The sequence below is a fragment of the Vibrio plantisponsor genome (genome assembly GCF_013041605.1).
Classification (GTDB): Bacteria; Pseudomonadota; Gammaproteobacteria; order Enterobacterales; family Vibrionaceae; genus Vibrio; species Vibrio plantisponsor.
On sequence record NZ_JABEQC010000012.1, the window covers coordinates 57,672 to 151,444 of the forward strand.

General features: G+C 44.7%; 84 protein-coding genes and 2 tRNA genes (1 of these 86 only partly in view). 44 read left to right on the plus strand and 42 right to left on the minus strand.

Annotated features, from left to right (window positions below; all coding sequences use genetic code 11):
- The 4 genes from HKI82_RS16235 to HKI82_RS16250 form a co-directional block, all read left to right on the plus strand.
- A protein-coding gene (locus HKI82_RS16235; protein WP_171138562.1) for an SDR family oxidoreductase crosses the window boundary here: on the plus strand, positions 1-171 show its end. The gene continues 582 nt to the left of window position 1, outside the view; 171 of the gene's 753 nt are visible here — the last part of the coding sequence; the start codon falls outside the window, past its left edge; the stop codon is at positions 169-171.
- 393 nt (positions 172-564) lie between these two features.
- A complete protein-coding gene (locus HKI82_RS16240) occupies positions 565-2,124 on the plus strand; it encodes an AbgT family transporter (RefSeq protein WP_171138563.1) in 1,560 nt (519 codons plus the stop codon).
- A gap of 407 nt (positions 2,125-2,531) precedes the next feature.
- Positions 2,532-2,744 carry a cold-shock protein gene (locus HKI82_RS16245; protein WP_171138564.1) on the plus strand — a complete coding sequence of 71 codons (213 nt, stop codon included), beginning with the start codon at positions 2,532-2,534 and terminating at the stop codon, positions 2,742-2,744.
- A 277-nt stretch (positions 2,745-3,021) separates the two neighbouring features.
- Positions 3,022-3,225 (plus strand): hypothetical protein, encoded by a 204-nt coding sequence (locus HKI82_RS16250; RefSeq protein ID WP_102942210.1) that lies wholly within the window; start codon positions 3,022-3,024, stop codon positions 3,223-3,225.
- A gap of 123 nt (positions 3,226-3,348) precedes the next feature.
- Here HKI82_RS16250 and HKI82_RS16255 read toward each other — a convergent pair whose 3' ends face one another.
- Positions 3,349-4,200, minus strand: a complete 852-nt coding sequence (locus tag HKI82_RS16255; protein ID WP_171138565.1) for a LysR family transcriptional regulator — start codon at positions 4,198-4,200, stop codon at positions 3,349-3,351.
- Between the two features lie 188 nt (positions 4,201-4,388).
- Between HKI82_RS16255 and HKI82_RS16260 the strand changes: the two genes are divergently transcribed.
- The 4 genes from HKI82_RS16260 (at position 4,389) to HKI82_RS16275 (ending at position 6,451) form a co-directional block, all read left to right on the plus strand.
- Positions 4,389-4,808 carry a rhodanese-like domain-containing protein gene (locus HKI82_RS16260; RefSeq protein WP_206361944.1) on the plus strand — a complete coding sequence of 140 codons (420 nt, stop codon included), beginning with the start codon at positions 4,389-4,391 and terminating at the stop codon, positions 4,806-4,808.
- A gap of 57 nt (positions 4,809-4,865) precedes the next feature.
- Positions 4,866-5,321, plus strand: a complete 456-nt coding sequence (locus HKI82_RS16265; protein ID WP_171138566.1) for a GNAT family N-acetyltransferase — start codon at positions 4,866-4,868, stop codon at positions 5,319-5,321.
- Positions 5,322-5,411: 90 nt separating this feature from the next.
- On the plus strand, positions 5,412-5,906 hold the full coding sequence (locus HKI82_RS16270; protein WP_171138567.1) for a GNAT family N-acetyltransferase: 495 nt from the start codon (positions 5,412-5,414) through the stop codon (positions 5,904-5,906).
- The gene (locus tag HKI82_RS16275) at positions 5,906-6,451 is read left to right on the plus strand and encodes a GNAT family N-acetyltransferase (RefSeq protein ID WP_171138568.1); all 546 of its coding nucleotides are present in this window, start codon (positions 5,906-5,908) and stop codon (positions 6,449-6,451) included. Before HKI82_RS16270 ends, HKI82_RS16275 begins: the two co-directional genes overlap by 1 nt.
- A 124-nt stretch (positions 6,452-6,575) precedes the next feature.
- Here HKI82_RS16275 and hutG read toward each other — a convergent pair whose 3' ends face one another.
- Positions 6,576-7,388 carry an N-formylglutamate deformylase gene (hutG, locus tag HKI82_RS16280; RefSeq protein ID WP_171138569.1) on the minus strand — a complete coding sequence of 271 codons (813 nt, stop codon included), beginning with the start codon at positions 7,386-7,388 and terminating at the stop codon, positions 6,576-6,578.
- A gap of 242 nt (positions 7,389-7,630) precedes the next feature.
- Here hutG and HKI82_RS16285 point away from each other — a divergent pair, with 242 nt between their 5' ends.
- The 3 genes from HKI82_RS16285 (at position 7,631) to leuE (ending at position 10,374) form a co-directional block, all read left to right on the plus strand.
- Positions 7,631-9,016 carry a formimidoylglutamate deiminase gene (locus HKI82_RS16285; protein ID WP_171138570.1) on the plus strand — a complete coding sequence of 462 codons (1,386 nt, stop codon included), beginning with the start codon at positions 7,631-7,633 and terminating at the stop codon, positions 9,014-9,016.
- Complete coding sequence (locus tag HKI82_RS16290) at positions 9,009-9,614, plus strand: HutD/Ves family protein (protein WP_171138571.1); 606 nt, start codon at positions 9,009-9,011, stop codon at positions 9,612-9,614. Before HKI82_RS16285 ends, HKI82_RS16290 begins: the two co-directional genes overlap by 8 nt.
- 118 nt (positions 9,615-9,732) lie before the next feature.
- The gene (leuE, locus tag HKI82_RS16295; RefSeq protein WP_102942218.1) at positions 9,733-10,374 is read left to right on the plus strand and encodes a leucine efflux protein LeuE; all 642 of its coding nucleotides are present in this window, start codon (positions 9,733-9,735) and stop codon (positions 10,372-10,374) included.
- Between the two features lie 51 nt (positions 10,375-10,425).
- Here the strand turns inward: leuE and HKI82_RS16300 are convergent, their stop codons facing one another.
- Both HKI82_RS16300 and HKI82_RS16305 read right to left on the minus strand, forming a co-directional pair.
- Complete coding sequence (locus tag HKI82_RS16300; RefSeq protein WP_102942219.1) at positions 10,426-10,740, minus strand: hypothetical protein; 315 nt, start codon at positions 10,738-10,740, stop codon at positions 10,426-10,428.
- 110 nt (positions 10,741-10,850) lie between these two features.
- Positions 10,851-11,756 carry an EamA family transporter gene (locus tag HKI82_RS16305; protein ID WP_171138572.1) on the minus strand — a complete coding sequence of 302 codons (906 nt, stop codon included), beginning with the start codon at positions 11,754-11,756 and terminating at the stop codon, positions 10,851-10,853.
- A 100-nt stretch (positions 11,757-11,856) separates the two neighbouring features.
- Here HKI82_RS16305 and HKI82_RS16310 point away from each other — a divergent pair, with 100 nt between their 5' ends.
- Positions 11,857-13,293: an aminotransferase-like domain-containing protein gene (locus tag HKI82_RS16310; RefSeq protein WP_171138573.1), complete on the plus strand. Its 1,437-nt coding sequence runs from the start codon at positions 11,857-11,859 to the stop codon at positions 13,291-13,293.
- On the opposite strand, the gene HKI82_RS16315 is transcribed toward HKI82_RS16310, so the two are convergent.
- The 7 genes from HKI82_RS16315 to HKI82_RS16345 all read right to left on the minus strand — a co-directional run bounded on the left by HKI82_RS16315 (position 13,211) and on the right by HKI82_RS16345 (position 22,239).
- A complete protein-coding gene (locus HKI82_RS16315) occupies positions 13,211-14,146 on the minus strand; it encodes a DMT family transporter (RefSeq protein WP_171138574.1) in 936 nt (311 codons plus the stop codon). The genes HKI82_RS16310 and HKI82_RS16315 overlap by 83 nt on opposite strands.
- Before the next feature lie 99 nt (positions 14,147-14,245).
- Positions 14,246-14,959, minus strand: a complete 714-nt coding sequence (locus tag HKI82_RS16320) for an AraC family transcriptional regulator (RefSeq protein WP_171138575.1) — start codon at positions 14,957-14,959, stop codon at positions 14,246-14,248.
- Between the two features lie 53 nt (positions 14,960-15,012).
- Positions 15,013-16,149 (minus strand): chromate efflux transporter, encoded by a 1,137-nt coding sequence (chrA, locus tag HKI82_RS16325; protein ID WP_171138576.1) that lies wholly within the window; start codon positions 16,147-16,149, stop codon positions 15,013-15,015.
- A 180-nt stretch (positions 16,150-16,329) separates the two neighbouring features.
- Positions 16,330-17,976 carry a methyl-accepting chemotaxis protein gene (locus HKI82_RS16330; protein ID WP_171138577.1) on the minus strand — a complete coding sequence of 549 codons (1,647 nt, stop codon included), beginning with the start codon at positions 17,974-17,976 and terminating at the stop codon, positions 16,330-16,332.
- A gap of 230 nt (positions 17,977-18,206) precedes the next feature.
- Positions 18,207-19,853 (minus strand): methyl-accepting chemotaxis protein, encoded by a 1,647-nt coding sequence (locus HKI82_RS16335; RefSeq protein ID WP_102942226.1) that lies wholly within the window; start codon positions 19,851-19,853, stop codon positions 18,207-18,209.
- 276 nt (positions 19,854-20,129) lie between these two features.
- Entirely contained in the window at positions 20,130-21,608 is a 1,479-nt protein-coding gene (locus HKI82_RS16340) for a putative bifunctional diguanylate cyclase/phosphodiesterase (RefSeq protein ID WP_171138578.1), read from the minus strand.
- Positions 21,609-21,681: 73 nt separating this feature from the next.
- A complete protein-coding gene (locus tag HKI82_RS16345; protein WP_042483011.1) occupies positions 21,682-22,239 on the minus strand; it encodes a YceB family lipoprotein in 558 nt (185 codons plus the stop codon).
- 278 nt (positions 22,240-22,517) lie between these two features.
- On the opposite strand from HKI82_RS16345, the gene HKI82_RS16350 reads away from it, so the two are divergent.
- Positions 22,518-24,593 carry a peptidase U32 family protein gene (locus HKI82_RS16350; protein ID WP_206361945.1) on the plus strand — a complete coding sequence of 692 codons (2,076 nt, stop codon included), beginning with the start codon at positions 22,518-22,520 and terminating at the stop codon, positions 24,591-24,593.
- A 62-nt stretch (positions 24,594-24,655) separates the two neighbouring features.
- Here the strand turns inward: HKI82_RS16350 and HKI82_RS16355 are convergent, their stop codons facing one another.
- A complete protein-coding gene (locus tag HKI82_RS16355) occupies positions 24,656-25,576 on the minus strand; it encodes a response regulator transcription factor (protein WP_171138579.1) in 921 nt (306 codons plus the stop codon).
- Positions 25,573-28,920, minus strand: a complete 3,348-nt coding sequence (locus HKI82_RS16360; RefSeq protein ID WP_240956742.1) for a hybrid sensor histidine kinase/response regulator — start codon at positions 28,918-28,920, stop codon at positions 25,573-25,575. Before HKI82_RS16360 ends, HKI82_RS16355 begins: the two co-directional genes overlap by 4 nt.
- Before the next feature lie 371 nt (positions 28,921-29,291).
- Here HKI82_RS16360 and urtA point away from each other — a divergent pair, with 371 nt between their 5' ends.
- The 14 genes from urtA (at position 29,292) to HKI82_RS16430 (ending at position 41,933) form a co-directional block, all read left to right on the plus strand.
- Positions 29,292-30,566, plus strand: a complete 1,275-nt coding sequence (urtA, locus tag HKI82_RS16365) for an urea ABC transporter substrate-binding protein (RefSeq protein WP_171138580.1) — start codon at positions 29,292-29,294, stop codon at positions 30,564-30,566.
- Between the two features lie 148 nt (positions 30,567-30,714).
- Entirely contained in the window at positions 30,715-32,391 is a 1,677-nt protein-coding gene (gene urtB / locus HKI82_RS16370) for an urea ABC transporter permease subunit UrtB (RefSeq protein ID WP_390632646.1), read from the plus strand.
- A gap of 2 nt (positions 32,392-32,393) precedes the next feature.
- On the plus strand, positions 32,394-33,479 hold the full coding sequence (gene urtC / locus HKI82_RS16375; protein WP_171138581.1) for an urea ABC transporter permease subunit UrtC: 1,086 nt from the start codon (positions 32,394-32,396) through the stop codon (positions 33,477-33,479).
- A complete protein-coding gene (gene urtD / locus HKI82_RS16380) occupies positions 33,476-34,315 on the plus strand; it encodes an urea ABC transporter ATP-binding protein UrtD (RefSeq protein WP_102942234.1) in 840 nt (279 codons plus the stop codon). Before urtC ends, urtD begins: the two co-directional genes overlap by 4 nt.
- Entirely contained in the window at positions 34,309-35,004 is a 696-nt protein-coding gene (gene urtE / locus HKI82_RS16385; RefSeq protein ID WP_102942235.1) for an urea ABC transporter ATP-binding subunit UrtE, read from the plus strand. Before urtD ends, urtE begins: the two co-directional genes overlap by 7 nt.
- Before the next feature lie 4 nt (positions 35,005-35,008).
- On the plus strand, positions 35,009-35,869 hold the full coding sequence (locus HKI82_RS16390; RefSeq protein WP_102942236.1) for an urease accessory protein UreD: 861 nt from the start codon (positions 35,009-35,011) through the stop codon (positions 35,867-35,869).
- Between the two features lie 26 nt (positions 35,870-35,895).
- Positions 35,896-36,198, plus strand: coding sequence for an urease subunit gamma (gene ureA, locus HKI82_RS16395; protein WP_102942237.1), 303 nt, complete (start codon positions 35,896-35,898; stop codon positions 36,196-36,198).
- Positions 36,199-36,206: 8 nt separating this feature from the next.
- Entirely contained in the window at positions 36,207-36,512 is a 306-nt protein-coding gene (locus HKI82_RS16400) for an urease subunit beta (protein ID WP_042483041.1), read from the plus strand.
- A 22-nt stretch (positions 36,513-36,534) separates the two neighbouring features.
- The gene (gene ureC, locus HKI82_RS16405; RefSeq protein ID WP_102942239.1) at positions 36,535-38,241 is read left to right on the plus strand and encodes an urease subunit alpha; all 1,707 of its coding nucleotides are present in this window, start codon (positions 36,535-36,537) and stop codon (positions 38,239-38,241) included.
- Between the two features lie 23 nt (positions 38,242-38,264).
- Complete coding sequence (gene ureE, locus HKI82_RS16410; protein ID WP_171138582.1) at positions 38,265-38,882, plus strand: urease accessory protein UreE; 618 nt, start codon at positions 38,265-38,267, stop codon at positions 38,880-38,882.
- Positions 38,882-39,544 carry an urease accessory protein UreF gene (locus HKI82_RS16415; protein ID WP_042483048.1) on the plus strand — a complete coding sequence of 221 codons (663 nt, stop codon included), beginning with the start codon at positions 38,882-38,884 and terminating at the stop codon, positions 39,542-39,544. The genes ureE and HKI82_RS16415 overlap by 1 nt, the downstream gene beginning before the upstream one ends.
- Before the next feature lie 2 nt (positions 39,545-39,546).
- Positions 39,547-40,191, plus strand: coding sequence for an urease accessory protein UreG (ureG, locus tag HKI82_RS16420; RefSeq protein WP_171138583.1), 645 nt, complete (start codon positions 39,547-39,549; stop codon positions 40,189-40,191).
- 43 nt (positions 40,192-40,234) lie between these two features.
- The gene (locus HKI82_RS16425; protein WP_171138584.1) at positions 40,235-40,777 is read left to right on the plus strand and encodes a HupE/UreJ family protein; all 543 of its coding nucleotides are present in this window, start codon (positions 40,235-40,237) and stop codon (positions 40,775-40,777) included.
- 208 nt (positions 40,778-40,985) lie between these two features.
- On the plus strand, positions 40,986-41,933 hold the full coding sequence (locus HKI82_RS16430) for an AEC family transporter (RefSeq protein WP_171138585.1): 948 nt from the start codon (positions 40,986-40,988) through the stop codon (positions 41,931-41,933).
- Between the two features lie 65 nt (positions 41,934-41,998).
- Here HKI82_RS16430 and HKI82_RS16435 read toward each other — a convergent pair whose 3' ends face one another.
- The 8 genes from HKI82_RS16435 to napF form a co-directional block, all read right to left on the minus strand.
- A complete protein-coding gene (locus HKI82_RS16435) occupies positions 41,999-45,103 on the minus strand; it encodes an efflux RND transporter permease subunit (RefSeq protein ID WP_240956743.1) in 3,105 nt (1,034 codons plus the stop codon).
- Positions 45,100-46,392, minus strand: a complete 1,293-nt coding sequence (locus HKI82_RS16440) for an efflux RND transporter periplasmic adaptor subunit (RefSeq protein ID WP_171138586.1) — start codon at positions 46,390-46,392, stop codon at positions 45,100-45,102. Before HKI82_RS16440 ends, HKI82_RS16435 begins: the two co-directional genes overlap by 4 nt.
- Before the next feature lie 182 nt (positions 46,393-46,574).
- The gene (locus HKI82_RS16445) at positions 46,575-46,709 is read right to left on the minus strand and encodes a TIGR02808 family protein (RefSeq protein ID WP_081878682.1); all 135 of its coding nucleotides are present in this window, start codon (positions 46,707-46,709) and stop codon (positions 46,575-46,577) included.
- Positions 46,710-46,723: 14 nt separating this feature from the next.
- Positions 46,724-47,302 carry a NapC/NirT family cytochrome c gene (locus HKI82_RS16450; RefSeq protein WP_102942247.1) on the minus strand — a complete coding sequence of 193 codons (579 nt, stop codon included), beginning with the start codon at positions 47,300-47,302 and terminating at the stop codon, positions 46,724-46,726.
- A gap of 26 nt (positions 47,303-47,328) precedes the next feature.
- Complete coding sequence (locus HKI82_RS16455; RefSeq protein WP_102942248.1) at positions 47,329-47,790, minus strand: nitrate reductase cytochrome c-type subunit; 462 nt, start codon at positions 47,788-47,790, stop codon at positions 47,329-47,331.
- A gap of 84 nt (positions 47,791-47,874) precedes the next feature.
- Positions 47,875-50,364: a periplasmic nitrate reductase subunit alpha gene (gene napA, locus HKI82_RS16460; RefSeq protein WP_171138587.1), complete on the minus strand. Its 2,490-nt coding sequence runs from the start codon at positions 50,362-50,364 to the stop codon at positions 47,875-47,877.
- Positions 50,361-50,666, minus strand: coding sequence for a chaperone NapD (locus HKI82_RS16465; protein WP_102942250.1), 306 nt, complete (start codon positions 50,664-50,666; stop codon positions 50,361-50,363). The genes napA and HKI82_RS16465 overlap by 4 nt, the downstream gene beginning before the upstream one ends.
- A 15-nt stretch (positions 50,667-50,681) precedes the next feature.
- On the minus strand, positions 50,682-51,164 hold the full coding sequence (gene napF, locus HKI82_RS16470) for a ferredoxin-type protein NapF (protein WP_102942251.1): 483 nt from the start codon (positions 51,162-51,164) through the stop codon (positions 50,682-50,684).
- A gap of 252 nt (positions 51,165-51,416) precedes the next feature.
- Here napF and narQ point away from each other — a divergent pair, with 252 nt between their 5' ends.
- Positions 51,417-53,150 carry a nitrate/nitrite two-component system sensor histidine kinase NarQ gene (gene narQ, locus HKI82_RS16475; RefSeq protein ID WP_171138588.1) on the plus strand — a complete coding sequence of 578 codons (1,734 nt, stop codon included), beginning with the start codon at positions 51,417-51,419 and terminating at the stop codon, positions 53,148-53,150.
- Positions 53,137-53,769: a response regulator gene (locus tag HKI82_RS16480; protein WP_102942253.1), complete on the plus strand. Its 633-nt coding sequence runs from the start codon at positions 53,137-53,139 to the stop codon at positions 53,767-53,769. Before narQ ends, HKI82_RS16480 begins: the two co-directional genes overlap by 14 nt.
- A 117-nt stretch (positions 53,770-53,886) precedes the next feature.
- On the opposite strand, the gene napH is transcribed toward HKI82_RS16480, so the two are convergent.
- The 4 genes from napH to HKI82_RS16500 all read right to left on the minus strand — a co-directional run bounded on the left by napH (position 53,887) and on the right by HKI82_RS16500 (position 58,500).
- Positions 53,887-54,732 carry a quinol dehydrogenase ferredoxin subunit NapH gene (napH, locus tag HKI82_RS16485; protein ID WP_171138589.1) on the minus strand — a complete coding sequence of 282 codons (846 nt, stop codon included), beginning with the start codon at positions 54,730-54,732 and terminating at the stop codon, positions 53,887-53,889.
- A gap of 10 nt (positions 54,733-54,742) precedes the next feature.
- Positions 54,743-55,504, minus strand: a complete 762-nt coding sequence (gene napG, locus HKI82_RS16490) for a ferredoxin-type protein NapG (RefSeq protein ID WP_171138590.1) — start codon at positions 55,502-55,504, stop codon at positions 54,743-54,745.
- Positions 55,505-55,708: 204 nt separating this feature from the next.
- Positions 55,709-57,076 carry an anaerobic C4-dicarboxylate transporter DcuC gene (gene dcuC, locus HKI82_RS16495; RefSeq protein ID WP_171138591.1) on the minus strand — a complete coding sequence of 456 codons (1,368 nt, stop codon included), beginning with the start codon at positions 57,074-57,076 and terminating at the stop codon, positions 55,709-55,711.
- A gap of 302 nt (positions 57,077-57,378) precedes the next feature.
- Positions 57,379-58,500, minus strand: a complete 1,122-nt coding sequence (locus tag HKI82_RS16500; RefSeq protein ID WP_171138592.1) for an acyl-CoA desaturase — start codon at positions 58,498-58,500, stop codon at positions 57,379-57,381.
- Positions 58,501-58,664: 164 nt separating this feature from the next.
- Here HKI82_RS16500 and HKI82_RS16505 point away from each other — a divergent pair, with 164 nt between their 5' ends.
- Entirely contained in the window at positions 58,665-59,195 is a 531-nt protein-coding gene (locus HKI82_RS16505; protein WP_171138593.1) for a GNAT family N-acetyltransferase, read from the plus strand.
- Positions 59,196-59,284: 89 nt separating this feature from the next.
- On the opposite strand, the gene HKI82_RS16510 is transcribed toward HKI82_RS16505, so the two are convergent.
- Positions 59,285-61,048 carry a methyl-accepting chemotaxis protein gene (locus HKI82_RS16510; RefSeq protein WP_171138594.1) on the minus strand — a complete coding sequence of 588 codons (1,764 nt, stop codon included), beginning with the start codon at positions 61,046-61,048 and terminating at the stop codon, positions 59,285-59,287.
- Positions 61,049-61,188: 140 nt separating this feature from the next.
- Between HKI82_RS16510 and HKI82_RS16515 the strand changes: the two genes are divergently transcribed.
- Positions 61,189-61,791 carry a beta-phosphoglucomutase family hydrolase gene (locus tag HKI82_RS16515; protein ID WP_171138595.1) on the plus strand — a complete coding sequence of 201 codons (603 nt, stop codon included), beginning with the start codon at positions 61,189-61,191 and terminating at the stop codon, positions 61,789-61,791.
- 99 nt (positions 61,792-61,890) lie between these two features.
- Here the strand turns inward: HKI82_RS16515 and HKI82_RS16520 are convergent, their stop codons facing one another.
- On the minus strand, positions 61,891-62,364 hold the full coding sequence (locus HKI82_RS16520) for a BamJ family beta-barrel-assembly machinery protein (RefSeq protein WP_102942261.1): 474 nt from the start codon (positions 62,362-62,364) through the stop codon (positions 61,891-61,893).
- An 11-nt stretch (positions 62,365-62,375) separates the two neighbouring features.
- Positions 62,376-63,002 (minus strand): thiol:disulfide interchange protein DsbA/DsbL, encoded by a 627-nt coding sequence (locus HKI82_RS16525; protein ID WP_171138596.1) that lies wholly within the window; start codon positions 63,000-63,002, stop codon positions 62,376-62,378.
- A gap of 153 nt (positions 63,003-63,155) precedes the next feature.
- Between HKI82_RS16525 and HKI82_RS16530 the strand changes: the two genes are divergently transcribed.
- Both HKI82_RS16530 and HKI82_RS16535 read left to right on the plus strand, forming a co-directional pair.
- Entirely contained in the window at positions 63,156-63,770 is a 615-nt protein-coding gene (locus HKI82_RS16530; protein WP_171138597.1) for an OmpA family protein, read from the plus strand.
- Positions 63,771-63,976: 206 nt separating this feature from the next.
- On the plus strand, positions 63,977-65,539 hold the full coding sequence (locus tag HKI82_RS16535; RefSeq protein ID WP_171138598.1) for a methyl-accepting chemotaxis protein: 1,563 nt from the start codon (positions 63,977-63,979) through the stop codon (positions 65,537-65,539).
- 84 nt (positions 65,540-65,623) lie between these two features.
- Here the strand turns inward: HKI82_RS16535 and HKI82_RS16540 are convergent, their stop codons facing one another.
- Positions 65,624-67,561 carry a TonB-dependent receptor domain-containing protein gene (locus HKI82_RS16540; protein WP_171138599.1) on the minus strand — a complete coding sequence of 646 codons (1,938 nt, stop codon included), beginning with the start codon at positions 67,559-67,561 and terminating at the stop codon, positions 65,624-65,626.
- Positions 67,562-67,688: 127 nt separating this feature from the next.
- On the opposite strand from HKI82_RS16540, the gene HKI82_RS16545 reads away from it, so the two are divergent.
- Entirely contained in the window at positions 67,689-68,585 is an 897-nt protein-coding gene (locus tag HKI82_RS16545) for a LysR family transcriptional regulator (RefSeq protein ID WP_171138600.1), read from the plus strand.
- A 68-nt stretch (positions 68,586-68,653) separates the two neighbouring features.
- Here HKI82_RS16545 and tkt read toward each other — a convergent pair whose 3' ends face one another.
- On the minus strand, positions 68,654-70,648 hold the full coding sequence (tkt, locus tag HKI82_RS16550) for a transketolase (RefSeq protein ID WP_171138601.1): 1,995 nt from the start codon (positions 70,646-70,648) through the stop codon (positions 68,654-68,656).
- 110 nt (positions 70,649-70,758) lie between these two features.
- Positions 70,759-71,709, minus strand: coding sequence for a transaldolase (tal, locus tag HKI82_RS16555; RefSeq protein WP_171138602.1), 951 nt, complete (start codon positions 71,707-71,709; stop codon positions 70,759-70,761).
- A 527-nt stretch (positions 71,710-72,236) separates the two neighbouring features.
- On the opposite strand from tal, the gene HKI82_RS16560 reads away from it, so the two are divergent.
- The 3 genes from HKI82_RS16560 (at position 72,237) to HKI82_RS16570 (ending at position 76,454) form a co-directional block, all read left to right on the plus strand.
- Positions 72,237-73,241 carry a sugar-binding transcriptional regulator gene (locus HKI82_RS16560; protein ID WP_171138603.1) on the plus strand — a complete coding sequence of 335 codons (1,005 nt, stop codon included), beginning with the start codon at positions 72,237-72,239 and terminating at the stop codon, positions 73,239-73,241.
- Positions 73,242-73,541: 300 nt separating this feature from the next.
- The gene (locus HKI82_RS16565; RefSeq protein ID WP_171138604.1) at positions 73,542-74,471 is read left to right on the plus strand and encodes a TAXI family TRAP transporter solute-binding subunit; all 930 of its coding nucleotides are present in this window, start codon (positions 73,542-73,544) and stop codon (positions 74,469-74,471) included.
- A 90-nt stretch (positions 74,472-74,561) separates the two neighbouring features.
- Positions 74,562-76,454, plus strand: a complete 1,893-nt coding sequence (locus HKI82_RS16570; protein WP_171138605.1) for a TRAP transporter permease — start codon at positions 74,562-74,564, stop codon at positions 76,452-76,454.
- Between the two features lie 92 nt (positions 76,455-76,546).
- Here HKI82_RS16570 and HKI82_RS16575 read toward each other — a convergent pair whose 3' ends face one another.
- The 5 genes from HKI82_RS16575 to moeA form a co-directional block, all read right to left on the minus strand.
- Positions 76,547-76,798, minus strand: coding sequence for a DUF2999 family protein (locus HKI82_RS16575; RefSeq protein ID WP_102942621.1), 252 nt, complete (start codon positions 76,796-76,798; stop codon positions 76,547-76,549).
- 91 nt (positions 76,799-76,889) lie between these two features.
- Positions 76,890-77,741: a sulfurtransferase gene (locus HKI82_RS16580; protein WP_102942620.1), complete on the minus strand. Its 852-nt coding sequence runs from the start codon at positions 77,739-77,741 to the stop codon at positions 76,890-76,892.
- Positions 77,742-77,794: 53 nt separating this feature from the next.
- Positions 77,795-78,094, minus strand: coding sequence for a hypothetical protein (locus HKI82_RS16585; RefSeq protein ID WP_102942619.1), 300 nt, complete (start codon positions 78,092-78,094; stop codon positions 77,795-77,797).
- A gap of 12 nt (positions 78,095-78,106) precedes the next feature.
- Complete coding sequence (gene moeB / locus HKI82_RS16590; protein WP_102942618.1) at positions 78,107-78,859, minus strand: molybdopterin-synthase adenylyltransferase MoeB; 753 nt, start codon at positions 78,857-78,859, stop codon at positions 78,107-78,109.
- Between the two features lie 8 nt (positions 78,860-78,867).
- Positions 78,868-80,103, minus strand: coding sequence for a molybdopterin molybdotransferase MoeA (moeA, locus tag HKI82_RS16595; RefSeq protein WP_171138606.1), 1,236 nt, complete (start codon positions 80,101-80,103; stop codon positions 78,868-78,870).
- A gap of 200 nt (positions 80,104-80,303) precedes the next feature.
- Here moeA and folE point away from each other — a divergent pair, with 200 nt between their 5' ends.
- Positions 80,304-80,960, plus strand: coding sequence for a GTP cyclohydrolase I FolE (folE, locus tag HKI82_RS16600; RefSeq protein WP_102942616.1), 657 nt, complete (start codon positions 80,304-80,306; stop codon positions 80,958-80,960).
- A gap of 95 nt (positions 80,961-81,055) precedes the next feature.
- Here the strand turns inward: folE and HKI82_RS16605 are convergent, their stop codons facing one another.
- Together HKI82_RS16605 and HKI82_RS16610 are read right to left on the minus strand one after the other, a co-directional pair.
- The gene (locus tag HKI82_RS16605; protein WP_171138607.1) at positions 81,056-82,480 is read right to left on the minus strand and encodes a methyl-accepting chemotaxis protein; all 1,425 of its coding nucleotides are present in this window, start codon (positions 82,478-82,480) and stop codon (positions 81,056-81,058) included.
- Between the two features lie 193 nt (positions 82,481-82,673).
- Positions 82,674-83,876, minus strand: a complete 1,203-nt coding sequence (locus HKI82_RS16610) for an aromatic amino acid transport family protein (protein ID WP_171138608.1) — start codon at positions 83,874-83,876, stop codon at positions 82,674-82,676.
- A 280-nt stretch (positions 83,877-84,156) separates the two neighbouring features.
- Here HKI82_RS16610 and HKI82_RS16615 point away from each other — a divergent pair, with 280 nt between their 5' ends.
- Both HKI82_RS16615 and HKI82_RS16620 read left to right on the plus strand, forming a co-directional pair.
- Entirely contained in the window at positions 84,157-84,738 is a 582-nt protein-coding gene (locus tag HKI82_RS16615; RefSeq protein WP_171138609.1) for an acyl carrier protein phosphodiesterase, read from the plus strand.
- 107 nt (positions 84,739-84,845) lie between these two features.
- The gene (locus HKI82_RS16620) at positions 84,846-86,114 is read left to right on the plus strand and encodes a DEAD/DEAH box helicase (protein ID WP_171138610.1); all 1,269 of its coding nucleotides are present in this window, start codon (positions 84,846-84,848) and stop codon (positions 86,112-86,114) included.
- Between the two features lie 62 nt (positions 86,115-86,176).
- Here the strand turns inward: HKI82_RS16620 and HKI82_RS16625 are convergent, their stop codons facing one another.
- The 3 genes from HKI82_RS16625 to HKI82_RS16635 form a co-directional block, all read right to left on the minus strand.
- Entirely contained in the window at positions 86,177-86,920 is a 744-nt protein-coding gene (locus HKI82_RS16625) for a TetR/AcrR family transcriptional regulator (RefSeq protein ID WP_171138611.1), read from the minus strand.
- 319 nt (positions 86,921-87,239) lie between these two features.
- Positions 87,240-88,244 carry a low-specificity L-threonine aldolase gene (gene ltaE / locus HKI82_RS16630; protein ID WP_171138612.1) on the minus strand — a complete coding sequence of 335 codons (1,005 nt, stop codon included), beginning with the start codon at positions 88,242-88,244 and terminating at the stop codon, positions 87,240-87,242.
- Between the two features lie 28 nt (positions 88,245-88,272).
- Positions 88,273-88,788 (minus strand): NUDIX hydrolase, encoded by a 516-nt coding sequence (locus HKI82_RS16635; RefSeq protein WP_171138613.1) that lies wholly within the window; start codon positions 88,786-88,788, stop codon positions 88,273-88,275.
- Positions 88,789-89,073: 285 nt separating this feature from the next.
- Between HKI82_RS16635 and HKI82_RS16640 the strand changes: the two genes are divergently transcribed.
- Entirely contained in the window at positions 89,074-90,732 is a 1,659-nt protein-coding gene (locus HKI82_RS16640; protein WP_102942608.1) for an ATPase RavA domain-containing protein, read from the plus strand.
- A gap of 8 nt (positions 90,733-90,740) precedes the next feature.
- The gene (gene viaA / locus HKI82_RS16645) at positions 90,741-92,186 is read left to right on the plus strand and encodes an ATPase RavA stimulator ViaA (RefSeq protein ID WP_171138614.1); all 1,446 of its coding nucleotides are present in this window, start codon (positions 90,741-90,743) and stop codon (positions 92,184-92,186) included.
- 116 nt (positions 92,187-92,302) lie between these two features.
- On the opposite strand, the gene HKI82_RS16650 is transcribed toward viaA, so the two are convergent.
- The gene (locus HKI82_RS16650) at positions 92,303-93,289 is read right to left on the minus strand and encodes an LLM class flavin-dependent oxidoreductase (protein ID WP_102942606.1); all 987 of its coding nucleotides are present in this window, start codon (positions 93,287-93,289) and stop codon (positions 92,303-92,305) included.
- 310 nt (positions 93,290-93,599) lie between these two features.
- Here HKI82_RS16650 and HKI82_RS16655 point away from each other — a divergent pair.
- A tRNA-Leu gene (locus tag HKI82_RS16655) sits at positions 93,600-93,686 on the plus strand.
- Between the two features lie 16 nt (positions 93,687-93,702).
- Positions 93,703-93,773 (plus strand) — tRNA-Cys (locus HKI82_RS16660).

The window sequence follows — 93,773 nt, forward strand, 5'->3', positions numbered from 1 at the left end:
GACATGCATGCTGATGGTGGTGAGCCCGAACGAATTGAAAGATTGAAATCCAAAATCCCGCTCCAGCGAGGTGGTCTCCCCGAAGAAGTCGCAGAAGCTATCTACTGGTTAGCTTCAGAAAAGTCATCTTTTTCTACAGGTAACTTTTTGGATCTAGCTGGTGGTTTGTGAGCTGTTACGAGAATAAATGGAACGAGTGAAAGATTGCCAGAGTGTACATCCTTCGACTGTCTTGAGACGTAAATGTTAACAGTGTCATAAAATCAAATAGATAACCGTTATCTATTTAGCTGAGAGATATTCCTTTAACCATGGTTATTTTTTAAGTTTTGTTGTGATCTGTTTCATATCAGTTCTGGAGTTGTTTTAACTTTCGATCTTCTTTGATGTTTATTTGTTGCACATTATTTACGTTTTTTCGAAATATGTATCTAAGTATTTCATCGTGTATAGTGTCTTGTGCTTTTGTTTGGTGGATTTAATAGAATCAAACGTTGAAAAATGGGCTGAAATAATGATTTTTAGAAAGCCTTTGGAACCAACATCTTTGATTATGGAGTTACGATGAGTAACCAAGCATTAAATCAAGCGACATCACCGAAGCCGAGCGGTATGGATCGTTTTCTTAATTTCATTGAACGGGCAGGTAACAAGATCCCTGATCCGGCAATTCTATTCTTCTGGGCACTCGTTATTACTTGGGTTGCGTCCGCACTGTTATCAAACGTTTCGTTTGACCTTGTGAACCCAAGAACTGGCGAAGCGCTGGTCATTAAAAATTTGCTAACTGGTGAGTCACTAGCGAACTTTCTTGCGAGCATGGTTACAACGTTCACTGGCTTTGCACCGCTAGGCATCGTGTTGGTTGCGATGTTAGGTGTGGGTGTGGCTGATTCTTCTGGCTTCATCACTACTGGTCTGAAGAAGATGCTGAACTTCACGCCAGCGAAGCTATTAACGCCAATGCTGATTCTGGTAGCGATTGTGTCACACACCGCAGCTGATGCAGGTTACGTACTGGTTATTCCTCTGGGTGGTATTATTTTCCACGCAGCAGGTCGTCATCCGCTAGCGGGTATTGCAGCGGCATTTGCTGGTGTTTCTGGTGGCTTCTCAGCGAACTTTATCCCTTCTGGTATCGATCCATTGTTAGCGGGTTTTACTCAGACAGCGGCTCAGGTTCTTGACCCTGAGTACGTAGTAAACCCTCTGGCGAACATCATCTTTACTGGTCTTTCTTCTGTTGTGGTTATTGCTATTGGTTGGTATGTAACAGAGAAAATTATCGAGCCACGTTTGGCAAACACGCCAATTGATGAAGATGCAGAAAAAGCGCCGGATCTTGCGTCTTTCACTGAGCTAGAATCAAAAGCTTTCCGTTACGCAGGTTGGGCAATGGTTGCTGGTATCGCGCTTCTTGTTGCTGCGCTAATGCCTGAAGACTCAGCACTACGCTCTCCAGATGGTCAGATTACTGCGTTTTCAGCGCCAATCATGAAGTCGATTGTGCCGTTGATCTTTATCCTGTTCATCATTCCAGGTTATGTCTACGGGCGAGTTTCTGGCACATTTAAAACCAGTAATGACATCATCAAAGCGATGGCAACGACTATGTCTACCATGGGTGCATACATCGTAATGTCGTTCTTCTGTGCTCAGTTTCTATCGGTTTTCGCTCAATCAAACATCGGTACTATGCTAGCGCTATACGGTGCTGAAGGTTTGAAAGCAATGAACCTTCCGGGTGAAGCAACAATCGTGGGTATGATCCTGCTAACTGCCTCAGTTAACCTAATCATCGGTTCTGCGTCTGCGAAATGGGCATTGATTGGTCCAATTCTAGTGCCAATGCTGATGGCGGTGGGCATCTCACCTGAGCTTTCTCAAGCGGCTTACCGTGTTGGTGATTCGGTATCTAACATCATTTCGCCTCTGATGGTGTTCTTCCCACTGGTAGTGGTTTACTGCCAACGTTACGTGAAGTCTACTGGTATCGGTACTCTGGCTTCTCTGATGATGCCATTCTCTATCGCGATGCTGATTGGTTGGACTGTGTTCTTACTTGCTTACTGGGCGGTAGGTATTCCACTAGGTATCCAAGCACCATACGAATACGTAATGTAGCCACGCCGAATACAAAAAAACCTGCCAAATATTGTGCAGGTTTTTTTTGCTTTTATGGGGAGTGTATAACGTCAGAATAATGGTGTTGAATATGCGCAGGTTATGACGGACATTGCCTAAAAGTGAAAGGAATTATTGCATGAGCTATCACCCAAAATATTGCATGTTTTATTGTCCTTGAATCAGCATAAATAAAAATATTCACAAATATTTATATCTATTTGAACTAATCGGTGTATAGTGCACACAGCTCTTAAACGTGAGCTATTTATGAAATGTTTAGTTCAAGTCTCTTCTCAGTTTTCTTTCGATCGATTTCGTTATACTACTCCTGCGGCAACTTATTCTTCATCTTCCATCAAATAGCCTCGATTTTGGATTTTATGATGATTAACGAGGTATTTATTATGTCTAATAAAGCAACTGGCTCAGTAAAATGGTTTAACGAAACAAAAGGTTTTGGCTTCATTTCTCAAGACAATGGTGGTCCAGATCTATTTGTTCACTTTAACTCTATCGTTTCAGAAGGCTTTAAAACCTTAGCTGAAGGACAGAAAGTAACATTTAGCGTTGAGCAGGGTGCTAAAGGCGCTCAGGCGACTAACGTTATAGCAGCTTAAGTTAGCTCTAGAAATAAATAAGCACGAGTTGCTTATTTAAATAGAAAAAGAACGAGTAGGATAAAAACATTTCGAGAAGCTTTTATCCTAAATTCGCGCAAGTGAATAATTTATTTTTGATGACCTGAATAGTCTGTTTAATCGATATTTTTGTTTTTTTATTTTTATGTAACTCTGGTTTTAATTTCGTTGTTACTGAAGTTTTTATTATTTCTATAAAATATAAATCTAAGAGTGAATATCTTTTAAAAAATGCTTTTCAGTATAGGAATAGTGAATGAGAAAAAGACGAGATAAAGTTGCAAAGAAAGCTTGGAAAAGTGGCTACGAAGCAAAATTTGAGCAAATGGTAGGTGAATACCATAGTGCAAAAGAGACTCTTGAAACAATGACGGCTGGTTCCGATGAATTCAAAGCGCAGGAAAAACTCTGCGAATCTCTTTTCGCAAGTGCTGAACGCTTCTTTAAGCAGCACCAATAGCTCCAGATTGATTTGCCACAGTCTTACTTGATCTTGTGGCTTTCCTTACATCCATCTAGTTGATCCTATTTAGACCTCTCTGGTCTTTTCCGCGCTACGCGACCTTATTACCTATTTGGATGTCTACGCTATTTCCCAGATTGAACAGATCTCTTGTATAACTGCTTTGGCAATCGGCGAATTCGCTTTGTTCTTTGGCACAATAAAGTAGAGCTCAGCCTCGAAGTCTAAATCTGGAATGATGGTGATTTGATTGTTCTGCGCATGTTCCTTTGCGTCTTCAAGTTCATAAAAACTCAGTCCCAGCCCACTTCTTACTAGCTCTAATCGAGTTGCATCATCATCACTGCTGGTAATGGCATTGATATCATCGCCCAACTTCATTTTTAGAAAATCATCAAACGGGCAGTAGTAACCCATGGTAATCCAGAGACTCTTTTCTAAAGGCGTATCGGAGTGAAAGCCGAATGGGGCAATCGTTGTGATTTTCTGCGATTTAACTTTCACTGAGACGAAATCGCTCGGCACTTCCCCATATACAAAACCTCCGTCCATCTCTTCAGAGCGTATTGCTTCAATCGTTTTCCCTGTAGACATAGGGTGGATTTGCAATGTAATACCGGGTGTACTTTCCAGTAAGTTCTCTATCAGGCGAGGGATTTCAAGCTGGGCTGGTTTTTGATTCAACGCCAAACGAAACGTACCGACGATTTCATCCTGACTTGATGCCGCGGCGTTCACTAAATCAAACGCGGAATCTAAGGTTTTCTGCGCTTTTTTAAGTAACAGTTCGCCTTTTTCGGTCAGTTTCATCCCTTTACTGGTTCGTACAAAAAGTGGCACTTGCAGCTCTTCTTCCAGCGCTTTGATGTGTGCGCTGACGGCTGGTGGCGTTGTGTATAGCTGCTTAGCCGCTAGGGTTAAGTTTCCTGTTTGAGCGACAACAACAAATGAGCGTAGGTGATAAAATTCCATCTAATCCAGTACGTTCCATTCTCAGCAATTGATGCTCCATTATCGGCTATCAGAAGCAAAAGTATATTTGTTTTCTCTTAACGCTCCCTTCAGAAACTACGAATTCTCATCGCTATGCTTGGTCAATACACTGGCTAGGAAACAAACAACATGGCTTTGGTTATACAACGTTAAGGAGATAAATCATTATGACTATGTCGAGTGTACTTGCCCACCCAGCGGCTGACAGCGAAACAGCGAATGCGTTTTTTAGCAACAAGCTGAGCTTTGAAACGGATTGCTCAGATGTTTACGCTGATATAAAAGAGAGCAACAAAGAATTCATTTTGCTCGATGTTCGAAGTGTCGAGGCCTATAACAAAAGCCACGCTATCACTGCAGAGAGTATGCCTCACGCCAACATCAATGCGGAGTCTTTTGCTCACTATCCGAAAGACACTACCTTTGTTGTTTATTGTTGGGGGCCGGGGTGTAACGGTGCGACTAAAGCGGCTAAGAAAATTTCAGCTTTGGGTTTTGCTGTTAAAGAGATGATTGGCGGTATTCAGTATTGGGAAGATTTCGAGCGTTACCCTGTGAATCGCCGATTAGGTGAAGCACAAAGCTAAATGATGGTTTAATAGAGTAAAACTCAAGCTGTGAACAGGTTACCTTGGAGTGAAAAAGTGAATCATCGAATCGATATCCGTATGAGTTGCTCAGATGATGTTTACGATATTTGGCAACTAATGTGCGAGCACGCAGATTATGAAGGCCACACTCTGGTTGTATCTGACCAGCTTCATTGTTTAGAGAATCACACATACCCCGCAGCAATCTGGGTTGTCGAAATCGATAGTCGAGTTGTGGGGTATATGAGCCTGATAAAGCAGTTTTCAACATGGGAGATGAAACACTATCTCTACTTGGATTGCCTTTATCTTAGACCTGAAGTCAGAGGCAAAGGCTTAGGCAAAGCGATGATGATGAAAGCTTCAGAGTTGGCTGATGAACTTTCTTTATCAGAAATTCAATGGCAGACACCAACATCAAATACTAACGCGATTGGCTTTTATCGCAAGTTGGGCGCGATTAATAAAGAGAAGCAAAGGTTCTTCTGGAACCACAATGAATTTAATTAGTTATCCCTGATTGCGACTTTCATTTGAAGCTGTCATTCTGAGAACCGTACATATAAACAAAAAACTCTGCCATCTATTTGAAGAGTCAGAATGTCAATAAAGCCAATTGATGAAAACACATGGGCAGGAATACTCTCAGTGCAGTCTGAAGTCTATTTGCAAGTAGAGCCTGAAACGATAGAGGTGTTGCAAAGTAAATGGCGTCGCACACCGCAGTGCTGTTTCGTGTATCAAGATAAAGAGTCAGTGCTGGGATATCTGTTGGCTCATGCTTGGGATAAAGAAACACCGCCGAAACTGTTTAAACCTTTACCAGAACAATCTGAGACTTTGCATTCGTATTTGTTTCTTCATGATCTCGCGATATCAGACAGAGCAGCAGGTAAAGGTATAGGTACTAAGTTGGTTAGCCACTTAATTTCAATAGCAAAAACAACGGGCTTTGATGAAATTCGCTTGGTGGCAGTACAAGGTTCATCAACGTTTTGGAGCAATATGGGCTTCAGCGTAGTAGACAAGCAGAGCATTTCATCAACCTATGGTGAAGGTGCCAAAATGATGAGATACGCTTTACAGGGGGAATAATGTTTAGCCTGAGAATAGAAAAGAATTTAAAGCTGGTTTTGGTGCAGCCTTCATTCGCAGCTCGCTATTTTGAGATTGTTCAAAGTGAACGTGAGTATTTAAGCCAGTGGTTAGCTTGGCCTCCTCATGCTGATAGTGAAGCGTTCTTCCTAAGTTTCATTCAACGTTCACTGCACGATTATGCCGATGGAAAGTCACTGGTTTGCGCAATGTTCTATGAAGACGAGCTGGTGGGAAACATCAGTTTCAATACCATCAATCATGATCTTAAAAAGGTCGAAATCGGTTACTGGCTGCGGGAAAAGTTTAAGGGTAAAGGTATCGTCACCCGTTCAGTATCTAAGCTCATCGAAATGGCGTTTCGTGAACTGAATATGCAGAAGGTAGAGATTTCAGCCGCCGTTGATAACGCACCCAGTCGCAATGTTTGTAAACGTTTGGGGTTCAACTTGGAAGGCATTATTACTTGTGCGGAGAATCTCAATGGACGCGTTGTTGATCATGCTGTTTATGGCTTGAGCCGCAGCCATTGGCTTGGCAAGTAAACAGATTTACGTTGTTCTCATTTATGTAGAACTTATGCTCTGAAACAAAAATCCCCACAGTGATTACTGCGGGGATTTTTTCATGCATCTAAGAACTCTTGTTGTATTGAATTGCTTTGAACAGTTAAATTTGTACTTTTAGAACGGCAGTTAATATCGCGTTGAGTTGCGATTTGATTGCGATGGCTTTATCCGCATCTAACTCGTATCTCCCTTGAGCGAGAGCGTCATTGCTTAGGTAAGTGTCTTGTGACATTTCAAGCTGAATGGCGTGAATGTTTTCACTTGGTTTACCAAATCCGCGAGTAATGAAACCGCCTTTGAAGCGTCCGTTGAGTACTTGGCTGTAGCGATCAGAAACCGCGCCCATCACAGCATCGACAATCGCGCTGCTGCATGATTCGCCTTGGTTGGTTCCCCAGTTGAATTCAGGCAACGTTCCTTCGAACAACATAGGTACTTGCGCAGCGATACTGTGGGCATCAAATAAGATGGCGTAGCCGTGAATAGATTTAAGGCGCGCGAGTTCTTGTTCAATTGTGGAGTGGTATGGGTGCCAAATCTGTTCTTTATAGCGTTTGTGGTCACTTTCGCTTGGTGCTTTACCATCAACGAAAACGGGAGTGGAGTCGAAAAGGATCTCTGGGAACAAGCCAGTAGTCTTTGTTGTGTAGAGTGGTTTGTCGTCACTTGGTCGGTTTAGGTCAATCACGTAGCGAGAATAGTTAGCTGAAATGACGCTCGCGCCCAGTTCTTTTACACACTCATAAAGCTCTGGAATAAACCAATCAGTATCTGGAAGTTTCTTAGCGGCTTCCGTCAAGCCTTGTTCAACTTCTGGAGTCAGACCTAAACCAGAATGAGGCATACTCACTAATAGTGGGACGCTTCCTTGATGAAATTCGAATGGTGAACGCACACAATTTGGCTGACTCATTTGACAGATACTCCGTTATCTTTATTAAATGTATATACATTTGTTAATCTAGCTGTCATAAAACGTTGTTGCAAGTGAGAGGTTAATTATTTATTGCGTTTATCTCACTTTTTTCTGTATTAAATACCCTTGTTTTTGTAGGTGAATTGAGTGGGGAAATATAACTTGTATATACATATGAAGCTAAATTACACTTATTTTAAACAGCGCAAGTGATTACTTTTTTGAATTAGGAATTCACCATGACAGGGACTCAAACACGTCATTATTTCTTTGCTGAGCGAGCTTGGCTTGCTGATGGTTGGCATAACAATGTCTCTTTCGAAGTTACCGACGGAGTGTTTACTCATGTCGAATCGGATACTTCAGCGGTTGAGGGAGCAACAAAGCTTATAGGCCCAGTATTGCCGACTTTAGCAAACGTGCATTCACATGCTTTCCAACGTGTAATGGCGGGAATGGCAGAAGTGTGTTTGAACCCAAATGATAGCTTTTGGAGTTGGCGCGAACTGATGTACAACATTGTACAAAAACTTTCGCCAGAACAAGCCAACGTTATCGCGACTCAGCTTTATATCGACATGCTGAAAGCGGGTTATACCCAAGTGGGTGAATTCCACTACTTACATCATGATGTTGCGGGTAAACACTATGCCAACCGCGCTGAGATGTCTCACCAGTTAATCAATGCCGCGGATCGTTCTGGTATTGGTTTGACGCTGCTACCTGTGCTGTATTCTCATTCTGGTTTTGGCGCGCTTGCTCCGAACGAAGGTCAAGCTCGCTTTATCAACTCGTCACACTCTTATTTGGAGCTGCAAAGTCAATGTGAACAAGCCTTAGCTGGTTCTAAGCTGCATAATCTTGGTATCTGTTTCCATTCACTACGTGCGGTAACAGAGCAGCAAATCAAAGAAGTATTGAGCTCATCAGACAGCTACAAAGTGGTACACATTCATATTTCTGAACAGCAGAAAGAAGTGAATGACTGTTTGGCATGGAGCGGTCAACGTCCTGTTGAGTGGTTGCATGAACATGTGGGTTTGAATGAGCGTTGGAACTTAATTCACGCGACACATTTGAATGAATGCGAGCTTAATGCAATTGCCAGCAGCAAAGCGGTAGTGGGTTTGTGTCCGACGACAGAAGCAAACTTGGGTGACGGCATTTTCCCTGGTGTTGAATTTGAACGTTTAAATGGTCGCTGGGGTATCGGTTCAGATAGCCATGTGAGCCTGTCGATTGTTGAAGAACTGCGTATTCTCGAATACGGACAACGCCTTCGTGATCAACAACGCAATCGTCTATATCGAGGCGAGCAAACCAGCATTGGTGATAACCTGTTTAAGCAAGCGTTATTGGGCGGCAATCAGTCATGTGGCGTAGAGCTAGGTTTAGCGGTTGGTCAGCGCGCAGACTTTATGGTGCTTGATGATAGCCATCCGTTTATTGCCGCAAGCGAAACCAAAGATGTACTGAATCGTTGGTTGTTCGCATGCAGCGAAAATGTGGTGAAAGATGTGTTTGTTGCAGGCAAGCAAGTGATTAGCGAAGGACGACATGAGCTCGATGTCATGAGCCGTTCAGAGTTCGCTAAAGTGATTAAGAAGGTTATTTACGATGTCTAATCACTCAAACTTGTTTAGCGTAGTTCCTCAATCTGACTATCTGCGTATGCCGTGGAAAAATGGCTTGGGTGAAACGTTAGAAATTGCGGTGAGTCGAGAAAACGATGATGTGCTGTATCGCGTTAGCCAAGCTGCTGTGGTTGAAGATGGCGCGTTCTCAGATTTTTCTGGACTGCATCGTACGCTTGTTTTGCTAAAGGGCAATGGGATGCTTCTGTCCCATAAAAACGCACAAAAAGAATATCAACATAACCTTGAGCAAGTGTTGTCTGTTGCGCATTTCGCTGGTGGTGATAGTACCTATGCGACCCTATCAAACGGGGCAATTGAAGATCTCAACATTATGGTGAGAGAAGGCAAAGCAGCTTCGGATGTGCAAGCCATTTTCTCTCCTGCCTCTTTTGATGTTAGCCGTGATTCGCACACGCTATTCACGGGCTTCTACGCTAATAGTGATTGTTTACTGGCGTTGAACTTTGCGTCAGAGCCTCACACGGTAAAGCTGCAAAGCCAATCAATGTTGCTGTTTAGCCGCACCGCAAAAGTGACACTGGAAAGCGGCTCAGGAGTGGCTATTTCCATTTACTCAATTGACTAAGTTTTCTTTTACTTATGTTTGAGTGAATAATTTAATAAGTCATCATATTGTAACTGGATATTTACATTCTTCGGGCGTATATTTCTGTTTCAATTCTGCGCAGTATATAGAGGGCAATATGTTAGAAGCGTTTGGCGTTATTAATATTTGGACGTATTTAGTTGGTCTGACAATGATCATTCTTGCTCCGGGTCCAAACTCTCTTTATGTATTGAAATCAAGCTCATCACTGGGTGTGAAAGCTGGCTATCAAGCCGCGTCTGGTGTGTTAATCGGCGATGCTGTTTTAATTCTGCTCTCTTATCTGGGGGTCGCTTCACTCATTCAAACTTCTCCAGTTTTGTTCACTATCATTCGCTATCTTGGTGCGGCTTACCTGCTGTATTTAGGTATTAAGATCATCCATCAATTGATGAGCAAAAAAGGTGAAGAGGGTGCAGAAATGGCGCGCCCTAAGAAGAAAGAGAACGTGTTTGCTAAGTCACTTACTTTGAGTTTGACCAACCCAAAAGCGATTCTTTTTTATGTGTCGTTCTTCATCCAGTTTATTGATTACACCTATGAGCACACTTGGGCGTCTTATCTGATTTTGGCAACCATTTTAGAAGTGTTCAGTATTGTGTATTTAAGTGCTTTGATCTTTTTGGGTACATCACTCACTCAACTGTTTAAGAACAACAAAGCGTTAGCGAACCTAGGTAATGGTCTGTTAGGTATGTTCTTTATGGGATTCGCAGCTCGTTTGGCGAGCTTGAGTTAACTGGATTGTTTGGAATTGGAAAAGGCTGCATTTCTGCAGCCTTTTGAATTTTTACGGCCAAGCTCGCTTTTTACCGCCCGAGTTCGCTTTAATCAGTTCTATCGCTTTCTTCGATTTGTCTTCAATCGAATCCAAGCTTTTCGCAACGTTAGCCTGAAACTGTTTGGTTAGCGCTACCTGTGCGACATCGGTTTTTGGCGCCGCTGGCGTCTGAAGCTTGTTGATCATTTGCGCCAATTGTTTGTTTTGGCTTTCCAACGTTTTTACTTTCAGATTGAGCTCTCTTAAAGCACTGTTTTGTTGTTCAATTTTGGCTTCGATACTGTTGAAGGCTTTGAGAATTTGCCCAACATTTTGCTCAGTCATCAAGTTCTCCGCGTTTGGTTAATCTGGTTTTTTTTACCACTAGGCAAGTTCTGAAACTTGGCTGCTGAGTGATAAACAGCCGCCAAGTATACAGATAAACCATGTCAGTATTAAGTAGGAATGCGCCGATATTTAGATTTCCCAATGCTGATACTCGGCTTTTCTTTGCTTGGATAGAGCACAGCCACAATACCCGCTAAAAATAGCGTGCACGAAATCCACTGAACGGTGGAGAGCGTTTCACCAAAGAACAGATATCCACTCAACAAAGCAAACACACTGGTTAACAGGGTCAACGGTGCAAGCTTAGACATGGGATAGCTGAGTACCATTTTGTTCCAAACCCAGTACCCGAATAGGGTGGTCGGGTAGGCTTGAAACAATACCGAAAACCATGCGCTGCCATTCCACTGTTCGTAAGTGGTGATAAGGCCTTCCAATCCATTAATAGCAATGCTCAGCAGAACAAGCGGAATAGGGGCAAACAACATTCCCCAGATGTTAAAGGCGAATGGCGCTTTGGTTTCTGAATGGCGGATAATCACTCCCATCATAGGCCAGCAAATGGCTGCAATAAGAATGAAGATAAACCCCAGCAAGGTGATGTTGCCATTGGTATAGATAATCGACAAAGTTAAACCAATCAGTGCTGCGAGAATCCCAAACCACATTTGTTTGGTGATCACTTCTTTATAAAGCAAAGCGCCTACCGCGATACTGGTTAACACGTCCAGTTGCAGCAGAACCGAGGCCATTCCCGAAGAAAGTCCAAAAGTAATCGAGCAATACGCCATTCCCCAAATACCTGTGCCGAAGACTAAACCGTAGGCCATTAAGTATTTAATTGGGACATTCGGCTTTTTGACAAAAAAGATAATGGGAAAAGTCGCCAGTATGAATCGAGCAGCCGCAATCAAAAAAGGATCAAGTTGGTTAACACCGAGTTTGATGGCGGAAAAATTCACGCCCCAAATGACCATAACCCCAATAACGAGTAATAAATGTTTTCCCTGCACAATAAACTCCTAGTGTTCACAATATGATCAGAGTATTGCTTGAGTAATAAAACCAGTACAGATACAATTTTTTAAAATTTAACCAGTACAATTTATCGCTATGCAGAAATACAAACAGTTAGCAGAGAAGATCATTGAAGATATTCAGACCACTAAACTTAAGCATGGTGACCGTATGCTTTCACTACGTTTGTTTGCCAAACAGCATGGTGTGAGTGTTTCTACTGCGGTAAGTTGCTATCAAGACCTAGAACAAAGAGGCTGGCTCGAAGCTCGTCCTCAGTCGGGTTTTTTTATCTGTTCACAAACGCTGGTTGTGGCGACTCCGTCTTGGCAGCGATTTGCGACTCAGCTTGCGACAAATGTTAAGCCACGCAAGAAACCTCAAGTAAAATCGGGGCCACTAGGCATCGCTTGTATTGAGTTGGATGTCACAGCGCAACGCGCCTTGGATAAGAGTTTTCGCCGCGCCATGACGCAGTCGCCCTCCAGATTGACACAGTATCCAAATAAACAGGGTGAGCCTGTTCTGCGGGAAGCTTTGTGCTCTCACTTCAGTCAGTTGGGATTTGCATTGCGTCCGGATGAACTGGTGATTACCCATGGTTGTATGGATGCAGTAAAAACGGCATTGCAGATCTGTGTTAAGGCTGGGGATACGGTTGCAGTCAGCTCTCCGTGCTTTAACGGGTTGCTGGAATTACTTGCTAATTTGGGTTTAAAAATCATTGAGATTCCATCTGTAGAAGACGGCATCGATCTCGATGCTCTGGAGCGACTGTTTCAAAACCAGCAAGCGCAAGCGGGGCTGTTTTGTACCACGCACATGAATCCTCAAGGCATTACCATGTCAGCTAAACAGAAAAAGCGCTTAAGTCTGCTCGCAAGCCAGTATCAAATTCCTGTGATTGAAGATGACGTGTATTTCGAACTGAATCATTCGGATAAGTTGCATTTGCCGACGGCTTATTATGATGAAAGTGGTTACGTGATTTGGTGTGGCTCTTTCTCTAAGACTCTTTCACCAAGCTACCGTTTGGGTTGGTGCCGACCTGGTAAGTTCGTTGCAAAATATACTCAGCAGTACGAAGGCGTACCCACGCTTATTCAAACTGCGATAGCCGATTTCATTCAAACGGGCGCCTACAGTCGTCATCTCAAGCGCACCAGACAGCAGTTGGCGATCAACAAGCAAGATTACACCCGTTTCTTAGCACAGCATTTGCCGCAAAATAGCCGCATTACTCAGCCTGATGGCGGTCTGGTACTTTGGCTTCAGGTCGCGGGTTTAAGTTCAGATAAACTCAATGCCGAGGCAATTGAATCCAATATGGATATACGGGTTGGCAGCGTATTTACCGAATCTCAACGCTACGATGATTGTGTTCGGATTAATATTGGGTTTGCTCTGAGCAACGAAATCGAGCGCTTACTGAGAAAGCTTATTGAGCTGATTAATAGCTGTCTGCCGCAGGATTCTTTGCAAGTCGCGATGCCGGAAGCGGAACAACTTGCAGCAACAAGCAAACAACAATAAACGCTAAGCCATACCAGCCAATAAGAGTGAATCTTTCGCCGACTAAACTGACGGCAAACAAAGTGGCAATAGCAGGTTCTAGCAGAGTGATCAATGTAGCTGTGCTGGCTTCCAATTGTTTTAGTGCATGCCCAAACAGCAGATAGCCCAAAAACATAGGTATGGTTGCCATATAGATCACCACAGCCGTGTGTGTTGCATCGGCAAAAAGGTTGTCACCAGTCACCCACAACGACGGCAGTAATAGTGTGGCAGCCAAACCAAACATACTCGCCATCGCTGACTGAGAACTCACTCCTCGTTCAATCATGCTGCGAGCCGCCCATGAATACGTAGCGTAAGTTAACGCAGCGATAAGTCCCAGCCCTATACCGATTAAGTGCAGTAGCGAGGCTTCGGCAGAGTATGAGCTGTCTTGTTTACCCAACGTGAGTAACACGATTCCTATTGCACCCACAATGAAAGAAATCATCCAATGTAGCGATATTGATTTTTTGCTGATTAGACGCTCAAGAAAAACAGTAAAGAAAGGGGCGCTGGCAATAGAGATTAATGTCCCAATCGCCACGCCTGAAAAACGCATAGAGGAATAAAAGGCAAGAGGGTAGATAGCCACAGCTGCGCCACCACATAACAGAAGCTTGTAGTTTCTTACCAGTGTGGCGATATCTTTGGTCAGCTTTTTTCGGGCATTAATCAGCAGCAATAAGCCACCGCCGCCCATGGCTGATGCGCCGATGGCAAGAGGGCTAATATCTGGCGCAAAACTGGCGGCGGTTCCGGTTGTTCCCCAGAACACACTCGCTAATACAACGGCGAATATTCCGCTGATATTGGTATTGCTCTTCAACATAGCCACTCCATTAACTTATCTAACACGAGTGAAATAGTATGCGTATTTTATTGCTTTGTTTGTGCAGATTGGACGCTTGTGTTGGCAATAAAGACGGACTTAACGGGTTAACTTTGAGGGAGGAAGACCAAAATGTTGCGAAAAACGGCGGCTAAAAGCGCTGTGGTCGGCATAGCCCACAGATTCAGCGACGATTTGAATAGGGTAGTCAGTATGGATAAGCAACGCTTGTGCTTTTTCCATACGCTTGTGAGTAATGTATTGGGTCACCGTTAAAGCCGTTTGTTCTTTGAACAGTTTTTTTAACTGGGTTGGACTTAAAAAAGCAATTGCCGCCAGTTGAGTAATCGAAAGCGGCTGGGCAAGATTGGCTTCGATATATTCTTGAACTTTCCTGATCCTATGGTCGAACTGCTTAAGTATTTGTTGTTCACTAAGTAAAAGCGAGAAAGTGGCTAACATCAGCTGTTCGATTTCTCTATTCACTTGATACTTGAGTTGCTCTTCTATGAAGCTCAAGTAGTGCATTAAAGGTGGGCTGATTGAAAAGACGATAGTGTCAGAATCTAAAATGTGTGGTGGCAGATGTTCGAGATCGGCCACCACAAAACGCGCTTCTGTTTCTGCCGCGAAATAATGCATTTCGTTTGCACGAACAACAACGCACTCTCCGGGTCTTACTGCTCCTTTAAATGCTTCAACTTCAATGTTAATGACACCACGAACAGGCAAAACCAACTGATGAAAATCGTGGCTATGCCCGTTCTTTTGACGGCTGTATGAGCGAATTGAGAGAGAGTTGGAATTAAACATTCATCAATTTTCGATATTAACGATCTTATGACCCTAGCAAAAACGTGAAGACACTATATCCCTAAAGCTGCCCCTGCAACAATGAAGAATGCGACACATACAACGATGGGTAACTTAAGCTGCTTAAGCAGATAGAAGCCAATCAATACCAAGGCAATGTCGGTTGCATTAAACACCGCGCTTGTGAATACCGGTTGGTACAATGCTGCGGCCAGTAAACCAACGACGGAAGCATTTACGCCGTTCAGCGCACCTGAAATGGTGGGGTTATCTGCCAGTGCATGCCAGTTCTTCAACACCGCTAACAGCAGTAAGAAACCGGGTAGGAACACCGCTATAGTCGCTAACAATGCACCTAAAACTGGAGCGTTTGGCATCAAAGCGTAACCTAAATACGTCGCGAAAGTGAACATCGGCCCCGGTACTGCCTGAGCTGCCGCGTAACCCGTTAGAAACGTATCTTGACTAAGCTGATCGCCTACAAGGTTTTGCAGCAAAGGTAGAACGACATGTCCGCCACCAAACACTAAGCTACCCGCTTGGAAGAAATCACCGAACAACTGGACGCTTGGGTGACTCGACAGCACCGAAGTGCCAATCAAAATGGCAACAAACAACAGTAACGGTACATAGCTGGGTTTGAATGAGCTTTGTGCTTTGGCTGTGTCACCTTTGATATAGATTGCGCCGATAACCGCCGCCAAAATTAATACCAATAGCTGCGTGGTAATACTTGTAACAACCAGCAGCATGCTTGCCGTTAAAAGGGCTAAACCTGCCGAGAGTTTGGTTGAGCAGAAGTTCTTGTACATTCCCCAAGTTGCATCCGCAACCACAACCACAGCAAGCAGTTTAAGCCCGTGTACGATGTTGTGGAACAGAGCGGTATCGGTGATCTGACTGCTCACTAAAGCAAGAATCAACATCAGAATGATCGAAGGGGCAGTGAAGCCGATGAATGCTGCTGTGGCACCAAGTAAACCACCGCGTTTATAGCCAATCGAAAAGCCGACCTGACTAGAACCTGGGCCGGGTAAAAACTGGCTGAGTGCCACTATCTGAGCATATTCGTTATCGTCTAACCATTTGAGTTTTTCAACGAAGGTTTGGCGAAAATAACCAATGTGAGCCGCTGGGCCGCCGAAGCTAATCCAACCTAACCAGAAGAAGGTTTTGAAGATAGTGAGCATGTAAATAAGCTTCCTTTATCGATGTTGCGCCATGAATATCTAAAGCAAACTCCAATTTCAACCTATCTCGTTAATAATTCACAATTATTTAATGTAAAAAGCCATTACCGAATGTGTCAGAAGTTCATCTTCTGTTTTGGCCGGTAATGGCTTGAAGTGGATTATTTTAAGATTGCTTGTTTAAAGCTTGAAATTACTTACCAGCTTGTCGAGCTCAGAGGAGAGTCTTTGCAAATGAGTGCTGGACTGATTGAGTTGTTCTGAAATATCTGTGGTTTCAGAAGTCAGTTGGTTAATCTCTTCCAGATTTCGATTGATATCGACAACAACGGTCGATTGCTCTTCAGTGGCTGTCGCAACTTGAATGTTCTGTGCGTTTATATGCTCAATGTGGTTGCTGATCTGTCCCAGAGAAGTCGTGGCATTATCAGCAAAGCCGACAACTAAGTTACTTTGATTCCGTCCTTTATCCATGGCGTTGACCGCTCTGCGAGATTCAGTCTGCAATCGATCGATGATGTTTTGGATCTCTTCTGTTGATTGCGCTGAGCGACTGGCAAGTGTGCGAACTTCGTCGGCCACAACAGCGAAACCACGCCCTTGTTCTCCGGCGCGTGCCGCTTCAATCGCCGCATTAAGTGCCAGTAAGTTTGTTTGATCAGAGATGTTGCGGATAGTGTCCAGAGTTAAGCTAATATCGTCGACTTGTTTCGCTAGTGACTGAACAATTTCTGTCGCTTCTTCAAGTTCTCTTGATAGTTCACCAATCTGCTCACGCGCCTGACCGACCACATTACGCCCATCGCTGGATTGATGTGTTGCTTCGTTAGCTGCGTCGGCAGCCTGCGAGGCGTTGGCAGCGATCTCTTCAACTGTTGCGCCTAACTGATGAATCGCGGTGGATACTTGAACGGTGCGATCTCTTTGCGAGGTACAGTTATGACGAGTATGGTCTGCACGTTCCGAGACGTTGCTAGCCATTTCGGCCAAGTCACGTGAATTTCTTGCAACTTGAACCATTGAGGTATGAACCTTCTCAATGAACTGGTTGAAGCTGTTCGCGATATCGGTCAGCTCATCTCGGCCCTCGACTTCGATTCGGGTATTCAATGCCATATCCTGTGCCGCATTATTCATGGTTTCACGCAGATAGGTGACACGTCTGCGTAGATTTAGCACGATGGACGACGAGATAATGAATGAAGCCAGCAGCCCAATAATGCTAATCACAATCAGTGTATTACGGTTCGAAATATAAGTTTCGTGACTGAGTGAGTTTTGTATTTCTGCCTGATGTAACAGGGTATCCAATATGACGTTAGCTTCTTTTCTCATTACACCGTAACTTTTTGCATATTTGTCACGATAGATTTGTTGTGCGGTAGATAGGTCACCTTTGTCCAAGGCATCGAGCATGGGGGTGAGTTCGTCTTTTACTACCACCTCAAATGCATCCGCGAGTTTTTGAACGCGCTCTTTAAGTACTAAATCAGACTGGGCTTTAACCGCGTCATCTAAAGCCACTCTCATTTCAGGAATGTCTTCTGTTCTTGCTTCTTTGACTCGTGTAGCAATGCCTTTGGCATCACGAAGGGCGGTTTCCTGTAGCAGCATCATATCTATTCCGACACGCATTCTTGGAATTCTAGACGCCGTTTCTGCCATAGCACGCATTGGTGCAGCAGTGTTTAAGTACATCGCTTCGGTTTTCTTATCGATGGAATCCATTGAACTAAGGCTTTGTAAGCCAACTGTAATTAACGCCAAACAAGGGATGGTAACAGTAATAAGCAAACGGGTTTTTAAGGTGAAATTATTGATGAGCATAACGGTAAGTATCCATGTCTGTTGCTGTTATGGGTAAGGACTTTACCAATTTGCCAATAATTAAAACGGTGGATTTTTAATCGGATGTGAATGTGGACACAGTTTTGCAGAACGACATGCTGAGATTGCGAGGAATTATAGAATTTTCATAAATTTAAATGAGTTTAATTAAAACAGGGTTGACCCCTATGAACTCAAAAACTTGTTCATAGGGGGGGACGAGGGAAAAGCTAGAGCTTGAAGTTACCGACCAGTTTGTCCAATTGAGAGGAGAGCTGTTGCAGACTGTTACTGGATTGATTTAGCTGCATTGCAATATCGGTTGTTTCAGTGGTCAGATGGTTAATTTCTTCAACATTGCGGTTGATATCTTCGACCACGGTAGATTGCTCTTCCGTTGCCGTCGCCACCTGTATGTTCTGTCCGCTAATTTGGTCTATATGGCTGTTGATTTGTTCCAAGGCGCTGGTGGCGTTGTCTGCATATTCAACCACCCGATCACTTTGTTCACGACCTTGCTGCATTGCTTCAACCGCACGTTTGGACTCAGATTGAAGTTTATCGATCACCTGCTGAATTTCTTCTGTGGAATTGGCTGAGCGGCTAGCCAAGGTTCTGACTTCGTCAGCAACCACCGCAAAGCCTCGGCCTTGGTCACCAGCTCGTGCGGCCTCAATCGCTGCGTTGAGCGCAAGTAGGTTGGTTTGATCGGAAATATTACGAATCGTATCTAAGGTTGAACTGATGTCGTTCACTTGTTTCGCAAGCGACTCAACAACATTTGTCGCTTTTTGTAGTTCAAGCGACAGAGCACCAATTTGATCTCTTGCCTGCATAACAACTTTCTGACCATCACTCGATTGATGAGTCGCTTCGTTGGCTGCATCTGCTGCCTGAGCCGCATTGGCAGCGATTTCACTTACCGTTGCGCCCAGTTCGTGAATCGCCGTTGCCACTTGCACTGTTCGGTCACGTTGAGATGTGCAATTACTTTGAGTGTGACGAGCTCGCTCTGACACATCTCGCGCCATTACTGCCAGTTGGCGAGAGTTTTCGGCTACCTGATTGATCGCACTGTGCACTTTTTCCATAAACAAGTTAAAGCTGTCGCCAATCTCTGTCAGCTCATCTTTGCCATCCAACTTGATTCGCGTGTTTAATGACATGTCTCGTGCCGCGGTCGTAATGGTATCTCTTAATGTTGATACTCTGTTGCGTAAGCTCATAACAATCGCAGAAGAGATGATAAAGGAGATAATAAGACCGGCGCTAATGATGATAATTTGCGTTGTTCTGCCGGACATATAGCTGTCGTGGCTGAGCTTATTTTGTGATTCCGCTTGTGCTAGCAAGGTTTCCAATAAGGTGTTGGCATCTTTACGCATCGTGCCGTAACTCACCGCGTACTTCTCTTTGTAGATTTGTTGAGCAGTTGCCGTGTCATCTTTATCAAGAGCCTCAAGTAGTGGGTTTAGCTCAGTACTGACCATCTTTTCAAAGTCATTAAGCAAGCGTTGTACTTGAGCTTTTAGCTCAGGGTTTACTTGAGTACTCACTGCAAGAGTCAGCGCATCACGCATTTCTGGAATATCTTCTTCTCGCGTTTCTTTAACACGAGTTTTAACCCCTTTTGCGTCGCGCAGGCTGGTTTCCTGCAGCAACATCATATCTATGCCGACACGCATTCTGGGAATTCGGGAAGCGGCTTCGGCTACTGCCCGCATAGGCGCGGCCGTATTGAGGTACATTTCTTGGGTTTTGCTGGCCATTGCCGACATGGCGTTCAGGCTAGCCAAACCTACAAAGATCAATGCCAAGCAGGGGATTGCTACCGTAATAATCAATCTGCTTTTTAGCGTAAGTTTATCAATTAACATTGAGTGAATACCTTCCGTATTTTGATGTTAGACAGCGATTTAGGCTCATAAAATGCCAGCTAAAAGAATGGCTGGTTAAGAGGTGGAACTAATAAAAAACTTTATGTATTAATGAATAGCTTAGGCTAAAACGGAAGAACTGCTATTCGCAGCAACGAAAATTGATTTGGCTCTGTGATAATGCCCCAATTGGTAGGAGATTAACTTTCAAATCTAGACATGACGCGACTTGCCAGTTATCAGCAGGTCAGTTGTGGGTTCTCTTAGATGGCTGGTTTATGTAAGGTGTTCAATCAACTGATGCAATGGCATCGGCCTGCCTAAGTAGTACCCTTGAGCCTGCTGGCAGCCCATTTCTTGCAAGATTTTTAGTTGGGTTTCTGTTTCCACACCTTCGGCAACGAGATTAATACCAAAGCTGTTAGTCATTGCAATGATAGCGCTGACAATGGTTCTGGAACGGTCATCGTTATCGACTTCGGAAATGTAACTACGGTCGATCTTGATTTCATCCACCGTTAAATCTTTAAGCATGGCAAGAGACGTATAACCCGTACCAAAATCATCAATAGAAATCGCAATCCCGCACTTCTGTAGTGATGAAATGACTTCAACACTGTTGTTCAGGTTATCCAACGTTGCGGTTTCTGTAATTTCAATGCTAATGAACGGGGCAATAGATTCCTGCGCTTGGATGAAGCGAACCAACTCATGCATTTCGTCCGCATTGTTGAACTCAGCCGCTGATACGTTAACCGCAATGGTTTTAATTTTGTTACCCAACAAATCCGTAGAACTGAGCTCTTTGGCGACTTTGTTGATCACCAACTTTGATATTGCGCCAGTTAAGCCGTTAATTTCAGCGAGTGGGATAAACACATCGGGAGAGATAAATCCTTTGGTCGGGTGATTCCAACGTACTAAAACTTCAACCCCATTGACGTTTAAAGTTTTCAAATCGTATTTAGGCTGATACACCACGCTGAGAATCTCATTGTCGATGGCATTGCGTAAATCCAACATCATCTGACGGCGTTGTAACGCCTTCTCGGTCAAAGCTTTATCATGGTACTGGATTGCGTTCTTTTTCTCTTTTGCCACATTGAGCGCTTCTGTTGCTGAAACCATCAGCTCTTTGGCTGTGCTGCCATCTTGAGGATACAGAGCGATGCTGATGCAGCAAGTTGACTCAATTCCGTAATCTTTGGAAAGACGGTTATACAGGCGCTGAATATCCTGCATGTGTTCGTCCATATCATATTCGCCGCTGATTTTGGCAAAGCTGGCAAACTGATCGGCATGTAAGCGAGAAGCAAAGGAGCCGGGTAATAACGCTTGATTTAGGGCTTGTGCCAAATCTCGCAGAAAAGCATCGGCTTTTTCAAATCCAATCGCGTCATTAATTCTTTTGAAATCATCAATATCTAGGTAGCCGAGAATGAGCTGCTCATTGGGTTTAAGCTGTCTGATGGTCAGGTTCAACGTACGCACGAACATGGTCATACTGTGCAAGCCTGTTAGGCTATCCATATCATTGGCTTTTTCTAAGGCATTGTTACCTTTAAGTACCATGGCAAGTAGCAAGCCTGCGGTGATGACGACAAAGGCTATGCCTTTATATGTCTGGGCGACAGCTCGCATTTCAGCGCTGGGTAGAAGAGTTTCAACCGCAAGATCGGAGAAAAGGATCCATAAAGTAGCGAACAGAGCGTACGTAGCGGCGACTTTAACCGCTGAAGTGACTGTTCTGCTCATATTCCCTCTCTCCTAGGGTTGTTAATACTTGTAACAAAGTATGTCTAGCACACCATGAATGCCTATGGTTTGTCTAGTCAAAGAGTTCAATAACTAACTTATTATCTTTGATAACCAGATTTGGCTCTGCTGATTTCAATAATGCCTGTTCAACTTTACTGCTGTCCAGTTTGTATACCGGATACTGTGATAATGCTGTGCCTATCATTGAAACGGCTGGTTTCAGTAGCTGCTTAATTTCAGGTGTCAGCAGTTGGCCTTCCTCATCAAAGCGGTCTAGACGCAGAGATTTCAAGAATATTTCACCTGTCTCTTTGTCATATTCTGGGACTGCGCTGAACTCTAAATCCAGTTCCAGCTTCTTCTCAGGTTGATTCCAGATTTGTACTTTGGCGGTGGTATTTGCGAGCACAGACACGCGATCTGCATCGGCGCGGCCAATATTCACATCGAGATCGTGAATCGAAACAAAGGCATGCATAACATTTTGAACCCCAACAGATTGCTCGAAACTGACGTTATCATGCAGATACTTGGTCATATCCTGCTCTGTCACGCTATAACTTGCACAACCCGCAAATGTCAGAGCGGCTAAAGGTAAAAGAAGTGATTTTAATGCTTTTTTGATCATGGGCTTGGGCTCTTTTTATGCACGATAAATATAGCTATGGGAACATCATAGCGAATCATTTTGCACAACAATATGGGCGTTTTCTGATTCTGCATCATACTGTTTTGACTATCATAAGAGCAAAGTCTTGTTTGCTGACGCTGTCAAGCGGCGTCTTTAATAAATCACCGATTATGAACGAGTTGTACAAACTTGATGGACTCCTGAGCCATATCAAAGGAATTGTGATCAAGGTCGCTATAATTCTCTGCTCATATTGGCTGAGAGAGTAGTGTGGTTTGGGTTTTATAAAAGAGCAGTTTGAACTACTCGCCCCCGGAGGCGATTTAGATTCGATCAAAGCAGCAATTGCAGCTGGTGCAGACGCAGTTTACTGCGGACTGGATAGATTTAATGCACGTAATCGAGCAACCAATATTACGCTTGATGTCCTTGAGGGTGTCATTGAACTTGCTCATCAACACAGCTGTAAGATATTTCTCACCCTCAACATTGTTCTGCTTGAAAGTGAAATTCCATCCATTATTCGCTTGTTGACTCAGCTTAACGAGACTGAAGTCGATGGCGTTATTGTTCAGGACCTAGGTCTGGCATTTCTCATCAAACACTATTTCCCTAGCTTGGATATGCACGCCTCGACGCAGATGAACACTCACAATGAAGGGCAAATTAAGCTGCTGAGCAAACTCGGCTCTAGCCGTGTGAATTTATCCCGAGAGCTGGATATTGATGAAATCACCCATTTGGCGCAATATGGTCGAGAGCACAATGTAGCTATGGAAGTGTTTGTGCATGGCTCTTATTGTATTGGTTTCTCAGGTCTGTGTTATTTCAGCTCGGCACTAAACGGTGCATCCGGTAACCGTGGGCGTTGCAGTCAGCCTTGCCGTGACCAATATCAAACCACTCGCGCTGGTAACAATTATCCGCTGAACCTAAAAGACAACTCTGCTTACCAAGATATCGACGCGTTAGCCAAGGCAGGTGTCTATTCACTGAAAGTGGAAGGGCGAATTAAAAAATCCCACTACGTGTACACAGTGGTTGATAACTGGCGCAAGCAAATTGATCAGTACTGCGAAACGGGTGAAATGCTCAGAGATATGTCTGAGCTTTATACTGTCTTTAACCGCGACTTTACCAATGGTTATCTTAAAGGTGATATCCATCGAGGCATGTACATTGATAATCCGAGAAATTTCGCGGCGGCGCATTTTGCTTCTAAAAACGTAACTTCTAACGGTTTGGCATATAAAGAACTTGCCTCCACGAGTATTACGTCAGCTACTTCACAAGTAAAACAGCCAGTTAATGCGGATGCAGCCTTACAAGATGCTAAGAAGTTTATTTACGATCGCAACACCGATCTTATTCGTAAGGTCGATGCGATTACTCAGGCAATGCCAATTACTGCTAATGCGAAGCGGAGCCTGAAAGGAAGCGGCTTTATAGCGGATATTCCTCTTCCTAAGTTAGATGCTAACGCAAAGTTAAACAGTAGTGCGAAGCTTTCGGTACTGATCGACAAAGTCAGTGATTTAGATTTAATTGAACAAGCCAGCGAAACAGAGTTTTTCTATCAAATTCCGGATGCGCTCGAGCTTCAGTATCAAGAAGTTTTGGATGTGTTTACTCGCTATCCAAACCTAATCCCTTATTTTCCTGCGATATTAATTGGTGAGCATTACCAAGCTGCGTGTCGACTGCTTGAACACATCAAACCGAAATGGTTGGTCACCAATAACCTCGGTGTGGCTGAAGCCGCGCAGAGCAAGGGGTTACCTTGGGTAGCTGGGCCTCAACTTAACATCACTAACTCGCTGTCGTTACAGTGTGTTGATCAAGAGCTGAAAGGTCATGGTGCGTTTGTCTCCAATGAGCTGAGCGCTAAGCAGATGAAGCGATTAGTCAGACCGGAAGGTTTTAGATTGTTTTACAGCCTCTATCATCCGATTCATTTGATGACCAGCAGACAGTGCCTACTTATTCAAAGTATTGGTTGTAAGAAGCAAAGAATGAACAAAGGCTGCATGAAACGATGTGAGAAAAGTGCATCAATCATCAGCCTAAAAGGGCAATCTCATGTCATTCACAAGCAGCGAGGCAATCACAATTGCCTGTTTGGCAACGAGAACTTCCTAAACTTAGATTTGCTGAGGGATGTACCGAATGTGTTCACCGACATCATGATTGACCTGCGTGACATCCCTACTCATACCAAATGGGCTGTGAGTAAATCAGAGTTGATTGAGCTGTTTAAGCAAGCTATCAATCGGGATGAAGCCGCGCAGCAAGCGTTGTCATCAAACATTATAGGCACAACAAACAAGCAGTATTTAAAAGGTTTGAACTAACGTCGGTTAGTCGGTTAGGAGAGAAGGGCAAACTTGTTGCGGTTTGCCCATTTCTTTTGGTACTACGACTTTTCCAACACCCTTATCGACATACTCACCGCTGACGTGCGGTTATCGACTTCCAGCTTCTTATAAATCTGCTCAAGATGTTTGTTCACCGTGCGCGGGCTCATATCGAGTATCTGCGCAATCTCCCAGTTTGTTTTGCCGAAAGAGAGCCAATAGAGAACCTGAGATTCGCGCTTGGTGATGTTAAACACTTCGCGTAAGTCATCTTCGGTTCCTGCTTGTTTAGGAACGTTGACTCGAATCAGAACATGGGTATTGCTGTCATTGCCAGCAAAGGTTGCTTCGAGAGGCGAGTCAAACTGGGTAATGGACAATGGCGCAGAAGTATCACCACTGTTGAGCCATAGAGCGATGTCGGTTTGGATTTGTGACCAAGTATGCGCAATGTCCTGCGTGCTGTCCGTGCGACGACTAATGTCGCACAACAGTTCCTGCGCGTGGGGTGTTGCCCATTCCAAATCGCCGTTTTTTGAGACACAGAATATAAATTGCCCAGCGTAATCCAACGCGGCTTGCGCAGATTTAGCCATGCGTGCGTTATGGCTGTGAACGCGAATACGAGCGAGCACTTCAGCCGGAACCACTGGTTTAGTGATGTAATCTACTCCGCCTGCTTCAAACCCTTTGATGACGTGTTTGGAGTCATTTAACCCCGTCATAAAAATGATAGGAATCGCTGGCAAGCGTTCCTTTAACTTCAAGCAGGTATCGAAGCCGTCCAATACGGGCATAACGGCGTCAAGCAAGATGACGTCTGGCTGGATTTTTTCCACTATCGATAGCGCCTGATGACCGTCCAGTGCGACCAGTACGGTAAGGCCTGCTTCATTGAGAGTTGCATTTAACATTCCCAATGATTCAGGAGAGTCATCGACCACTAATACGATGATGTTTTTCGCTGAGAAACCGTTCATGAATCTATTAATCCATTAATATGTTCGACGATGTTTGCGAAGCGGCAATGGTGCGCTTCTTCTCGCATGGTATTGATAAATTTAGTGCCTTGATGCCCGTTATTTTCTAGCTGGTCGAGCAGGTCACTGAATGCAGACATAAAGCCTATCTCTGCATAACTTTTAAGTTTAGAAAGCTCTTGGCTATTCGGATAAAAATCAGGAGTTTCACGGTGACTTTTTTCCTTCTCTTCCTGATAAATCCAATCAAGACCCAATAATTGACTGAGCTTACCAAGCAATAGCGGAAGAGAAACCGGCTTGGTCAGATAGCCATTGTGGTAGCTGTGAAGCTGATTATTGGTTTCCAACTCCTGAATATTGGCAGAGAGCATAAGGATCGGTTGATAGTAATGCTTTTGACGCAGTTTAATCGCCAGTTGCCATCCATTCACTTGCGGCATAAAAATATCCAGCATGAAAAGGTCGATGGCTCTGCTTGCCGCGAGTTCTAAGGCAGCTTCCGCAGAGTTGGCTTGCAGGACATTAAAACCGAGTGGGCTTAGGATGTTGCTGATCAGTATGCGTTGGTCATCAATATCATCCACTACCAAAATGGTTTTCTTAGCGCCTTTATAGCCTGTCACATCAAGATTGGTCAGTTCTGGTTCATTGAGATAGTCATTTACCTCGGAAAGCATCATTTTCAGAGTAAAGGTACTGCCTTTGCCTTTTTCACTAATACATTCAATTTCACCACCCATCAAATCTGCCAATGCATTGGAGATAGTGAGACCTAACCCTGTGCCGCTAATGTGCTTAGTAGTATCTGACTGAATACGTTCAAATGGGCGGAAAATCAGTTGTTGTTCGTCTTGTGAAATACCAATCCCCGTGTCTTCAACGCTAAAACGTGCCACCTGGTTTCGATATGTGACGGAGAAGTGTACATGCCCAGCTTCGGTGTATTTCACCGCATTATTGAGCATATTGATCAGGATCTGTCTTAGCCTCTGTTTATCGGCGGTGATAAAAATTGGCAGATGGCTGGCAACACTGTACTGGAAGGCAAGATTCTTTTGCTCCGCCTGCATACGAAACATTTCTACCAGTTGTTGCAGTAAAGAATGAAGATTAAAGGCATCCCGATGCAGCTCCAGTCGTCCCGCTTCTATTTTTGAAATCTCCAACAGGCTTTCTAGCAAATCACCAAGATGTTTACCATTTCGCTCCAATGTTTCTGCATATTGGCGTTTTTTCGGACTCAACTCTTTATCGTTACTGAGTAACTGGGCATACCCAAGCAACACATTAAGTGGTGTTCTCAGTTCATGACTTAGCCCCGCCAAATAGCGACTTTTCGCATCGTTAGCGTTTTCCGCTTTTTTCTTTGCCCGTTCAAGTTCGAGCGAGGTTTTTTCGTGCGCGGTAATTTCATCAGAAAGCAAGTTGGTGTGAGCCTGAAGCTCTTTCATTGCAAGGCTGCTGCTGCTTCTGGCTAATACAAATAGCCAGCTAATAATACCGATTGGAATCAGCAACAGAGCGAACGCTTTAAACAGACTGATAGAGAGCGCGTTCATCTTGGTCGGATCTAGGCTTGGCACCTGACTGTATGCCAGAGCCAAAATTGCACCGATGGATAAACTCATTAATCCCATTACCATGACAAATTGGCTGATAGAAGAGGAGAGTTTGTTTATCCAAGACAAAGGTAAATAAGGCTCTAAGGTGTGTTTGACTTGAGCATGGAAGGTCGCTTGCGGACGGCACTTATCATGGCAGCGAACATCAAGTGAGCAACAAAGCGAACAAATATGCCCTTGATAAGCGGGGCACATCGCCATGTCTTCTTCTTCAAATGTGTGTTGGCAAACCACACACTCGTGTTCTTGATGTCCATGGTGAACAATGATTTCGTCGTGGACTAAGTAGTAGCGACTGCGTGTCGCGAGTGCAATTAATGGCGCTGTGATAAACGGCAATATGAACGATAGGTATGAGGCGAAGGCTTTGATCACATCATTAAACAGACCAAAGTGAGCCGCGAATCCAAACAAGGAGGCAAGGATCATTGAACCTAAGCCAACAGGGTTAATGTCGTAGAGCTTTGAGCGTTTAAATTCGATGTGTTTGGGGCTAAGACCGAGCGGTTTGTTGATGGCTAAATCGGCGACGATTGTACCAATCCAAGAAAGCACCAAAACCGAATAGATTTGCAGCGTTTGTTCAATGAGCTGATAGACACCAAGCTCCATCAAGAGCAGAGCAATCAGTACGTTGAAGATCATCCATACCACTCGACCGGGGTGGTGATGAGTTAAACGTGAGAAGAAATTCGACCAAGCCAGAGAGCCCGCATAGGCATTGGCAACGTTAATTTTCAACTGGGAAATGATGACAAACAAACCCGCGCAGATAAGGGCAAGTTTGGTATTGTCCGTCATGTAACCAAACACATTCACATACATATGAGCTGGGTCACCAGCCAGATCTGGCGCAATACCGTGGCTGATAGCGAGCCACGCCAAGAAACTGCCTAAGGCAATTTTCAACGCGCCAAACAACATCCAACCGGGTCCACCAATCAGCATCGCTGCCCACCAACGCAGTTTAGTGGAAGGGGTCTGTGCGGGCAGAAAGCGCAGAAAATCGACCTGTTCACCAATTTGCGCCACAACCGAAAGCAGTACTGCCGATGCAGCGCCAAACAACATCCAGTCGAACTCAGGGCTGTGTCCAACTAAACCACCGTAGGAGAGCCATTGGTCAATTTGACTGTCTGGGTGAGTAAAAACGAAGAACAGGGGAATGAGCTGCATCGCAAGCCAAAGCGGCTGCGACCACATCTGAAACCGTCCGATATTGGAAATACCCAAAGCAACCAGAGGAATCACAATCACCGCGCTGATGATGTATCCCCAAAACACTGGAATACCAAACAACAGTTCTATTGCCATCGACATAATGGCGGCTTCGAGGGCAAAAAAGATAAAGGTGAACGAAGCGTAGATGAGCGACACTATGGTTGAGCCAATATAGCCAAACCCCGCACCTCGGCTGAGAAGATCCGCATCAACACCGTATTTGGCAGCGTAGTAACAGATAGGTATGCCACTTAGAACGACCACCAGAGAAACACCGACTATCGCCCAAAGTGAGTTGATAACACCGTAGTTTAGGGTGATGGTTCCGCCGATGGCTTCAAGCACCAGAAACGAAACAATGCCTAAAGCGGTATTGGCTATCCAGCTTGCTGACCATTTCCTTGCGCGTTTTGCGGTAAAACGCAGCGCAAAATCTTCCAGTAATTCGTTCCCGACGAGGGTGTTATAACGCCTGCGCGTTATTGGGACTTTCTGCATCTCATTGTCTCTTCATCCTTAAAGTTCTTACCTGCACTCCTTGCAAGTATCGAATTTTCGCAGTGGTTCGCTTAGTTAACCTTACCTTCGAATGAAGTTTTTATCTTCCATTTTAGAGCGAAAGTAATGGGTTTTTTAAGCTATCGGGTTCTTGGGTTATGGCTTTCTTTATATCCTGCACGCGCGAGTATAGCCCGATTTTACTCATTGCTATATGCGTAGTTTAACGTAGTTAAAGTGCGCAATATGCGCATACCCCTAACTCTTTATCTCACCGATACTTTTCCGGAGCTTGTTCCTGATGTTGCGATTTTGAGCCTGCATCTGGGGGCGTAAGTTTGGACCATTTATTAATCAAGGGAAGATGAAGAATGAAACGGAAACTCCTCTCCACCGCAGTACTAGCAGCAACCATACTCAGTGCTCATGCCTATGCAGCAGACACTATCAAAGTCGGTGTGTTGCACTCATTGTCGGGTACTATGGCAATCAGTGAAACCACACTTAAAGATACGATGTTGATGCTGATTGATGAGCAGAACAAAAAGGGTGGTCTGCTTGGTAAAAAGCTAGAGCCTGTGGTTGTTGACCCAGCGTCTAACTGGCCTCTATTTGCGGAAAAAGCGCGCGAATTGATTTCAAAAGACAAAGTATCAGCAGTATTTGGTTGCTGGACTTCAGTATCTCGTAAATCTGTACTGCCAGTATTTGAAGAGTTGAACAGCATTCTGTTCTACCCAGTTCAATACGAAGGTGAAGAATCTTCGAAAAACGTGTTCTACACAGGTGCTGCGCCAAACCAACAGGCAATTCCAGCCGTTGATTACTTGATGGATCAAGGTGTGAAACGTTGGGTTCTTGCAGGTACGGACTATGTTTACCCACGTACTACCAACAAAATCCTTGAAGCCTATTTGAAAGACAAGGGTGTGGCAGCTTCTGACATCATGATCAACTACACGCCTTTCGGTCACTCTGATTGGCAGTCTATCGTTTCTGATATTAAAAAATTTGGCTCAGCGGGTAAGAAAACCGCGGTGGTTTCTACCGTCAATGGCGACGCAAACGTACCTTTCTACAAAGAGTTGGGTAACCAAGGCGTAACAGCAGACCAAATTCCAGTGGTGGCATTCTCTGTGGGTGAAGAAGAACTTTCAGGTATGGATACTGCTCCACTTGTCGGTCACTTAGCAGCGTGGAACTACTTCGAAAGCGTGGATTCACAAGCGAACGAAGAGTTCATCGAAGCGTGGCACAAGTTTACTAAAGACGACAAACGCACCACGAACGACCCAATGGAAGCGACTTACATCGGTTTCAACATGTGGGTGAAAGCGGTTGAAGCGGCAGGTACAACAGATCCAACAGCCGTGCAAAACGCACTGATTGGTACGTCTGTTCCTAACCTTTCAGGCGGTTACTCAACCATGATGCCTAACCACCACATCACTAAACCTGTTCTGATTGGCGAAATCCAAGATGACGGTCAGTTCCAAACTGTTTGGGAAACGGCTGGTTTGGTTGCGGGTGATGCATGGTCTGATTTCTTACCGGGTTCTAAAGACCTGATTTCAGATTGGCGCGCACCACTTAGCTGCGGTAACTACAACGTTAAAACAGGTAAATGTTCTGGTCAGAACTTCTAATTCGTAACACAGACCTTCCTGCTGTTTTACGACATTAGACTGATGCAACGAAATAAGTGGGTGCGAAAGCCCCACTTATCCTCTGCTTGATAAAGCAAGAAATGGATTTTAGAGGCTGGGCTAATAGCCGAGTCAGAAAGGGTTACTCATGGTCTTAATTAAGCGAATGTATTCCATAGTGCGCGATACCAGACGAATAGCTCTGGTGTGGTTGCTTGTGGTGACAGCCTTATGTGTGACTTCTGTGGCGCAAGCCGAGACAAGTGCTTCATTCGATGAAGGCTTACAAGCGATTTCGACACTCAAATTCAATCAAATCGAATCGGGTGTGGATAGCATTCTTCAAAGTGGCGACGAGCGAGCGGTTGACGTATTGAGTCTGCTACTAAATGGCGATTTATATGTTGAGAAATCAAGCTCAACATTGGTAATCATTAAAGCCAAAGAGGGCAGTGACTTTACGATTCAGCCACTTCTTTCGACCAATGATGGCGATATGTCGTCGGCAAATTCTCAGTCGACAGTAAATTCCCGAGCGATTAAAAAAATCGGTATCAACAACAGTTTGCGCGGCAAATTAAAATCGGCAATCGCCGCGTTAAGCATCTCTCATCCTAATCCGGGCAAGCGTATTGACGCGATTAACCAGTTAATGGGTTCGATGGATGAAGAGAGTTATCAACTCCTCAAAGATCACTTAGTGAAAGAGTCAGATGCCAAAGTGAAAGACTTAGGAACAACGGCTCTAGCTATCTATGATTTGAAAAACAGCAGCGATGACAATGTCCTTGCTCAAGCGATTGATACCCTCAAACCCAGCTACCAACCAACGGCTCGCAATGCGCTTAATCAGTTTGTTAGTGAGAACCCTGAGAGTGCACTCATTGGTGCTGCGCGTATCGCATTAAGCAGCATTGAACAACGTGAGAAAGTGGCGGACATGACGCAAACCCTGTTTTTTGGTTTAAGTCTTGGTTCTGTATTGGTATTGGCAGCGATTGGTCTTGCTATTACCTTTGGCGTTATGGGTGTTATCAACATGGCACACGGCGAACTCATCATGTTGGGCGCATACACCACTTATGTGGTTCAAACCCTAATGCCAGAACACATAGGTTTATCTGTATTTATCTCTATCCCTTTAGCGTTTGTGGTGTCTGCCGTTGCTGGTGTGCTGATTGAACGTTGCGTGATTCGCTTTTTGTATGGCAGACCATTAGAAACACTGTTAGCAACATTCGGTATCAGCCTGATCCTGCAACAAGCGGTTCGCACCGTTTTCTCTCCGCTAAACCGATCGGTTTCAACACCGGATTTTATGCAAGGTGTGATTGAGATAAACCCTTTGCTTAGCCTGACATTAAACCGTTTATACATCATCGTTTTCTGTTTGATTGTGTTTGCACTTTTGTACCTGATTTTGAACTACACCCGCTTGGGTATTGAGGTTCGCGCAGTTTCGCAAAACCGCAGTATGGCGCGTGCGATGGGTGTTCGCTCTGAATGGGTGGATGCCATGACCTTCGGTTTAGGTTCGGGTATTGCGGGCATTGCGGGCGTTGCGCTAAGCCAGTTAACCAACGTAGGACCGAACTTAGGTCAGGCTTATATCATCGACTCTTTCATGGTGGTGGTATTCGGCGGTGTGGGCAACTTGTGGGGAACGCTGGTGGCTGGCATGTCACTAGGCGTGGCAAACAAAGTTCTTGAACCTTGGGCTGGCGCCGTTCTGGCGAAAATCCTAGTGCTGGTATTCATCATTCTATTTATTCAGAAAAAGCCCCGAGGATTATTCCCTCAGAAAGGGCGTTCTGCGGAGGGATAATCATGGTGTATCAACCGAAGTTATTTGATCGCTCTACCATGACATTTCTATTGGTTTTGGCAGTGGCTCTGGGTGTGATCCCAGTGTTGAACATGCTGGTGAGTTCAGGAAGTGCACTGCATATTTCAACCTATACCGTCACTCTAATGGGCAAGTACCTTACCTATGCATTACTCGCTGTTGCTGTGGATTTGGTGTGGGGTTATTTAGGCATTCTGAGCTTAGGTCATGCGGCATTCTTTGCTTTGGGTGGCTATGCAATGGGTATGTATCTGATGCGTCAGATTGGTGACCGAGGCATTTACGGCAACCCTGAACTGCCAGATTTCATGGTGTTCCTAAACTGGAAAGAGCTGCCTTGGTTCTGGCACGGTTTCGACCAGTTCTGGTTTGCAGCTTTAATGATCGTTCTCGCGCCTGGTGTTCTTGCGTTTGTTTTTGGTTGGTTGGCGTTTCGCTCTCGCGTAACTGGTGTGTATCTATCAATCATCACTCAAGCGCTGACTTATGCATTAATGCTGGCATTTTTCCGCAACGAAATGGGCTTTGGTGGTAACAATGGTCTAACCGATTTCAAAGATCTATTGGGCTTTGATTTACAGGCTAACTCAACCCGAATCACGCTGTTTATCTTATCGGGTATCGCACTTGGTCTTGGTTATCTGGCGTGTCGTTTTATTGTGGTGAGCCGTTTAGGGCGCGTAGCAATGGCTGTGCGCGATGCGGAATCTCGTACCCGCTTCACGGGTTACAAAGTGGAATACATCAAGTTAGCGATTTTCTGTTTTTCGGCTGTGTTAGCTGGTATTGCCGGTGCTTTGTATGTACCGCAAGTGGGCATCATCAACCCTTCTGAATTTTCTCCTTTGAACTCGATTGAGCTGGTGGTTTGGGTTGCATTGGGTGGTCGTGCAACTCTGTACGGCGCTGTGGTGGGGGCATTAGCGGTCAACTATGCCAAAACCTATTTAACCGCTGCGTTACCAGAGGTATGGCTGTTTAGCCTTGGCGCTATGTTTGTGTTAGTGACGCTGTTCCTGCCAAAAGGTGTGGTTGGGCTTATCAAAACCAAGGAGGCAAACGCATGAGCTTGAGAGATTTTGCAAGGTCAATGACTGACCGTGAACATGTTTACGATTTCCTTGTGCCGAAAGTAAATCCAATGCTGACTGTTGGTCATGGCTGCTTGCTTTACCTTGAAGGATTGACCGTCAGTTTTGATGGTTTCAAAGCGATAAACGATCTCAATTTGTACATCAATGAAGGGGAGCTGCGCTGCATTATCGGCCCTAATGGCGCGGGTAAAACCACCATGATGGACATTATTACTGGCAAAACTCGCCCAGACAGTGGCAGTGCGTGGTTTGGGCAGAATATTGATCTGCTTGAACTGAGCGAACCGGAAATCGCCCAAGCGGGAATCGGCCGTAAATTCCAAAAACCGACAGTATTTGAAAACCAAACCGTGTTTAACAACCTTGAATTGGCGATGGCTGGAGCGAAAACCGTTCGTTCGACCTTGTTTGCCAAACTGAGTTCTTCAGACATTGATTACATCGATTATGTGCTGAAACAAATCGGTTTAGAGCCTCAACGCTTTTTACTCGCTGGTGCTCTGTCTCACGGACAAAAACAGTGGCTAGAGATTGGCATGCTGCTGATGCAAAACCCGAAACTGTTGCTGGTGGATGAGCCTGTGGCGGGAATGACGCATCAGGAAATGGACAGAACCGGTGAGCTACTCACCAGCCTCGCTGGCGAACGCACCATCGTGTTGGTTGAACACGACATGGATTTTGTTCGCTCGATTGCCAAAAACGTTACGGTTCTTCATCAAGGATCTGTACTTGCCGAAGGCACCATGGATCAGGTGCAAAGCAACCCCAAAGTGGTTGAGGTCTATTTGGGAGAAGAAGCATGTTAACGGTGAAAGGATTAAACCAGTTTTACGGACAAAGCCATACCCTGTGGGACTTAGACCTTAATGTTGAAGAGGGTAAATGTACCTGCCTGATGGGACGCAACGGAGTGGGTAAAACCACGTTATTGCAATGTGTGATGGGGTTGCTTGCGACACAAAGTGGTCAAATTGAATATCTTGGGCAAGACATTGCTGGATTATCAGCGGAAAAACGTGCGCCTTTGGGTATCGGTTATGTCCCTCAAGGTCGCCAAATATTCCCTTTGCTCACGGTGGAGGAAAACCTGCGTATAGGTTTACCCGTACGCGGCGACAAGAGCAAAAATGTACCGGATTTTATCTATGAGCTTTTCCCGGTGCTCAAAGAGATGCTGCATCGTCGTGGTGGCGACCTTTCAGGTGGTCAGCAGCAACAACTTGCGATTGGTCGAGCACTGGTCATTAACCCCAAACTACTAATTTTGGATGAGCCAACAGAGGGTATACAACCTAACGTAGTGGCTGAGATTGGCGACATCATTCGCCGTCTAAATCAGGAAATTGGTCTGACGGTATTGCTGGTCGAACAGAAGTTACCATTTGCCAGAAAAGTGGCTGACCGATTCTGCATTCTTGATCGTGGACGCCAAGTGGCTGCAGGTGAGATGACAGAACTCAATGATGCTCTGGTCAAAGAATATCTAACGGTGTAGCGCTATGAATCTTATGTCTAAGTTCGATCTCATCAGTCAAACCGAGCGCCATTGGCCAGCGTTTCTCTCGCTGGGTTTTGATTTTGATGGCGAGAAGACTCGAATGCACCAAATGGCGTTTCAAGGGCCACTTCGTGTACAGCGTCCATTCTACCCAGAGCAGGAGGTTTGCCATGTTTATTTGCTGCATCCGCCGGGTGGGTTGGTTTCTGGTGATGACTTAAGCATTCAGGTGGAATGTGCGCAAGACAGCCACGCGCTGATCACCACACCTTCTGCGGGAAAAATATATCGAGCAGACAGCCAAGGCGGCGCACAGCGTCAGCAGGTTCATATTGATGTGCACAGTGCCCGTTGTGAATGGATGCCTATGGAAACCATCGTGTTTGACGGTGCGCACGGTAAACTTTCTACACGAGTGAACTTGTATGGCGAGGCGAAATTCGTCGGCATTGACGTGTTCTGTTTAGGTCGGCCGAAAAGTCATCTGCCATTTGTTAGCGGCAGTGTTGAACAGCGTTTGGCGGTCTATTTGGAAGATAAGCCGATTCTGCTTGAGCGCCAATTTCTGTCTGCGGACGATCCGCTTCTCACCGCAATGAGTGGTTTCAATCATCATCTGGTTTCTGGAACTTTGGTGGTGTTTGGTATTGAAGATGCAGATTCTGCGGTTACTGCATTAAGACATTCCCTAGATTCAAAACAAACCACACTGAGCGTTACCCATCGTCTAGGGGTAATAGTGGTTCGCTATTTGGGCGATTGCAGTGAACAGGCACAACAACAATTACGTGGATGTTGGCAACTTCTGCGACCGCTATTGATGGGCATCGAGCCTTGCCCACCAAGGATTTGGAACACCTGATTTAAACCATTTTTCAGAGGGACGATATGGAATTATCACCAAGAGACAAGGATAAACTGCTGCTGTTTACTGCGGCGTTGTTGGCTGAGCGCCGATTGGCTAAAGGTATCAAGCTCAACTATCCAGAAGCCAGTGCTTATATCTCCGCAGCCATTATGGAAGGTGCGCGAGAAGGTAAAACGGTGGCTCAGTTAATGAGTGAAGGACGCACTTTATTAAGCAAAAGCGAGGTTATGGACGGCATTGCAGAGCTTCTAGAAGAAGTGCAGGTTGAAGCCACCTTTCCTGACGGGACTAAACTGGTCACCGTTCATAACCCGATTCAGTAGGAGGCGTTATGAAGCCAGGAGAATACCAACTGCAATCTGCACCCATTGAACTCAACGCGGGGCGTAAAACCTTGAGTATTTCAGTGGTGAATCACGGTGACCGACCTGTGCAAGTGGGCAGCCATTATCATTTTTTTGAAACCAATCCAGCACTCGACTTTGAGCGTGAGAAAACCAAAGGAATGCGTTTGAACATTGCTGCGGGAACGGCTGTTCGTTTTGAACCGGGACAAACTCGCAACGTAGAACTGGTTGAGTTAGATGGTGCGAGAGAAGTGTACGGCTTCCGCGCAGAAGTGATGGGTAAGGTCTGATTTCAAGGAATAGGAAATAAAAATGGCAGAGATATCTAGGGCTGCGTATGCCGATATGTACGGGCCGACAACCGGCGACAAAGTTCGTTTAGCGGACACTGAGCTGTGGATTCAGGTTGAAAAAGATTTTACGACTTATGGCGACGAAGTGAAATTCGGTGGCGGTAAGGTGATTCGCGATGGCATGGGACAAGGTCAGAAATGCCGCGACGAAGTGGTGGACTGCGTGATAACAAATGCTCTGATCCTTGATCACTGGGGCATTGTTAAAGCTGATATCGGCATTAAAGATGGCAAGATCCACGCAATCGGCAAAGCGGGTAACTCAGATATCCAGCCGAACGTGACGATTCATATCGGTGCCAGCACAGAAGTGATTGCTGGCGAAGGTCATATTGTGACAGCAGGTGCGATTGACGCGCACATTCACTTTATCTGTCCGCAGCAAATCGAAGAAGCGCTGATGTCAGGCACAACGACTATGCTGGGCGGTGGGACAGGTCCAGCAACGGGAACTAACGCCACTACCTGTACACCGGGCGCTTGGAACCTCGCTCAGATGCTGCGCAGCACAGACTTAATGCCGATGAACTTTGGTTTTCTTGGTAAAGGTAACGCCAGTTTGCCGCAAGCGTTAGAAGAACAACTTGAAGCGGGTGCGTGTGGCTTAAAACTGCATGAAGACTGGGGAACGACACCGGCTTCGATTGATAACTGCTTGGCAGTGGCTGAAAAGTATGATGTCCAGGTCGCAATTCATACCGACACATTAAATGAATCGGGCTTTGTGGAAGATACCCTTGCGGCATTCAAAGGTCGTACGATTCACACCTACCATACGGAAGGTGCTGGTGGTGGTCATGCTCCGGATATTATCGTCGCTTGTGGTCAGCCGAATGTGCTTCCATCTTCGACCAACCCGACTCGTCCTTACACAGTAAACACAGTGGATGAACACCTCGACATGTTGATGGTGTGTCACCACCTTGATCCCAACATTCCTGAAGATGTGGCGTTTGCTGATTCTCGTATCCGCAAAGAGACTATTGCAGCAGAAGATATTCTGCATGACTTAGGCGCGTTCTCGATGATTGCTTCTGACTCACAGGCAATGGGCCGAGTGGGTGAAGTGATTTGCCGTACTTGGCAAACCGCGCACAAGATGAAAGTGCAGCGCGGCTTATTGCCAGAAGATGAAGAGCGTCAGGCGGATAACTTCCGCGCCAAGCGTTACATCGCCAAATACACCATTAACCCAGCTATCGCGCATGGCATCTCTCATGTTGTGGGTTCGCTCGAAGTGGGTAAGTTGGCGGATATCGTACTTTGGAAACCGGCTTTCTTTGGCGTTAAACCAGCGTTGATCATTAAAGGCGGTTTTATTGCTGCTGCACCAATGGGAGATGCGAACGCATCCATTCCAACACCTCAACCTGTGCATTATCGCTATATGTTCGGCGGATTTGGCACTGCGGGCGCTGCAACGTCAGTCACTTTCACCAGCAAAGCGGCAATGGAGAACGGCTTGCAGCAAACGCTAGGGCTGAAACGTGAGTTAGCTGCGTGTCTTAACAGTCGTAACGTAACCAAGAACGACATGATTCATAACGACTACATGCCGGTGATCAGTGTCGATCCGCAAACCTATGAAGTGAAAGCGGATGGACAGCTGTTAACTTGCGACCCAGCAACGGAACTGCCTCTAGCACAACGTTATTCGTTGTTCTGAGAAACCGAACTAAGGAGAGTTGTATGTTGAAAGTTGTAGGACGTTCCGACCATTTCCATGGAGCAGTGTTGGATAAGGTTATTTTGCCATTTGCACTGCGTCAGAAAGGTCGATTCAGAACAATGAGCCAATCTGGACTGGATGTAGGTGTGTTTTTACCTCGTGGAGATGTGCTTAAACATGGTGACTACCTGCACACCGAGTGCGGACAAGTATTAGTTGTGGTTGCTGAAAAAGAAGCCGTTGTGACAGCGAAAACCGATGATTGGGAAACCTTCGCCAAGGCGTGTTACCACATGGGCAACCGTCATGTACCTATGGCGATAGGTCAGTGTTGGTTGCGATTCCAACCAGACCACGTACTGCAAGAAATGGTAGAAATGATGGGGCTGGTCTGTGAAGCCCAATTGGCAGAATTCACGCCAGAAAATGGCGCTTATCATGGCAGTGGTAAAGGTCATCATCACGAGCATGACCATTCACATGATCATCATTCACACGATCATCAGTCGCACGATCACGACCACGGTCATTCTCATGGACATAGCGATTCACATGGACACAGCCATTCTCATGGTCATTCCCATAATCATTTGCACACTGAATCGCACAACAAAAGCCATGGGGAGCACCATCACTAATGCAGATTTCAGCGTTGTTATCTCTGCTGCATTTAAGTAGCCCGAGTCTACCAATAGGTGCGTTTGCCTATAGCCAAGGCTTGGAAGGTGCGGTGGAACTGCAATGGGTGAAGGATGAAGCGAGCTTAAAGGCATGGCTGTCTCCGCTGCTGAGAAGCGGACAGGCAAATTTGGAACTACCGCTATTAAAGCGCTTTTATCAGGCATGGCAACTCAACGATGTAAACCAAATCGAATATTGGCAGCAGGTGTTACTGGCTAACCGTGAAACTGCAGAGCTAGTGATGGAGGAGCAGAAACTTGGGCAAACTCTTCATCGGTTATTGGCCAGTTTAAACGTTGAGCTAGACAGTAAAGCGCGCAGCATGAGTTACCTGCCGTTATACGCAAAAGCTTGTGTGCACTTTAACGTGCCACTCGAAGTCGCGGCGACAGGTTGGCTCTGGTCTTGGCTAGAAAATCAGGTCACGGTGGCGTGCAAAACCGTTCCGCTAGGACAGACCTCTGCACAGAAAGTGTTAATCGAAATGATGCCCGTGATTGAACAGGCGATCGAAACAGGTTTATCCGTCAGTGACGACAACATCGGACTGACATTACCCAATTTTGCCATGGTGAGTGCATGGCATGAGACTCAATATTCAAGATTATTTAGGAGTTAAATATGAGCACACAATGTTTACGAGTAGGCGTCGGTGGCCCGGTAGGCTCCGGTAAAACAGCGTTGTTACGTCAGTTATGTTCGGCAATGCGTGAACACTACAATCTTGCGGTGGTAACGAATGATATTTACACCAAGGAAGATGCTGAGTTTCTGATGCGCCACGAGGCGCTAGATATTGACCGCATTATGGGGGTTGAAACTGGTGGTTGTCCCCATACTGCAATTCGCGAAGATGCTTCTATGAATCTCGCTGCTATTGATGAGTTGCAACATCGTCATCCGGGCTTGGAATTGGTATTGGTAGAAAGTGGCGGTGATAATTTGAGCGCGACTTTCAGCCCAGAACTCTCTGATTTGACGCTGTACGTGATTGACGTTTGTGCGGGTGACAAAATTCCACGTAAAGGTGGACCGGGTATCACTAAGTCAGATCTTCTGATTATCAACAAAACCGATCTCGCGCCGATGGTTAACGCATCACTTGAAGTAATGGACCGAGATGCGAAGAAAATGCGCGGAGATAAACCGTTTGTTTTTACTAACTTAATTCGTGGTGACGGTTTGAAAACAGTCATCGATTTTATCGTTCAGCAAGGCATGTTAGCCGAGCGTGACGTGAATGTCGTCGTAACTGAACAGATCTAATAGAGCCGTATTAACGGGCTGTTGTAAGAAAAGGAATTTTTAAATGAAACTATCTCTTAGCAAAATCATCTCTGCCGCCGCTCTGCTGGCTGCAAGTTCACCAAGCTTTGCTCACACTGGGCACGCAATGCACGCGAGTTTCTCTGAAGGATTTTTGCACCCGTTAACGGGCATTGATCATCTTGCTGCGCTGGTCTTGATTGGATTTTTTGCGGCAAGCTATAGCTACAAAAAATCGGCGCAAATTATTGCTTGTTTTGCTGCCGCGTTAATGGCCGGATTCTTTGTTGGCGTTGAATGGTCGAATGCATCAATGGTGGAATCGCTGGTTGCTGGCTCTTTGATTGCATTGCCTGTTGCTTTGTATTCCTACCGTAAAACAGGGGCAATTAAGTGGCTTTCTATGATCAGTATTGCAGCGTTCAGCGCTTGTCATGGCTTAGTACAAGGCGCAGAAGCGATTGGCGCAGTGAGCGAATTTTGCCTTGGTTCACTGGCGGCAAGCGTAATGGTGATGGTTGGCGTTAATGTAATGGTTAAAGCTATCCGCAATGCTGTTGCTCATTTCACTACTGTTAAACAATAACAACATCCGTTGGCTATAAATACGGGTCAGAAGTGACAGGAAAGGGAGCGAAATGCTCCCTTTGTTTATGTCGAACGTTTATATCTAGCCCTGTCATTGGTGAAATTATTTATTTAAATATGAAATAATTTTTCAAAAAGCATTGTAATGACCTAGCTAAGCTGAGATAACTAAACGCGTCTGTGCATTAGATGTAAGGTCTATCTTTGTGAACCCATTCGTCTTTACTTTCGGCATTATTTTTAGCGGTTTTGTGCTGGGATTGTTTTTCCAACGTTATCTTAAACAGCGTTCATCTTTTGTTAGTTTGGTTTTAACCAAAGTAGCGCTGATGGCATTGATTCCATTTAGTGTTTTTGTATCTTTATGGCAGCTAAGTAATATTCGCACCGAGTTATTGTATTTGCCTTTTATAGGTGCAGGTGTAATCGCTGCGGGTACCTTGGTAGGGATTGCTGTAGCAAAGAAGAACCAGTTAACGCCAGTGCAAACTGGTGCGCTTGTGCCTGTTACTGCGCTGTATAACATTGGCGCTCTGGGTAACCTTGTTCTCTTTATTACCTTCGGTGAAAACGGTGTCGCTATGATGGCGCTGTTTAAACTGTTCGAAGAGTTGACCTATTTCGGTTTAGTGTTCCCATACGCAAAATCCAAATCGCAAGATGAAGCCCTTAAATCTACGCAGAATAAACAGGTGTGGAAAGATCCTATCTTCCTTATTGCAATGTCTGCGATTTCGTTAGGTTTATTGCTCAATGTTTCAGGCGTTCCTCGACCAGAATTTCTTTTATCTGTAAGTCATTGGACGATCCCTGTAGGTACATTTTTGCTGATTGCTTCAGTGGGTTTAACTTTCAACTTGAAAGGCGGTAAACGCTGGCAAAAAGTGGCATTGACTGCGACGATCGCCCGCTCAGCGGTTGCGGTGGTTTTAGTTTCGATTCTACTTTCACTGTTCAACCTATGGGGAATTGAAGATCATTTGGTTGCGAAAGTGTGTTTGATTTTGGCAGTGATGCCCACAGCATTTATGGGCACCTTACCCGCAGTACTTTATGATTTGGACAAAGAAGTAGCAAACACCAGTTGGATCACCAGTTACTTTATATCCATGATACTGACGCCAATCATGCTCGTTTTCCTAAGCACGATTTAGTTTTCAGCTTTTCTCAAAGTACTTAAAAGTTTTTCAAAGAACATAAAGTTTTCCAGAGCACGCTATTACGCGTGCTCTGCGTTTTCTAATGCCAAGTCACTGCCACAAAGTTTGGGGTTAATGTCATTCAAAATGAGCAGCACACAAGAGACTACTACGGCAGCAAGTAATGTGGCACTCACCAGACCAAAGGCAATGCTGGCAATCAGCGGTATTAAGAATTGCGCCTGAGTACTGGTTTCCGTCAGCAAAGGTAATAAGCCTGCAAAGGTTGTGAGTGAGGTGATCACAATAGCTCTGAATCGGTCATGGATGGCTAGCTTACATGCTTGGCGTAGCTCCTGACGTTCTGCCACTTTGTCTTTCACGAAGGTGACTAACAATATATTGTCGTTGACCACAATCCCCGCGAGAGTGGCAAAGCCAACCAGACTTGGAATAGTGAGGTCAATACCCAAACCTAAATGCCCCCATACGACGCCAATCCAAGCCATTGGAATGGCAAGCAGTACCGCAAACGGCTGAACAAAGCTTTTAAACAGAAAGACCAAGATCAAATAGACGCCAATGATGCCGAGAGCAAAATAGGTGAGTAGCGATGAGCCTGTGTCTGCACTCTCTTTATCTTGTCCTTGAGAAGCGAAACTAACTTCTGGGTATTTCTGCGCCATCTTAGGCACAAAGTCTTTATAAAACTGCAGCATGATTTCGCGTGCGTTGGCGACTTGGGTGTTGATATTGCCTTGAACTGTAGCCGTAGGAATACCATTGACCAAGTTAAGCCGCGAGAAAGCCTTAGTCTGAGTTAAATCAGCGACAACCATCAACGGGATCAGCTTGCCATTATTGGCGGTAATAAGCAGATCATTCAGCTCTTCTATGGTTGCTTTATGAAGAAAATCACTTTGACGAACCCGTATATCAACAATTTCCCCGTCTTGGAACACCGTAAGGTCATTGTTGCCTTTCACTGCATTTCTCAGCGTTTGAGCGACTTGTGCTGCGGTCACACCTAGCACGCCCGCTTGATCTTTGAGCGCGACTTGGATGTCATCTCGTCCATATCGCAAATCGGAAGAAAGATTGAATACACCGTCGAACTGTTTGAGCCATTTCATCAAAGCTAAGTTCACGGCATAGAGTTCTTGTGGGTCGTTACCCTGAACTCGGATATCAATACCAATACCCGCAACGCCCCGTTCTTTATCTGTAAACTTGAGTGCGATGACATCTGCGGTTGGACCGACTTTGCTTTTCCAACTTTGAATAAGGTCTTTGATGCTTTCTTGACGAAACTGAGCGGGCAGCAAGTCCGCACTAACAGTAGCCATATGCGGACCAGAATCAAAGGCATCAATATTGGTGTTATACATAACCGTAATACTGTTGACTAATGGCTCACCAAACTTCTCTTGATACTCTGTATCCATCTCTTTTAGGGCGTTTTCAACTTTGCTCACGACACTTTCTGTTTGTGATAACAAGCTACCTTGGTCAAGCAATATTCTTGCTTGAAGCGTATCACTTTCAAGGGTTGGCATGGCTTTGAACTTGAGTAAACCCGCAGGGAAGGTGGCGGTGGTTGCTGCGACGACAAAAAGCAATATGCCAATACTCAAATAAGGTGCTCGCATTGCGATCACGGAAAGGGGAACAAAGCCTTTGTCTCGAACGAACTCAAACCCAGCGGTTATTTTATTGCGAATGGTATTGCTGTTAGAGATATCAGGATGATGAGCCAGATGAGAAGGCAGAATAAACATCGCTTCGAATAGGCTCACGATAAGCGTCATCATCAGAACAATCGGGATATAACGGAGTATGTCACCGAGGTTACCAGTTAAAAACATCAATGGACCGACTACCATGATGGTGGTTGCAAAAGACGCGATAACCCCTGGTAATACTTGCTTTGTTCCTTCTATTGCCGCTTGAACTGGAGCCATGCCAGCTTCACGTTTTGCTGCGATGTTCTCAGCAATGATCAACGAATCATCCATCAGAATACCGATGGCGACAATCAGCCCAACCATGGTCATCATATTGATGGTGTAACCGAGTATCAGCATGATAAACAGTGTGCCAAGAAAAGAGACGGGAAGACCGACTGTTACCCAGAAGCTAAAGCGGATATTGAAGAATGCCCATAACGCTAAGAACGCAAGGAGCAAACCTTGAACCCCGTTGCTGCCTAGAATACGCAGACGTTCTCTAATATTGACGCTCACATCTTGTGTAATGGTGAGTTCAACACCTTGTGGAGCCAACGCGCGTTCTTTGTCGATAAGACGCTCAACAACTTCACGCACTTTAAGCGTATCCTGATTTTGGTTCTTGGAGATTTGAAGCAACGCCGCTCTTTGTCCGTTAAACAGAATCTTATCTTCTTCAAGGGCAAACTTTTGCTCTATGGTTGCGATGTCTCTTAAACGCAGTTGAGTGGTGCTGTTAATCATCAAAGCACCGATGTCGTCGACATGTTTAGCAAGTTGGTCAAAACGGATGCTTGATTCAGACAGATCACTTCTCATTGTGCCTGCTGGAATGCTGACGTTCTCTTGCTGGATTCGGTTTGCCAAATCAGAGATGCTCAAGCCGTATTGCTTTAAAGTTTCACTCGCAATGGAGACTTCAATTTCCTGCGCCGAAAACCCACTGATGGTCACTTGTGCGATATCAGGGTTCGCTTTCAAGTTCTGCTTAATCTTGTTCGCGTACCAGTAGAGATCTTGATCAGACATGGGGCCGGTAATCGCGATGCTAACGACGGATGCGATGCGGTCGAGTTTAGTCACGGTTGGGCGCTCTGCGCGATCGGGGAAATCACTAATCGCATTGACCTGTTGCTGAACTTCGCTGGTGAGAATATCGATGTTCTCATTACGGTTAATGTCCACATTACCGATGGCGACATTTTCTCGCGCATCACAAGTAAATTCGTGAATGCCGTTTATTTTATCTAGCGCATCTTGGAGGGGGATGCAGATCTCATCCGCCACTTCTTTGGGTGATGCGCCCGGATAGCTGACCTTCACTTCAATATTGGTGGTTGGCGCTAAAGGAAACGTGTCTTTTTGCATTTTAGGTAGGGCATAGATCCCCACTAAAAGAATCGCAATCATCAAAACGTTGGCAGCCGTTTTGTGCTGAGCAAAATAGGCGATCATCATTCACCTCCTGCTGCTTGCTGGCTAACCCACTGAACCATGGCTTTGTCTGGCTGTGCTTTAAGCTTCATGCCTTCGACCGCTGGTTGTAGCTGACTTACCACCACCATGTCTCCTTCGCTGACGCCAGATTTCAGAACCGCTATTTGACCCTGAGTAAAATCGATTTCAACAGGTTGAATCGCGAGCTGGTTGTCTTTAACCACATAGACATTACCGCTATGAATAGCATTAATAGGCACAATAAGTTGGTTTTCCAATTGCGGTGCTTTTAGCGTGACTTTGACAAAGGTATCGCGAATCAAAGGCGGCTTTTTGCCCGGCTGCGCTTGTTGATAAGGCTCGTCAACACGAATAATCAGTGTTTGGCTTTGAGTTTGGGCGTCGATCAAACCGCCGCTTCGGTCAACCAGCCCTTGCCAGTTAACTTGTTTATCACCTGTGGTAAGAGTGACGGTAGCTTGCAAATCGCTATGAAGAGAATTGTCGAAACTCTCTGCCTGAGTTGCGCGACGTAATGGTCTCATTTTACCAATCGAATACTGGGCAAGCACTTCGACTGCTTCCATTCCATCTGACTGGAGTAGGGCTTGACCTTTATTTACATACTCTTCGACATCAATATTGGTTGCGGTAATTCGAATATCGTAAGGGGCTTTGACTTCGGTATGACTAAGATCGCGCATCGCAATCTCTAGCTCCGCATTCAAGACTTCTTGCTCTGCAACCGTGATTGCTTGTTCATTTTTCAGATTTTGTAGTAGCTGCTGTTTACTGAGCAGATCGCGTTTGGCTTTGTCTTTTTCAGTTTGAGAAAGATGACCGGTTTTGGCTAAGCGTTCGCTACGTTCATACTCTTCTTTTTGCAGTTTGTAATCTTGCTCGGCAATCGAATAGCTCACGCCTATGGTTTGGTATTTGAGTTTGGAGACATCTAACTCTGCATTGAGTTTGGTGATGGCAAGTTGATAGGCAGAGTCGTCAAGCTTTAGCAACGGCTCTCCTTTAGCAACGAAAGCCCCATTTTTAAAGTTGTCTGACACCCAGATCACTCGACCTTCTACTTCTGCCTGAGCTTGCCACTCTTGAGCTGGCTGGGTATAGCCATAGCCTATGGCGCTAGGTTGAATGGCGAGAGGTTTGACCTTCATCACTCGTACAACTTTTGAACCGCCCGCTTGTTCGGTTTTCGGTGGTTCAGCTTTCATACTGGGTGCGACTAAGAGAACAATACCGCCCAACACGAGTGGGGGAACAATAAGTAATCGTTGAATCCAACTGTAGTTTGCCATAGTCACTATCCCTGAACTTTATTTATATAAGTAAAAACTAATGTAAAACAAAGGAAATAAATTGGCGCTTGCTCCCAATTCATTGCATATCGTTAATTTAGCTTTAACTAAAATAAAAAATCCGGCGCTAGGCACCGGATTTGGGTAAAGTTAAGTAAACAATCGTCAGCAATAACTTACGCTTAGGATTCTTTATCTTTGGTCAGTGACAGTATGCCAATGGAAACGGCAGCAACACCAACAAATCCACCGAGGATAATGACTGGCATTGCGCTGTATCCAAGGACATGCCAGATAATGGATTCAAGTGTACTCATTTCTCTGCTCCTTGTTATTGCCAGCCTTCTACGCCGTGCATATCTGGTAGGTTGTGTGCGATACCTTTGTGGCAGTCCACACAGGTTTTCTCACCAGACGCTAGGGCAGTAGAATGTTGTTGAACACTACGTTCACTTTGCTCTGAGAAATCCATAAATTCAAATTGGTGACAGTTACGACATTCGAGAGAGTCGTTCTTCTTCATCCTTGCCCATTCACGCTCTGCTAAGTGTGCGCGGCGTTCTCTGAATTTCTCTGGAGTATCGATAGTTTTCGTTACGTAATGTGCAAACAGCTCTTTGGATGCTTGAACTTTACGAACGATTTTATCCGTCCATTCGTGTGGTACGTGACAGTCAGAACAAATTGCACGCACGCCTGAACGGTTAGAGTAGTGAACCGTTTCTTGGATTTCAGCAACGATAGGAGCATGACAACCAGAACAGAATTCTTCTGTGTTGGTCATTTCCATACCCGTGTTAAATGCGCCCCAAAATAGCAAGCCACCAGAAAAACCCAAGAATAAGACAACGCCAGCTGCAGCTTTACTTGGCCTTGTTAACTTATTCCAAAACGCTTTAAGTAGTTTCATAAATCGCCTCTTATTGTGTGGTTTGCTTAGCGAAGTGATTCAACACGCTTAAAGTCATTTTCAACCAAAGGTTGAGCGTCCGCTTGAGGTACGTGACATTGCAAACAGAAATAACGACGAGGTGATACATCAGCAAGTACAGCATCTTCACGGTTTAGGAAGTGCGTTACGCTAATTTTCGTTGCGCCCATATCTTTGGCGTTTTTCCAGCTGTGGCAAGACAAACACTTATTCGCATCTTTGGTCACTTCGTAGTTACGAATTGAGTGTGGGATCAATGGTGGCTGGTACACGAAATCTGCTTGTAAAGATTGTTCACGAGGAATTTTCTTCATTTCGTCAGCATTTCTTGTTTCTTCTAGAAGGCTAGAACCACGCAGAGATTCCAAACCACCTGTGCCACCTGGAAGATCCAGCTCAGCTTGCGCAAAGACGACTCCCGATAAAACAGCACCAACCGATAACAGTGCAACCAGTAATTTTTTCATATTACATTCTCCGCCTAATGGCTAAATTCTTTAATGAGGCTGCCCGAGGGATGAAATGGGGCAGCCTTTACATTCATCTTATACTTATGCCACTTTCGTGATTTTAACTGGACATTTCTTGAAGTCCGTTTGTTTTGAAAGTGGGTCGGTAGCATCTAGGATCAACTTGTTGATCAGAATGCGAGCATCAAAGAACGGTACGAATACCAAGCCTTTTGGCGGCTTGTTACGACCACGAGTCTCAACACGAGCACGAACTTCACCACGTGTGTTAGAAATCAGGATTTCATCACCACGGCGTAGGCCACGAGCCACAGCATCTTCGTGATGCATGAAACACACGGCATCAGGGAAAGATTTGTAAAGTTCAGGTACACGGCGAGTCATAGTACCGGTATGCCAATGCTCAAGAACACGGCCTGTACATAGCCATAAATCGTGTTCTGCATCTGGTGCCTCTGGTGGCGCTTCGTATGGTGCAGAGATGATCCAAGCTTTACCGTCTGGCTTACCGTAGAAGTCCCAGCCAGAACCTTTCTTCGCATACGGGTCTGAACCTTCTTTGTAACGCCATTGTGTTTCTTTACCATCAACGAATGGCCAGCGTAGACCACGAGTTTGATGGTACATATCGTACGGCGCTAAGTCGTGGCCATGACCGCGACCAAAGATTGCGTACTCTTCGAAAATACCTTTTTGTACGTAGAAGCCAAAGTGGTGGGCATCGTCGTTCATTTCGCGAGCTTCGCTGACTGGGAACTTGTCGATTTGACCGTTTTTGAACAGTACGTCGAACATTGTTTTGCCACGGTATTCAGGCATTTTTGCTAGCAGTTCTTCTGGCCACACTTCTTCCATCGTGAAGCGTTTAGAGAACTCCATAACTTGCCATAAGTCAGACTTCGCTTCGCCCACTGTGCCTACTTGTTGATACCACGCTTGAGTACGACGCTCTGCGTTACCGTAAGCACCTTCTTTTTCAACCCACATTGCGGTTGGAAGAATCAGGTCAGCCGCTTGCGCTGTTACTGTTGGGTATGGGTCAGAAACGACGATGAAGTTTTCCGGATTGCGGTAACCCGGTAAACGTTCGCCGTTGATATTTGGACCCGCTTGCATGTTGTTATTACATTGAACCCAGTAACAGTTCAGCACGCCGTCATTCAACATTCGGTCTTGAAGAACCGCGTGGAAACCAGGTTTTGGCGGAATAGTGCCTTCAGGTAGTTTCCAAACTTTTTCTGCAATTTCACGGTGTTTAGGGTTTGCAACCACCATATCTGCTGGCAGACGGTGAGCAAAGGTACCTACTTCACGTGCAGTACCACACGCTGAAGGTTGACCTGTTAGCGAGAATGGGCTGTTACCCGGAGTCGCGATCTTACCGGTCAATAGGTGGATGTTGTAAACAAGGTTGTTCATCCACACACCACGAGTATGTTGGTTCATACCCATAGTCCAAAGTGACATAACTTTCGTGTTTGGATCTGCGTATTGTTTCGCAAGCGTAATCAGTTTCTCTTCACTCACGCCTGAAATTTCAGCCGCTTTCGCAGCAGTGTATGGTGCAACGGACTTCTTGTACTCTTCAAATGAAATGCTGGTCATTGAACCGTCGTTAGGGTTCTTCGCTTTTTTCTGAAGTGGATGATCGTCACGTAGACCGTAGCCGATATCCGTCACAGCTTGTTTGAAGTTAGTGTGCTTGTTAACGAAGTCCCAGTTCACTGCATCGTTTTGAATGATGTAGTTCGCAATGAAGTTAGCGATCGCTAGGTCAGAGTTTGGTTTGAAAATGTAACCGTGATCAGCCAGTTCAAATGAACGGTGGTAGTAAGTAGACAGTACGTTTACTTTTACATGCTGTTGGCTCAAGCGACGGTCAGTCAGACGGCTCCATAGAATAGGGTGCATTTCTGCCATGTTCGAACCCCAAAGAACGAACGCATCCGCATGCTCTAAGTCGTCATAACAACCCATTGGTTCATCAATACCAAATGCACGCATGAAGCCCACTACGGCAGACGCCATACAGTGACGCGCGTTCGGGTCGATGTTGTTTGAACGGAAGCCAGCTTTCATCATTTTTGCTGCTGCGTAACCTTCCATAACGGTCCATTGACCAGAACCAAACATACCGATGCTTGTTGGACCTTTCTTGGCAAGAGACGCTTTCCACTTCTCAGCCATGATGTCGAATGCTTGATCCCAAGATACCGGAGTGAAGTCGCCGTCTTTAGCGTATTCGCCATTGCGCATACGAAGAAGAGGTTGAGTCAGGCGGTCTTTACCGTACATGATTTTAGAAAGGAAGTAGCCTTTGATACAGTTTAGGCCTTTGTTTACCGGAGCTTCAGGGTCACCCTGTGTAGCCACGATACGACCATTCTGCGTACCCACTAAAACTGAGCAGCCAGTACCACAGAAACGACAAGGCGCTTTGTCCCAGGTAATTTTGGTTTGATCTGTGCTAGCAATCAGGTTTGCAGCAGAAGCCGGTAATGTCACACCAGCGATAGCTGCAGCTGATGCTGCCGCGTTTGCTTTCACAAACGCTCGTCTTGTCATTTTCATACTTCATCCTCTGTTTGGGATTGTTGAATTCCAGTGTCTTCGTCCAACTGCTCTAAATCGGTTTCGATTTGGTGATAAACCAAAACAGTGCTGAGCACGTTAGTTAAATTGTTGATGGCATCGATAGTGTCAGTAATAAAACCTTGATTCTCAGTTTCGAGAACAACCACAATTTTGCCTTCAGGGCTAGAACCGAAGACTTCTGCATTGTCGAATTCTTCGATTTGAGCCGTTATTGATTCAACATGCTGTGGAAGCACATGAACCACCAAACTTGAAATGTGCACTTCATTCAGTGACATACATTACTCTCATTCTTATATTGTATTGCTCACATGGATAGATGCTGTTGGGCACACCGAAACACATGCGCCACAACCACTGCAGTCATCAATATTGATAACTGGTTGTGCAACTTTATTAAGTTGCAACTTAAACTGAATCGCCATTGTGTCGCATGTCTCACCACAGCTACGACATTCAACGTTTTGATACGCCAAACAATTCTGTTTGATATCTGCTTTAATCTGCCAAGGTGAACTGGACTGTGGAAGGAAAATAGGCTCGGGACAAACATCGGCACATTGATAACAAAATGTGCATTCGCCTCTGCTGAAATCTACGGTTGGAAAACCACCGTCACCATTAATAATGACCTGAGTTTCACAAGCAGAAACGCATTTGCCGCAACGAGTGCAATCGTCGGTAAAAGAAGCTGCTGATTTAACCCAAGGCATTATAATTGCTGAGTCTTCAACAGTTTTACGCGAGAACAATCGACGCCTGGCTAAATCGACCACTACAATCACCTTATAATTTTTAAGCGATAGGTAAATTGTAGCTCAAAGTTGTTAAGCCACAATTTTCACTTATCCATATGAAAATTGTAGTTTTCAGGCTATTTTCTTAAATACCTATTAGGGGGTAATTGGGGGTAAGCGTTGTTTTAGATCAATTATTTCCAGCGAGAGTGATCACATATTGTTAGTGTTTAACTGTGATTCAAAATTTAAGAAAGACGACAGACGTCAAAATGAAGGAAATGCACAAGTTTGGTTAGAAGAGTTGAAAGGTCGCTGATTGGCACAATTGCCAAGGCAATGTTTAGCATTGTGATGATGTCGTTTGCAACAATTAGCTTCGCGATTATAACGTTAGCATCGTCGTTAAATGACGCAGAAGCGGTCAACGTTTCAGGTTCTATGCGTATGCAAAGCTATCGTTTAGCGCATGATATCCAGAGTTCCTCCACCGATTATGTCAGTCACATTGAGAGTTTCGAACATTCACTGTTTTCGCCGTCTATGCAGGCGCTAAAACATTGGACAGTACCTGAAGATATTCAGTCAGATTACAAAGACATCATCATTCGTTGGCAAGAGCTGAAAACAATCTTGAAAAGCGACCAACGTGCTGACTATTTGAACCTTGTTGCCGGGTTCGTGAGCCAAATTGATGTGTTCGTTTTTAAGCTACAGCAGTTTTCTGAAAGCAAATTAATCAAGTTAGCATGGGTTGGGGGCTTAGGCCTTGGCGGTGTATTTTTGGTTTCTGTGTTGGTTGTTATTTATACTCGAAGAGAAGTTGTAGGCCCGCTGCGTAATCTCGTTGTGGCGAGTGAACAAGTACAGAACCGCTCTTTTGACGTACAGTTAAAAACAACCAGCCGCAATGAAATGGCGATATTGACCCGCACATTTAATGATATGGCGAATGAGCTGGGCAAACTGTATCACGGGCTTGAAAATGCGGTGAACGAGAAGACCCATAAGTTGCAACATGCAAATCAGTCATTGCAGGTACTTTATGAGTCGTCACAACAGTTAACGGCTTCTCGAATTAGCCAAGAGAATTTTCAGACGTTACTTAAACAAATCGTCAGTGTTGAAGGTATTGATGCTGTTCGCCTCGAAATCGATGAAGAGGCGGGCAAAGGTATTGTTTTAAATGAAGGTTATTGTGACAGTAATTGTAATAACAACTGCCACGAGCAACCATTGATGGTGGATGGGCAGACGCTAGGAAGATTGTACTGGCGAGCGGGGTTACCATGTCCGGATAAAGCACTGATAGATAGCTTTGTACAGATGCTTTCGCGCGCAGTTTATTTTAATAAAGCGCAGAAGCAGGCAGAGCAATTACTGTTGATGGAAGAGCGCGCGACCATCGCCCGAGAGTTGCATGACTCTCTGGCTCAATCACTTTCTTATTTAAAAATCCAGGTCTCTTTACTTAAGCGAGTCATGAATAAGCTAGAACAAACGCCGCAAAGTGAAAAGACAGCAGACATTATAAAAGATATCGATGAAGGCTTATCCGGAGCCTACACTCAGTTGCGTGAGTTGCTGACTACGTTCCGCTTAACTATTAAAGAAGGGAGTTTCGGACGAGCGTTATTGGAAATGATTAATCAGTTGAAAGAGCACACCAGTGCGTCAATTGAGTTAACCAATAATCTCTCCTCGCTGGAGTTGAATGCGCATCAGCAGGTGCATTTAATGCAGTTGATCCGAGAAGCGGTGATTAACGCCATTAAGCACGCAGACGCTACGAAAATAGTCGTGGAGTGTAACCAAGTTGACGGCGATGTTGTTGTCGTGGTCGAAGATAATGGTGTCGGGTTTGAAGAACACGATGCAAAACTTAACCACTATGGTTTAAGCATAATGCAAGAGCGAGCAGCTCGCCTGAACGGAGATCTGACAGTGAATTCTTCTCTGAACTCCGGTTGCAGAATAACTTTGAAATTTAAACAGTCTAAGGACATTAACGTTGACGAAGATTAGAGTAATGTTGGTGGATGACCACCCGCTAATGCGTAGAGGCATTAATCAGTTATTGAGCTTAGAAGACGATTTTGATGTGATCGCTGAAGCAAGTAACGGTACTGAAGCCGTCGCGCTGGCTCATGAAGATGAACCGGACTTAATCTTGCTCGACCTGAACATGAAGGGCATGTCTGGGCTTGATACACTTCAGGCACTGCGCACCGACGGATGCAGCTCAACTATCGTTATACTGACAGTATCAGACAGTGCGGCAGACATTGAAGCACTAGTGAAAGCTGGAGCAGATGGATATCTGCTTAAAGATACTGAGCCTGACGAACTGATTGAATTGCTAAGACAAGCTTCTTCTGGTGAGAAAGCTTACAGCAGCGTCGTCGCGAAATATCTTCGTGAGCGCGAGGGGCACTCAGACGTATTTGACTCTTTGACTGATCGTGAATCTCAAATTCTGGCGGAAGTGGCAAAAGGGTATCGCAACAAGCAAATTGCCGATCACCTGTTTATTTCTGAAGCGACAGTAAAAGTGCACATGAAGAGTTTGCTGAAGAAATTACGAGTGCCTTCGCGCACTGCAGCAACAGTGCTTTATCTGGAACGCTACGGCGAGCTGAGATAAAAATCGCGGCTTATCAGATGTAAAAAAGAGGCTAATTGCCTCTTTTTTCTTTATTTGCAGATTGCTATTAGTTACAGATTGCAATTTTGTAGTTACAGACTGCAATTTTGGCAGTCGTTACTGTTTCGAATAGCGAGTTTTAAACTCAAATACCTTTTCAGAACACACATCAATGCAGCGTCCGCAGCTAATACAATCCTGATCCATCACCCTGATGTCGCCATCTTTTAACGGCTCTCTAAGAACTTGCGGTTCTGGGCAGACGTTGAAACAATCCATACACTTAGTGCAGGCGTTTCTGTCAGTGGCGGTGACACGCATAATACTCTGTTTGCCGATGATGCCGTAGGTCGCCCCTAAGGGGCATAAGTGACCACACCATCCATGTTCGACCAGCAACAGATCGAGTAAGAAGACAAGCACAATCAACATCCAGCCAGCACCCATACCAAATATCAGGCCGCGGTGGAGCGCAGAAACAGGGTCAATCCACACCCATAACGCACTTCCGGAAATGGCGCTGCCAATCAGCAGTACCGGAATCAACCAATAACGCAGACTCTTTGGCCATGAATAGCTCGCTTTTAGATTCAGTTTTCTGCGTAGCCAAGCGGCTAAATCAGTCACGATATTCAGCGGGCAAACCCAAGCACAAAACGCTCTTGGTGCGATCACGGCGTACAGTGCGACAACAATCAGAGCACCTAAAATTGCCGTGAACTCAGGAAGATGCCCTGCAGCGATGGTTTGTAACAGCAAGAGCGGATCTGTAAAAGGAATAACATCAAACAGAGTGCTAGACGAAAGGTTTCCTTTAAACACTCCCCACGTTGGGCCTGCCATAAACAGCGCAATAATGGTGAGTTGAGAAACTCTTCTAAGGATCAGGAAGCGATGCGCTTTCCACCAACCTAAGTTTTGTATTGCCGCTTTACCGGCGTCTTTAGCCAAATGCTTAGCCATCATCCACCTCCTAAAGCTGGTTGCCGTTAAATGGTTTAATTGGAACGCCACCGTGTTCTTCGGTATCGACACGTACTTCAGAATGCTCTTCCCAGCCTAAGCGGTAATGTTTACCTAACTGACCTTGAGCAAGCTCTATTGGCACCACTTTTATTGCCGCCACATCTAACACACAGGCTTCTTCGCACTTACCGCAGCCCGTGCAGTAGTCGGCATGAACGGTGGGAATAAATTTGGCGTGAAAACCTGTTCTTTCATTCCGTATAGTTTCAAGGGTGATGGCTTTATCGATAGCAGGGCAGATGCGGTAACAAACATCGCAACGCAAGCCCTGAAAATTAAGGCAGTTCTTTTGGTCGATGAGTACTGCAGTTCCCATCCTTGCATCGTCTATATTGGTCAGCGCTGGATCAAGTGCACCGCTGGGGCAGGCTTTTACGCAAGGAATGTCTTCGCACATCTCACAAGGTATTTGTCTGGCAGTAAAGTACGGTGTGCCCGCTGCAACAGGTGAAAGAAGCGAGGCTAACTTCAACGTATCGTATGGACATGCCTGAACGCATAAGCCGCAACGCACGCAGGCTTTTTCGAAATCGTTACCCGGTAATGCACCCGGTGGTCGAATAGGGACACCAGAGGTTTCTCTTGCCTGACTTTGCAGAGATTGCAATCCGAGGAGCGACGCGGCTGCACCGACACCGACTGCAGTTCTTGAAGCATCTCTTAAGAACCGACGGCGGCTTTCGGAAATTTTTGGACGAGAAGTTTTCATACGCCAACCCTGTATAAAACGCACTACTAAAATTATAACCACATTATCTGTGTGCATAAGAATAGTCGCTACCTCCAAAGTAGTGTACGAACACTCCGTTGATTCAGGTCAAGTGAAAGCTAATATAAATGAAAAAATGTGCAGAGATTGAAAACAAAAAGACCAGCGAATCGCTGGCCTTTTTATGGTTAAGTTCGGCTGATGTTACGCCATCATAGGAACAAGAACCGTAGTACCGATAATTACGGTAATCAAACCTGTCATCACTGGTAGGAAGGTGCGTTTAACCACTTCAAACGGGCTTAAGTGCGCCATACCTGAAGTTGCAACGATAACACCAGATACCGGAGAAATAGTACGGCCTAGGTTTGATGCTTGTAGCATTGGGATAATTAGGAACGCTGGGTTCAGACCCAATTTTCCAGCCAATGATGGTGCAAGTTCCACGAATGCGTAGAAAGGTGCGTTACCTGAACCTGTTGCGATTGCTGCGGCAACCGTCAAGATGGTCAGAATAAGCATCAGTGCAACGCCACCTGCGCCCGCAGTTTCTGCAAGGTGAAGTAGGTTGTCGATAGCACCGATAGACATTAAGCCTTGTGCAAATACGCCAGCTGCCACTAATAGCATTACCACGCCTTTAAACGCATCGGCCATACCGTCGTAACACACTTCTAGGTCTTCTAACGCTTCTTTACCGTTGAACTTACGAGATACGTAGTGAACTAAGGCACCAACAAAGATTGAAGCAACAACGATGGTGTAGATATCCAGAGATAAACCTTCGATGGTTTTACCGTTGAACAGGAATACACCAATAATTGGAAGGAATGGCAAAATTGAGTAATAGCCCGGTGCATTCACTTCAATTTCAGACACATCAACTCGCTCCATTGGCGTGTTGTCTTTCTTATCCAGATATTTGTTCCAGAAGTAAGCCGTAATCGCCATAACGACAATGGCACAGATAGATACAGGAAGAACGGTTTGTACCGCGAACACATCTAGGCTCAAGCCTGATTTTTCAGCCGCAATTACCACGTCACCAGAGGTTGGAGAAAGAATGATTGCTGCAGGTGAAGCACATACAGCTGCCGCTGCTGGGCGAGAGATACCCATCGCTGTCATCATAGGGAACAGGGTTGCCATTAATAGCACGCCTAGACCTGTTGCAGAGCTTACAGCCAGAGACATTAAACAAGCTACGATGTATGCAGAAACAAGCAAGATGTATGGTGATTTAATGAAAGAGAGTGGTTTAGAAAACTGTTTCACCACAACATTATTTGCACCGATGTGAGTCATATAAGAAGCAAAACCACACAACAGCATGATTTGCATACCTAAGCCGCCGCCTCGGTTTTGCAGCATGAATTTGACGTATTCCAATGAATCTGTCAGTAAGTTGCCTGTTGAAGCAACGTTTTTAGGCAATACAGTGTGACCAATAATACCGGTGAGAATGAGTAGCACAAGACCACCAGTCAGTAGTACGCCAGCCGCTTTGTAGCCTTTTACGATCAGGTATCCAACAGCAATCGTAACAACTAACCCGATGAGAAGTTCAAGCATAGTAGTCTCCAATCTATGAGAATGATGCGAGTAAAGTTAAAAGTAAATGTTGCAAAGTGTTACGGCAATTTACTCGAAACTTCTCTGTGGCACGAGTTCAACTTGCACTTTGAATGATCTAAAGCAATAAAAATTTAACTATCTTTTATAGGGTATTGTGCTTTTTGTGAATAATAACCCCGAATAATATTAAGGAATATATGTATTAGTTAATATTATTGTTTGCACAAGATTTTCTAATGTTAGGCGATAAAAAAAGAAAAGTGGCACAAATGCACCACTTTTTTAAAAGAGAGGGAGAATTAAGCGTATTGCGAGACTATACGGTTCCAGCGGTTTCTTTTTTCAACAAAATCGAGTTTAACTTGCTCGTAGCGAACCTTTAGCATAGAACGCTCATACTTCTTAAATGCTAGGTTTTTCTTACTTTCAAGCAGTTGTCTTTTAATATCGTAGTAATTGTGCAGTTCGCTCATGAAAGCATCAAATTCATTCTGAAAGCTATTCATTAGTACGACGTGATTTGGTAATGACAGTATTCTGCTTTGCACATACACAAGTGCCATCTGTGCACGTGCCTTCTCAATTTTCAGCGGTGGTGCTTTTCTTAATTTCTTGGTCAAGCCTACCCATGAGCACGCTTTGATAAGCCACTTGGTTGGGTCGTACTGCCACCAATAAATACCGTTTCGGTAATCATTTTCAAAGATGTGGTGATAGTTATGATAGCCCTCACCAAAAGTGAAGAAAGCCAACACGCCGTTGTCTCTAGCGGTGTTCTTATTGGTGTATGGCTGTGAACCCCAAATGTGCGCCAGAGAGTTAATAAAGAATGTGGTGTGGTGGTTAAGTACCAGACGAACAGCGCCAACCATTAATAGCATACCGATAATATCGTTATAGATGACGCCGAGTAATAGAGGCACACCGATATTCATGAGCACTGCAAGAGGCACGTAATAACGATGTTGCCACATCACAATCTTATCTTTTTGTAAATCACGACAGTTACTGTAGTCGTCATACACCGCTTGGTTATAGTGACGCAGCATCCAACCAATGTGTGAGTACCAAAAGCCTTTCTTGGCGGAATAGGGATCTTTGTCATTCTGGTCGACAAACTTGTGGTGTACTCGGTGATCGGAAGACCAATGAAGGGCGCTATTTTGTAATGCAAATGCGCCACCGAGAGCACACAGCAGACGAACTAGCCAATGGGCTTCAAAAGTCTTGTGAGACCACAGGCGGTGATAGCCCATGGTAATTGACAGGTTGCAGAATGAAAAACAGACGATCAGCCAAACCCAGTGCTCAGCACCGAAGCCAAAATGCCAACCAAACCACGGTGTAACAACCGCAGCTAAAATAAAACTGAGTGAGAATATTGCGACATTTAGCCATATAACTGGCGGCTTAGTTGTCATGATTTAATCCTTTGGGCTTACAAGTGTGCGCTAGATTATCAGCGAACAGGTGTAAGTCAAATAACTTTAGCAAAATTGTGACCAGTATGTTTTGCTTTTCCTTCGCAAATGAATAGTATGAATGGGTACTAGAAATCCTTACAGGAAGTTATAAGGACTAATAAATGGAAATTAGGATAGCGGAATATAGCGATTTTGAACGAATCGCTGCTCTTCACGTTCGTAGTTGGAAAACACATTACCAAGGTTTATTGAAGCAAGATTATCTCGATAATGAAGCATTGCCAGACAGACTTGTGATTTGGCAAACCCGCCTCACCAACCCACCTTTTAATCAGCATATTTTGTTGTTGGAAGAAAACGACCAGTTAATTGGTTTTATTTGTGCGTTTGGAAATCACGATTTTGAGCGTGGCAGTATTATTGAGTCATTGCATATTGACCCTGAATATCGGGGACGCGGACTCGGCAAGAAGCTGATTCGCGAAATGGCTAAATGGATTGATCACTATTTCCCAGATAATGGCGTTTATCTGGAAGTGTTGGAACAAAACAGACAGGCTATCGACTTTTATGACCACATCGGTGGTGAGCACCAATTACAACAGCTTTGGAAAGCACCTTGTGGCAGTGAAGTTCCGGAATTTGTTTACACTTGGAAAACACCGAAACTGATGCTGGCATCCATCGAATAAATACAGGTAATTGGATAGTCTAGTGATAACAAAAAGCCCAGCATTTGCTGGGCTTTCCTGTTTTTGTCGCTGGTTCTTATTGCGGAATATCAGCGCTTCGTGGTGAATTCCGAAACAGCTTGATCCATCTCTTTGGCTTGTTGAGAGACCATATCCACTTCAGACATGACTTGCTGCGCTGAATGCATATTGTCTTCTGAGATAGAGTTAAGCTCAGTGATAGACTCACTGACTTGGTTCATCACAATGCCTTGCTCTTCAATTGCAGAAGCAATACGTTCAGAGTTTGCCTGAATGTTGCTCATATCTGAAAGAATCAGGCTCAGGCTTTCGTCAAGCTTGTGGGAATCCATCAAGGTTTCTTGGCTCTGAGCGTTACATTGTTGAATGTCTTTCACGACCTGTCCCATTTGCGACTGAATTGCGGCAACCACTTTAGTAATTTCTTCAGTTGATTCGTGAGTTCGTGTCGCCAGTGAGCGAACTTCGTCTGCTACCACAGCAAAACCTCGGCCTTGCTCGCCGGCTCGTGCTGCTTCAATAGCCGCGTTAAGTGCAAGAAGGTTGGTCTGTTCAGCGATTCCCTGAATGATGTTCACGGTTCCACCAATCTTTTCAACATGATTGTTCAAAGAGGCAATTGAGTGCTGGCTAGATTCCAACGTTTTAGACAGCTGCTCAATATTACTCACTGTGGAATCAACCACCAGACGACCGTTTTCAGCATTGTGAGAGGCTTGTTGAACCCCTTCAACTGCCACGCTGGTACTCTCTGAAATTTCACCGATAGCGGAAACCATTTCCTGTACGGACGTTGCCATCATAGCGGTGTGTTCCGCCTGGGCATTAAAGTGTCTCAGTACTTCTTCCAACTCATTGTGCATTGCAGCCGTGCTGGCCGATAACTGGTTCGATTTTGCCTGAGAGCCTGAAATCAGCGTCTCGAACTTATCGAGCAGCTTGTTGAAGTAGTGACTGACCGACGCAAGTTCGTCCTTACCCGTAATGTCTGAGCGCAAACCAATATTGTTGGTATCAGAAATATTGTGAATAACATTCAACATACGGTTAACGCGAATGTTGATGGTGCGGCTGATTTGGAAAATAAGCGCCACAATGATGATAATCACAAACACAGTAATGCCGTTTTCAATCATGTCGATTTCAGCTCGGCGGCTATCCACTTCCTTGCTCAATGTTTCTGAAAAGGTTTTAAACTGCTCTTCAACATTGTGTGAAAGGTTGCGCGTATTGCCCAACAAACCTTCATTGTATTTCAGACCGATTTTCTGCTCTTGTAGAGTCACCGCTTTCGCGGCTGCAATAAGTTCGGACATTGATGCGATTTCTCCTTGCGGATTAATCACACCAGCGAGAACATTATCATCAAATTGACTTAGCTCAAGCTGACCTTCTTTGTTAGCATTGTTGAACGCTTGATTAAAGAGAGCGTAGTACTTTTGAAATAAACCGGATTCTTTATCCAGCCCAAGTTGAACATAAGCGGCAACCAGATCTTCAAAGCCTTTTTTATAAGACAGCAGATCATTGCGCAGATCCGCCGATGACCCAAGTTGATTGGAAGACAGAATAAGCGACAGTTCAGATTCTAAACTTAAAAAGAGTTCGCTGTTCTTTTTGAATGTATCTAGGTAACTTGTGCTGCTGCGAAGTAAGAAATCTTTTTCGTTACGGCGTAAATTAAGTAATCGAATTTCAAGCTTGTCGACTAAAGTGATGGCGTGAGTTAATTCTCGTGTAGTATTCGCGAAGTAATTAGAACTTATTAAAAGGGTAATGATGCCCAAGACAGCAATAACACCTAATGAATACAGCTTTTGTTTAATATTCATATGATTACCTGGTTTATAAAGTTTATAGATATTTTTGTTATTATCGTCGTGAGTGCAGGGGGAAATCGCCCCCTTAAGTTCAGTGTCGGCTAATATATGCACGACAATTATTAAAGTTTTATGACAGGAGCCTTGGTCGGATGACTATAGACGTAGAAAAGTACAAAGGTTTGATATTTGATATGGACGGAACCCTTATCGATACTATGCCTGCACACGTCGAAGCTTGGCGTGTTACCGCTGATAAATTTGGCTTTCCATTTGATGCAAAATGGCTGCAAAGCATGGGCGGAATGCCGAGTATTAAAATCGCCGTTGAGGTGAGTAAAGCCTACGGCATTGAACTCGACCCTAAAGCTGTCTCTGATTACAAGATGAACGCCTTTAGTCAAATTGATGAAAGCGGCGATTTGATCTCCGACACCGCAAATCTGCTTAAAGCGAATTTAGGCAAGAAGAAATTAGCAGTCGGTACTGGGAGTCAACGAGTTAGTGCGGTTAAGCTACTGACCCGAGTAAATATGCTTGATAAGTTGGATGCGTTAGTCACGGCGACAGATGTTGAAAATCATAAGCCTCATCCACAAACCTTTTTAACAGCGTGTGAATTATTGGGATTAGAACCTCAAGAATGTGTTGTGTTTGAGGACACTGATCTCGGCAAACAAGCGGCGCATGCTGGTGGTATGGATTGCATCATGGTGACAGAACACGGATTGCAGTTCTTTCCCTATCAGGGATAACTTCATTGCCATAAAAAGAGCCGCCTTGAGGCGGCTCTTTTGTTACTGTCCGTTTTTTAAGCCGTTGCAAAACTCTGGCTTTCAACAAAGTGCCAGTGCTTAGTTAATCGAAATTAATTCTACGTCAAAGATCAGAGTTGCTGACGGTGGAATAGGGCCAGTGCCACTTTTGCCATAACCAAGGTTTGCAGGAATGAAAAGGCGCATTTTCTGACCTTCAACCATCAACTGAACACCTTCTTGCCAGCCTTTAATCACTTGGTTTAAGCCAAAGGTAATTGGCTCATTGCGTTGGTAAGAACTGTCGAAGACAGTGCCATCTAGCAGTTTACCTTCGTAGTGAACCGTTACTTTGCTGTTTGCTTCTGGATGAACCGTACCTGTTCCTTCTTCAAGTACAAGATACTGCAAACCACTTTCAGTGGTGTGAACATCTGGCTTAGCGGCATTCTCTGTTAAGAATGCCTGACCAAGTGCAAGTTGCTCTTCACCGGCTTTATGGTTTGTCCAAGTGCGGTATACGAAAAATGCTGCAAGTACAAAAATAACAATAGGAAAAACGATTTTATACATGGTTATTGATCTTATGGTTGAGTGAGTAAGTAGCTAATAGTTTTTGCAATACCTTCCACATCTTTGTGGCCGCTGGTTAGGACTTGGTATTTTCCTTTCACCACAAAAGTTGGAACGGCATTGATTTGACCTTCACGTGACGCTTTGTCTGCGATTTTCATCATGCCCATCACTGACTGTTGCTGTTCTTGAGTTAAGTGATAAGGGGTCGTTAGGTTTCGGTCTGTAAACGCTTTTTCAATCGCAGCTTGGCGGTCGGTTAGTGTTGCACCTTCACCCATCTGAACTGCTGCGAACAATTCATCCATCATTGCTGTATCTGGAATGCCATCTAACTGCATCACTGCTGTGTAGTAGATCATAGCGCCGATCTTTGCCCCTTCATTGAAGGTTACGTGCAGCTTGCCAAAGTGTTCGTTCGTCAACTCTTCAAGTTGAGGAATGATGCTTTCCATTTTCCGGCAATGACCACAAGTGAGTGAGAACACTTCAGTCACAGGTGCTAAGCGATAGGTAGAAAGATTCGCTGGCAATAGTTGGTACTGTTCTCCTTCGACAGGTGTAGGGTCGTCGCTGCACCCAGAGAGTAAAAATACCAAGGAAAACAGACTTATAAAGCCAGTGAGCAATTTTTTCATATTAGATTCGCCTTTAAAAAACACTAGCTTAGATTCTAACGGCTTAATGATGTGACGCAAACCACGGATAAACAAATTGTTATCAATTTTCTATAAAGTTTTGTAAATGGTGCCGATAAATGTATGTAGTTAGATTGAAGGGTGATGTATTCGATGAAATTTTTAGCTTTTCCACTTATGTTGTTATTGGCTGGTTGTGGTTCACTACAAACCGACCGTATGTTCAGCAACAATTTATTAGATGCGGCACCGAAAGGCGAAACTGAAGTCCGTAATCCAGAGTGGGTAGCGCCGCCACGCAGCGCAATTTCAGGTGTGCGTGGCCCATTGGGTCAAGTTCGCACTAGCAGTTACGAAGCTTTGCAGCAGTTTCTTTTGCACAACGGCGTGGACTATGAAGTTCTGCCTGGCAACCATGTCATGGTTCGCCTAAAAAACTCTGTTCAATTTGAAACGGGTTCTTCGAAGGTTTCACAAGAGTCATACCATTGGTTATCAATGATGAGTGACTTTCTTTCAAGACAACAAGGCATCGATGTCGTGATCGATGGACACACGGATAGCACGGGTAAACCAACCTTTAATGATTCGCTATCTGTTAAACGTGCTGACACAGTGAAAACAACGCTGATTAAGAACAGAGTATCTAAAGACGCTATCTATACTCGTGGCTATGGTGAATACATCCCAGCATGTACCAACCGCACAACAGAAGGGCGCGCGTGTAACCGCAGAGTAGAACTGTTATTCATCGTTTCAAATAACTAATTGCTCAAATCATTCATCGAATTTATAACACTTTCATCCGCTTTCTATCCCAGCTTCGGCTGGGATTTTTGTTTAATATCCTCATCATTTCAAAGGAAATTGATAACACTCTCAGTTATAGAATAAAATGCGATAATAATTTTGAAACAATATTAACGTTTGTGTACATTCCCTCACAAACTATAACGTATAAGATATCGAGAAGTATGTCAGTTCATCAAGTTGCCTCAGATCTGGAGGTTCCAGTCGGAAAGACAGATCAACTAGTTTCTACCACAGATCTTAAAGGCGTTATTACCTACTGCAACGAAACCTTCTGTCGCATAGCCGGATTTACTGAAAGTGAACTGTTAGGGCAGAACCACAATATTGTTCGTCACCCTGACATGCCTAAAGCGGCATTCGCCGATATGTGGAGTCACTTAAAAAAAGGTCATCCATGGCGTGGAATCGTTAAGAACCGTACTAAAGCCAACGGTCATTACTGGGTTGATGCCTACGTCACCCCTATCTACGAAAATGGAAAGCTAGCCGGTTATCAGTCAGTCCGTGTTCAACCAAAACGTGAACGCGTTGAAACCGCAAGTAAAGCCTATAAAGCGTTGTGTAAAGCAGAGAAAGGCGGTAAGAGTTTCTCATTAACTTTGCCTGCTTCTGTTCGTTACGCCATTTTAGCGGGCTCATTATCTGCACCATCATTAGCTTATTTGGCGTCTGCAAACAGCGCTGTTCAGTTAATTTCGGGTCTACTGCCTGTTGCTGCGTTAGCGTTGCTATTTAGAAATGAACTGATTGAAACGCCTCGCCAGATTAACAAGCTGAAGAATAAATATGACAGTATCAGCCGTCTTATTTATTCAGGTAACAGAGAGTTTTCCTATGCGGATTATCATCTGCGCATGTACTCAGCACGTATTCGTACCGTGTTGGGGCGTATGGTGGATTCCGCTAAACCGCTTTATGAGACTTCTGAACAACTTAACCAAACTTGTGTTGAAGTTAACCAAGCGTTGGAACAGCAAAATATTGATATTCAGAGCGTAATGAGTGCAACCGATTCGGTAGAATCCGCCGCTGATGCGGTTTCCAGCAGTACCAATGAGGCCTATGCTTTGTTAGATCAAGCGCAGAATCAATGTTTGAAAACGAAGCAAACCATTCAACAGACGCACTCTGATCTGATGGCTTTAGCGGAGCAAGCTGAACGAGCAACAGGTACAACACATCAATTGAACGAGCAAGCCAATGCGGTCAGTCAGTTGATGGAAGAAATCGATGGCATTGCTGCTCAAACGAACTTACTGGCACTGAATGCGGCTATTGAGGCTGCAAGAGCTGGGGAACAGGGCAGAGGATTCTCGGTTGTTGCTGATGAAGTTCGTGCTCTGTCTGGAAGAACGCAAAAGGCGACTCACCAGATTCAAAACAGTTTATCTGCGATGTTAGATACCATTAAGTCTTGGCAGCATGAGATCCAAGAAAGCCAAATACAAACTCAAGCGTGTGGTTTAGTTGCTGAGGAAACGGGCAATCGACTCTATGAAGTTGAACGAATGCTTTCAGACATGCAAACGTTAGTGGGCGATATGGCGAAATCTGCTGAAGCGCAGCGAGGTTTGACTCAAGAGGTGAACCATCATATTCACTCTATCGCATCAGCTGCTACTCAAAACGTTGCGGCTACGAGTATTGTTAGTGAGCACAGCCGAGAGATGAAACAGCAAGTGGATAATTTCATTACTCTTGCGGCACGTTTCGAAGAGAAGTAACAAACGTTCAGAAATAGAAACGGAGACTTAGAGTCTCCGTTTCTAATTCCGTTAATTAATTTTTATGTCCGTTAATTAAGATGTTTAGAAGTTTACATCCAAGCCGAGCCAATAACGGCGTCCATCTTCAACGTAGCCATATTCTTCATAGCTAATATCAGCGTCTAACAAGTTGTAGATTGCACCTTTCAATCTTGTGTTGTCAGTGAGCTGATAGGTAATGCCAGCATCAACAAAGGTGTAAGAAGGTGCTGTGTCTGTATCTCTGAAGCTTGAAGGATCAGACTCTTTGCCTCGGTAAGTCACTTTTGCCCAGCTGTTTAGCTGATCGGTTGTCTGCCAGTCTAACTGAGTTGAGAATAAGTGCTTAGGTAGCTGAGTAAGAGGCGAACCTGCCATATCACCAGTAAGCTGTTTTGAGTAGGTATATGTATAGCTAGCTGCCCATTTCCAGTTTTCACCGATTGGCGTATCTAACGAAGCTTCAACACCACGAGTTACGGCTTCATCAACGTTGGTATATAGACGAGGCGGACGGCCCAGTAAGCTTGTGTCACCAGTACACACAGATGCTGAACATTCAATGCTGGTGATCTTATCTTTGAAATCATTGTTGAATAGACCAAGTGATGCCTGCAAACCAGAATCAGCATTGTAAATAAGGTTCAGTTCTTGGCTGACCATTGTTTCAGGACTTAGGTCAGAGTTGCCGTATAAGTTGCCACTGCGGCTGACTTGAACCCAATTGTCACTTGCTTGACGTAACTGAGGCGCTTTAAAACCGGTTGAGACACCACCTTTTAATGTCCACTCAGAAGCAATGTTCCATACACCATACAAACGAGGGCTAAGGTGAGAGCCGTAGTTTTCGTTAACATCAACACGGGCGCCAGCTGTGATAGTAAAGTTGTCCAAAGCTCGCCATTCATCTTCAACAAATATTGCGCCTTGGCTGTTGCTTAGCTCGGTAATAGTGCCGCCAGTATTACTGGTTTCATCGTTGAGTTTTGAGTATTCACCTTGGATACCAACACTGACAGTGTTGATCTCAAAAGGCATCACTAAGGTTGATTTTGCAACCGTATTTTCCAGCGACATTTGGCGAGATTTGTTGTTATTTCGCTCGTACTGAATGTAGCTGTCTGACTGACCCAGTGCATTCCAGCGACCTAAATGGCTGAGTGCGAATGAAGTGCGATCATATTGGTTCAGCTCATCGTCTTCACCATCTGCAACCGTTAATCCTTCAGTTCCGCTGCGTTCTTGCTTGGTTGTTTCTACAGTGAATGACACTTCTTGTTGTTCACTGAACTGGTAATTGAGCTTGGAGCCTATCGAACGCAATGTTTTATTTTGATAGCCATTTTCGATGTTGTCTTCGTCGCGTTGTATATTCTGACCATAAACTTGTAATGAGAGTGTGTCGGTCAGAGGTCCTGTAACGAAGAAATTGGTGTTTTGTTCATCACCTGAGTCACGGTTCTCTTGCAGGAGAGTACTGAGTTGTACGTTACCGCTCCACTCTAAATTGGACTTCTTGGTAATGATGTTGATGACACCACCCATTGCATCGGAACCGTAAAGAGTAGACATAGGCCCACGAATAATTTCGATACGTTCAATCGCTTCTAATGGTGGTAGCCAAGCTGCTTCGATGCCTGGTCCGTCACTGTTTGGACGAGTCTCACGAGATGATAAGCGTCGTCCGTCAACCAGCATTAACGTGTATTGCGAGCCTAAGCCGCGAATACTGATGTCCTTGCTGTCTCCTCCGCCTGTTACCACGACACCTGGCACATTGGAAAGTGCATCAGTCACGTCTCGATAGTATTTCGACGACAACTCTTCCTGAGTGATGAGTGTGACACTTGCTGGGGCATCGGTTTGAACCTGTTCATAGCCTGCGGCTGTCACGACCATGGTCTCTGTTGTATTGATACCAGCATCAGCTGCAAAGGCGAATGGGGCAGCAATAATGGCAGTTCCGCCAACAAAAAGTGCCTGACGTTTAAGAGTAGACATGTTTATCCTTATTTTGTGATAATAGTTATCATTAGTAAGTGGTAATTATTCACATTTGTATTGGTGGGGGATAGAGAGATTTATGGAACGCTTTGTCTCGAATATGGAACTTTTACGAGGTATATAAATGCATGATCTGACATCAATGAGAGCGTTTGAGGCCTTGCAAGAGCATAAAAGTTTAACGGCTGCCGCTAAGGCACTGAATCAGCCGAAATCGACAGTCAGCAGACGTCTGGCACAATTGGAGGCTGATATTGGGCAAGCACTCACGGTGCGTGAGGGAAATCGCTTAACGCTGACCAAAGCAGGGCAAGTCTTCGCTCGTTACAGTAAGCAGATGTTAGAGATAGCAGATGAAAGTTATGACGCCATACAAGGTTTAAATAATAAGGTGTCAGGGGAGTTAACCATTGTTTGTCATCCCGCTCTGATGCGTGGTTGGCTTAACAACATATTGAATATGTTTCTTAGTGATAACCCTAAAGTACGTGTTCGACTAAAAAGCGAAACTGCTTCCAACAGCACTAAGCCAGACTTAGTTATTTGGTTGGGTGAGTACCCCGACTTGGAATGGCGTAAACAGACTCTAGGTCAATGGCGATATGGTGTTTATGCCTCTCCAGATTACTTAAGAAAAGTTGACGAAATTCAACATCCTCAAGATCTTAATGGACACCCTTGGATCGACTTCGGTTCTGTGCGCAAAACGGGCGTAACGATTTCTACATCTGATCAAAGAACCTATTATTTGGAGCCGATGAAGAGTCGATTCGAAAGCGACAATTTGGTATTGCAGATTGACTCTATTGCGAATGGTCACGGAATAGGGCTATTACCTGACCCTATCGCTGCTGGCTATTCAAAACATCACCCAAATCGGATTGTCGAATGTTTATCTGAATGGAAAACGGGAACAACGGATATTAACTATTATGTTCAAAAAGGGTTGGTTCCAAGACGCTTACTGGCTCTGCTGGATTTGATTGAAACTAATGTGCCCTCTGAGTGGATAACTCAATAGCAGCATTGCTTAGAAAATAAAAAAATCCCCGCACTGTGGCGGGGATTTCTATTCTTTATCGTATTTGATTAAGCAAGCAGTTCGTTAGCTTTCTCAACGACGTTTTCAACAGTGAAACCGAACATCTTGAACAGTTGGTCTGCTGGTGCAGATTCACCGAATGTAGTCATACCGATGATTTTGCCGTTTAGACCAACATACTTGTACCAGTAATCCGCAATACCTGCTTCGATAGCGATACGTGCAGTTACGTCTGATGGAAGTACTGCTTCACGGTAAGCTGCGTCTTGCTTGTCAAATGCGTCTGTTGATGGCATAGAAACTACGCGTACTTGTTTGCCTTCAGCAGTTAGTTGCTCAGCCGCTTTCACTGCCAACTCAACTTCAGAGCCTGTTGCAATCAGGATTAGCTCAGGTTTGCCTGCACAATCTTTCAGGATGTAGCCACCCTTCGCGATGTCAGCCACTTGCTCTGCTGAACGTGCTTGCTGTGCTAGGTTTTGACGAGAGAAGATAAGCGCAGTAGGCGCATCTTTACGCTCGATAGCCAGTTTCCAAGCCACTGCTGATTCAACCTGGTCACATGGACGCCATGTGCTCATGTTTGGAGTCAGACGCAGAGAAGCGGTTTGCTCAACCGGTTGGTGAGTAGGACCATCTTCGCCAAGACCGATAGAGTCGTGCGTATAAACCTGGATGTTTTGCACTTTCATCAGTGCCGCCATACGTAGTGCGTTACGTGCGTATTCCATGAACATCAGGAAGGTTGCGCCGTAAGGAACGAAACCACCGTGTAGCGCGATACCGTTCATAATAGCCGTCATGCCGAATTCACGAACACCGTAATGGATGTAGTTGCCTGATGCATCTTCTGGTGTGATTGACTTAGAGCCAGACCACATAGTTAGGTTCGAAGGTGCAAGGTCAGCCGAGCCGCCCATGAATTCAGGTAGCATTTTACCAAACGCTTCGAGTGCGTTTTGCGATGCTTTACGTGATGCGATGTTGGCTGGGTTAGCTTGAAGATCAGCGATAACCGCGTTTGCTTTCTCTTCCCACTCAGCTGGAAGCTCGCCGTTCACACGACGTTTGAATTCTGCTGCTAGCTCTGGGTATGCCGCTGCGTACGCTGCGAATTTTTCATCCCATGCCGCTTCTTTTGCTGCACCTGCTTCTTTTGCATCCCACTCAGCGTAGATATCTGCTGGGATTTCAAATGGTGCGTGTTCCCAACCTAGGAATTCACGTGCAGCTTGGATTTCATCTGCGCCTAGTGGAGCACCGTGACAGTCGTGAGAGCCCGCTTTGTTTGGCGAACCAAAACCGATGATAGTTTTAGTACAGATTAGAGTTGGACGACCTGTTTCTGCTTTCGCAGCTTCAATCGCTGCGTTGATTGCGTCAGCATCGTGACCATCAACCGCAGGGATAACGTGCCAACCGTACGCTTCAAAACGTTTTGGCGTATCGTCAGCAAACCAACCTTCTACGTGACCATCGATAGAAATACCGTTGTCATCCCAGAATGCAATCAGTTTGCCCAGACCTAGAGTACCCGCAAGAGAACATGCCTCGTGTGAGATACCTTCCATCATACAGCCGTCGCCCATGAACGCGTATGTGAAGTGGTCAACGATGTCGTGGCCTTCTTTGTTGAACTGAGCAGCAAGCGCCTTCTCAGCCAGCGCCATACCTACAGCGTTAGTGATACCTTGACCTAGAGGACCAGTCGTCGTTTCAACACCTGGTGCATAACCGTATTCTGGGTGACCTGGAGTTTTTGAGTGAAGCTGACGGAAGTTCTTTAAATCTTCCATTGAAAGCTCGTAACCAGAAAGGTGAAGCAGTGAGTAAATCAGCATCGAGCCATGACCGTTAGATAGAATGAAACGGTCGCGGTCAGCCCAGTTAGGGTTTTGAGGGTTATGGTTTAGGTGTGAACGCCAAAGTACTTCAGCGATATCCGCCATACCCATAGGTGCACCCGGGTGGCCAGAGTTAGCTTTTTGAACACCGTCCATGCTCAGAGCACGGATTGCATTAGCCAATTGTTTGCGATTCATAGTCGTTACTCAGTTAAGTTTTAGTATTACTGCGAGCAGAGCGAACTCAGCTCAATTTGAAACAAGTATAAAAAGAGAAGCGAGTTAACACTCGCTTCTGAAATTTTTGATTAAAGCTTAGCTTCGATCATCGCTTCAAGTTTACCTTGGTCGATAGCGAAGTTGCGAATACCTTCTGCCAGTTTTTCTACAGCCATTGCATCTTGGTTATGATCCCATAGGAATTCAGCGTGAGTCATCGCTGCTGGACGTGCTTTGTTGCCATTAGAGTCAATAAGTTTCGCTACAACTTCGCCTTCTGCTGCTTCTAGTTCAGCAAGAAGTGAAGGAGCGATAGTTAGACGGTCACAACCAGCTAGTTCAAGGATTTCACCGATGTTGCGGAAGCTTGCGCCCATAACAACAGTTTTGTAGCCGTGCTCTTTGTAGTAGTTGTAAATAGTAGAAACAGATAGAACGCCTGGGTCTTCTTGTGCTGCGAAATCACGACCTTCTTTTGCTTTGTACCAGTCCATGATACGACCAACGAATGGAGAAATTAGGAACACGCCTGCTTCTGCACATGCGCGAGCTTGAGCAAATGAGAATAGAAGAGTTAGGTTACAGTTGATGCCTTCTTTTTCTAGCACTTCAGCAGCACGGATGCCTTCCCAAGTAGAAGCCAGTTTAATAAGGATGCGATCGTTAGAGATGCCAGCGTCGTTGTACATCTTGATAAGTTGACGAGCTTTAGCAATGCTGCCTTCAGTATCGTAAGAAAGACGAGCGTCTACTTCAGTTGAGATACGACCTGGGATCGTTTTTAGGATTTCTTTACCGATGTTAACCGCAAGCATGTCACAAGTATCTTGAACTTGTTGCGCTTTGTCGTTGCTTTGAGTTTTCGCGTACTCGATCGCTTGATCGATAAGTGGTGCGTACTCTGCAATTTGAGCAGCTTTAAGAATTAGAGAAGGGTTAGTTGTTGCGTCTTCTGGTTGGTATTTTTTGATTGCTTCAATTTCACCGGTGTCTGCTACAACGGTAGTCAGTTTACGAAGTTGCTCTAATTTATTGCTCATTTCGATCGTCCTATTTCTCGTTTCTCGTTGGGCTTTGCCTACCATTTAATATGCTTTCACCGAGTAAAAGAAGGTTACATAGCAAGACTGTGGCTTGGCATTGCAAACAGGTTAAGAAAACATTGTAGCTACTTTAGCGCTACATATAAGTTCAACAACGCTGTTCAATTCACATAAACATAATGTTTTTCACTGTCCGAACATTTGTAATGAACATATGATCGAGCAATGAGTAAATGATGTGCTCATATTTATCTTATCTGTTGTGAATGTCAATTGTGATTTCTTGTTTCTAGTGACCTAAATCAACATTAATTTACTTATGTTCATTGGCTTTAAGAGATAAAACGATTGCGCATACCTTATAAAACGTAACGAGTTTGCTCAACATCTCAAATTTGTCGTGAGAATATGTAATTGTGGTGAGCAAATGTTGCATGTGGAAGTGGGTGTAACATATGCTAGGTCAATGAGCAGATGCTCACTCTCGATTATGATGAGCATAATTTCACTGAAAAGAGTCGATGATGAATAATCCAACCCCAGAAATCTCTCTAGAAAATACTGATTTATTAACCGAAGTTTCGGTCGCTTACTACCAAGATGGAGCGACTCAAGAGGAGATTTCTAAGAAGTTTGCACTCTCTCGAGCCAAAGTCGGCCGTTTGCTCAAACAAGCAAGGGATGAAGGGATTGTTGAAATCACAGTGAAATATCATCCGGTGTTCAGTGCCAAGATAGAACGACGTTTAATTGAGCGCTTTGGCGTCAAGCGAGCACTTATCGCCTTAGATCAACCCAATGAAGAGCAGCAGCGTCAGCAAGTGGCTGGATTAGTCTCTCATTACTTAACCAACACTCTGAAAAACGGCATGGTGGTTAGCGTAGGGCAAGGGCGTAACGTTTCTGCTGTTGCCCATCATGTGGGTGTTATTACTCCTCGCGATTGTAAGTTTGTCTGTGGTATCGGCGGTATTCACCCGCGTGGTGGCATGTTCAACGCTGACCATATCTGTCGTCAGTTAGCAAAAAAATACGGTGGTTCATCGGAAACCTTGTACGCACCCGCATACGCAGAGAACCGAGATCAAAAGTTGGCGTTCATGCAAAACGCAACGGTTAAACAGACTCTTGATTTAGCGCGTAAAGCAGATATGGCGCTAATTGGTATCGGCGATATGAGCGAGAACAGCTATATGGTCGATCTGGGTTGGTTTACCGCTGAAGAGGTTGTGCAATCCCGTTTGCAGCAAGGCGTAGTGGGGGATTTTGCCGGACATGACTTTTTCAATGTTCAGGGTGAAATTGCCAATACAGTGATGAACGATCGCGTCATTGGTTTGAGCATCGATGAGTTCCGCTTGGTTTCAGAAGTGGTTGCTATAGCCGCCGAAAACAGTAAGCCTTTGGCATTGTTAGGGGCTCTACGTACCGGCGCTATTGATGTGATTGCAACTAGCGTAAGTAATGCGTTGACCGTTTTGAACCTTGATGAGCAAATGAGTGGTATCACGCCTTCACAAAATTTATAGAAAGATTAATAAAGCCTGTTCATACCACATTTTATTCACACCACATTTTATTCAGACCAGATATGGAGGCATTGGCCTCCTTTGTTCTATCTGATGCTCGCACAAATCTCTAAGTTGGATGATTAATCGCCACATTTCTAGAGTGAGGTGAATGTCACGACTACTTTTTAAACAGTGCAAGATTTGCACATCAAACTCTCATTTCACCGAAAGCCGTATTGCTATTTCTCATTATCCATTTCATAACAATAGAGAAACATTAAATATATAACTCTAGAATGACATGTTGAAGGAGCACTTATGTATCAAAAACTAAGGACTGGTTTATTAGCGGTAACGATGGCTTTTTCTCTGCCAGCGATGGCTGAAAACTACACGATTGGTACGGGAAGTCAGAGTGGTACTTATTATCCGTTAGGCGGTATGCTGGCTAAAATCTGGAGCGAAAATCTACCAGACTTCAATATGCGTGCTGAAGTGACAGCTGCATCGGTAGAAAACACGATTAAGGTGTCAACGGACAAGCAGTTGGTGGGTATTGCACAAGGCAACGTCGTACTTCAAGCTGCAAATGGTGTTAAACCGTTTCCGAAGAAACTTGATGTATCTGTACTGTTTTCTCTCTATCCAAACGTGGTGCAGTTCATCGTTCCTGCGAAATCCGATATCAAATCTATTGCTGACTTAAAAGGCAAACGCATTTCACTTGGGGCTCCGGGTTCAGGTACTCGTGTTAGTGCGGTAAACATCCTCAATACTCTGGGTATCACTGAAGATGACATCACAGCTCAATCACTAAACTACACGGCAACGACCAGTGCACTTGCAAACAACCAGATTGACGCGGGCGTAGTGGTAGGCAGCGTTGGTGTTGGCGCGATCACTGAGCTTGCGTTAACTCGTGATATTCGAATCATTAGCTTCAGCGAAGATGAGTTGGCGAAAATCACCAAAGACTATCCATCATACATTCAGATTGACGTGCCAGCAGACGCCTACAACAAAGTCCCAGCGTTTAAAGCGCCAGCAGTATGGAACGTACTGGTTGTGAACAACAATATGAGTGAAGAAATGGCTTACAACATGACTAAAGTGGCTTTTGAAAATATGGACAAAATCCGCCAAGTGATTGATGTAACTAAATACACTACGATTGAGAACATGACCAAGCTGCAAGGCATATCGCTTCACCCAGGTGCTGAAAAGTATCGTAAAGAACAAATGAAGTAAGTTGTAATGTTTGGAGGGAAGTCTTGACTCTGAACGGTTGGACTTCCTTCAAACCAAATGGACGATAAGTAATGTTACATGGAGTAAGTGATGAGTAAGGTTCATCCTAGTAACCAAAAAATTACCAATGTCATTGTTACGATAGCCGCGATTGCGGCTATCGCTCTTTCTGTTTTTCAGATTTGGCAGGGGATTGTGGCAAACCTAGCCGCTCCTGTTTTTCGACCCATTCACGTTAGCTGGGTATTAGCACTTGTGTTCTTGGCTTACCCACTGTTTAGCGATCGTAAACCGTTTCCTATTTATCTGCTTGGGCGAATCATTGATATCGTCTGCGTTGGATTGACATGCTGGGCATCGACACAAATAGCTTTATTTGATTACGACGACATCAGCTTTTTGCTTGATGGCTTGCAGTCGGCTGATCAGGCAGCGGGCGTGGTTCTTATCATTCTGCTACTAGAAGCAACACGTAGAACCGTTGGCTTAGTGATGGTGGTGATAGCTGCGCTATTTTTGCTCTACGCTATGTTTGGTAATGTGCTACCGGATAACATTGCCAGCAAAGGCTTTAGCGTTGAAGAGATTATTCGTTTCCATATTTACTCAACGAACGGTGTATACGGTGCTCCGCTGGCGATTGCCGCTGGTGTGGTATTTATGTTTGTTCTGTTTGGGGCTTTTTTACAAGTAACGGGTGCGGGTCAGTTCTTTATCGATATGGCGTTTTCTGTTGCAGGTAAATATCGTGGTGGCCCAGCTAAGGCAAGTGTTATCGCGTCAGCTGCACTTGGCTCAATATCTGGGTCAGCGATTGCCAACACAGTAACAACGGGCGCTTTGACTATCCCCATGATGAAAAAACTGGGTTATAAGTCTGAACAAGCTGCGGGGATTGAAGCCGCCGCATCAACAGGCGGGCAGATTATGCCTCCAGTAATGGGTGCTGGTGCGTTCGTTATGGCTCAGTTTACTGGTATTCCTTATAGCGAGATCTTAATTGTTTCGATTGCCCCAGCCATTTTGTATTTCGCTTGTACCTTGCTTTATGTGCATCTGATGGCGTGTAAGTTAGATCTTCAGGGGATGACTCAAACCGAAAAAATCGCCACAGTGTTGCGCAGTGGTTGGCATTATCTGGTACCACTCATTCTTATCACGGTTCTATTGATGATGAGCTATTCGCCAGTATTGGTAGGTGTGATTGGTTGTGCCTCAATTCTTTTAGCCGCTATGACGCGCAAACACAGCCGTATTAGTGTGAAGCTTTTCTTGGAAGGATTAAAAGAAGGTGCGCTTCTGGCTCTGCCTATTTCGGTTGCTTGTGCCACGGCTGGTATCGTAGTTGGTGTGGTGGGTCAAACCGGCATTGGTTTACAATTTACCCAATTTCTGATCGCAATGTCTGGCGGCTATTTATGGTCTGCGTTAGCTCTTATCGCGCTTGCTGCTGTCATTTTGGGTATGGGGCTTCCTGTTACCGCCGCTTATATCGTGTTGTCGATTATGGCGGTTCCGGCATTAATGGACTTCGGAGTGACCCTTCTGGCTGCGCACATGATAGTGTTCTGGTTATCACAAACCTCTAACGTAACCCCACCAATTGCACTTGCGGCATTTGCAGGCGCAGGGATAGCCAATGCATCACCAATGCGTTCAGCCGTTCAGGCATTTAAACTGGCGCAAGGCTTCTTCTTAATTCCGGCGATGATGGCCTTTTCAGGACTGATTTGGGTTGAAGGTGAGCATCTGCATTTCGCCATAGGCATCATAGCAACCATCAGCTTGTTTATCGCATTCGCTGGCGGCATAGAAGGGCGTTTGTTTGTTCCTTTACTGATGTGGCAACGTGCGGTCTTATTATGTATGGCGCTCGGAGTTTTGTTCTTATCTGATGTGAATCGCTTAATAGCTCTGGCCGTTATTGTGGTGATTTGTCTGATGAACTATCGACAACAGAGCAGAGCGCTTTCGCAAGTTTAGAATGCTTTTTAGTTAAGTAATAAGGCCGTCAAATTGACGGCCTTATATTCAGTTAATCGTGCTTTTCGTTTCTGGCACATTTCAAACCAAGCTTATTGTTGCAGCTTTGCTTTTGCTTCTTCTACTTTAGAAAAATCCAAACCGAGTTCTTCAACGGCTTCTTTGATTAGAGTTGGGTTTTGCATTACCTGACCCATCAGCAGTTGCAATTGCTCCTGAGGTAAACCGAGTTGGCCGACAATCGCCATTGCAGCAAGAGGGTTCTGCGTTAACGCTTGGAATAGCTCTTGGATTTTGTCGTTGCTTACATTGTTCTCTTTCAACAGTGCAATAATTGGGTTCATTTCTTTACCTTTTAAAACTAACCTGAACAGGTTACTTAAATGAAAATCGGGCGCAGTTTATAACAAATTCTGCGAATGTTTAATCTTTGCTTTAAGCGTCATCTGTGTCATTTGCTGTTTCTATTGGCAGGTTCGGAGAAGCTCCCCATTCGGTCCACGAGCCATCATACACAGAAAGGTTTTCGTAACCACACACCAGCGCGGCTAACAGAACGATACAAGCGGTAACGCCTGAACCACAACTGAACACGTATTCATCCGCGTCTTTGGTGAGTGTTGATTTCAAAATCGCAGACAAATCGTTGGCTGTCTTGAGTTTATGCCCATCCATTAGTTCAGCAAAAGGCAGATTGCAGGAGTTGGGAACATGTCCACTACGTAGTCCAGCTCTTGGTTCGGCTACTTGGGAAAGAAAGCGAGCACGAGAGCGAGCATCGACAGTTAAGCTTGCTTCGTCGTCAATTTTTGCTTTTACGTATTCAGCATCAACGAAATAATTTGATTGCAACGTGCCGTTAAAGTCGCCTTTCGGAGTGTCCGTAAGATACTCCTGAGTGACATTGTAACCTTGTGCTTTCCATTCGGTTAAGCCGCCATTAAGGATGTAAACCTGCGAATGACCGAAGGCTTTGAACATCCACCACGCTCTAGGGGAGGCAAAAGTACCACTGTTGTCATAAACAACGATGATGGAATCATTATTGATTCCGAGCTCTTGAGCAAGATGGTTGAAGCGCTCTTCACTTGGCATCATATGCGGAAGTGATGATTCAATATCGCAAAATTCTTTGTCGTAATCGAATCGACGTGCGTTAGGGATTTTATTTACCCAGTCTTTCTCTGATTCAGAGGGGATCTGAAACTCTAGGCTACTGTCTAGGATAACTAGGCGAGGATCGTCCAAACGCTCGACAAGCCATTCGGGTGAAACAAGTGGTGACATTCAACAAATCCTTAGTTGGGTTCACGTAAAACTTAGTCCATTAAGGTACTCAATTAAGGGCAAGAAATAAAACGGTAATAGATATCTTGCTGCTCGGTTAATACTTTCTGCACCGTGATCACTTCACCAACTTGACAGTTCGTGGTGGGTGGCACGTTGATTAGCTGCTTTCCGGTATCGTTTGACTCAACGAGGAAATAGCGTCTCTGACCATCCAGTGATTGTGTAAGTGTATTATCGATAAGATGAACTTGGAGTTCGATTTGAGTACGCTCTGGCCGCAATGCAAGCATGGCGACCAGTAATAAGGTGAGCAGCAATAGCAGTATGGTCAGTTTTTTAGCTGAAGACATACACAGTCGCTTTTAACTGCTACAAGTAGGGCAGTGAGGTTGCTTCATCAGTTTCATTTCGCGCCAAGACATGGTCATAGCATCAAGCATCAGAATTTTGCCTTGAATGGGTTTCCCCAAACCTGCAATGACCTTAATCGCTTCCATTGCCTGAACTGCGCCGATAATACCAACCACAGGTGCCATGACACCCGCTTCAACACAAGAAAGCGCATTACTTCCAAACAGTGCGCTTAAACACTGGTAGCAAGGTTCGCTCTCATCTTGATAAGTAAACACGCTCACTTGCCCTTCCATGCGAATGGCAGCTCCGGAAACTAAAGGTGTTTTGGTTTGGTAACAAAGGCGATTAAGCTGGTTACGCGTATCTACGTTGTCGCTGGCATCCAGCACTAAATCATGCTCCTGAACTAGACTTAACAGGGCTTCATCATTAAGTCTTTTCGCTACGGTAACAATTTCAAGCTCTGGGTTAAGTTCTTTTAACGCTTGCGCTGCGGATTCCACTTTAAGCTTTCCAATATCCGCATCATGGTGAAGAACCTGACGCTGCAAGTTCGACAGCTCCACTTTATCGTCATCAATCAGCGACAGCTTACCTATACCAGCAGTTGCAAGATATTGGCTAGAGGCACATCCCAAGCCACCAGCACCGAGGATCAGAATCGAAGACTGTTTCAGCGCTTCCTGCCCTTCAAAATCAAATGCTTTAAGGATGATCTGGCGGTTGTAACGCAGCATTTCTGCGTCGCTTAGGATTTCCATATTCGAGCCTAATATAACGTTGAGTTAAACAGTTGAATGTTAACGGTTTCACCCACTTCAACACTGCCACGTTCACGCTCAAGTACCACAAAACAGTTGGCTAAGCTCATAGAGCGGAAGGCGCCTGAACTTTGATTGCCCGTCGTTTCCACAACGAACTGCCCATTTTCGATGGAATAGATACCACGTTGGTAATCTGTTCTGCCTGGTGCTTTTTTGAATGCAGTGCGGGTAATCGCCGGAATTGATTCGGGTGCTTTCCACTGCGAATGACCACCTAGCTTAGCCAGCATAGGCTGAACCAGTACATACATAGTCAATACCGCAGAAACAGGGTTCCCCGGAAGGCCGCAGAACCAAGCATCACCGAGAGAGCCAAAGGCGAAAGGTTTACCCGGCTTGATTGCCAGTTTCCAAAAACCAATCTGACCCACTTCATCAAGAATGTCTTTAGTGAAATCCGCTTCACCAACGCTGACGCCACCTGAAGTTACCACCACATCGGCAAGGCTTTGTGCTTTTTCAAATGTCTCTTTAAGCGTTTTAGGGCAGTCAGGAATAATGCCAAGATCAATAGCTTCACAACCGAAGTTAATGATCAGCGGTTTGATACCGTAACGGTTGCTGTCATAGATTTCGCCAGCTTTAAGCTCAGTGCCTAATGGTTTCAGCTCGTCACCAGTAGAGAAAAAGGCGACTTTCGGTTTTCTGAAGACAGTTACGTGGCTAACACCTAAGGTCGCGATCATCGGAATATCGCGAGCGGTCAGACGAGCACCTTTGTTGAGTACGATATCGCCTAGGCGAATGTCGTCGCCAACAGGGCGGATATTGTTGTTTGGTTTAACCTGAGTTTGGCAAAAAGTAACGCCGTCTTCGGTGACCGTCGCTTGTTCTTGCATGATCACCGCATCACAACCTTGAGGAATTTGTGCGCCAGTCATGATACGTACACAGGTCATTGACGGCCATTCGCCTTCAAAAGGTTGGCCAGCAAATGATTTACCCGCTACAGGCAGAGGTTGGTTTTGCGCTAATTCGCTGATTCTAACCGCGTACCCATCCATTGCAGAGTTATCGAATGGTGGTACGTTGATAGGTGAAAGAATGTCTTCTGCAAGTACATAGCCGATGGCGTCTGCGAGTGGAAGTTGAAGTGTCGATTGAATTGGTTTAATGCCAGACAGCATTTTTTCTAAAGCTTCTTCAAGAGGCATTAAGCCCGGAGCGTCACAACAGCCCATTCGTTATTCCTGTAGTCTTTTTTGTTGGGAGATACTCTAACATAGTAGAGCTATTTGCATATGCCCTTTTTACTGACAGGGACATACCTTGCTTTCGCTGATAGGAGCAGTATTTCCACCTATAAAATAGGGGTGTAATTATGTAAGAATCCGAGTATCCTTGTCAGCCATCCGAAAGGGGTAAAGTAAGAGGAATGTGAATGTCATCAGGTCTTAGCGAATCAGCAAAGTTAGTTAAAGATGCGCTAGAGCGCCGTGGTTTGGAAACGCCAATGCAACCAAACACGGTGAGTCGTGAAGAGAAGAAAGAAAAGATTGAGAATCACATGCGTGAAATCCTCAATTTACTTGGTCTTGATCTGACCGATGATAGCCTAGAAGAAACGCCGCACCGTATTGCAAAAATGTATGTGGATGAGATTTTTTCAGGGCTGGACTATAGCAACTTCCCTAAAATCACTGTGATTGAAAACAAGATGAAGGTGAGTGAAATGGTGAAGGTGAAAGACATCACAGTAACCAGCACTTGCGAACATCACTTAGTGACGATCGATGGTAAAGCGGCTGTCGCTTATATTCCTCGTGGCAAAATTATTGGCCTGTCAAAGATCAACCGTATTGTCCGCTTCTTTGCTCAGCGTCCTCAGGTTCAAGAGCGTATGACACAGCAAATTCTGGTTGCTCTGCAAGCTCTACTGGAGTCAGACGATGTCGCAGTCACAATTGATGCTACCCACTACTGTGTGAAATCTCGTGGCGTTATGGACGCAACCAGCGTAACCACAACCACAGCGCTCGGCGGTATTTTCAAATCCAACCCTGCAACTCGCGCTGAATTTCTTCACGGTTTACGCTAACGCGAACAGTAAAAAGCCCAGTCAAAGCTAGACTGGGCTTTTTATACACACCCCCCAGCTAGGCTGGGGCAGTTCTAAAACAACACCTGTTTGTATTAATTGGTGCGGTAGCGGCTTAAGGTCTCTACTAAGTTGCGAGTTGCTTGAGCAATATTACGAATACCTATAGAAGACTGCTCTGCTACACCACGAATGGTATTTGATTGATTGCGGATATCACTCAGTTCAGAAGCGATGTCATTCGCCACTGAGCTTTGCTCATCTGCCGAAGTTGAAATCTGAATACTCAGGTCGTTAATCAGGTTTGCCGATTCAGCGATGAGATTTACATCGTTACCAATCTCTGTGACTAACTGGCTGCTAGTTTGAGCTTGGCTGACGGTTTGATCAGTAATTTTTGCAATGTTCAGCGTCTCGCTTTGCAGCTTACCTATCATGGTCTGAATCTCAACCGTTGCAGCTTGTGTGCGGCTTGCCAATGTACGAACCTCATCAGCAACGACAGCAAAACCTCGACCTTGCTCACCAGCGCGTGCAGCTTCGATTGCCGCATTAAGGGCAAGAAGGTTGGTTTGTTCAGAAATCGCATTGATAGTGGTAATCACATCATTAATCTTGATGGCATTTTCATTCAGCGTTGTCACTGACGAAGATGTTTGAGCAATGTAACCCGTTAACTGTTCAATTTCGCTTATCGCTTGCTGAACTCTCTTGTGACTATTGCTGACCTGTTCAGAATCATTCTCAGTTTGCTGAGTCGCTTTTAGAGCTATGTTTGAAACTTCGTGCGCTGACGCCGTCATCTCTTCCATTGCCGTCGCTACAGAATCTAGAGAAGAGTATTGTCTCTGGATTTGTGTTTCGCTTTCGCGCATCTCTTCAGCAAAAGAAGCTGACGTTTCGCTTAACGTTGTTGAGTTGTCTTTTACTGCGACTACCAGATCAGTCAAGGTATCCATCGCGTTATCTAATGCACAGCCGATAGTACCAAACTCATCACGACCCGCGTGGAATCCTAAACGTGAAGTTAAGTCACCTTGAGCAATTTTTTGCGTCGTCGTGTAAAGAACCCAAAGAGCGCCACCAACAAATGTCGCGACCCAGTAGATAAAAATAGCGAACGGGATTACCCACAAAAATGAAAGTAAGAAAGTAGTGAAGGCTTCCGAACGGGCATTTTGTTCACGTTTAGTAAAATCATCGGTAAGTGCATAAATTTTGCCGTCGGATGATTTCGCAGTCGCTGTTACCACACCGTTGTTATATCGAGTTTCGCTTAATGATGAGCGAACTTCTAAACCCGAAACTGTGTTGATACTTGATTGAGAGACAATACCTTGCAGTTTGTATTCAACAGCGAGTTTTGATTGCTGTTCAATATTGTCCAAAGTATCGAAATAGCGAGCGCCCGAGATGCTTGCGATCGCTAATAGAAACAGTGTGAAGACAACCCACATTTTATCGTTGATAGACATCTTGATAAACACGCGGTCTATCGTTCGGAACTCAACTTCTTTCATTGTTACTCCGAGAGGCAAATTTAAGAGATTCTTGTGTAGCTAGTATCCTACTATTTATGTGCTATACGTCGTATTTAAATTTGCAATAAATGTAATATAAATTTTAAAAATGAGATTTAGATCTACTAGTATTCCGAAAATAAAAAAGGGTCAAATACAGATGTATTTGACCCTAAAATATTTTATTAATTATTTAACCCAGTGATGGGAGAACGCCAGCTGTAATCAGTAGTTGTGAACCGATGATCACTATTCCGACCACACCCGTTGCTACTAGAGCGACGTTGCCGCCACCAACTTGGTAATGGTTTGCTGTTGCCGTTTGGCGAACTCGTACAACCATGACTAGTGGCAGGAAGATAGCTAAAACCGCAAGAGCAATCGCTGCGTATCCTAGAGCCATGATAAAACCTTGAGGGTAGTACAAAGCAAAGATCAGCGGAGGAGTGAAAGTTACAAGCGATGCCGCAATACGGTTCATGCCGCCGTTTTTCTTACGAATCGTGTCACCCATGAACTCAAACAGACCTAAACTTACACCCAAAAACGAAGTAAGCAGTGCGAGATCGGCAAAGATACCAATGATATTGCCTAGATTTGATTGATGAACTGTTTGAGAAAGCGTTGAGATTAAAGCACTCAAACCAGCATTGCCAATAAGGTCAGGTTGACTCACCACACCAAGAGTGACCACTTGCCAGAAGATGTAAATGATCAAAGGAATTGCTGAGCCAACAATGATCGCTTTACGCAATGAAGGCGTGTGACCATCCAAGTAGTTCACGATTGCAGGAATGCTGCCGTGAAAACCAAATGATGTAAAAATCACGGGGATGGAAGCAACAATCAATCCTTGGCCAACAGGCATACTGAGTAAGTATGATTGTGTTACGTTAGGTGCAAGGAACGTCAGCACCACAACCATTGCAATGATTTTACCTGCAAACAAAAGGCGGTTAACTTTATCAACCGTTGCTGTACCGATAGTCACAACAGCAGCAACGATTAAAGTGAAAATCAGAGTGCCGATTTGTCCATCGATTTCAGCACCAGTAAAACCTGCGATGCGATGAGTAAACTGAGCGCCGCCACCAGCGATATACGCTGCACATAACGCGTAAAACAGGAATAGCATGGCAAAAGTCGCCACCCATTTACCTTTTTCACCTAAGATTTGTTTCGCTAAGGTGTGTAGAGTCGCATCCTTATCGGCGTACTGATGGATCTCCACCATGAGTAATGCTGTAAATGACATCAATGCCCAAAGACCAAGCATGATAACCAGAGAGGTTGAAAACCCAATTCCTGCGGATGCGAGTGGCAGAGCAAGCATACCTGCACCAATGGTGGTGCCCGCAATTATCAAAGTACTGCCCAAAAGCTTTGATTTCATCATTTTGTAAACTTATCTTTACTGTAGTTGTGTTGCTTAAGATTATGTTCGAATTTTGACCAGTTAAACTGGTTTTATTCGCTGGTTTTGCGACATTTTGTAGAACTTATTTGTAAACGTCAATCAATTTGTACAGATTAAATTCCATGCTTGTAAATATATATTTACAACCTTTTTGGTAAGCAAAGCTATGGGTTATATGTTTGGTTTTTTAATTCAAGCACTAAATATGAATACACTTATAATCAAGCGAACAGCCAAGGAAAGAGTCTAAGTTTTTAATATGAATTATCTTGCTCATTTACATATAGCAGAAGCATCAGACAGTAATTTACTCGGCAATCTGTTGGGGGATTTTGTCAAAGGTAATCCGAGTGAACAGTTTTCAGAAGATATTGTGCAAGGTATACGGCTTCACAGATGGGTAGATGCTTATACAGATAGTCATGAAGTTATGATTCTCGCTAAAGCCTTGTTTCCATCAACGACTCGTCGTTTCTCACCCATCGCATTAGATATGTTTTGGGACCACTGTTTAGCCAAACATTGGCAGCGTTTTCACTCACAGACTCTAAGGCAGTTTGTATTAGATGCAGAAAGGAAAGTTAAGGTTGACCACTCTTCGTCCTTACCCGAACGTTATATGATGGTGAGCGACAAAATGTGGCAAGGTCGTTGGTTAGAGTCATACGCAGATTTTGAGAATATCCACTTCGCATTGCAACGCATGTCTTTGCGAAGAGAGAGAATGAAACCTCTAGCTGAATGTTATGTCAGCCTTGAAGATTCCTATCAGGAGCTAGAGTCGCTATTTTTTTCGCTCTATCCACAAGTATTAGAGAAAGCCAAAAGCATCCGCTTTTGATACAATCCGCCGCCCATCCTAGCAGCCAATGTTTTTATGTGTTTACCAATACAAACTTGGCGAGTTTTAGGTAATGAAATTTATATAGCTGAATTAATTGGTATCCGATGTCTGAACAAACTCCTACCTTTCAAGAATTAGGTATTCAACCTGCTTTAGTGGCAACGCTAGCCAGTATTGGTATAGCAATTCCAACGGCTATTCAAGCGCAGGCAATTCCTCAAGTATTAGAAGGACGAGACGTATTAGCTGGTGCTCAAACGGGAACGGGTAAAACGGCCGCGTTTGGTTTGCCTCTCATACAGCGTTTTATTAATAATCCCTCTGATGCTGAAAGAAAAGGTAAAGACATTCGTTCTTTGGTGTTGGTACCAACCAGAGAGCTAGCGCAACAAGTTTTTGATAATTTGACTGCGTATGCCAAAGGTCAAAACATCAAAATTGTGACCGCTTATGGTGGCACAAGCATGAAAGTACAGGTGGACAATCTCCGTGGCGGTGCAGATATTCTTATCGCTACACCGGGGCGACTGTTGGATCATGCCCATGTTAAAACGTTGTATTTGGGTACGGTAGAAGTCTTGGTTCTGGATGAAGCCGATCGCATGCTGGACATGGGCTTCATGCCAGATATTCAAAGAGTGCTTCGTAAACTGAATCGCGCTCGCCAAACGCTGTTTTTCTCCGCAACATTTGATAAAAAGATCAAAGAACTCGCATACCGAATGATGATGGAACCTGTTGAAGTACAGGTATCGCCAAGTAACTCAACGGCGGCAACGGTTAAACAGATGGTTTATCCAGTGAACAAAAAGCGCAAGAGAGAGTTGCTAGCTTATCTGATTGGTTCGAGAAACTGGCAGCAAGTTCTAGTGTTCACAAAAACAAGGCAGGGCAGTGATGCACTTGCTGCAGAGTTAAAACTTGACGGCATAAAAGCAGCATCTATCAACGGTGATAAGAGCCAAGGAGCAAGACAGAAAGCGCTTGATGACTTTAAAGCAGGTAAAATACGTGCATTGATTGCGACTGACGTTGCTGCCCGCGGTCTAGATATTGAACAGCTAGAGCAAGTGGTGAACTACGACATGCCTTTTAAAGCTGAAGATTACGTACACCGAATTGGTCGTACTGGTCGAGCAGGTAAAGAGGGCTTAGCAGTATCGTTGATGAGTCAAGACGAAGAGCCGTTATTACACGCGATTGAACGTTTATTAGATGAAAGGCTGCCGCAAGAGTGGTTGCAGGGCTTCGAGCCGAGTATTGAACCAGTCTTTGATGATAGCCAACCTGCAAAGCGCAACAGTCGCTCAGCGGAGAAACGTAAAATGAAGGCGAAGTTGAAGATACATGCCAGCAGAGGCAAGAAAAAGTAGGCGGTTAGGACGCTAAATCAACGCCGAGTAAAACGATAAGGGCTGCATTCGCAGCCCTTATGCTATTGATTGGCGCTAATGCGCTTTTCGCACTCTTCTTCCCAGTCATAACGAACTTCGTACACCAGTTCTTTTACGCTGTTTGGACGCATAACATCTTGCTCAGGGATACTAAACTTGTGAATCATAATGTCATTGAACAGTGACCAGTGTTTCAATAGACAAATATCTAAATCGCGCGTTTCATCCGCCCATGTCTCTTTCATAAACGGAGTTAAGCTTGCAGCTCCGTGGCTAAACATGATCATTTGCCACTTTATTTCCCATACCTTAACCGGCGCGTTTGGGTACTCTTTGTTGTACAGGTCGGCTAAGCCTTCAATAATCTCTTCTAGCTCACCCGCAGTATCAATGAAGTAATCAAACAAGGCTCCTTCTTGACGGACTGCATCAGCAATAAACTGAATCGGCTGTTTAATGATGAGGCTGTGCGCCAGCAGATGCATCGTAAAGCGATAGAGTTTCACATTTACAGCGGTATCGTCAGGTATTTCGGATAATACTTTGCGTAAATAAAACTCCATATAACTGTGCATACCATCACTGATGTAACGCCATATTTTTTCTTTGCTGCCAAAGTGGTGGCGTATCAGGCTATGTGATATACCCGCTTTCTCACTGATATTGCGTAACGAAACACGAGCGTAGCCTAGCTCGCAAAATAAGTTAGTGGCTTCCCGGAGAATATGCAGTCGAGTTTTATGGGCATCATCAGCGCTACGACGCCCTTGTTTTTTATCAGTCATATTTGTGGTCTGTAGACCTTATAAGGTTAAACGTTGTTCGATTAAAAGTTTAACCGAACCTTCGGGTAGCATTACTGAGTCGTTTCTTATGCGTTATTGCTTAGATGTTAAGAGTATTTTGCAGCGTCGTCGTTGCCACGTATAAAAACTCACAAATAGCGGTATAAACCATCGCAAAAGGACAACAGACCCTAATCATTGATTGCTGTGTATGAGCGACTTTTACCAGAATTTAGGCAAATTTTCACGGAAAAGAGAGTTATCAATAATCCAATTGTGCGCTAATACGCAGCATAAGAGGATTATTGATAAGAAAAGCCTAAAGTAAAGAACTTAGTTTAGTGAGTAGCAGATCAATGTCTTCACGGCTAACATCTTGGTGAGTAACAAATCGAATCGGATTGCCCGGAGATACAATAATATTGTCTTGCTTGAGTCGCATAGCAATTTCATTGATATCAATAGTTTCATCAAGTTTTGCAAACACAATATTCGTTTGAACCCATTCTGGGTTTAATGAGAAGCCTGGTAGTTGAGCAAGACCATAGGCTAAGTGTTTTGCATTGTCATGATCGACTTTAAGCTGAGCTACTTGTTCAGTAAGAGCAAGTTTGCCAGCTGCAGCTAAAATGCCCGCTTGACGCATACCGCCGCCGAGCATTTTTCGGATACGTCTTGCTTTGGCAATGTATTCTTTACTTCCTAAAAGTAAAGATCCGACAGGTGCACATAAACCTTTGGAGAGGCAAACGGTCATAGAATCAAAATACTGGGCAATGTTTTTTACGTCAGTATCTAATGCCACAGCAGCGTTATAAACACGCGCACCGTCTAAATGCAGTTTGAGATTATGTTGATCGACAAACTCTCTCGCTTGTTTTAAATACTCCATTGGCAGCACTTTACCGTTAATGGTGTTTTCTAAACTTAATAGGCGAGTGCGGGCGAAATGAAAATCGTCGGGTTTAATTGCTGCTTTTAACTTGGCAAAATCAATCGTGCCATCAGGATTGTTTTCAATTGGCTGAGGTTGGATTGAGCCTAATACCGCCGCGCCACCGGCTTCAAATTTATAGTTATGCGCTTGTTGACCGCATAGATACTCATCGCCACGATCGCAGTGAGACATTAAACCCAGCAAGTTTGCTTGCGTTCCTGAAGTGGTAAACAGTGCCGCTTCAAAGCCGTGTCTTTCTGCTGCCCATGCTTCAAGTTCGTTGACAGTAGGGTCATCACCATAAACATCATCGCCGACTTCAGCACGAGCCATTGCATCGCGCATGGCTTGAGTAGGTTTAGTAACAGTATCAGAACGAAAATCCATCTTATTTCCTTATAACCAACTTAACTTATTATAAATATCCACACAGTTTCGCTTTGCTCAGGCAAGCGATAGTTTTGGAGTCTGTAATCTCGCCACTTATGATCTTTTGCTCTATTTCTGCCACTGCAAAAGTGACGACATCAATCACTTCATCATCATCGCAGCTATACCTTGACGTTTTCACAAGGTCTTTCGCGATAAATAGATGCTGAATTTCGTCGCAGAAACCTGCTAAAGGAGTGAACTGACCTAAACTAATAAAGGAATCGCTACTGTAGCCGGTTTCTTCTTCGAGTTCTCGCTGAGCGCAAACAAGAGGCGATTCTTGATTTTCAATCGTTCCCGCAGGTAGCTCAAGTAGCCACTTTTTTAACGAAGGTCGGAACTGATTGATCATGACAATCTGGTTGTCTTCTGTGACCGGAAGAATAACTGCGGCACCGGGGTGCACAATGGTTGTGTGTTTGACGTTATTGCCGTTGGGAAGAACGACATTCTCTTCAACAAGAGAAATGCGTTTCCACGTGTGTATGGTATTGCTCATACAAATAGTTCTTATCGGTGGAGGAGAGCCACTTTGGCGTAGTACGCCTACCATATCGTATTTGATTGCAGAATCTCAATCGGAAATAAATTTAACGTTGAAAATTCATACCGTTGTTATGAGCTCCATGTCGCATAAGTGCAAACTATGATTACATCATTTTGCACATAAGGTAGATCTGATATAACAGTCCGTCCAAATTCGGATTATAGTTGTAACCAAATGATAACAAATGTATAAACTTTTATATAAGAACGAATTTAGGTATTGCTTAGGAGCGCAAGCATGATCAGTCCAACTCAAGCCTCTCATGGACAAAAAGCGTTATTGTCAGAACGCATTAATAAGCTCTCCAAAGCTCTTTCTGATGGGGTTTACGAAAGAGAAAGTACCATTAAACTTTGCTTGCTGGCAGCACTCGCTGGTGAAAGTGTCTTCCTTTTAGGTCCTCCTGGTATTGCAAAAAGTCTTATTGCGAAACGACTCATTCAAGCTTTTGATAACAGCAGTTATTTTGAGTATTTGATGACCCGCTTCTCTACGCCCGAAGAAGTGTTCGGCCCACTCAGTATCCAAGAACTGAAAGATAACGGACGCTATGTTCGCTTAACCAAGGGTTATCTTCCTACTGCGCAGGTTGTTTTTCTGGACGAAATTTGGAAAGCCGGCCCAGCGATTCTGAATACGCTTCTTACGGTCGTTAACGAAAAAACATTTAAAAACGGCAGTGATATTGAACGTGTACCAATGCGTTTGCTGATCTCTGCATCCAACGAGTTGCCTGATGAAGACAGCGGTCTTGAAGCTTTGTATGACCGAATGCTGGTGCGAGTGTTCGTCAACCGGATCCAGAACAAACAGAATTTCAAATCTATGCTCACAGTTGGTACGCCTCAAGAAGCGCGTATTCCAGAAGGTTTGGCGATCACAGACCAAGAATATCATCTGTGGCAGCAACAGTTAGATAGCCTCACTTTGAGCGATGATGTATTTGAAAAACTCTATCAGCTTAAGAACATGTTGGAATCAGCGGTGGAAGACAGCAAGTTGTCTACCCATGACATGTATGTGTCTGACCGACGTTGGAAGAAAGCGGTTAAGTTGCTGAAGGCGAGTGCCTTCTTCAATGGTCGTGATGCGATTAATCCTTTGGATATTCTGTTGCTGCAAGATTGTTTATGGAACAGCCCTGAATCACGTGAAGTGGTTCATGGTGTGGTAAAAGAGTTCGCACTGCGTTATGCGTTTGACCAAATGGAAGTCGAGCATCAAATTTCGCTTTGCCGTGAAGAATTAGCTGCGGTTCAGGACGAGCTGGAATCTGAATTTGGCATGATGTTGTCACTTGAGACGGCCACAGGCTTGATTAAGAAAAAAGTCACCAATCAATACGATATTAAGGGCGCCAAGAGCTATAAAGTCGGTGCGGCTTATGATCTCGTTAAGCTGGTTCTATTACAAAGTAACATGTCGGTGTCTGAGTCAGAAAAAGGGGACAGCCGTTGGGTGTATGTTCCAAAGAGTGATTTAGAAAGAGTCATTAAAGATGGTGAAGGTGATGTCTATGGTTACGTCAACCAAAACACCAACATGTGCCGAATCAAATTCGATGTAGATGCAGCAAATAATCTGGTGATTAAAGACATCGCTAACCGCTCTGTCATGGTGTCATTAGTGACAAAAGAGGGATTGGACGAAGGACTGTACCAAGACTGGTTGGCAAAAACAGAGCAAGCGATGGCGCAGCTAAAACACGCGGAACATCATTTACGTAAAGTACGCTCAACGTTCCATGGTGCACTGCCTCATAACTTTATCGACCCCACATTACCAACTGCGATGGAAGCAACATTACAAACGCTTCAGCAGCAATTGGAAGCGACGCAAACTGAATGTGAGAAAAGCGCGCAGCGTTATAGAAATCTCGCTCAGTTCTTTGAATAGGAGGCATCATGCTTGGTGCTGATGGATTAAACCTCGCTCTTATGATTGCAGACAGTGGCATTATTGATACCGCTGTTAACGATCTTCTTGCTCGCTCACAAGTGATGATGATGGCGGAAGATCGTGGCGTTCGCTCAACGGTGAAAAACCACTTACTGAAGTGGCGTGGTAGCGTAAAGAAACGCATCACACGAGTTTGCGAAACAGAGCGTTTTCAGCAGGAGCTTGGTTACTATCAAGAGGTGATTCACTGGGACGAAGAGACATTCTTTGACCGCATTGATGAAGTGATCAAAAAGCTTGAATGGCACTCCGCTTTCTATTTACAAGCACGTCGTCTGATGGAAAAGAACAAGGGTATTCACAACCCTATGTTTCCTCATTTCTTTTGTGACCAATGGTACAAGTCATTGAGCGATGCAATTAAGCAAGCTCAGGTGATGGAGTTGGAATCGAACAAAGAAAAACTCCTGACGGATCTCTATCAACGCATGGAAACCATGCGCAATATGGACAAGATCACCGAATCGGGTGATGAAAGCAGTGTCGGTAGATTATGGGACATGGCGTCAGCAAAACTGAGCCATAGTGACCTGACGGTAATGAAGCGCCATGCTGAGTTCCTGAAAAAGCATCAAGCGTTGCAAGAAATAGCAGAAACGTTAGGCCGGATGGCAAGTGATGTTGACGATCCGGATTTAAATCGCGCTCCGACCGAAGAGCCACAAATGGTGGAAGAGAAATCCGATGAAGCGACAGACGACATTGTCGGCATTCATGAAAGTGATGATCTCAACAAGATGCTGCCTAATGAAACCCTCTTTCTCGCTTACCCAGAGCTTGAAGTGGTTTTCTATAAACACTTAGTTGATAAGCGTTTGATGAACTATCGAATGCAAGGTAAGTCGCGCACGCTTCGAAAAGTTCGTGCACATAAGCCAGACAACAAAAAAGCGGATATCGAAAAAGGGCCTTTCATCGTCTGTGTTGATGCTTCAGGTTCAATGCATGGTTTCCCTGAACAGTGTGCCAAAGCAATGGCGTATGCACTGATGCAAATTGCTTTAGCCGAAGATCGTGATTGTTATGTCATGCTGTTTTCGACTGAGCACATCACTTATGAACTGACCAAGCAAGATGGGTTACGCGAAGTGAGTGACTTTTTGAGCTACTCATTCCACGGTGGTACAGACTTAGAGCCGGTGCTGAAAAAGTCAGTGGAATTAATGGCTGACGGCACATACAAGAATGCTGACTTAGTGGTGATTTCTGACTTCATTGCACCTAAGCAGAATGAGGAAGTTCTCGCTAAGGTTAATGGATTAAAGGCCGCGAAAAATCGCTTTCATGCCATCAGTTTGTCGCGCTATGGCAACCCAGAATTAATGAGTATGTTTGATCATTGCTGGCGTTATCATCCTAATATCTTTGGGCGCATAGCGAAGCAGTGGTAACTGTATTCAGCACTAATGCCAGTTAGCCTTAACAACTAGTGCAGGTTAAAATCCGCAAAAGAAAAGGGAGGTTATAACCTCCTTTTGTGGTATCTAAGGCGATTTATTCAGTGTTTTTAATCGATGTTCGCCAATAACTCGTAAGATCGCAACTTAGCTTCATGTTCAAAAATCATGGCATTGACCATAATCTCATCGGCTTGGGTTCTGGCGACTAAATCCATTATTCGACTTTTCACTGTATCGACACTTCCATGAATGGATTCGCGCAGCTGAGTCTGAATGTGATGCTTTTCATGTGGAAGCCAAAGCGGTTCCATACTTTTTACCGGAGGCGCGATCTTGGTTCGCCCACCTCTGATCATGGAAAGGAACTTCTGCTTTTCAGTAGTACCCAAATACTGGGCTTCAGCATCTGTTTCAGCCACTATGATGTTTACCCCGATCATGACATAAGGTTTATCAAGTTGGTCTGAAGGTCGGAAGTTATCACGATAAATCTCGATGGCTCTCAACATAGCGTCAGGGGCGAAATGCGCGGCGAACGCAAATGGTAGTCCTTTTATTCCCGCTAGACGAGCACTGTAGGTGCTAGAGCCCAACAACCAGATTGGTACTTTAGAGTTGTTGCCCGGATAAGCTTTTACTGGTTGGTTAGTCGAAATGGGTCCCATGAAAAACTGTAACTCTTCCAGTAGTTCATCGAAATCAGGATCCATTCGGTCCGGTTCTCTTCGTAGAGCATGCATGGTTGAATGGTCAGTTCCCGGAGCGCGACCTAAACCTAAATCAATACGATTTGGGTAGAGTGCTTCCAAAGTGCCAAATTGCTCTGCAATGACCAAAGGGGCATGGTTGGGCAGCATAATTCCGCCAGATCCTAGACGAATAGATTGAGTATGCGCACCTACGTGACTGAGCAAAACAGAAGTCGCTGCGCTCGCGATATCCGGCATGTTATGGTGTTCCGCCATCCAGAATCTCTCATAGCCTAACTTCTCGGCATGTTGTGCAAGTGAAACCGTATGTTGAAACGTTGTGTGGAAATCTGCACCTTCAGAGACAGGTGCTAAATCTAAAATCGAGAGTTTTGGTAGAGACATAACAAACTTTTCTGCTAGTAAATCAGGTTATCACTATGCCTCTTTCCAAAAATAAATAAAACCATGAGTTTTTGAAGGAATAGTAAGTAAACTCTTGGATACTGTGTCGTCAATCAACGTTAATTATCAAGCGAAGATTCGCTGAGCATTTGTTCTTTTTGTGTGTCTTTTATGCGTGATGGCATGTTTATTAGCCATTCAGTTGAAAAATATAGAATTTGTTATTGACCAACAAAATGAATCCGTTAAAGTACGCCTCGTTCACACAGCAATGTGGCGAACAGGTGGTGTCACCATCGCAGTATGCGTTGCCCTGGTGGTGAAATTGGTAGACACAAGGGATTTAAAATCCCTCGACTTTCGAGTCGTGCCGGTTCAAGTCCGGCCCGGGGCACCATCAAACTTCCAAATATGGCGCGTTAGCAGAGTGGTTATGCACCGGATTGCAAATCCGTGTACATCGGTTCGATTCCGGTACGCGCCT

What these genes read in the sequence shown, in the direction of transcription:
- hutG (WP_171138569.1), bottom strand. Translation starts at nt 7,388, where the DNA reads ATGAGTCAGCCAAATTGTGTGCGTTCACCATTCGAATTTCATCAAGGA.
- HKI82_RS16255 (WP_171138565.1), bottom strand. Translation starts at nt 4,200, where the DNA reads ATGGAATTTTATCACCTACGCTCATTTGTTGTTGTCGCTCAAACAGGA.
- HKI82_RS16250 (WP_102942210.1), top strand. Translation starts at nt 3,022, where the DNA reads ATGAGAAAAAGACGAGATAAAGTTGCAAAGAAAGCTTGGAAAAGTGGC.
- HKI82_RS16440 (WP_171138586.1), bottom strand. Translation starts at nt 46,392, where the DNA reads ATGGCAAACTACAGTTGGATTCAACGATTACTTATTGTTCCCCCACTC.
- HKI82_RS16310 (WP_171138573.1), top strand. Translation starts at nt 11,857, where the DNA reads ATGCAGAAATACAAACAGTTAGCAGAGAAGATCATTGAAGATATTCAG.
- viaA (WP_171138614.1), top strand. Translation starts at nt 90,741, where the DNA reads ATGCTTGGTGCTGATGGATTAAACCTCGCTCTTATGATTGCAGACAGT.
- HKI82_RS16285 (WP_171138570.1), top strand. Translation starts at nt 7,631, where the DNA reads ATGACAGGGACTCAAACACGTCATTATTTCTTTGCTGAGCGAGCTTGG.
- urtA (WP_171138580.1), top strand. Translation starts at nt 29,292, where the DNA reads ATGAAACGGAAACTCCTCTCCACCGCAGTACTAGCAGCAACCATACTC.
- HKI82_RS16585 (WP_102942619.1), bottom strand. Translation starts at nt 78,094, where the DNA reads ATGTCTTCAGCTAAAAAACTGACCATACTGCTATTGCTGCTCACCTTA.
- HKI82_RS16455 (WP_102942248.1), bottom strand. Translation starts at nt 47,790, where the DNA reads ATGAAAAAATTACTGGTTGCACTGTTATCGGTTGGTGCTGTTTTATCG.
- HKI82_RS16340 (WP_171138578.1), bottom strand. Translation starts at nt 21,608, where the DNA reads ATGAGCAGAACAGTCACTTCAGCGGTTAAAGTCGCCGCTACGTACGCT.
- dcuC (WP_171138591.1), bottom strand. Translation starts at nt 57,076, where the DNA reads ATGCTTGAACTTCTCATCGGGTTAGTTGTTACGATTGCTGTTGGATAC.
- HKI82_RS16355 (WP_171138579.1), bottom strand. Translation starts at nt 25,576, where the DNA reads ATGAACGGTTTCTCAGCGAAAAACATCATCGTATTAGTGGTCGATGAC.
- HKI82_RS16505 (WP_171138593.1), top strand. Translation starts at nt 58,665, where the DNA reads ATGGAAATTAGGATAGCGGAATATAGCGATTTTGAACGAATCGCTGCT.
- HKI82_RS16315 (WP_171138574.1), bottom strand. Translation starts at nt 14,146, where the DNA reads ATGTTGAAGAGCAATACCAATATCAGCGGAATATTCGCCGTTGTATTA.
- HKI82_RS16580 (WP_102942620.1), bottom strand. Translation starts at nt 77,741, where the DNA reads ATGTCACCACTTGTTTCACCCGAATGGCTTGTCGAGCGTTTGGACGAT.
- HKI82_RS16345 (WP_042483011.1), bottom strand. Translation starts at nt 22,239, where the DNA reads ATGATCAAAAAAGCATTAAAATCACTTCTTTTACCTTTAGCCGCTCTG.
- HKI82_RS16520 (WP_102942261.1), bottom strand. Translation starts at nt 62,364, where the DNA reads ATGTATAAAATCGTTTTTCCTATTGTTATTTTTGTACTTGCAGCATTT.
- HKI82_RS16465 (WP_102942250.1), bottom strand. Translation starts at nt 50,666, where the DNA reads ATGTCACTGAATGAAGTGCACATTTCAAGTTTGGTGGTTCATGTGCTT.
- HKI82_RS16610 (WP_171138608.1), bottom strand. Translation starts at nt 83,876, where the DNA reads ATGATGAAATCAAAGCTTTTGGGCAGTACTTTGATAATTGCGGGCACC.
- HKI82_RS16400 (WP_042483041.1), top strand. Translation starts at nt 36,207, where the DNA reads ATGAAGCCAGGAGAATACCAACTGCAATCTGCACCCATTGAACTCAAC.
- HKI82_RS16650 (WP_102942606.1), bottom strand. Translation starts at nt 93,289, where the DNA reads ATGTCTCTACCAAAACTCTCGATTTTAGATTTAGCACCTGTCTCTGAA.
- HKI82_RS16275 (WP_171138568.1), top strand. Translation starts at nt 5,906, where the DNA reads ATGTTTAGCCTGAGAATAGAAAAGAATTTAAAGCTGGTTTTGGTGCAG.
- moeA (WP_171138606.1), bottom strand. Translation starts at nt 80,103, where the DNA reads ATGGGCTGTTGTGACGCTCCGGGCTTAATGCCTCTTGAAGAAGCTTTA.
- tal (WP_171138602.1), bottom strand. Translation starts at nt 71,709, where the DNA reads ATGAGCAATAAATTAGAGCAACTTCGTAAACTGACTACCGTTGTAGCA.
- urtC (WP_171138581.1), top strand. Translation starts at nt 32,394, where the DNA reads ATGGTGTATCAACCGAAGTTATTTGATCGCTCTACCATGACATTTCTA.
- napG (WP_171138590.1), bottom strand. Translation starts at nt 55,504, where the DNA reads ATGAAAACTTCTCGTCCAAAAATTTCCGAAAGCCGCCGTCGGTTCTTA.
- HKI82_RS16330 (WP_171138577.1), bottom strand. Translation starts at nt 17,976, where the DNA reads ATGCTCATCAATAATTTCACCTTAAAAACCCGTTTGCTTATTACTGTT.
- napH (WP_171138589.1), bottom strand. Translation starts at nt 54,732, where the DNA reads ATGGCTAAGCATTTGGCTAAAGACGCCGGTAAAGCGGCAATACAAAAC.
- HKI82_RS16540 (WP_171138599.1), bottom strand. Translation starts at nt 67,561, where the DNA reads ATGTCTACTCTTAAACGTCAGGCACTTTTTGTTGGCGGAACTGCCATT.
- ureG (WP_171138583.1), top strand. Translation starts at nt 39,547, where the DNA reads ATGAGCACACAATGTTTACGAGTAGGCGTCGGTGGCCCGGTAGGCTCC.
- HKI82_RS16570 (WP_171138605.1), top strand. Translation starts at nt 74,562, where the DNA reads ATGAGTAAGGTTCATCCTAGTAACCAAAAAATTACCAATGTCATTGTT.
- HKI82_RS16240 (WP_171138563.1), top strand. Translation starts at nt 565, where the DNA reads ATGAGTAACCAAGCATTAAATCAAGCGACATCACCGAAGCCGAGCGGT.
- HKI82_RS16360 (WP_240956742.1), bottom strand. Translation starts at nt 28,920, where the DNA reads ATGCAGAAAGTCCCAATAACGCGCAGGCGTTATAACACCCTCGTCGGG.
- HKI82_RS16560 (WP_171138603.1), top strand. Translation starts at nt 72,237, where the DNA reads ATGAATAATCCAACCCCAGAAATCTCTCTAGAAAATACTGATTTATTA.
- HKI82_RS16260 (WP_206361944.1), top strand. Translation starts at nt 4,389, where the DNA reads ATGACTATGTCGAGTGTACTTGCCCACCCAGCGGCTGACAGCGAAACA.
- ureC (WP_102942239.1), top strand. Translation starts at nt 36,535, where the DNA reads ATGGCAGAGATATCTAGGGCTGCGTATGCCGATATGTACGGGCCGACA.
- HKI82_RS16635 (WP_171138613.1), bottom strand. Translation starts at nt 88,788, where the DNA reads ATGAGCAATACCATACACACGTGGAAACGCATTTCTCTTGTTGAAGAG.
- HKI82_RS16270 (WP_171138567.1), top strand. Translation starts at nt 5,412, where the DNA reads ATGTCAATAAAGCCAATTGATGAAAACACATGGGCAGGAATACTCTCA.
- HKI82_RS16425 (WP_171138584.1), top strand. Translation starts at nt 40,235, where the DNA reads ATGAAACTATCTCTTAGCAAAATCATCTCTGCCGCCGCTCTGCTGGCT.
- HKI82_RS16320 (WP_171138575.1), bottom strand. Translation starts at nt 14,959, where the DNA reads ATGTTTAATTCCAACTCTCTCTCAATTCGCTCATACAGCCGTCAAAAG.
- HKI82_RS16435 (WP_240956743.1), bottom strand. Translation starts at nt 45,103, where the DNA reads ATGATGATCGCCTATTTTGCTCAGCACAAAACGGCTGCCAACGTTTTG.
- ltaE (WP_171138612.1), bottom strand. Translation starts at nt 88,244, where the DNA reads ATGGATTTTCGTTCTGATACTGTTACTAAACCTACTCAAGCCATGCGC.
- chrA (WP_171138576.1), bottom strand. Translation starts at nt 16,149, where the DNA reads ATGCTCACTATCTTCAAAACCTTCTTCTGGTTAGGTTGGATTAGCTTC.
- ureA (WP_102942237.1), top strand. Translation starts at nt 35,896, where the DNA reads ATGGAATTATCACCAAGAGACAAGGATAAACTGCTGCTGTTTACTGCG.
- HKI82_RS16335 (WP_102942226.1), bottom strand. Translation starts at nt 19,853, where the DNA reads ATGTTAATTGATAAACTTACGCTAAAAAGCAGATTGATTATTACGGTA.
- HKI82_RS16450 (WP_102942247.1), bottom strand. Translation starts at nt 47,302, where the DNA reads ATGAAACTACTTAAAGCGTTTTGGAATAAGTTAACAAGGCCAAGTAAA.
- HKI82_RS16445 (WP_081878682.1), bottom strand. Translation starts at nt 46,709, where the DNA reads ATGAGTACACTTGAATCCATTATCTGGCATGTCCTTGGATACAGCGCA.
- urtE (WP_102942235.1), top strand. Translation starts at nt 34,309, where the DNA reads ATGTTAACGGTGAAAGGATTAAACCAGTTTTACGGACAAAGCCATACC.
- HKI82_RS16500 (WP_171138592.1), bottom strand. Translation starts at nt 58,500, where the DNA reads ATGACAACTAAGCCGCCAGTTATATGGCTAAATGTCGCAATATTCTCA.
- moeB (WP_102942618.1), bottom strand. Translation starts at nt 78,859, where the DNA reads ATGGAAATCCTAAGCGACGCAGAAATGCTGCGTTACAACCGCCAGATC.
- ureE (WP_171138582.1), top strand. Translation starts at nt 38,265, where the DNA reads ATGTTGAAAGTTGTAGGACGTTCCGACCATTTCCATGGAGCAGTGTTG.
- HKI82_RS16640 (WP_102942608.1), top strand. Translation starts at nt 89,074, where the DNA reads ATGATCAGTCCAACTCAAGCCTCTCATGGACAAAAAGCGTTATTGTCA.
- HKI82_RS16510 (WP_171138594.1), bottom strand. Translation starts at nt 61,048, where the DNA reads ATGAATATTAAACAAAAGCTGTATTCATTAGGTGTTATTGCTGTCTTG.
- HKI82_RS16565 (WP_171138604.1), top strand. Translation starts at nt 73,542, where the DNA reads ATGTATCAAAAACTAAGGACTGGTTTATTAGCGGTAACGATGGCTTTT.
- urtB (WP_390632646.1), top strand. Translation starts at nt 30,715, where the DNA reads ATGGTCTTAATTAAGCGAATGTATTCCATAGTGCGCGATACCAGACGA.
- HKI82_RS16415 (WP_042483048.1), top strand. Translation starts at nt 38,882, where the DNA reads ATGCAGATTTCAGCGTTGTTATCTCTGCTGCATTTAAGTAGCCCGAGT.
- HKI82_RS16525 (WP_171138596.1), bottom strand. Translation starts at nt 63,002, where the DNA reads ATGAAAAAATTGCTCACTGGCTTTATAAGTCTGTTTTCCTTGGTATTT.
- HKI82_RS16575 (WP_102942621.1), bottom strand. Translation starts at nt 76,798, where the DNA reads ATGAACCCAATTATTGCACTGTTGAAAGAGAACAATGTAAGCAACGAC.
- leuE (WP_102942218.1), top strand. Translation starts at nt 9,733, where the DNA reads ATGTTAGAAGCGTTTGGCGTTATTAATATTTGGACGTATTTAGTTGGT.
- napA (WP_171138587.1), bottom strand. Translation starts at nt 50,364, where the DNA reads ATGAAAATGACAAGACGAGCGTTTGTGAAAGCAAACGCGGCAGCATCA.
- HKI82_RS16615 (WP_171138609.1), top strand. Translation starts at nt 84,157, where the DNA reads ATGAATTATCTTGCTCATTTACATATAGCAGAAGCATCAGACAGTAAT.
- HKI82_RS16620 (WP_171138610.1), top strand. Translation starts at nt 84,846, where the DNA reads ATGTCTGAACAAACTCCTACCTTTCAAGAATTAGGTATTCAACCTGCT.
- HKI82_RS16625 (WP_171138611.1), bottom strand. Translation starts at nt 86,920, where the DNA reads ATGACTGATAAAAAACAAGGGCGTCGTAGCGCTGATGATGCCCATAAA.
- folE (WP_102942616.1), top strand. Translation starts at nt 80,304, where the DNA reads ATGTCATCAGGTCTTAGCGAATCAGCAAAGTTAGTTAAAGATGCGCTA.
- HKI82_RS16535 (WP_171138598.1), top strand. Translation starts at nt 63,977, where the DNA reads ATGTCAGTTCATCAAGTTGCCTCAGATCTGGAGGTTCCAGTCGGAAAG.
- HKI82_RS16390 (WP_102942236.1), top strand. Translation starts at nt 35,009, where the DNA reads ATGAATCTTATGTCTAAGTTCGATCTCATCAGTCAAACCGAGCGCCAT.
- HKI82_RS16545 (WP_171138600.1), top strand. Translation starts at nt 67,689, where the DNA reads ATGCATGATCTGACATCAATGAGAGCGTTTGAGGCCTTGCAAGAGCAT.
- urtD (WP_102942234.1), top strand. Translation starts at nt 33,476, where the DNA reads ATGAGCTTGAGAGATTTTGCAAGGTCAATGACTGACCGTGAACATGTT.
- tkt (WP_171138601.1), bottom strand. Translation starts at nt 70,648, where the DNA reads ATGAATCGCAAACAATTGGCTAATGCAATCCGTGCTCTGAGCATGGAC.
- HKI82_RS16605 (WP_171138607.1), bottom strand. Translation starts at nt 82,480, where the DNA reads ATGAAAGAAGTTGAGTTCCGAACGATAGACCGCGTGTTTATCAAGATG.
- HKI82_RS16245 (WP_171138564.1), top strand. Translation starts at nt 2,532, where the DNA reads ATGTCTAATAAAGCAACTGGCTCAGTAAAATGGTTTAACGAAACAAAA.
- HKI82_RS16290 (WP_171138571.1), top strand. Translation starts at nt 9,009, where the DNA reads ATGTCTAATCACTCAAACTTGTTTAGCGTAGTTCCTCAATCTGACTAT.
- HKI82_RS16530 (WP_171138597.1), top strand. Translation starts at nt 63,156, where the DNA reads ATGAAATTTTTAGCTTTTCCACTTATGTTGTTATTGGCTGGTTGTGGT.
- HKI82_RS16515 (WP_171138595.1), top strand. Translation starts at nt 61,189, where the DNA reads ATGACTATAGACGTAGAAAAGTACAAAGGTTTGATATTTGATATGGAC.
- HKI82_RS16300 (WP_102942219.1), bottom strand. Translation starts at nt 10,740, where the DNA reads ATGACTGAGCAAAATGTTGGGCAAATTCTCAAAGCCTTCAACAGTATC.